General features: G+C 38.8%; 109 protein-coding genes, 3 pseudogenes and 2 other annotated features (2 of these 114 running past the window's edge). Of the genes and pseudogenes, 21 read left to right on the top strand and 91 right to left on the bottom strand.

Annotation, left to right across the window (positions count from 1 at the left end):
- From KQI66_RS07885 to KQI66_RS07835, 11 genes are all read right to left on the bottom strand, one after another.
- Nucleotides 1–1,466, bottom strand: the 5' portion of a protein-coding gene (locus KQI66_RS07885; protein ID WP_216428347.1) for a bifunctional 4-hydroxy-3-methylbut-2-enyl diphosphate reductase/30S ribosomal protein S1. It extends 484 nt beyond the left edge of the window; only the first 1,466 of its 1,950 coding nucleotides appear in the window; it begins with the start codon at nucleotides 1,464–1,466; its stop codon lies beyond the left edge, outside the window.
- The gene (gene cmk / locus KQI66_RS07880; protein ID WP_216428345.1) at nucleotides 1,466–2,143 is read right to left on the bottom strand and encodes a (d)CMP kinase; all 678 of its coding nucleotides are present in this window, start codon (nucleotides 2,141–2,143) and stop codon (nucleotides 1,466–1,468) included. The genes KQI66_RS07885 and cmk overlap by 1 nt, the downstream gene beginning before the upstream one ends.
- A 69-nt stretch (nucleotides 2,144–2,212) precedes the next feature.
- Nucleotides 2,213–2,572, bottom strand: a complete 360-nt coding sequence (gene aroH, locus KQI66_RS07875) for a chorismate mutase (protein WP_216428343.1) — start codon at nucleotides 2,570–2,572, stop codon at nucleotides 2,213–2,215.
- Nucleotides 2,569–3,804, bottom strand: a complete 1,236-nt coding sequence (locus KQI66_RS07870; protein WP_216428340.1) for an NAD(P)/FAD-dependent oxidoreductase — start codon at nucleotides 3,802–3,804, stop codon at nucleotides 2,569–2,571. Before KQI66_RS07870 ends, aroH begins: the two co-directional genes overlap by 4 nt.
- Nucleotides 3,805–3,814: 10 nt before the next feature.
- Nucleotides 3,815–4,453 (bottom strand): histidine phosphatase family protein, encoded by a 639-nt coding sequence (locus KQI66_RS07865; protein WP_216428338.1) that lies wholly within the window; start codon nucleotides 4,451–4,453, stop codon nucleotides 3,815–3,817.
- A gap of 1 nt (nucleotide 4,454) precedes the next feature.
- Nucleotides 4,455–5,165 carry a pseudouridine synthase gene (locus KQI66_RS07860; RefSeq protein WP_216428336.1) on the bottom strand — a complete coding sequence of 237 codons (711 nt, stop codon included), beginning with the start codon at nucleotides 5,163–5,165 and terminating at the stop codon, nucleotides 4,455–4,457.
- A gap of 24 nt (nucleotides 5,166–5,189) precedes the next feature.
- A complete protein-coding gene (locus tag KQI66_RS07855; RefSeq protein WP_216428334.1) occupies nucleotides 5,190–6,398 on the bottom strand; it encodes a D-alanyl-D-alanine carboxypeptidase family protein in 1,209 nt (402 codons plus the stop codon).
- A 46-nt stretch (nucleotides 6,399–6,444) separates the two neighbouring features.
- Nucleotides 6,445–6,996, bottom strand: coding sequence for an SMC-Scp complex subunit ScpB (gene scpB, locus KQI66_RS07850; protein WP_216428331.1), 552 nt, complete (start codon nucleotides 6,994–6,996; stop codon nucleotides 6,445–6,447).
- Complete coding sequence (locus KQI66_RS07845; RefSeq protein WP_216428328.1) at nucleotides 6,983–7,834, bottom strand: segregation and condensation protein A; 852 nt, start codon at nucleotides 7,832–7,834, stop codon at nucleotides 6,983–6,985. The genes scpB and KQI66_RS07845 overlap by 14 nt, the downstream gene beginning before the upstream one ends.
- 12 nt (nucleotides 7,835–7,846) lie before the next feature.
- Nucleotides 7,847–8,440 carry a site-2 protease family protein gene (locus tag KQI66_RS07840; protein ID WP_216428326.1) on the bottom strand — a complete coding sequence of 198 codons (594 nt, stop codon included), beginning with the start codon at nucleotides 8,438–8,440 and terminating at the stop codon, nucleotides 7,847–7,849.
- Nucleotides 8,441–8,542: 102 nt separating this feature from the next.
- Nucleotides 8,543–9,724 carry a D-alanyl-D-alanine carboxypeptidase family protein gene (locus KQI66_RS07835; RefSeq protein ID WP_216428324.1) on the bottom strand — a complete coding sequence of 394 codons (1,182 nt, stop codon included), beginning with the start codon at nucleotides 9,722–9,724 and terminating at the stop codon, nucleotides 8,543–8,545.
- A gap of 538 nt (nucleotides 9,725–10,262) precedes the next feature.
- Between KQI66_RS07835 and KQI66_RS07830 the strand changes: the two genes are divergently transcribed.
- Entirely contained in the window at nucleotides 10,263–11,159 is an 897-nt protein-coding gene (locus tag KQI66_RS07830) for a diacylglycerol/lipid kinase family protein (RefSeq protein ID WP_216428322.1), read from the top strand.
- An 85-nt stretch (nucleotides 11,160–11,244) separates the two neighbouring features.
- On the opposite strand, the gene KQI66_RS07825 is transcribed toward KQI66_RS07830, so the two are convergent.
- From KQI66_RS07825 to addB, 16 genes are all read right to left on the bottom strand, one after another.
- Nucleotides 11,245–12,060, bottom strand: coding sequence for a hypothetical protein (locus KQI66_RS07825; protein WP_216428321.1), 816 nt, complete (start codon nucleotides 12,058–12,060; stop codon nucleotides 11,245–11,247).
- On the bottom strand, nucleotides 12,061–12,606 hold the full coding sequence (locus KQI66_RS07820) for an AbrB/MazE/SpoVT family DNA-binding domain-containing protein (RefSeq protein WP_216428319.1): 546 nt from the start codon (nucleotides 12,604–12,606) through the stop codon (nucleotides 12,061–12,063). It abuts the gene before it with no gap.
- 129 nt (nucleotides 12,607–12,735) lie between these two features.
- Entirely contained in the window at nucleotides 12,736–12,858 is a 123-nt protein-coding gene (locus tag KQI66_RS11620; protein ID WP_442859971.1) for a stalk domain-containing protein, read from the bottom strand.
- Between the two features lie 1,005 nt (nucleotides 12,859–13,863).
- Nucleotides 13,864–14,598, bottom strand: coding sequence for a tyrosine-protein phosphatase (locus tag KQI66_RS07810; RefSeq protein ID WP_216428317.1), 735 nt, complete (start codon nucleotides 14,596–14,598; stop codon nucleotides 13,864–13,866).
- A gap of 103 nt (nucleotides 14,599–14,701) precedes the next feature.
- Nucleotides 14,702–15,334, bottom strand: a complete 633-nt coding sequence (locus KQI66_RS07805) for a VanZ family protein (protein ID WP_216428315.1) — start codon at nucleotides 15,332–15,334, stop codon at nucleotides 14,702–14,704.
- A 208-nt stretch (nucleotides 15,335–15,542) separates the two neighbouring features.
- The gene (locus KQI66_RS07800) at nucleotides 15,543–16,244 is read right to left on the bottom strand and encodes a V-type ATP synthase subunit D (RefSeq protein WP_216428313.1); all 702 of its coding nucleotides are present in this window, start codon (nucleotides 16,242–16,244) and stop codon (nucleotides 15,543–15,545) included.
- Nucleotides 16,245–16,273: 29 nt separating this feature from the next.
- A complete protein-coding gene (locus KQI66_RS07795) occupies nucleotides 16,274–17,650 on the bottom strand; it encodes a V-type ATP synthase subunit B (protein ID WP_216428311.1) in 1,377 nt (458 codons plus the stop codon).
- Nucleotides 17,647–19,422, bottom strand: coding sequence for a V-type ATP synthase subunit A (locus tag KQI66_RS07790; protein ID WP_216428309.1), 1,776 nt, complete (start codon nucleotides 19,420–19,422; stop codon nucleotides 17,647–17,649). Before KQI66_RS07790 ends, KQI66_RS07795 begins: the two co-directional genes overlap by 4 nt.
- An 18-nt stretch (nucleotides 19,423–19,440) precedes the next feature.
- Nucleotides 19,441–19,758 carry a V-type ATP synthase subunit F gene (locus KQI66_RS07785; protein ID WP_216428307.1) on the bottom strand — a complete coding sequence of 106 codons (318 nt, stop codon included), beginning with the start codon at nucleotides 19,756–19,758 and terminating at the stop codon, nucleotides 19,441–19,443.
- Nucleotides 19,751–20,746 (bottom strand): V-type ATP synthase subunit C, encoded by a 996-nt coding sequence (locus KQI66_RS07780; protein ID WP_216428305.1) that lies wholly within the window; start codon nucleotides 20,744–20,746, stop codon nucleotides 19,751–19,753. The genes KQI66_RS07785 and KQI66_RS07780 overlap by 8 nt, the downstream gene beginning before the upstream one ends.
- A 14-nt stretch (nucleotides 20,747–20,760) precedes the next feature.
- Nucleotides 20,761–21,324 (bottom strand): V-type ATP synthase subunit E, encoded by a 564-nt coding sequence (locus KQI66_RS07775; RefSeq protein WP_216428303.1) that lies wholly within the window; start codon nucleotides 21,322–21,324, stop codon nucleotides 20,761–20,763.
- Nucleotides 21,325–21,351: 27 nt separating this feature from the next.
- Nucleotides 21,352–21,837 carry a V-type ATP synthase subunit K gene (locus KQI66_RS07770; RefSeq protein WP_216428301.1) on the bottom strand — a complete coding sequence of 162 codons (486 nt, stop codon included), beginning with the start codon at nucleotides 21,835–21,837 and terminating at the stop codon, nucleotides 21,352–21,354.
- Between the two features lies 1 nt (nucleotide 21,838).
- Nucleotides 21,839–23,824 (bottom strand): V-type ATP synthase subunit I, encoded by a 1,986-nt coding sequence (locus tag KQI66_RS07765; protein ID WP_216428299.1) that lies wholly within the window; start codon nucleotides 23,822–23,824, stop codon nucleotides 21,839–21,841.
- The gene (locus KQI66_RS07760; protein ID WP_216428298.1) at nucleotides 23,811–24,164 is read right to left on the bottom strand and encodes a hypothetical protein; all 354 of its coding nucleotides are present in this window, start codon (nucleotides 24,162–24,164) and stop codon (nucleotides 23,811–23,813) included. Before KQI66_RS07760 ends, KQI66_RS07765 begins: the two co-directional genes overlap by 14 nt.
- A 439-nt stretch (nucleotides 24,165–24,603) precedes the next feature.
- Nucleotides 24,604–24,777, bottom strand: coding sequence for a hypothetical protein (locus tag KQI66_RS07755; protein WP_216428296.1), 174 nt, complete (start codon nucleotides 24,775–24,777; stop codon nucleotides 24,604–24,606).
- Between the two features lie 319 nt (nucleotides 24,778–25,096).
- Complete coding sequence (addB, locus tag KQI66_RS07750; RefSeq protein WP_216428295.1) at nucleotides 25,097–28,486, bottom strand: helicase-exonuclease AddAB subunit AddB; 3,390 nt, start codon at nucleotides 28,484–28,486, stop codon at nucleotides 25,097–25,099.
- 80 nt (nucleotides 28,487–28,566) lie between these two features.
- Here addB and KQI66_RS07745 point away from each other — a divergent pair, with 80 nt between their 5' ends.
- A complete protein-coding gene (locus tag KQI66_RS07745) occupies nucleotides 28,567–28,977 on the top strand; it encodes a hypothetical protein (protein ID WP_216428293.1) in 411 nt (136 codons plus the stop codon).
- 40 nt (nucleotides 28,978–29,017) lie between these two features.
- Here the strand turns inward: KQI66_RS07745 and ruvB are convergent, their stop codons facing one another.
- From ruvB to KQI66_RS07725, 4 genes are all read right to left on the bottom strand, one after another.
- A complete protein-coding gene (gene ruvB / locus KQI66_RS07740) occupies nucleotides 29,018–30,052 on the bottom strand; it encodes a Holliday junction branch migration DNA helicase RuvB (protein ID WP_216428291.1) in 1,035 nt (344 codons plus the stop codon).
- Nucleotides 30,053–30,064: 12 nt separating this feature from the next.
- Entirely contained in the window at nucleotides 30,065–30,676 is a 612-nt protein-coding gene (gene ruvA / locus KQI66_RS07735) for a Holliday junction branch migration protein RuvA (protein WP_216428290.1), read from the bottom strand.
- 126 nt (nucleotides 30,677–30,802) lie between these two features.
- The gene (locus KQI66_RS07730; protein ID WP_216428288.1) at nucleotides 30,803–31,465 is read right to left on the bottom strand and encodes an HAD family hydrolase; all 663 of its coding nucleotides are present in this window, start codon (nucleotides 31,463–31,465) and stop codon (nucleotides 30,803–30,805) included.
- Between the two features lie 75 nt (nucleotides 31,466–31,540).
- Nucleotides 31,541–32,236, bottom strand: a complete 696-nt coding sequence (locus KQI66_RS07725; protein ID WP_216428286.1) for an S-layer homology domain-containing protein — start codon at nucleotides 32,234–32,236, stop codon at nucleotides 31,541–31,543.
- Nucleotides 32,237–32,542: 306 nt separating this feature from the next.
- Here KQI66_RS07725 and KQI66_RS11565 point away from each other — a divergent pair, with 306 nt between their 5' ends.
- A complete protein-coding gene (locus KQI66_RS11565) occupies nucleotides 32,543–32,767 on the top strand; it encodes a DUF4258 domain-containing protein (protein WP_334300588.1) in 225 nt (74 codons plus the stop codon).
- A gap of 3 nt (nucleotides 32,768–32,770) precedes the next feature.
- Complete coding sequence (locus KQI66_RS07715; protein ID WP_216428284.1) at nucleotides 32,771–32,998, top strand: type II toxin-antitoxin system MqsA family antitoxin; 228 nt, start codon at nucleotides 32,771–32,773, stop codon at nucleotides 32,996–32,998.
- A 57-nt stretch (nucleotides 32,999–33,055) separates the two neighbouring features.
- Here the strand turns inward: KQI66_RS07715 and dut are convergent, their stop codons facing one another.
- Both dut and KQI66_RS07705 read right to left on the bottom strand, forming a co-directional pair.
- Nucleotides 33,056–33,502, bottom strand: coding sequence for a dUTP diphosphatase (dut, locus tag KQI66_RS07710; protein ID WP_216428282.1), 447 nt, complete (start codon nucleotides 33,500–33,502; stop codon nucleotides 33,056–33,058).
- A complete protein-coding gene (locus KQI66_RS07705) occupies nucleotides 33,468–34,754 on the bottom strand; it encodes a M16 family metallopeptidase (RefSeq protein WP_216428280.1) in 1,287 nt (428 codons plus the stop codon). Before KQI66_RS07705 ends, dut begins: the two co-directional genes overlap by 35 nt.
- Nucleotides 34,755–35,059: 305 nt before the next feature.
- On the opposite strand from KQI66_RS07705, the gene KQI66_RS07700 reads away from it, so the two are divergent.
- The gene (locus KQI66_RS07700) at nucleotides 35,060–35,797 is read left to right on the top strand and encodes a CAP domain-containing protein (protein ID WP_253287707.1); all 738 of its coding nucleotides are present in this window, start codon (nucleotides 35,060–35,062) and stop codon (nucleotides 35,795–35,797) included.
- Between the two features lie 122 nt (nucleotides 35,798–35,919).
- Here KQI66_RS07700 and KQI66_RS07695 read toward each other — a convergent pair whose 3' ends face one another.
- The 8 genes from KQI66_RS07695 to KQI66_RS07660 form a co-directional block, all read right to left on the bottom strand.
- The gene (locus KQI66_RS07695; RefSeq protein WP_216428278.1) at nucleotides 35,920–36,483 is read right to left on the bottom strand and encodes a 2-oxoacid:acceptor oxidoreductase family protein; all 564 of its coding nucleotides are present in this window, start codon (nucleotides 36,481–36,483) and stop codon (nucleotides 35,920–35,922) included.
- A 2-nt stretch (nucleotides 36,484–36,485) separates the two neighbouring features.
- Entirely contained in the window at nucleotides 36,486–37,238 is a 753-nt protein-coding gene (locus KQI66_RS07690; protein WP_216428276.1) for a thiamine pyrophosphate-dependent enzyme, read from the bottom strand.
- Complete coding sequence (vorB, locus tag KQI66_RS07685) at nucleotides 37,238–38,299, bottom strand: 3-methyl-2-oxobutanoate dehydrogenase subunit VorB (RefSeq protein WP_216428274.1); 1,062 nt, start codon at nucleotides 38,297–38,299, stop codon at nucleotides 37,238–37,240. Before vorB ends, KQI66_RS07690 begins: the two co-directional genes overlap by 1 nt.
- Before the next feature lie 21 nt (nucleotides 38,300–38,320).
- Entirely contained in the window at nucleotides 38,321–38,539 is a 219-nt protein-coding gene (locus KQI66_RS07680; RefSeq protein WP_216428273.1) for a 4Fe-4S dicluster domain-containing protein, read from the bottom strand.
- A 31-nt stretch (nucleotides 38,540–38,570) separates the two neighbouring features.
- Nucleotides 38,571–39,263 carry an ATP-binding protein gene (locus tag KQI66_RS07675; RefSeq protein WP_216428272.1) on the bottom strand — a complete coding sequence of 231 codons (693 nt, stop codon included), beginning with the start codon at nucleotides 39,261–39,263 and terminating at the stop codon, nucleotides 38,571–38,573.
- 564 nt (nucleotides 39,264–39,827) lie between these two features.
- Nucleotides 39,828–42,224: a phenylalanine--tRNA ligase subunit beta gene (pheT, locus tag KQI66_RS07670; RefSeq protein ID WP_216428271.1), complete on the bottom strand. Its 2,397-nt coding sequence runs from the start codon at nucleotides 42,222–42,224 to the stop codon at nucleotides 39,828–39,830.
- Between the two features lie 21 nt (nucleotides 42,225–42,245).
- Complete coding sequence (gene pheS / locus KQI66_RS07665; protein WP_216428270.1) at nucleotides 42,246–43,265, bottom strand: phenylalanine--tRNA ligase subunit alpha; 1,020 nt, start codon at nucleotides 43,263–43,265, stop codon at nucleotides 42,246–42,248.
- A gap of 254 nt (nucleotides 43,266–43,519) precedes the next feature.
- Nucleotides 43,520–43,774: a binding site (T-box leader), on the bottom strand.
- Nucleotides 43,775–43,826: 52 nt separating this feature from the next.
- Nucleotides 43,827–44,627, bottom strand: a complete 801-nt coding sequence (locus KQI66_RS07660; protein ID WP_216428269.1) for an undecaprenyl-diphosphate phosphatase — start codon at nucleotides 44,625–44,627, stop codon at nucleotides 43,827–43,829.
- A 162-nt stretch (nucleotides 44,628–44,789) separates the two neighbouring features.
- On the opposite strand from KQI66_RS07660, the gene KQI66_RS07655 reads away from it, so the two are divergent.
- Nucleotides 44,790–46,388 carry a DEAD/DEAH box helicase gene (locus KQI66_RS07655; RefSeq protein WP_216428268.1) on the top strand — a complete coding sequence of 533 codons (1,599 nt, stop codon included), beginning with the start codon at nucleotides 44,790–44,792 and terminating at the stop codon, nucleotides 46,386–46,388.
- A 94-nt stretch (nucleotides 46,389–46,482) separates the two neighbouring features.
- Here the strand turns inward: KQI66_RS07655 and thrC are convergent, their stop codons facing one another.
- From thrC to KQI66_RS07640, 3 genes are all read right to left on the bottom strand, one after another.
- Nucleotides 46,483–47,955, bottom strand: coding sequence for a threonine synthase (gene thrC, locus KQI66_RS07650; RefSeq protein ID WP_216428267.1), 1,473 nt, complete (start codon nucleotides 47,953–47,955; stop codon nucleotides 46,483–46,485).
- 82 nt (nucleotides 47,956–48,037) lie between these two features.
- Nucleotides 48,038–49,957 (bottom strand): YgiQ family radical SAM protein, encoded by a 1,920-nt coding sequence (locus tag KQI66_RS07645; RefSeq protein ID WP_216428266.1) that lies wholly within the window; start codon nucleotides 49,955–49,957, stop codon nucleotides 48,038–48,040.
- Nucleotides 49,958–49,975: 18 nt separating this feature from the next.
- Nucleotides 49,976–51,340: an RsmF rRNA methyltransferase first C-terminal domain-containing protein gene (locus KQI66_RS07640; protein WP_216428265.1), complete on the bottom strand. Its 1,365-nt coding sequence runs from the start codon at nucleotides 51,338–51,340 to the stop codon at nucleotides 49,976–49,978.
- Nucleotides 51,341–51,518: 178 nt separating this feature from the next.
- On the opposite strand from KQI66_RS07640, the gene KQI66_RS07635 reads away from it, so the two are divergent.
- A complete protein-coding gene (locus tag KQI66_RS07635; protein WP_216428264.1) occupies nucleotides 51,519–52,139 on the top strand; it encodes a flavin reductase family protein in 621 nt (206 codons plus the stop codon).
- 2 nt (nucleotides 52,140–52,141) lie between these two features.
- Nucleotides 52,142–52,372 (top strand): hypothetical protein, encoded by a 231-nt coding sequence (locus KQI66_RS07630; RefSeq protein ID WP_216428263.1) that lies wholly within the window; start codon nucleotides 52,142–52,144, stop codon nucleotides 52,370–52,372.
- Nucleotides 52,373–52,621: 249 nt separating this feature from the next.
- Here the strand turns inward: KQI66_RS07630 and KQI66_RS07625 are convergent, their stop codons facing one another.
- From KQI66_RS07625 to KQI66_RS07500, 26 genes are all read right to left on the bottom strand, one after another.
- On the bottom strand, nucleotides 52,622–53,131 hold the full coding sequence (locus KQI66_RS07625) for a hypothetical protein (protein WP_216428262.1): 510 nt from the start codon (nucleotides 53,129–53,131) through the stop codon (nucleotides 52,622–52,624).
- A 147-nt stretch (nucleotides 53,132–53,278) separates the two neighbouring features.
- Entirely contained in the window at nucleotides 53,279–53,893 is a 615-nt protein-coding gene (locus KQI66_RS07620; protein ID WP_330655084.1) for a VanZ family protein, read from the bottom strand.
- A gap of 3 nt (nucleotides 53,894–53,896) precedes the next feature.
- The gene (locus KQI66_RS07615; RefSeq protein WP_216428261.1) at nucleotides 53,897–54,799 is read right to left on the bottom strand and encodes a sugar phosphate nucleotidyltransferase; all 903 of its coding nucleotides are present in this window, start codon (nucleotides 54,797–54,799) and stop codon (nucleotides 53,897–53,899) included.
- 58 nt (nucleotides 54,800–54,857) lie between these two features.
- Nucleotides 54,858–56,189 carry a D-glycero-beta-D-manno-heptose 1,7-bisphosphate 7-phosphatase gene (gene gmhB, locus KQI66_RS07610; RefSeq protein ID WP_216428260.1) on the bottom strand — a complete coding sequence of 444 codons (1,332 nt, stop codon included), beginning with the start codon at nucleotides 56,187–56,189 and terminating at the stop codon, nucleotides 54,858–54,860.
- Nucleotides 56,190–56,242: 53 nt separating this feature from the next.
- Nucleotides 56,243–57,271 carry a hypothetical protein gene (locus KQI66_RS07605; RefSeq protein ID WP_216428259.1) on the bottom strand — a complete coding sequence of 343 codons (1,029 nt, stop codon included), beginning with the start codon at nucleotides 57,269–57,271 and terminating at the stop codon, nucleotides 56,243–56,245.
- A 2-nt stretch (nucleotides 57,272–57,273) separates the two neighbouring features.
- Nucleotides 57,274–58,740 carry a lipopolysaccharide biosynthesis protein gene (locus KQI66_RS07600; protein WP_216428258.1) on the bottom strand — a complete coding sequence of 489 codons (1,467 nt, stop codon included), beginning with the start codon at nucleotides 58,738–58,740 and terminating at the stop codon, nucleotides 57,274–57,276.
- Nucleotides 58,741–58,755: 15 nt separating this feature from the next.
- Nucleotides 58,756–58,968 carry an acyltransferase gene (locus KQI66_RS11300; protein WP_216428256.1) on the bottom strand — a complete coding sequence of 71 codons (213 nt, stop codon included), beginning with the start codon at nucleotides 58,966–58,968 and terminating at the stop codon, nucleotides 58,756–58,758.
- A gap of 65 nt (nucleotides 58,969–59,033) precedes the next feature.
- Nucleotides 59,034–59,753: a glycosyltransferase family 2 protein gene (locus KQI66_RS07590; RefSeq protein ID WP_253287706.1), complete on the bottom strand. Its 720-nt coding sequence runs from the start codon at nucleotides 59,751–59,753 to the stop codon at nucleotides 59,034–59,036.
- A 5-nt stretch (nucleotides 59,754–59,758) separates the two neighbouring features.
- Nucleotides 59,759–60,424 carry an acyltransferase gene (locus KQI66_RS07585; RefSeq protein WP_216428255.1) on the bottom strand — a complete coding sequence of 222 codons (666 nt, stop codon included), beginning with the start codon at nucleotides 60,422–60,424 and terminating at the stop codon, nucleotides 59,759–59,761.
- Nucleotides 60,425–60,430: 6 nt separating this feature from the next.
- Nucleotides 60,431–60,829 (bottom strand): capsular biosynthesis protein, encoded by a 399-nt coding sequence (locus tag KQI66_RS07580; protein ID WP_216428254.1) that lies wholly within the window; start codon nucleotides 60,827–60,829, stop codon nucleotides 60,431–60,433.
- Entirely contained in the window at nucleotides 60,822–61,937 is a 1,116-nt protein-coding gene (locus KQI66_RS07575) for an acyltransferase family protein (RefSeq protein ID WP_216428253.1), read from the bottom strand. The genes KQI66_RS07580 and KQI66_RS07575 overlap by 8 nt, the downstream gene beginning before the upstream one ends.
- Nucleotides 61,934–63,583, bottom strand: a complete 1,650-nt coding sequence (locus tag KQI66_RS07570) for an aminoglycoside phosphotransferase family protein (protein ID WP_216428252.1) — start codon at nucleotides 63,581–63,583, stop codon at nucleotides 61,934–61,936. The genes KQI66_RS07575 and KQI66_RS07570 overlap by 4 nt, the downstream gene beginning before the upstream one ends.
- A 15-nt stretch (nucleotides 63,584–63,598) precedes the next feature.
- Entirely contained in the window at nucleotides 63,599–64,690 is a 1,092-nt protein-coding gene (locus KQI66_RS07565; protein ID WP_216428251.1) for a WavE lipopolysaccharide synthesis family protein, read from the bottom strand.
- On the bottom strand, nucleotides 64,683–65,948 hold the full coding sequence (locus KQI66_RS07560; protein ID WP_216428250.1) for an O-antigen ligase family protein: 1,266 nt from the start codon (nucleotides 65,946–65,948) through the stop codon (nucleotides 64,683–64,685). The genes KQI66_RS07565 and KQI66_RS07560 overlap by 8 nt, the downstream gene beginning before the upstream one ends.
- Nucleotides 65,945–66,607, bottom strand: a complete 663-nt coding sequence (locus KQI66_RS07555; RefSeq protein ID WP_216428249.1) for a D-sedoheptulose-7-phosphate isomerase — start codon at nucleotides 66,605–66,607, stop codon at nucleotides 65,945–65,947. The genes KQI66_RS07560 and KQI66_RS07555 overlap by 4 nt, the downstream gene beginning before the upstream one ends.
- 14 nt (nucleotides 66,608–66,621) lie before the next feature.
- Nucleotides 66,622–67,755 carry a glycosyltransferase family 4 protein gene (locus KQI66_RS07550; protein ID WP_216428247.1) on the bottom strand — a complete coding sequence of 378 codons (1,134 nt, stop codon included), beginning with the start codon at nucleotides 67,753–67,755 and terminating at the stop codon, nucleotides 66,622–66,624.
- A gap of 23 nt (nucleotides 67,756–67,778) precedes the next feature.
- Entirely contained in the window at nucleotides 67,779–68,780 is a 1,002-nt protein-coding gene (locus tag KQI66_RS07545) for a GHMP family kinase ATP-binding protein (RefSeq protein WP_216428246.1), read from the bottom strand.
- A gap of 52 nt (nucleotides 68,781–68,832) precedes the next feature.
- Nucleotides 68,833–69,330, bottom strand: coding sequence for a glycosyltransferase family 4 protein (locus KQI66_RS07540; RefSeq protein ID WP_216428244.1), 498 nt, complete (start codon nucleotides 69,328–69,330; stop codon nucleotides 68,833–68,835).
- Entirely contained in the window at nucleotides 69,306–69,572 is a 267-nt protein-coding gene (locus KQI66_RS07535; protein WP_216428242.1) for a hypothetical protein, read from the bottom strand. The genes KQI66_RS07540 and KQI66_RS07535 overlap by 25 nt, the downstream gene beginning before the upstream one ends.
- A gap of 30 nt (nucleotides 69,573–69,602) precedes the next feature.
- Nucleotides 69,603–70,748 (bottom strand): glycosyltransferase family 4 protein, encoded by a 1,146-nt coding sequence (locus tag KQI66_RS07530; protein ID WP_216428240.1) that lies wholly within the window; start codon nucleotides 70,746–70,748, stop codon nucleotides 69,603–69,605.
- 40 nt (nucleotides 70,749–70,788) lie between these two features.
- Nucleotides 70,789–71,379, bottom strand: coding sequence for a serine acetyltransferase (locus KQI66_RS07525; RefSeq protein WP_216428238.1), 591 nt, complete (start codon nucleotides 71,377–71,379; stop codon nucleotides 70,789–70,791).
- An 18-nt stretch (nucleotides 71,380–71,397) separates the two neighbouring features.
- The gene (locus KQI66_RS07520; RefSeq protein WP_216428236.1) at nucleotides 71,398–72,417 is read right to left on the bottom strand and encodes a capsular polysaccharide synthesis protein; all 1,020 of its coding nucleotides are present in this window, start codon (nucleotides 72,415–72,417) and stop codon (nucleotides 71,398–71,400) included.
- A 1-nt stretch (nucleotide 72,418) separates the two neighbouring features.
- Nucleotides 72,419–73,519, bottom strand: a complete 1,101-nt coding sequence (locus KQI66_RS07515) for a glycosyltransferase family 1 protein (protein WP_216428235.1) — start codon at nucleotides 73,517–73,519, stop codon at nucleotides 72,419–72,421.
- 4 nt (nucleotides 73,520–73,523) lie between these two features.
- Nucleotides 73,524–74,660, bottom strand: a complete 1,137-nt coding sequence (locus tag KQI66_RS07510) for a glycosyltransferase family 4 protein (protein ID WP_216428233.1) — start codon at nucleotides 74,658–74,660, stop codon at nucleotides 73,524–73,526.
- Between the two features lie 91 nt (nucleotides 74,661–74,751).
- Nucleotides 74,752–76,203, bottom strand: a complete 1,452-nt coding sequence (locus KQI66_RS07505) for a sugar transferase (protein WP_216428231.1) — start codon at nucleotides 76,201–76,203, stop codon at nucleotides 74,752–74,754.
- 469 nt (nucleotides 76,204–76,672) lie between these two features.
- Nucleotides 76,673–78,052, bottom strand: a complete 1,380-nt coding sequence (locus tag KQI66_RS07500; protein WP_216428229.1) for a TrpB-like pyridoxal phosphate-dependent enzyme — start codon at nucleotides 78,050–78,052, stop codon at nucleotides 76,673–76,675.
- 55 nt (nucleotides 78,053–78,107) lie between these two features.
- Nucleotides 78,108–78,356 (bottom strand) — a binding site (T-box leader).
- Between the two features lie 174 nt (nucleotides 78,357–78,530).
- On the opposite strand from KQI66_RS07500, the gene KQI66_RS07495 reads away from it, so the two are divergent.
- Complete coding sequence (locus KQI66_RS07495) at nucleotides 78,531–79,334, top strand: N-acyl homoserine lactonase family protein (protein ID WP_216428227.1); 804 nt, start codon at nucleotides 78,531–78,533, stop codon at nucleotides 79,332–79,334.
- Between the two features lie 234 nt (nucleotides 79,335–79,568).
- Nucleotides 79,569–80,495, top strand: a complete 927-nt coding sequence (locus KQI66_RS07490) for a lysozyme inhibitor LprI family protein (protein ID WP_216428225.1) — start codon at nucleotides 79,569–79,571, stop codon at nucleotides 80,493–80,495.
- Nucleotides 80,496–80,866: 371 nt separating this feature from the next.
- On the opposite strand, the gene KQI66_RS07485 is transcribed toward KQI66_RS07490, so the two are convergent.
- On the bottom strand, nucleotides 80,867–81,319 hold the full coding sequence (locus KQI66_RS07485) for a S1 RNA-binding domain-containing protein (protein WP_216428223.1): 453 nt from the start codon (nucleotides 81,317–81,319) through the stop codon (nucleotides 80,867–80,869).
- A gap of 105 nt (nucleotides 81,320–81,424) precedes the next feature.
- Here KQI66_RS07485 and rlmD point away from each other — a divergent pair, with 105 nt between their 5' ends.
- On the top strand, nucleotides 81,425–82,786 hold the full coding sequence (gene rlmD, locus KQI66_RS07480) for a 23S rRNA (uracil(1939)-C(5))-methyltransferase RlmD (protein WP_216428221.1): 1,362 nt from the start codon (nucleotides 81,425–81,427) through the stop codon (nucleotides 82,784–82,786).
- Between the two features lie 100 nt (nucleotides 82,787–82,886).
- Here rlmD and KQI66_RS07475 read toward each other — a convergent pair.
- Nucleotides 82,887–84,116: pseudogene (locus KQI66_RS07475) on the bottom strand (dicarboxylate/amino acid:cation symporter).
- A gap of 561 nt (nucleotides 84,117–84,677) precedes the next feature.
- Between KQI66_RS07475 and KQI66_RS07470 the strand changes: the two are divergent.
- Nucleotides 84,678–84,872: a GGDEF domain-containing protein gene (locus KQI66_RS07470; RefSeq protein WP_216428753.1), complete on the top strand. Its 195-nt coding sequence runs from the start codon at nucleotides 84,678–84,680 to the stop codon at nucleotides 84,870–84,872.
- A 52-nt stretch (nucleotides 84,873–84,924) separates the two neighbouring features.
- Here KQI66_RS07470 and KQI66_RS07465 read toward each other — a convergent pair whose 3' ends face one another.
- A complete protein-coding gene (locus KQI66_RS07465) occupies nucleotides 84,925–85,164 on the bottom strand; it encodes a hypothetical protein (RefSeq protein WP_216428220.1) in 240 nt (79 codons plus the stop codon).
- 122 nt (nucleotides 85,165–85,286) lie between these two features.
- On the opposite strand from KQI66_RS07465, the gene KQI66_RS07460 reads away from it, so the two are divergent.
- The gene (locus tag KQI66_RS07460; protein WP_216428218.1) at nucleotides 85,287–86,183 is read left to right on the top strand and encodes a radical SAM protein; all 897 of its coding nucleotides are present in this window, start codon (nucleotides 85,287–85,289) and stop codon (nucleotides 86,181–86,183) included.
- Nucleotides 86,184–86,448: 265 nt separating this feature from the next.
- Here KQI66_RS07460 and KQI66_RS07455 read toward each other — a convergent pair whose 3' ends face one another.
- Complete coding sequence (locus tag KQI66_RS07455; protein ID WP_216428217.1) at nucleotides 86,449–87,267, bottom strand: Mrp/NBP35 family ATP-binding protein; 819 nt, start codon at nucleotides 87,265–87,267, stop codon at nucleotides 86,449–86,451.
- A 152-nt stretch (nucleotides 87,268–87,419) separates the two neighbouring features.
- On the opposite strand from KQI66_RS07455, the pseudogene KQI66_RS11615 reads away from it, so the two are divergent.
- Nucleotides 87,420–87,732 (top strand): annotated as a pseudogene (locus KQI66_RS11615) (ATP-binding cassette domain-containing protein); the annotation flags it as partial.
- Nucleotides 87,733–87,990: 258 nt separating this feature from the next.
- On the top strand, nucleotides 87,991–88,797 hold the full coding sequence (locus tag KQI66_RS07445) for an ABC transporter permease (RefSeq protein WP_216428212.1): 807 nt from the start codon (nucleotides 87,991–87,993) through the stop codon (nucleotides 88,795–88,797).
- Nucleotides 88,798–88,834: 37 nt separating this feature from the next.
- Here the strand turns inward: KQI66_RS07445 and KQI66_RS07440 are convergent, their stop codons facing one another.
- Together KQI66_RS07440 and KQI66_RS07435 are read right to left on the bottom strand one after the other, a co-directional pair.
- Nucleotides 88,835–89,581 carry a hypothetical protein gene (locus KQI66_RS07440; protein ID WP_216428211.1) on the bottom strand — a complete coding sequence of 249 codons (747 nt, stop codon included), beginning with the start codon at nucleotides 89,579–89,581 and terminating at the stop codon, nucleotides 88,835–88,837.
- Nucleotides 89,582–89,597: 16 nt separating this feature from the next.
- Nucleotides 89,598–90,065, bottom strand: a complete 468-nt coding sequence (locus KQI66_RS07435; RefSeq protein WP_216428209.1) for a sigma-70 family RNA polymerase sigma factor — start codon at nucleotides 90,063–90,065, stop codon at nucleotides 89,598–89,600.
- A 242-nt stretch (nucleotides 90,066–90,307) separates the two neighbouring features.
- On the opposite strand from KQI66_RS07435, the gene KQI66_RS07430 reads away from it, so the two are divergent.
- Nucleotides 90,308–90,580: a hypothetical protein gene (locus tag KQI66_RS07430; protein WP_216428207.1), complete on the top strand. Its 273-nt coding sequence runs from the start codon at nucleotides 90,308–90,310 to the stop codon at nucleotides 90,578–90,580.
- A 60-nt stretch (nucleotides 90,581–90,640) separates the two neighbouring features.
- Here the strand turns inward: KQI66_RS07430 and radA are convergent, their stop codons facing one another.
- From radA to KQI66_RS07375, 11 genes and pseudogenes are all read right to left on the bottom strand, one after another.
- A complete protein-coding gene (gene radA / locus KQI66_RS07425; protein ID WP_216428205.1) occupies nucleotides 90,641–92,041 on the bottom strand; it encodes a DNA repair protein RadA in 1,401 nt (466 codons plus the stop codon).
- Between the two features lie 56 nt (nucleotides 92,042–92,097).
- Nucleotides 92,098–92,508 (bottom strand): endosialidase, encoded by a 411-nt coding sequence (locus tag KQI66_RS07420; protein ID WP_216428203.1) that lies wholly within the window; start codon nucleotides 92,506–92,508, stop codon nucleotides 92,098–92,100.
- A 117-nt stretch (nucleotides 92,509–92,625) separates the two neighbouring features.
- On the bottom strand, nucleotides 92,626–95,175 hold the full coding sequence (locus tag KQI66_RS07415; protein ID WP_334300586.1) for a heavy metal translocating P-type ATPase: 2,550 nt from the start codon (nucleotides 95,173–95,175) through the stop codon (nucleotides 92,626–92,628).
- Between the two features lie 373 nt (nucleotides 95,176–95,548).
- Nucleotides 95,549–98,017 (bottom strand): annotated as a pseudogene (locus KQI66_RS07410) (ATP-dependent Clp protease ATP-binding subunit).
- A gap of 41 nt (nucleotides 98,018–98,058) precedes the next feature.
- Nucleotides 98,059–99,087, bottom strand: coding sequence for a protein arginine kinase (locus KQI66_RS07405; RefSeq protein ID WP_216428199.1), 1,029 nt, complete (start codon nucleotides 99,085–99,087; stop codon nucleotides 98,059–98,061).
- On the bottom strand, nucleotides 99,080–99,592 hold the full coding sequence (locus KQI66_RS07400; protein ID WP_216428197.1) for a UvrB/UvrC motif-containing protein: 513 nt from the start codon (nucleotides 99,590–99,592) through the stop codon (nucleotides 99,080–99,082). The genes KQI66_RS07405 and KQI66_RS07400 overlap by 8 nt, the downstream gene beginning before the upstream one ends.
- A 249-nt stretch (nucleotides 99,593–99,841) precedes the next feature.
- On the bottom strand, nucleotides 99,842–100,504 hold the full coding sequence (locus KQI66_RS07395; protein ID WP_216428196.1) for an RluA family pseudouridine synthase: 663 nt from the start codon (nucleotides 100,502–100,504) through the stop codon (nucleotides 99,842–99,844).
- A 7-nt stretch (nucleotides 100,505–100,511) separates the two neighbouring features.
- On the bottom strand, nucleotides 100,512–102,536 hold the full coding sequence (locus KQI66_RS07390) for a glycoside hydrolase family 13 protein (protein WP_216428194.1): 2,025 nt from the start codon (nucleotides 102,534–102,536) through the stop codon (nucleotides 100,512–100,514).
- 142 nt (nucleotides 102,537–102,678) lie between these two features.
- Nucleotides 102,679–103,302: a hypothetical protein gene (locus KQI66_RS07385; RefSeq protein WP_216428192.1), complete on the bottom strand. Its 624-nt coding sequence runs from the start codon at nucleotides 103,300–103,302 to the stop codon at nucleotides 102,679–102,681.
- A gap of 3 nt (nucleotides 103,303–103,305) precedes the next feature.
- Nucleotides 103,306–103,908: a DUF1648 domain-containing protein gene (locus KQI66_RS07380; RefSeq protein WP_216428190.1), complete on the bottom strand. Its 603-nt coding sequence runs from the start codon at nucleotides 103,906–103,908 to the stop codon at nucleotides 103,306–103,308.
- 16 nt (nucleotides 103,909–103,924) lie between these two features.
- Nucleotides 103,925–104,272 (bottom strand): NifB/NifX family molybdenum-iron cluster-binding protein, encoded by a 348-nt coding sequence (locus KQI66_RS07375; RefSeq protein WP_216428188.1) that lies wholly within the window; start codon nucleotides 104,270–104,272, stop codon nucleotides 103,925–103,927.
- A 139-nt stretch (nucleotides 104,273–104,411) separates the two neighbouring features.
- On the opposite strand from KQI66_RS07375, the gene KQI66_RS07370 reads away from it, so the two are divergent.
- From KQI66_RS07370 to nrdD, 5 genes are all read left to right on the top strand, one after another.
- A complete protein-coding gene (locus KQI66_RS07370; protein WP_216428186.1) occupies nucleotides 104,412–105,527 on the top strand; it encodes an aminopeptidase in 1,116 nt (371 codons plus the stop codon).
- A 148-nt stretch (nucleotides 105,528–105,675) separates the two neighbouring features.
- Nucleotides 105,676–107,664 (top strand): methionine--tRNA ligase, encoded by a 1,989-nt coding sequence (gene metG, locus KQI66_RS07365; RefSeq protein WP_216428184.1) that lies wholly within the window; start codon nucleotides 105,676–105,678, stop codon nucleotides 107,662–107,664.
- Nucleotides 107,665–107,738: 74 nt separating this feature from the next.
- A complete protein-coding gene (locus KQI66_RS07360; protein ID WP_216428182.1) occupies nucleotides 107,739–108,497 on the top strand; it encodes a TatD family hydrolase in 759 nt (252 codons plus the stop codon).
- Between the two features lie 263 nt (nucleotides 108,498–108,760).
- On the top strand, nucleotides 108,761–109,744 hold the full coding sequence (locus tag KQI66_RS07355; protein ID WP_216428179.1) for a 3D domain-containing protein: 984 nt from the start codon (nucleotides 108,761–108,763) through the stop codon (nucleotides 109,742–109,744).
- Between the two features lie 150 nt (nucleotides 109,745–109,894).
- Entirely contained in the window at nucleotides 109,895–110,170 is a 276-nt protein-coding gene (gene nrdD / locus KQI66_RS07350; RefSeq protein WP_216428177.1) for an anaerobic ribonucleoside-triphosphate reductase, read from the top strand.
- 196 nt (nucleotides 110,171–110,366) lie between these two features.
- Here the strand turns inward: nrdD and glmS are convergent, their stop codons facing one another.
- The 4 genes from glmS to KQI66_RS07330 all read right to left on the bottom strand — a co-directional run.
- Entirely contained in the window at nucleotides 110,367–112,205 is a 1,839-nt protein-coding gene (gene glmS, locus KQI66_RS07345) for a glutamine--fructose-6-phosphate transaminase (isomerizing) (RefSeq protein ID WP_216428175.1), read from the bottom strand.
- A 30-nt stretch (nucleotides 112,206–112,235) separates the two neighbouring features.
- Nucleotides 112,236–113,585 (bottom strand): phosphoglucosamine mutase, encoded by a 1,350-nt coding sequence (glmM, locus tag KQI66_RS07340; protein WP_216428173.1) that lies wholly within the window; start codon nucleotides 113,583–113,585, stop codon nucleotides 112,236–112,238.
- A 172-nt stretch (nucleotides 113,586–113,757) separates the two neighbouring features.
- Nucleotides 113,758–114,672, bottom strand: a complete 915-nt coding sequence (locus tag KQI66_RS07335; RefSeq protein WP_216428171.1) for a hypothetical protein — start codon at nucleotides 114,670–114,672, stop codon at nucleotides 113,758–113,760.
- An 11-nt stretch (nucleotides 114,673–114,683) separates the two neighbouring features.
- Nucleotides 114,684–115,343, bottom strand: partial view of a hypothetical protein gene (locus KQI66_RS07330; RefSeq protein ID WP_216428169.1) — the end only. It continues 714 nt past the right edge of the window; 660 of the gene's 1,374 nt are visible here — the last part of the coding sequence; its start codon lies beyond the right edge, outside the window; its stop codon occupies nucleotides 114,684–114,686.

The following is a 115,343-nucleotide window of genomic DNA, read 5'->3' as shown; positions in this document are numbered from 1 at the left end:
ACTGTTCCTGTAACCTTTTTGCCTACTTCAAGTTCAGCAAATACAGCAGCCTTCTTTTCTTCAGCTTCCTTAGCAAGAAGAGCCTTTCTTCCGCCGATAATACGACGTTTTGCTCTGTCAAGCTCAATGATGTTGAATGAAAGCTCTGTTCCTTTGTACACACTGAGGTCCTCTACAAATCTGCCTGAAACCTGTGAAGAAGGTATAAATACTCGGATTCCGTTAACAACGGCAATGAGTCCTCCCTTAACGATTTCTGTTACTTTACCTGTTACGACAGCTTTGTCCTCGTATGCTTTTTCGATATCCTCCATGCCCTTCTGTGATTCAACCTTTTTCTTGGAAAGAAGAACATTTCCGTCACCGTCGTTTACACGAACAACAAAAACTTCAATTTCATCGCCGGGCTGTACTGTCTTGCTGGGTACAACTGATGCATCACTGCTGAATTCTCCTCTGGGGATAATACCGTCTGACTTATAGCCAAGATTTACAGTAACTTCCTCGTTAGCAGTTGAGATAACAGTACCTTTGACAATATCACCTGTATGTAAAGTTACAAATGACTCGTTAAGCATCTGCTCAAATGTAAGCTCCTCACCCTCCATCGTATTTTTAACTCCGTCCATTTCGCTCATAGTAGTAATAACCTCCTTTATTATTGCAGGGGGCGTAGACGCTCCTGCAGTTATACCAATTTTATCATTAATTCCGTAATTATTCAACACTAAATCGTTAATTGTTTCGATATATGAAGTATTTTGGCAATTTTTATTACATATCTCAAATAATTTTTGCGTATTCGAGCTTCCTTTGTCCCCAATGACAAGCATTTTGTCAACATTTTGTGAAATTTTTACAGCTTCACTCTGACGTTCCTCTGTAGCTGAACAAATAGTATTAAAAGCCTCGACATTTTTAAGGCTGTTTTTTATTACCAAAAGTATATCGTTATACTTACTTTCTCTGAATGTGGTCTGAACTACGACCACATAGCATTTATTTTTGTCCATTCCGATAACATGCTTTTCAGCATCCTCGGTATTATCGGTTATCCATGCACTGTTTTCGCACCAGCCGTTTATTCCCATAACCTCCGGGTGCTTTGCATCGCCGATAATTATTATATCGTTTCCTGCCTCTTTTTTCTCATGCACAATGTTGTGTATCTTTTTTACAAATGGACAGGTTCCGTCAACATAATGTATTCCTCTTGCCTCAAGCTCGTCATAAACAGCCTTGCCTACTCCGTGCGAACGTATTATAACCGTTCCGTCCTCACAGCCCTCAAGGCTGTCAACGGACTTAACACCCTTTGCGGCAAGATCGGCATTTACATTTTTGTTATGGATAAGCGGACCATAGGTATATATTTTTCCGCCCTTTTCTATTTCCTTATAGCAGGCCTCGATTGCCCTGTTCACACCGAAGCAGAAACCGGCCGACTTTGCAAGTATAATCTCCATTATATTTCACCTGTCTTTTCTTTTACGACTTCAAGCACCTTATCCGCAACCTCGTCAACGGTAAGTCCCGTTGTGTCGATTTCAACGGCATCATCGGCTTTTCTTAACGGATTATACTCTCTTGTCATGTCATTATGGTCACGAACCTTAATCTGCTCAACAACCTCTTCCAGTGAACAGCTTTTTCCTGCAAGCTCAAATTCCTTAAGTCTGCGTTTTGCTCTTTCCTCAACATGGGCGTTGAGATATATTTTTACCTCTGCCTTCGGAAGCACGACTGTTCCAATATCCCTTCCGTCCATAACAACGGATATTTTGGCCGCCATTTCCTGCTGGATTTCAACAAGCCTGTCCCTTACCGGCACAAAGGTTCCGACATCCGACGCACCCTGTCCTACCTCGGCTGTTCTTATGAACGCAGTTACGTCCTCGCCGTTAAGAAGCATATGCTGAACACCGTCCTTCATTTCAATATCAAGCTTTATGCTTTTGAGTGCCTCAGCAACAGCCTGTCCGTCCGTTGTCGGTATTCCGTTTTTAATGCAGTAATATGCAACGGTTCTGTACATTGCACCTGTATCAACATAAACAATTCCGAGTCTTTCCGATAATATTTTTGCAATAGTGCTTTTTCCACTTCCGGCAGGGCCGTCAATGGCTATCGAATAAACCTTCATAAATCTCACCTATCCTAATGTAGTTATCTTAATGTGTTATCCTAATGTAATTATTGTTTCTGATATTTGTTATCTTTTTAAATCCGGTCTTAAAACCTCTGCACCTCTGAGATATACATGCTTAAGATTATCTCTTCTGTAATCGCCTTCAACGGTTACCATAACTCTTATGCATTTTCTTAAGCTGCCCTCGACATAAAGCTCCTGAACGCACATAAGTGCCGCACCCGTTATGCCCATTTTTCTTACCGCAACAGCAGGATATGCCTTGTCAAGATCGTTTGTTGCCGTAAAAACAATAGAAACTATATCCTCTTTTTTTATATTATTAAGCTCTATTATCTGCTGCATCATTTCCGATGTAGCCTCATAAATCTGCTCTCTGTCGTTTTCCTCTACCGTTATTGCTCCTCTTATTGCCGCTGTCATTTGCTTTCCTCCAATCCTTCTGCCGCAGTGTAGCCTGTTGAAAACGCTATCTGGAGATTAAATCCGCCTGTGTAGGCATCAACATCAATCACCTCTCCGGCAAAAAACAATCCTTTTATCTTTCGGCTTTCCATTGTGGACGGATCAATTTCGTCCGTATTCACACCGCCGCTTGTAACAACCGCCATATCAAAGCCGGCTGTACCCGTTATATGCACAGGAAGTCCCTTTATAAGCTCCTCCATACGTTTTCTTTCTTCTTTTGTTATGTCATGGATTTTCTTTGTTTCGTCTATGCCGCTCAAACGTATAATCACAGGAATCATTTTCTGCGGAAGAATATCGTTAAGTGCATTCCTCAAATCCTTATTTATATATTTCTCGAAATCTCTCAAAAGCCTGTTGTCCAGTGCCTTCATATCCAAAGCCGGCTTCATGTCTATATACATGGTTATGTTTTCGTTAAACCGTCCGAGAAGATGTCTGCTTGCCGAAAGCACCATTGGGCCGGAAACACCGAAATGCGTAAACAGCATTTCTCCGAAGTCCTTATATATGGTCTTTCCCTTCTCGTTTTTAATAACTATTGCCGAATTTTTAAGGCTCAGTCCCATAAGCTCCGGACATATCCAATCGTCTGACTTAAGCGGAACAAGAGAAGGCATAAGCTTTGAAACACTGTGACCGGCCTTCTTTGCGAATTTATAGCCGTCGCCTGTCGATCCTGTTGTCGGATAGCTCAAGCCACCTGTCGCAACAATAACAGCATCAAAGTCAAGCTCTTTTCCGTCATCGGTTACAATACCCTTTATTTTATTGTTCTCTGTTATTATGTCATTAACGCCCTTTTCGAGATGAAGTTTTACTCCGTTTTTCTTCATATATTTCTTAAGAGCCTCTGAAACGTCTGCCGCCTTATCGCTGACTGGAAAAACACGCTTTCCTCTTTCCACCTTTGTCGGAACACCGAGGCTTTCTACAAGCTCTATCATTCTGTCCGGCGGAAATTTATAAAGTGCCGAATACATAAAATACGGATTTCCGGGAGTATTTTCTATATGCTCCTCGCAATCGGACGCATTTGTTATATTACAGCGTCCTTTGCCCGTTATTCTTATTTTTTTGCCGACAATATTATTTTTTTCAAATATATCAACGCTGTGGCCAAGCTCGCCTGCATGGCCTGCCGCAAGCATTCCTGCCGCACCTGCGCCTATTACCGCTACCTTCATTTGTTTTCACCTACGGTCTTAAAAAATTGCTTTCGTTCTGTCCTGTTTCCGCAAGATGTGCACTGTCATTCAATGTAAGAAGAAGTCTTCTATCATTCTTTATCTCAACAATAGAAACCCCTGTATTGTTTATCCACATCTTAGTAAACCAACTGCTGTCAAGCCCCATTATGTACATAATCATAAGTCTTATTATGCCGCCATGGGAAACGATAAGCACATTTCCTTTCTCTTCGGCAATAAGTCTGTCTATGCCGGGCTTAATTCTGTTTATTACGTTTTCGACACTGCCTTCGCCCGGGAAACCGTATTTGTGCGGCTCTCTTATGAAGTTTGTATAGCTTTCTCCGTATTTTTCAGTAAGCTCCGGAACCGTTTTTCCTTCCCATTCGCCGAAGTGTATTTCTCTGAAATCGTCCTCACTTATTATTTCAAGGCCTTTTTCCGCCGCAATCTTTTCTGCCGTTTTCATTGCACGCTTAAGCGGAGAAGCATATATTTTATCTATCTTTATATTTTTAAATCTTTTTGCGGCACATTCGGCCTGTCTTAAGCCTTCCTCCGAAAGCTCAATGTCGGTCATTCCCTGATAGCGTCTTTCCGTATTCCATACGGTTTCGCCATGCCTCATAAAATATAATCTAAGCATTTTATAACTCCTTGATATATCGTATTTCCTTATTGGTCAGGTATCTCCATTCGCCTTTTTTAAGCTCGCCGAGATATATTTCACCTTCCGCAACTCGTCTGAGCGTTGCAACCGGGTGTCTTGCCGCCTGGCACATTTTTCTTACCTGTCTGTTTCTGCCTTCGTGTATCGTTATGGCACACCATGAAAAACGTCCGTCAACTCTTAAAAGCTCAATTTTTGCCGGTCTTGTTTTTTTACCGTCTATCATTATTCCGTTTCTGAAAAGATTGATTGTGTTGCTGTCGGGAACACCGAAAAGCTTTGCCTCATAAACCTTATTTATTTCGTTCTTGGGGTGAGTAAGCTTATATACCGCATCGCCGTCATTTGTGAGTATAAGAAGTCCCGATGTATCATAGTCCAGTCTGCCGACAGGCACAAGTCTTTCCTTTACGTCCTTTACAAGATCAAGCACAGTCGGTCTGTTGAACTGATCTCTTGCGGTAGTAACATAGCCCTCCGGTTTATTGAGCATTATATAAACCTTTTTGTTTTCCGGCTTGATTACCTTTCCTTTATATTCAACAATGTCTTTCTTTTCGTCTATCTTTGTTCCGAGCTCCGTAACCACGTTTCCGTTTACCTTTACAAAGCCCTTTGTTATAAGTTCCTCTGCATGTCGTCTTGATGCAACACCGCAGTCAGCCATATATTTTTGAAGTCTTTCCATATTTTTCTCCTGTCTTTTATACTATCAGCCGTCATTTGGACACAGCTTTGCATTATCCTTAAGTATAGCCGATTTTTGTGCATTAATCCAGTGTTTTATAAGCATTTCGGCTGTTGTTTTCATATTCTTTTTTTCCGCACCGTTTTCCGCAGTAATGTTACATTCCGCAACAGTTGTTTCGCTGTCGGTCTTAAATAGAATTCTACCTATAACATCTCCCTTTGCAACCGGTGCGGTTGCCATTTCCGGCATATCAAGCTCGACATAAAGTGCCTCTTTTTCCGCTTTGCTCAGCGGAAGGATTATTGTTCCGCTGACAACTGTTTTTATTTTTTTGCCATAGGATTTTTCAACGGGTATCTCGGCTATTATATCTCCGTCACCGCATAACGTATAGTAATCAAAATTTTCAAATCCGTAATTAAGTATATTTTTTGTATCAATCCATTTACGCTCTTTTCCTACATTGCCCCAGCCGCTTCCGAGAACAACGGAAATTAACTGCATACCGTCACGCTCTGCCGCACCGACAAAGCAGTTGCCTGCCTTTCCCGTAAAGCCTGTTTTTATACCTATCGCACCATCATATTCCCTAAGCAGACGGTTTTTATTGACTACCGAATATGTACACCTGTCGCTTTTTATTTCCTTCTGCGGCGTTGATATAATGTCCTTAAAGCCTTCGGTCTGCAACGCCTGTCGGGCAATAACCGCCATATCATATGCCGTCGAATGATGATTTCCGCTGTCAAGTCCGTTCGGTGTTTCAAAACAGGTATTCACCGCTCCGAGCTCCTCCGCCCTTTCATTCATCATATCGCAAAAGCTTTCCACATCACCGCCCAGATGCTCCGCTATTGCCACAGCCGCATCATTTGAAGACTGGAGCATAAGCGGATATAACAAATCTCCGAGCCTAAGCTTTTCGCCTGTCGAAAGTCCCATTTTCACCTTCGGCTGTATTGCCGCATTTGAAGAAACGGTTACGGTTTCGTCCAACCTTCCGCTTTCCAAGGCAAGCATACATGTCATTATTTTTGTTGTGCTTGCGTTTGCCAACTCCTTATCGGCGTTTTTCTCCCATAGTACCCGTCCTGTTTTTCCGTCAACTAAAACAGCACCCAACGCTTTTACATCAGGTGCTTTTGTTTCTTCCGCATATGCCGTAAAATATGTACCGATAATAAATACGGTAACGGCCAAAACCGCTGTTATCCTTTTAATAAGCCTCAAGCCAAGGACTCCTTATTCATATATACCTTATATTTATATGAACAGGTTATTCAAATATACTTATCTGTCCGTCTATTTCCGTTTCCTTAACGTCTTTGAGAACAGGCAGTTCGTTTATATTCTTAAAACCGAAATATCTCAAAAATTCGTTTGTCGTTCCGAAAAGAATAGGCTTTCCCGGTGTTTCCAAGCGTCCGGTTTCGCATACAAGTCCCTTTTCAACAAGCCTGTTTACGGCATGATCGCTGTTTACGCCTCTTATTTCTTCTATATCGCCCTTTGTTACCGGCTGTTTATAAGCTATTATGGCAAGCGTTTCGAGCAGAATAGGCGTCAATCCCTGTTTTTCCTTGCCCTTATATATCTTTCTTATTGCCTCAAAGCATAACGGTGAGGAGCACATCTGGTATCCGTCGGCAATCTCAATAATTCTCATTCCTCTGTTTTCCGAAGCATATCGTGTTATGAGCGTATTAACAATGGCTCTTGTGGTTGCCTTATCCATTTCGATTATTTCGGCAAGCGATGAAAGCGGAACGGCCTCACCGGCAACAAAAAGTGCCGCTTCAATAATTGCTTCGTAATCATTCATTTTCATATGCTTCACCACCTTCCGTATTCTCCGTATCTTCTGTTGCAGCTTCTTCCGTATTATTCGAATTGTTTGAATCGTTAATTATGTCAAAATTAGCGTTTTCCTTTACGGATATTGTTATATCGCTGAATACGTCATCCTGTTCGACCTCAATGCTGTTTCGTCTTATAAGCTCAAGCAGAGCAAGAAAGGTAACAAGTATTTCCTCTCTTGTGGAATCTGAGGAAAACATATCGTAAAACTTAATCTTCGGACTCACCTTAAGCGTATCTCTCAAAGCAAGTATTTTCTCGTCAACAGTAAAACTGTCATGTCTTACGGAATTAAAACCGCTCCTTATTTTATCGGTTTTACGCTCTTTTCTTATCATTACGTCACGAAAGGCTTTATACAGACCTTCTATTGTGACGCCCTTGAGCGACTCAGCTATTGTGGCTTCTTCCTTTTTCATAAGCTCCGGAATAATAATATCCGGCTCTCTGAAAAGCATTTGTGCCGCCTCTTCGCTTTTAAGCTTGAGCAGATCGACAACACTTTTATATTTTTTATATTCAATAAGTCTTTGAACAAGCTCTTCTCTCGGATCTTCCTCCTGCTCCTCCGTTTCCGGCTTAGGCAGAAGCATACGGCTCTTTATTTCTATAAGCGTTGCCGCCATAACGATAAACTCGCTCATACCGTCCATATTTTTGTTTTCCTCAAGATTGATAAACTCAATATACTGGTCGGTGAGCTCCGCAATGGGAATATCGTAAATATCTATTTCATTTTTTTCTATAAGATGATACAGCAGATCAAGCGGACCTGAAAAGCTTTCAAGCTTAACAGTCATATTATCCATGTATTTTCCTCCTTAATACATAAAGGCCGCAATAAGGTAATAAAGACCGCCTGCAATGCCGCTTATTACATTTCCGAGTCCAAGGAAAAGCACGAACAAAAATGCCATCTGTATTATTTTTTCATACTGAACAAATTTAAAATAAGTATTCGCCGGAAGCACAACGGAAAGCACCTTAAGGCAGTCCATAGGCGATACGGGAATAAGATTGTAGATAACAAGACAGCAGCTGAAATATGCTATTCTTGTAAAGAACAAGGCTAATACACCTACATTGCCGACAAGCTTTGCTATAATCAATGCAACAATCGCAAGCACAAGATTAGCCACAGTAGGCAGTATAGCTGTAAGCAGAACACCCTGTTTTCTGTTTTTATAATAAAGTGAGCTTGTATTGACCGGCTTTCCCCAGCCAAAGCCGCAGGCAAGCATTATTATCAATCCTATCGGCTCAAAATGCTTTATCGGATTAAGCGTAAGTCTGCCTTCCTCCTTCGGTATTTTATCTCCGAGTGCCGTTGAAACAGCGGCTCTTGTAAATTCATGTATAGTCGTGGCAACCATTATTGCAGGTATGCCGAGCAAAATTGCAAGCAAATTAATCATTCCGAAATATTCCTCCTTTGTGCTTTATAAAACTATATTTTATCAGATATTACCTGTCAAGTAAAGATACAGGCGGTACTCTTCTGTTTCATACTAATTATTTCAATCCATAATCGAATATCTTACCCATCTGTGCATAAGCCGTCTTGCCACAGTATCAAATCCGGCTCTTTCCACAGCCTCGGCTGACACAATATCCGCTCTTGCCGTTTCTTTTCCGTCTACGGTATACATAGCCTCTCCAACCTTCTGATTTTCCTCCACAGGTGCGGAAATACTTTCCGGTATTTCGTATGTAATAATCGGTTCACTGCCGCCTTTTTTCATCAATGCGGTTATATCCGCACCCATTTTAAGCACAGCCGTTTCATGCTCACCCTTAGCTACGGGAATTTCTCCGACAACATCGTCCTTAGCCGCACCCTTAACCACTGCATAGTTTGCATAGCCGTAATCCAAAAGCTTTATCGCTTCACTGAATCTTGCTTTATTATCCGGTGCCGACATAATAACGGCAATAAGCTGCATTCCGTTTTTTTCTGCCGTTGCCGAAAGACAGTATTTAGCCTTTCCGGTGCTTCCGGTTTTAAGTCCTGTCGCACCGTTATACCATTTTACAAGCTTATTTGTGTTGGTCAGACCAAACTCACTTTCACCTCTTCGTGTTTTATGAGTTATTGTGTCCTGCCATGTGGTTGTGTATTGTGTTATTTCGGGGAAATTATAAATCAGCTCTCTTGACATTATCGATATATCCCTTGCCGTTGTCAAATGTCCGTCCGTATCAAGACCACAGGCATTTTTGAAGGTAGTATTATTCATGCCGAGCTGTTTTGCCCTTTCGTTCATCTGCTGTACAAAGCCGTCCTCACTGCCGCCTATGTATTCTGCCATTGCGACAGCCGCGTCATTTGCCGAGGCTATTGCTATACATTTTGTCATATCTGCCACAGTCTGTGTTTCGCCTTCCTCCAAAAACACCTGTGAGCCGCCCATAGATGCCGCATGAGCACTCACCGTTACATTATCGTTCCAATTAATTTTTTCGTCACGCACAGCCTCATAAATCAGCAAAAGCGTCATTACCTTCGTTATGCTTGCCGGAGGAAGCTTTTCATCACTGTTATTTTCATAAAGCACCGAACCGCTTGATGCCTCAACCAATATAACACTCTGTGCGCTTAAGCCGAGGTCGGTTATATTGGAATAATCTTCGCCGTAAGCCCCTACGGACATACCGAACACAAGTAAAACAGCGGTTAAAACCGAAAACAGTTTTTTCATTATATTCTCCCAAAGCTTTTTTAGTATTAAATTATTCAAAACTCACTGTTTATATAACTTTTTCATGGGACATCATGTAAATATACTTTATTGCAAATCGGCAATTTAACAAAATTATTTTGCAGCTTAACAAGTCGCAGGTGAATGATGCGAGGGAGGACGCGCTTAAATTGCGAGGTCCGCCTGTCCTCCCTCGCACACCCTCCTTTCCGGACACGCATAAGTTACTGAAAAACCTAAATCTCGCAGGAATGCTGCTCGATTTTTAACGGTTTTTATACTTTAAGTATGTTCAAATTGAGATGTTTGATTTTAAATTTTCCCCAAACTACATTCGTCAGAATGTAGTTTATCAAAGTTTAGATTGAACCTTTTTAAAGGTTCATAGGGTTTGGCAATAAAGTATACTTTAATGAATATTTTTACATATTAACTTAAATGTAAGTTGAAAAATATCTGCAGTCATATTATAATATTCTGTAATATTTTTATATAATCTATGTAAAATTTACATTTTTTATTTTAGGGGTATAGATATATGAATGAGCAACGAAAGAAAATGCTTATTATACTGAATCCGTATTCAGGTCAGAAAAAAGCAAACAGACACATAATCAATATAGTTTCTCTTTTTACCGCCTCCGGTTGGGACTGCACTCTGCACATAACCCAAAGCTCCGGCGATGCAACCGAATATACGAAGAACTACGGCTCGGAATTTGAGCTTATCGTATGTATCGGCGGCGACGGCACATTGAACGAGGTAATAACCGGTCTTGCCGATGCTGGTCTTAGCATACCGATCGGTTACATTCCTTCCGGCAGTACAAACGATTTTGCCAGCAGTCTTAACATATCCAAAAATGTTATGCAGGCGGCAAGAGATATTTTAAACGGAACACCGCATATATACGACATCGGTGCGTATAACGACAAATATTTCTGCTATGTAGCGTCCTTCGGTGCTTTCACAAAAAGCTCCTATGATACACCGCAGACGCTCAAGAACACACTCGGTCATCTCGCTTATGTTGTCGAAAGCATAAAAGAACTGCCTGTATTAAAGCCCGTTCATGCGAAAATAACAGCAGACGGAGAGGTTTACGAAGATGATTATATGTTTGCGGCAGTCAGCAACTCACTTTCCGTTGCCGGCGTTCTTTCGTTAAGCCCCGAACAGGTCAATATGAGCGACGGTCTTCTTGAGGTAATGCTTATCAAGAATCCGAAAACTCCTGCCGAACTCAGCCAGCTTGCATGGGCACTCACAATGCAGCAATATAACTGCGAGCCGATAATTCAGCTTATTTCTGCCGAAACAATAGAAATTGAGCTTTCAGACGGTGTTGACTGGACACTTGACGGCGAATTTTCCAAAGGCGTCGAAAAGGCTGTTATAAAAAATATGCATAATGCGATTACAGTTATAAAATAATTTTATTATTTTATCTACTAATGGACCAACCATCCTAAATATCTTTTTAAAGGCGTTCACTAACTTACGGTGAACGTCTTTTCAATCACCTGTACTTATTTCTTTGCGTCTTTATACACACCTTAATTCTGTCTTTAAAGTCCGAGGCATATCTTTCCGAATAATATTCATCAACATTCTCCAGTGATTTTTCAACATCATCATTTGTAAAGTCCGGCTCAAACTGCCTGCCGTATAGCTTTTCGGCAGCATTCATCTGCCTTACAAAATTGCAATTAAACGGGCGAGCAACAACATTCTTTATCATGCCTTTTGCCTCTATATCAAGCGGATAATCTCTGATATTCGAAAGCAGGCCTGCTCCGTAATCAAACAGCGGACAATAATCAAATTTATTTTCCTTTCTTATGACCGCAATATTATTCAAATGCCTGTCATCATTCAAAAACAACATATCTGTTTCAAACAGCAGAGTAAGATATTCACCAAAGCCATCCAATCCGGTCAGCTTCTCAACATTAGTTACAATATAGTCTATTTTCTTCTGAAGGCTCGATTGTTTTTCGATATTCCTAATATATTCCGAGCCTATGCCCTTTCTCAGCAATGCCGCTATTGTTATAATTTCTTCTCCGTCCTTCAAAAAATTTTTACTGACACATGCCGTTCGTTCTATTTTATGAACCATAACCTTTGTCATATCATAATCGGTTATTTTTATGCCGTTTTCCTCTATATTACTTAATTTCAAAAGCTTAGAAACAACTGTTTCCGCCAAAGCCTCATATCCGAAAAGATCAAGCTTATACCATACGTTTTCTTCACTGTCAAACCACTTTTCCTGGTTTCCCTTAGATGATGTTTCTGCTATTTTTTTATCCGTAACAAGCTTTATCGTCATTCAACAATCCTCCGTTAACGCAAGCCAGCCTTCGTCCTCTGCTATTCTTCCATTTGTCTTTTTGATTATTTCCAATGTATCGTATTCATAAAGTCCAAGCTCTTTCAGATAAAATTTTATTCCGTCACGCTCTTTCGGAATACATCTGCTTTTCAAAAATTCCTCATAATCGTTCCATGAAGGTAACAAATTAACACCAAAGGCTCTATGCCAAATATCATCTGTAAGATTTTCGACACGCACTTCCTTAGCTGAATAATCCGCACATATTTTACTGCAAAGAGTTTGTCTATTATAAAAAAACAATGTTACCGTTTTGTGTTTCATTTTGATTGCCGTATTTCTAAATGCTGTATAATCATTGCTCAAAGGCTTTCTTATGCTGATGCTTTCGCCGTCAAACTGAAGTACCAAATCTCGATTATTTTCGTTCAGTCCGAGCTCATTAATCCATGCGGACGGTATCGAAACACGATAGTTTTTTGAATTTCTTCCTGCATTTCCGCCGGCTTTATTTATCTGCACTTTTATTGTTCTTTCTTCCACAAGAAATCACCTCATCAATAATTATATATTATTGGTCACCAATATTCAATATTATCACGCAAAAACAGAGCTGCCGCTCTGTCGGATATTCCGATTTTGCAACAGCTCTATTATAGCTTAATTATTTAATTATTCTGCAACAGCTTTTGTTATTGTAACTGTCTTTGTTGCATCGTCCCAGCTTGTTTCTGCGCCGAGCTCGTCTGCCACAAATTTTACAGGTACAAAGGTTACTTCCTTACTACGATCAATTAATTTATCCCACTTATCACCGTTTTTATATTCAATCTTATAAGAACAATTCTCCGAATCCTTATCAACAATGCTATAATCTACCTTAATTGCGCATAAAAAGTCAAAAAACGAAAAAATTCGGTATCACAAAACAGTGATACCGAATTTAGGATTCAAAAAATATAAAAGCATACGGAAAATGTGTTTAATAATTTAGGAGAAAAACCATTTTGCTTAAAATATATTTGGCAGTATCAATAAGCTCCATATGCTTTTATCAGCGATATTAAATATGTAGAAAAAAATTATGTGAATAAACTTTGATGTCATCTAGGTGCATACATGATGTAAATTAATATTATGTCTGAAAATTCTGTCGTTATAATTATGCAATTAACTGAGCTGTCATTAAAATTATGTCGTCATGTTGTCTGTCCTGTTGTCTTAAAAATCTGTCGTTCGTTTGATGTCAATAAATTATGTCATTGGGTTGAGTGAGAAATTATGTCATAGATGGCTTTTGTCGTTAGTGAATTGCTAAAAATAAAGGGCACAAACCTATTAATTAGATTTGCGCCCTTGCAATTCAACTGTGCTTATTTTAACTCTATATACAACCGTTGTCAACAAATAAGATATATATTTTTTCGATTTGTATATTCTTATAATATGAAATACAACAGACGGATTTTTTTAGTTATTTTATCTTATTTGGTTATTTTCAGATACAAAGAAGTAATCACTTTAATTAAAAATCACTACTAAGTATTAGTAAATTTAATAAATTAAAGATTTAAAACCATAGTACTCTGTCCAATACCCTGCAATCCTTAGTATGGTCAGAACTTTGCTTCGCAAAGCTGTCTGCGACAGCCGCATCATGGTCAAAGCATTTTGCTATGCAAAACGGTCTTCGACCGTCCCGTTTTTCTTCGGGGTGCATACTTTGCGGTTCATAAAAGGATTAACTTAAACTTTATGAAAATCATTTCAAGAAATGATTTTCGGAATAATAATATTTATTTATACAAAATCTATAAGCAGTTCTTTTCTAAGCTTGGTTATTTTTTCTGCCGATGCACCCTTATTAATAAGGTATTTTTCAATGTCCAGTTCATCATAAAGCTTCAAAAGCTCATACATATTTTCCGCACTTGAGAGAACAACGTCATAATATTTTTGATACTGCGGAAAATCGTTCATAAATTTATCCGACATAGTTTTATTATATGTATAGCTTGTCTGATAGTCCGCCACTATGTCCTGAACCGATACACCGAGAAGTCTGTATATAACCGAGGCGAGTATTCCGGTTCTGTCCTTACCTGATGTGCAATGAAACACAACGCCGCCTTTTTCCAAATTGTCGGCAATAAGATTTATTACCTTTGCGATATTTTCGCCATGGGATATAACTATATTTCGGTAGCCTTCGGGAACGCTTTTTGCAAAAGCCTGCATTGCCGGACTTGAAATATTATTAAAAGACAGATTTTCCTCAACAATCGGCATATGTATGTATTCAAAACACTCCGGACAATTATCCGCACTTACATTAACCTCTTCATAAGAACGCAGGTCAATTATCACCTTAATGCCGTTGTTCTTCATAATATTCCACTCTGCGTCCGTTGTTCCGAAAAATTTATCACTTCTATATAATTTGTTCCATGCGACAAGCTTGCCTTCCGAGCCGAAAACGCCGCCCATATCTCTGAAATTGATTGCTCTGCCAAAATTAAACCTTTTTACATTCATATAATAACTCCTAATCATATTCATTATTCGCTCTATAAAGCATAGCAGACATTTGTAATTAAATCAAATTTTTTATAAAAAAACAAGACGGTCGCCCATCTTGTCAATTTCTTATTTTCATTCGTTCTTTTATTTTAACTCCGGCATAATATATTATTCCGCCTATCACGCCGCCGAGAATATTGTACACCAAATCCGAAAGCTGAAATGTTCCGACAAAAAAGATAAGCTGAAACAGCTCAACCGACAATGAAAATACGCCGGTTATTTTTGCCGTAACCTTGATTATTTTCTTAAGAGTTAACTCCTCTCCGATGAGTTTTTCGCCGAATGTCCACAATAACAATATTGTAAACGGCATAAACAATATGACATTTTCCAACGGCTCAACCGACAGCCTTCCGTACTTATCATATATCCACCAGTTTTCAAAAAGCTTTCCAAGCGGATCTATCCAAATGCTGCGGTTAAATATGGTTTTAAGCAATATCATTGCCGTACAGAATGCCAGCAAAAATACCTTTCTGAACATAATTGATTCCTTAAAGAAATCTATCCACGTAAGAAAAACTTTTCGCACAATGTTTTCTTTTCCCCAGCCATGTTCCTTTGCATACTGATACAAAAACATAAACATAAACGACAGCAACAATGCTGCCCAGAAAGGCTTATATAGTGTTGAAAGCACGTCATATATTATTGTTTTTAATACTTTTATCACCAATGCTGTATCCATATGTCAATCGCCCGCTGCCTTTCCCGAAAGTTATTATATTTATACTATAATTCTTCAAAAATGTAAATAATATTATTGCCAAAGGTCGATATATCTATTCTGCGGATGTGACGATATATACTTTATATCTATTATAAAGCAGGCAGCCACCTAATTTTAGGGGCTGCCTGTTTAGTTTAATATGAAATTATTTCGGTTTTAAGATATATCAGTTATTTCCGCCTGCGGCAAACTTTGCCTCGGCTCTTTCCTCCATTGCTTTCTTCTCCGCAATGCTTTCTTTTAACAACATATCTTTGACCTTCATCATTCTCGTCGTTCCGGCTCTTTCATTTTCATCAAGCTTCATTTTTATATAACGTATTGTTTCCTCATAGTTTGGAATCATTACGTTTTCAAGTGCATTAACACGTCGTCTTGTGCCTTCAATCTCCTGAGCAAGAAGCTGAGCTGTCTTTTCGCTTTCCGCAAGCTTAAGAAGCGGCTCCATTGCTGCCGAAAATGCCGCAACCGCACCGTCAAGCTCGGCCGAAGTAAAAGCATAGCCATACGGGCAGACATCGCTTTTTTCCGCATCATCGGAATTGAATTTGAACACAGGCACATGCACACTCATTACATTTTTTTCGCTGACAGAAACCTCTACGGAACGTGTCGGCAGCATAAGCGCCTCTCCGAGGTTTTCCTCGCTCATAACCGCTCTGGCAATTATAAAGCTTTTATATGCCTCCTCAAGAGACTTTTCAGCCTCCTCACGAAGCAGTTTATTCTCTTTAACAATGTCGAGGAACTGCTTCATAAGCTCGTCAAGCTTATCCTTAAGCAGCTTATGTCCTCTTGTTGCCGTAAGAAGAAGCTTTTTAAGCCTTGTCAGCTCCATTCTTGTAGGATTTACATTTAATCTTGCCAAGCATATCACCCCTTTCAGAAAAAATATTATCAGTCTTTTTCAGGGTAATATTTTTCAAGATATTCATCACCGATACGTTTAAGCTCACTCTTAGGAAGCATTCTGAGAAGCTTCCAGCCTGTTTCAAGAGTATCCTCTATCGAACGGTCTGTTCTGAAGCCCTGTGATACATACTCTTTCTCAAAGGCATCAGCAAATTTAGCATACAATTTATCCGTATCAGAAAGTGCCGATTCACCGAGGATTGCCATAAGCTCTTTTGCATCCTTACCTCTTGAATAAGCCGCAAAAAGCTGGTTCATTGTGTCCGCATGGTCCTCACGGGTTTTGCCTTTGCCGATACCCTTATCCTTAAGTCGTGAAAGCGAAGGAAGTACGTTGATAGGCGGCTGTATGCCCTTTTTATAAAGCTCACGGCTGAGGATAATCTGTCCTTCTGTAATATATCCTGTAAGGTCGGGAATAGGATGAGTCTTATCATCTTCAGGCATTGTAAGAATAGGAATCATTGTTATTGATCCTTCCTTACCCCTTATCTTTCCGGCTCTTTCATACATTGTTGCAAGGTCTGTGTAAAGGTATCCGGGATAGCCTCTACGTCCGGGAACCTCTTTCTTAGCCGCTGAAATCTCACGAAGTGCCTCTGCATAGTTTGTAATATCAGTAAGAATTACAAGTACGTGCATGCCCTGGTCAAATGCAAGATATTCTGCTGCGGTAAGTGCCATACGAGGTGTGCTTACACGCTCAACGGCAGGGTCATTTGCAAGGTTTACGAATACAACCGAACGGTCAATAGCACCTGTTTTCTTAAAGTCCTCAATGAAGAATTCAGCATCTTCGAATGTGATACCGATAGCGGCGAATACAACGGCAAATTTGGAATCAGTACCTCTAACCTTTGCTTGTCGTGCAATCTGAACGGCAAGCTGTGAATGAGGAAGACCTGAACATGAGAATATAGGAAGCTTCTGTCCACGAACAAGTGTATTAAGTCCATCGATTGCAGAAACACCTGTCTGAATAAATTCGGCAGGATATTCTCTTGCGGCAGGATTTATAGGTGCACCATTTATATCCATACGTTTTTCGGGAATAATATCCGGTCCGTTATCAATGGGTTTACCCATACCGTTGAATACACGGCCGAGAATATCGGGTGAAACACCGAAATCAAGTGATTTTCCGAGAAATCTTACTTTACTTTCGGCAAGGTTGATACCTGTTGAGCTTTCAAAAAGCTGTACAAGAGCGGAATCTCCGTTTACCTCAAGCACCTTGCAACGTCTTGTTTCGCCGTTGGCAAGCTCAATTTCACCAAGCTCATCATATTTAACGCCTTCAACGCCTGTTACAAGCATAAGAGGGCCGGCAACCTCTTGAATTGATCTGTATTCCTTTATCATAATTCGTCTGCCTCCTCTTTGATGAGTTCATCAATTTCTGCATCTGTTTCGGCAAGAATTGCGTCATACTCTTTTGTTACATATCTTTCTCTGATATATTTTGCACGTCCGATTTTTTCCATTGCAGGTATCTGTATAAGCTTATTGATACTTACGTTGCTGTTTACAGCCTCAAGTCCCTTATGATAGAAATGAAGTATAAGCTGGAGCAGTCTGTACTGTTTTAACAGCGATGTGAATGTATCGACCTCATGGAAAGAGTTCTGGTGAAGGAAGTCTTCACGGATTGAACGTGTTACTTCGATAATAAGTCTGTCGGAAGGCGAAAGTGAATCCATACCGACGAGCTGTACGATTTCCTGTAACTCCGCCTCTGTCTGTAAAAGCTTCATAGCCTCTGTTCTCTGAACCGAGAAGTTTTCATCAACATGCTTATCTGCCCAAGCGTCTACCTTATCCTGATAGAGTGAGTAGCTTGTAAGCCAGTTGATAGCCGGGAAATGACGTTTATAAGCAAGTGACGCATCAAGTCCCCAGAATACCTTTACAATACGAAGTGTTGCCTGCGATACAGGCTCCGATGTATCACCACCGGGAGGTGAAACTGCACCGATAGCTGTAAGTGTACCCTCTCTGTTGTCACTGCCGAGGCAGTAAACTCTTCCGGCTCTTTCATAGAACTGAGCAAGACGGCTGCCGAGGTAAGCAGGATAACCTTCTTCACCGGGCATTTCCTCAAGACGTCCTGACATCTCTCGAAGTGCCTCTGCCCATCTTGATGTTGAGTCAGCCATAAGTGCAACGCTGTAACCCATATCTCTGAAGAACTCTGCTATTGTAATACCTGTATAAATTGATGCCTCACGGGCAGCAACGGGCATATCCGATGTATTTGCTATAAGAACCGTTCTCTGCATAAGCGATTCGCCTGTTCTGGGGTCCTTCAGTTCAGGGAATTCGTTAAGAACGTCTGTCATTTCGTTTCCACGCTCGCCACAGCCGATATATACAACTATATCTGCGTCTGACCACTTTGCAAGCTGATGCTGTGTTACTGTTTTACCGCTTCCGAAAGGTCCGGGAATAGCGGCAACACCGCCCTTTGTAATGGGGAAGAATGTATCAATTACACGCTGTCCTGTTACAAGAAGTGTATCGGGTGTTTTCTTTTCTTTATAAGGTCTTTCACGACGTACAGGCCATCTCTGCATCATCGTCATCTCAAAATCGTTACCCTTATCGTCTGTAATAACCGCAACGGTTTCTTCGATAGTAAATTCGCCTTCTTTAATTTCTTTTATAGTTCCGCCATGCTTATAAGGAACCATGATACGGCATTCAACAACGGGTGTTTCCTGAACAACACCGATTATGTCACCGGCCTCTACCTTATCGCCGACAGCACGTTTGGGAACAAAACTCCATTTCTTTTCTCTGTCAAGCGAAGGAACCTCAACACCACGTTTGATGTTATCACCGCTTACTCTGTAAAGGCTTTCAAGCGGTCTCTGAATACCGTCATATATTGTAGAAATAAGTCCCGGTCCAAGCTCAACGCTCATAGGCATTCCGGTTGACACAACCTTTTCGCCCGGTCCAAGACCTGCTGTTTCTTCATAAACCTGTATTGACGCCTTATCTCCGTGCATCTCGATGATTTCACCGATAAGGTGCTGATCCGATACACGCACAACGTCAAACATATTGGCATCTCTCATTCCCTCCGCAACAACAAGAGGTCCGGATACCTTAACTACTGTACCTGTCTTCATTTTATCTCAACCTCACTCTCAGTCATTAAACAGTATATCCACACCGATAGCCCGTTTACTGGATTCTCTGATTTCATTCATGCCAAGTCCCATACTTCCGCCGATTCCCGGAATAACAATTATCGCAGGAAGCGGATTATCCTTGTATCTTGCAATAAAATCCTTCGCAAGCAGACTTGCCTGTTCGGTTATATATATGATTGCATAATTTTCCTCTGCCATTTTGTGGATTGTCCGCTTAATTTCGTCCGCCTCATAGGCAGGAAAGGTATCAATGCCAAGAGCAAGGAAGCCCATTATGCTGTCTTTATCTCCGATTATACCTACCTTAGACATACGCTTCTCTCACCCTTTCCTTTATTGTTTCGGAATCAATGTTATTAAGCTTGCATGTCATTATTATTCTTACGCATTTGATTTCCGTTTCTTTTCCGAGAATATATCCCACAAGTGGTTCAGGTGTAAGCGTTTTATACTTTGCGTCCTTAACATAGGACATAAGGTAATCATCGCACATTCTCTCAAATTCCGTAAAGCCTGTCGTCATACAGTTTTCGGTTATCTGCTTATAGCCTGTTTCAGCAAGCATTGCCGACGGATTATCGTTCTGGAAGCATTCATTGAATTTTTCCTTGCTTATGCTGCCGCCGTCAACATATGCCTCGTCAAAAAGCTTCCAGTTCTTGCCCAAACGCTTAATTCTGACAAAGGTTTTTATATTTGTTATATCCGCAAGTTTTTTAACATATTCGATTACATAGCTGTTGCCGGTTGCCTTTGCTGTTTCAGCCATTGTCTGAAAGCAGGCATTGTCCATAATAACATCTATATATCGTCCGTCATGGGTTTTTGCATAGGTTTCAAGTGCATCGTTTACCGCATCTGCCTTTATTGCCGGCAAATCTGAAAACTTTCTTTCGAGAAATGCTGTTTTAAGCTTTTCAAGCGGTATTGTTCCGCCGTCAATGAAATACGCACTGCCGTCTATGCCGGAAACCTCCTGCTTAATAAGTACCTTCATGTTCTGATAGTCGTTTTTATAAAGAAAAACATCTGTCAGACTTCCCGAGCTGCCGGAATTGTTCGCCGGTATAAGTCCCGCAAGAGATTTATATGCTTTATTAAGCTGTTCGGAAAGCAGCTTTTCAAAGTCATGTATCTGCTCTCTCGGAAGCTCACCGTATCCGCATTCGGCAAGCATATGGAGCACATCCTCTGCCGTAGGTGCTTCTGCCATCTGCATAAGCTTATCCTTCTTAATAAGGTTGTTTTCCATACAGCGGACAGCCGCCACCGCAAAAGGGTAAATCTTCTGTTTCGACATTATCTACCCCTCCCTTAATCAAAAAGTATTTTTGCCGCAAGCTGCTGTATTTCTTCTTTTTCTATACTGATTATCGAATTAAATGAATAGTTATATTCTATATCTCCGTTTCTGATGATCAAGCCGCCTTCAATATCGGCAGTTCTGTCGGAAAGCGTAAAACCGTTTTTACTTATTACGTCCGCAAGTCTTGTTTTGTCCTTTTCCGAAACAATTACCTCTGTTCCGAGCTTTTTATCCATTGAAGAAAGCATAGAGCCGATTACCGAAGCATATTCCTCGTCAGGAAGATCGGAAAGTCTTTTTTCAGCCTCTTCAATAACCTCTTCAAGGAGCTTCTGCTTTTCGGAAAGAGCCAGCATTTTTGAATTCATCTCTGCCGATGAAAGCTGTTTTTCGGTAACTCTCTGTTTTTCGTCTGCAACAAGCTTATTGCTTCTTGCCGTTTCCTTTGCGGCCTTGTCTTCATAGCCCTTAAGTATTTCATCAGCGGCAGCCTTTGCCTCTGCAATGGTTTTATTAACTGCTTCTTCAGCGTCGGCTATAATTTTGTCAATAATAATTTTGCCATCATTCATAGGAGTATCCTCCCTCTCTTCTATTAATTATAACTGGATGCTGTTAAGCATAAGGAATGAAATAAGGAGTGCAAGTACGGCATATGTTTCAACCATAGCTGCGAAAAGCATACCCTTTGAAAGCTCTGAAGGATTTTTGCCTACAAGCATGATACCTGCTGCTGCTGCCTTGCCCTGTGCAATACCTGAGAAGATGCCGACAAGACCGATGGGAATAGCTGCCGCAAATATTGAAGCACCCTGTGCAACAGTAAGGTCAACCATACCGTCACCGCCGAGAAGACCGATTTTTACAAGAATGATGAATGCAATAAGAAGTCCGTAGATACCCTGTGTTCCGGGAAGAGCCTGAAGAAGAAGAACCTTACCGAATTTTTTTGGATCCTCGGAAACTACGCCTGCTGCTGCCTCACCGGCAACACCAACTCCGATACCGCTTCCGATACCTGCTATTGCTGCCATTGCAGCACCTAAACATGCTAAAAATTCACCACTGAATATACTCTCTGTCATATTATTTTTCCTCCTTATTTGTAATCTTCACAAATTTTGTTTTTCCGGCAAAAGGTTCAAACGGTCTGCCGCCACCTGTATAGAATTTTCCGAAAAACTCAACGTACTGAAGTCTGCAAGAATGTACGAATGCTCCGAGAGCATTTATCGCAATATTAAATACGTTACCTATCAGGAATACGATTATAAAAACTATAAGTCCGCCGATACCGTTTCCGGCAAGTGAACCAAGTGTATTTACAACCTTTGCTACAACTCCGGTCGCAAGACCGAGTGCAAGAAGTCTTGAATATGAAAGAACATCCGAAAGGTAACTTGTTATTCCGTAAAGGCTGCCAAGACCGCCTGTGATCTTTCCAAAGCCTTTTTTGTTACGTCCGCCGGTAACAAGTATTCCGACCGCACCGACTATCGACATCCATTTTCCCGCTGTTGCAAGTCCTGCCGCAACTGATCCGCCTACTCCGAAAAGCACAAGGCCGATAAGAAGCAGATACCAAAGACCTATATCAAACAACGCATCCCAGGGCTTGCCGTTTTTGATGAGCATATATGCCTGAACACCCATACCGACAAAAAGGTGAATTGCACCAAGTATAAGTGAAAACACAAGGAGCGTCATAGGCTCCGACATAGGATCGAACCATGCGGGATTTATTGTTACTTCATGTCCGAGGAACATTCTTGTGAATACGGGAACAACGTCGCCGAACCATCCGCCGAACATTACGCCCCAGAAGAATGTGGAAACTCCGCACCAGAAGAACATTGTAATCATTTTTTTCATTGTTCCCTCAAGCTTGAATTTTTTAAGAACAACGAAGCATAAAAGCGCCATTATAATTCCGTATGCCGCATCCGAAAGCATCATTCCGAAGAATATAAAATAGAACGGTGCAAGTAACGGTGTAGGATCAACCTCCGTTGCAAGCGGCAATGCGTACATTTCCGTAACAGCCTCAAACGGTGTTGCAAATTTATTATTTTTAAGAAGAATCGGCGTTTCTTCGTCCTTAACGGGTTCGCTTATTTCATAATAACATTCGTATTTATCCAAAAGCTCTCTTACCTTTTCGGCACTTCCTGTAGGAAGCCAGCCTTCAAAGCAGAATACCTTTTTGGTGTTAATCATATCTCCGACAGCCTTTTCCCTGTCACGCTTGAGAAGAAGATCGTCATAAACAATTTCTATCTCGGAAATGTGCTCCGCAAGGTCTGTAAGATTTTTTTCGTTATCGGCTATTTCCGCTTTAAGCACTTCAATTCTTTCGGCATAGGTCTTTTGTGCATCAACGGCCGTACCTTTGTTTTCACCGAGAGATACCGAAATAAAACCGAATTTTCTTAAGGCATCAAGTGCCTCGTTTTTTTGTTCTTTAAGACAGACAACACATACATAAGCCTGTGTTTTGTCTGTGCTTACCTGCTGTATAACAACCGATGGTGCGGCTTCAAGCACATTGTTTATCACATCGTTCATATTTGTTTTTACGGGTAAAGCTCCCATAAATATTACCGATGTTTTTGTCTGAGTTGTTTCAAGCGGAAGATCAAGGCTTTTCCAAGGCTCAAGTCCTTTTATAAGAAGCTCAAGTCGGTTGATTTCGCCCTTATCGTCAGTTATTTTTTTGAGCGTTTCGCTTGCTTTTGCCGCCATTTCGGCCGCCGGCTCGGCATTCTGCTCTGCTTCCTTGACAAATTCTCCTGCATTGATTTCTCTTCTTGTTTTAAACAATGGCTGTTTGCCTTTTTTGTAGCCTTCCAGTGCATCTATTGCCGCACCGAGAGAGGCAATCTGTGCATCAAGGCGTGAAACCTCGGCACTGTTGTTCGATACAAATGTACCTGCCGGGAGCGGATTGTCTGACAATCTTCCCGACGGAGAATCAATTTCGACAACTCCAAGATCCATCAAATCCTTGATGAAACGTGTTTTTCGGCTGTTAAGGCAAATAACGGAAAGTCTGCTCATTTCAACTATTGCCATCAGTTCCCACTACCTTTCTCATAACAGCCTTAATTGCTTCCTCCTTTTTAACGGAAGCCTCTTCTCTGATTTTTCTGCAATTAAGTTCAGCTTGCTCGGCAATTTTTTCAACCGCTTGGCTGCTCTCCTTAACGGCCGCATCAGCCGCTGCGTTTAGCTCTTCCTTGCCTTTCTGCTTTGCCTCGGCAAGTATAGAAGCGCCTTTTTTTTCTGCCTCAGCCTTGAGTGACGCTGCTTCCGCCTCGGCATTTTTAATCATTTCTTCAGCTCTGGCCTCGGCATCAACAATATCTTTAATAATATCCAACGCCATTCTTTCTTCACCTCTTTTGCATGACAAATTTGATTATATAAACCGGGATAAACCGATATTATATCGATAATAAAAACAAATAATCCATTTCATTGACTGGTATATTGTTCCTTGTAGTATATGTTTAAAATTATATACAAAAAATATTCGATTGTCAAATTAAGTTATCAGCTATATACAAACAAACTTTTACCAATGTACTCAATTTTTCACACTTTTGACTTTTTGGGTAATAGACAAATTATTTATATTGTACAAAAAATTGTATATTGTATTTTTATAAATACAATATTACTTATTTCAACATTGGTAGTACCACATATTTTGTAAAAAACAACATAATTGTTTTCCCGTATTTATTTCATATTCATTGGAAGTAAAAGTTAATTCAGTAAAAAAAATTATAAAAAAAGACCTGTGATAATTCACAGGTCGTTATTTCGCTTGTGGTCAAGCTTTTCAATACTTATGCAATTCTATGTGCAATGTATCTGATGATACCGAAGATACCAACGATAAGCAGTGTCATTATTACGAACGCAAGGTTCTGCATAATTGCTGCCTGCGGAATGAGCATCATGCCTGCCACAATAAAAAGAAGAGAGATTATAAGTAACAATATATTTGAAATATTTTTCATATTTACCGCCTCCATGCTGTAAGCTTTCTGTCCAATCATCTGTATTGTTTATGTCGTACTCTGATGTCCTTTTGATGATGTTAGTATAGCATTTTGACGGCGGTTGTGCTATGTCAGTTTTCCACAATTTTTAATTTATTTTTAATCAATGTTTTATTAAAGTTTTATCTGATTTTAAAACATTTACAATTTAAGTTCTGATACCAAGCACTTTATTTAGCTGTTTACACAAGAGCCGGCTTTGTTTGATTTGTAACAAACATACAACCTGTGTGTTAATCTTTGTACAATTTTAATAGTTGTCCTTGGTACAGATACATCAGTCTTTATTCTTATCAGACAATACTCTGTCCCATACCTCTGATGCCGACAGCTTTTTCAATTTATTCCGCTGATTACCGCAGTTCTCGTCAAAACAGCAGATTGAATTGTACTCACAAAAGGAGCAGATTGTATTTGTACCGTTGACAGTCGGATATATTTCAACCTCACCATCGGCAATTCTTCCTCCTATTTCTCCTGCTTTTTTGACCGTATAGTCTATAATTTTTCCGTAATAGCTTCTGTTTACGGCCGAACCTGTCAAATCTCCGCTTTTGTTTTTCGATACATTAATTATATTTGATTTATTTTTACCGTCATCTGCAAAAATATTGTCAAGCGCTTCCAAAACATCCTCTTCGGCACACACAAGTCCGCTCATACAGAACTGGCTGTATAATGTATCCTCCGGTGTTCTTCCTTTTAAATCAGAGGATTTTATAACAGGATCCATTATCCTGAAATAGAACGCTCCTCCCGGTTCCGGCTCATCTATTGTTATAAACTTACCGGTTTTCATAAATGCGTCCATATACAAAAGAAGCTGTAACTGCAAGCCGTAATATATGTCCGAAAGGCTGAATTCCTTTCTTCCCGATTTATAGTCGATTATTTTCACATAGCCCTTGCCGTTGGAACGGTAAACGTCCACTCTGTCTATTTTTCCGTTAAGCACAAGCTTTCTGTTTCCCGGCATTTCTATTTCTATTGGCGGCAAATCTCCGTCACCGCCACCAAAGCCTATCTCGACACCGGCTGTTTTAAATCCACCGGATTCCATATGCTTTTTGAGCACCGAAACAGCTCTCTTTGTTATTCGTTTTATTCGCCTAAGCATATAGGCATTTGCCGCTGTACTGAAAAGAACCTTATCTGCCGTATCCGGTGCAAGCAGATCAATAGCAGATTCTATAAGCTCATTTGCCTCTTGGGAAGGTATCGTATTCCAGTCATAGCCTTTTGCCTTCATATCGGAAGTGAATTTTTCAAGCACCGCATGAAACAGCGAGCCTAAATCCGGCGTCTGCAAGCCGTATATTCTTCTCGGCGATACCTTAAGCGAATATTTCGCATAGTAATAAAACGGACATTCCGAGAAAGCCTCAAGCCTTGATATACTTGTATGCAGTTCGTTTCCGAAAAGCTTTTCTCTGTTGGCCTTGCCAAGATTATTTTCTTTATTTTTATATTCAGTACCTTTTTTCAACAGTTCAGCCGCAGACGAATACTCGCTGTTGTTTTCGAGCCATTTGTATGCTCCGTTCCAAAGAGCGTCCATATCTCCGCCTTCGGCAAGCTTTTCGCCAATTCTGTGAAGTACAGGAATCGGTCTGTCAACAGCCTTTACCGAATACGGATTAAACTCCTCCGTTTCTATATCGCCGAATATTCTTTCAAGCCTTGTTATAACCGACGACGGTCTTGTCTGTATACCCGATGAGTCCGTAAGATTTCTGCAAATATAAAGATAATCGGAAGGCTTTGTTATTCCCATGTAAATAAGGTACTGCTCTTCAAAAGCAAGTCTTGCTCCGCTATGAGACAGCTCTGCACCAAGCTCCTCCAACGCCGTTCTTTCTCTTTCGGTAAGTATTCCTTTAATATCAGTATCGTTGGACGGAAGAACGCCTTCATTCACCCCTATAACAAAAAGTGCCTTTATTTCCGGCAGACGGGTTCTCTCTATATCACCGACCGTAACACTGTCTATGCACTCCGGTACAATACCCATTTTAAGGCCGGAAAGTCCTGCCTCGAATATCTGACCGTATTCACGTATTGTCATGGTTTCATCGCCAAGCAGTTCTGATATGCTCTGGCATAGTCCGCTTATCAAATCAAAACAGCGTATATGCTCCTGTGCTTTTACTGTGTTGCCTGCCGTATCGTCCTCTTCCGCTTTCTGTGCAAGTCTGTCGGCAATTTCCAGAGAAACCGATATTCCGTACAAATCCGAGGTTATTTCTGCCGCAGAGTGCTTTCCGCTTTTATATTTTTTATAAAAATCCTTAAATGGATTTATTGCAAGCTCACGCAGAGCATTTATTTCATCTTCCTTTTCGGTTGTTTCTTCCTTTTCAAAGCCCCATTGCCAGTGGGCATCTATCCATGTATCACCCTTTATTCCGTAACGGAGAACATAGTTTTCAAGCTTATCTCTGTCATCTCTTTCCAGTGGAGTAAGCTCCGTTTTAAGACATCTGAAAATCGATTCATATGACAGATTATCCGCAGTCATTTCTATAACGGAACGCACAAATTCCGTATACGGGTGTCCCATAACGGATTTTTTGCTGTCCATGAAAAACGGTATTCCGTAATGGCTGAATACTCTTCTTACCGTTTCTTCACAGTCACTTAAGCTTCTTGAAGTAAGTGCAATATCTCTGAAACGAAGTCCCTTATCACGCACAAGATGAATTATTTCCGAGGCGCACATATTTATTTCATCATCAAGGCTTTCGGCAGTCATAAGCCTGACGCCGTCACTGCTGTTTTTTCCGTCGGCAAAAGCATAGCTGAAATATTTTCTTTCAATATTTTTCATGCCTTCGGTATTAAATTTGTGACATTCCTCAAGGCATATAGTTTTTTCTATATTAAAGCCGTTGTCCTCACATATCTTTTTGAGCCTTCGCATAGTGTCCCATGGTTCGAAAAATCCGTTTACCATGCTCATTTTTGTACTTTCGACGCTCTTTTTATCAATGGTAAGCGTTATGTTCACACGTTCACATTCGGCAAGCAGTCTGGATATTATATCAAATTCCTGACAGGTAAAGCCGTAAAAACCGTCAAGCCAGACCTCCGCACCCTTTATATAATCAGCCTCGGACATTTTTATTGCCGCCGTTGTAAGCACATCGTCGGAGGATATATAATCCTTCTTTATAAAATTTCTGTATTCACCGTAAATAAGTGCCATATCGGAAAGCTTGTTTCTTACTGCACTGCCTTCCTCAAAGGTTTCGGCATAGCTTTTGAGCGCCTCCGGTGTTATACCACCGGAAAAAAATTCCGTAACGGCATTTGCCATTCTGTCTGTAAAGCCGCTTCGTTCGCAGGCAATGCCGAAATACTCGAATTTATCCTTATTCTGCATTATAATACGGCGTAAAATCATAAGCTTGCCTATATCGGTAAGGTTTTTATCGCCGGATATGCCGCATTCGGAGAATATGTTTTCCGCAAGCCTTCTGAAGCTTAAAACAACAGCAGGCATTATGCCGCCGGATTCTTTAACCAGCTCACGCTCTGCCTGGAGAGAGAACTGCTCCGGAACTATATAAATGAGTCTTTTTCCTATTTTTTGTTTTGAGGATATTTCTTCAAGGCAGAGCTTTGTTTTACCGCTGCCGCTTCTTCCGGTGATTAATCTTAATCCCATACAAAACACCTATCCTGTAATAAAATATTGATTTCCAAAATAAATATATAATAAAAAGCACCCCGAAGGGAGTTATACAAATGGGCAGAACAAGATTCATGGTCATAAAGCTGAAAGAACTGATAAAGACAGTACTTTTCGCCGTTATCGGTGCGGTTATAATAATAATGCTTATTATACTTCTTGTGCCGGACAAATCCGACAGCCGATATAACGCAGGTACATATACAACAAATGTTGAGATAGGCGAAAAGACAGCCGCCGTAACAATGACCTTTACAAAAAACAAAATAACCGATGTTAGCTTTGTTCCCGATGACGATATGCTTGCGGTATTTTACCCGCTTGCGGAAACTGCCGCAGATTCAGTCTGTAAGCAGATACTTGAAAACCAGTCGGCAGAAAACATAGCCCTGTCAGACGAATATGCCGTAACCGGACAGCTTGTTGCCGACGCCGCAGAAGCATGCATAAACAGAGCAAAAAAATAAACGCTCTAAGCCGCAGCTAATTAAAGCTGCGGCTTAAACATTATATCTTTAACTGCATCTGCTCTCCGGCGTCACTTCCGGCAGGCGGTTTAAGCCCGAAATGCTCATAACCTCTGACCGTCACTACTCTTCCTCTCGGTGTACGCTTTATGTAGCCGAGCTGTATAAGATAAGGCTCTATTACGTCCTCTATTGTTTCCGATTCCTCATTAACAGCGGCGGCAATAGTATCAAGTCCGACAGGGCCGCCTCCGAATTTATCTATTATTGTAAGAAGTATCTTTCTGTCGATAACATCAAGTCCTACCTTATCCACATCAAGCATATCAAGTGCCTCCGACGCTATATCACAGGTGATAAGTCCATCATAGCGCACCTCCGCAAAGTCCCTTACTCTTTTCAAAAGCCTGTTGGCGATTCTCGGTGTTCCTCTTGAACGTCTTGCTATTTCTGCCGCACCTCCGGCATCTATCTCCGTATTGAGCACAGTTGCGGAACGTATAACGATTTTTGATAAGTCCTTAACCGTATACGGCTCAAGATGATTAACGACACCGAAACGATCCCTGAGCGGTGCAGTCAAAAGACCAATTCGTGTTGTAGCACCGATAAGCGTGAACTTAGGCAGTTCAAGACGCACGCTTCTCGCTCCTGCACCTTTTCCGATAACAATGTCTATAACAAAATCTTCCATTGCCGGATAAAGTATTTCCTCAATCATTCGGTTAAGGCGGTGTATTTCGTCCACAAAAAGAATATCACCTTCATTAAGGCCGTTCAGTATTGCCGCCATATCGCCGGGACGTTCTATTGCCGGACCCGATGTGGTTTTTATATTAACGCCCATTTCATTGGCAATAATATTTGAAAGAGTAGTTTTTCCCAGACCCGGAGGTCCATAGAGCAAAACATGGTCAAGCGGCTCTTTTCTTCTTTTTGCCGCCTCAATAAATATACTTAAATTATTTTTGACCTTATCCTGTCCTATATAGCTTTCCAGCGTATTCGGACGAAGATTTATTTCCATATCGCCGTCATTTTCGGTAACGGCAGTTGTTATAATTCGTTTTTCCATAGCCATTCTCCGTTAAATCCTGCTAAGCTCACGAAGTGCCGCAGACAATATTTTCTGTACGTCCATATCGGGTACATATACCTTGCTTACAGCCTTCACAGCCTCGCTTCTCGAATATCCGAGTGCAACAAGAGCCTCTGCCGCTTCTGCCCTGTCATCACCGGTTGCCGCAGATGCAGACGAAATATCCGAGCCCATGTCAAACATTTCCGCAATATCGCCGCTTCCGATTTTGTCCTTAAGCTCAAGAATAACTCTCTGTGCGGTTTTCTTTCCTACTCCCGGTGCTTTCGCAATAGCCGCCGCATCGGAGGAAAGTACAGCCGTAACCAGCTCCGACGGCGTTATAGAGCTTAATATGCTTATTGCCGCCTTAGGGCCTATTCCGGAAACGGAAATAAGCTTCTGATAAAAAGCCTTTTCTTCACGGCTTTCAAAGCCGAAGAGCGAAATTCCGTCCTCTCTCACACTCATGTATGTATAAACCGTAACCTCTCCGCCTTTGGACAAAAGCTTTTGTGCCGAAAAGGTCGGTACGGTTATTTCATATCCGATTCCGTTGTTTTCAACAACGAGTGTATCACCTTCATTGAAGGTAATTTCTCCTTTAATATAAGAAATCATTTCCATGCTCCTAATTTAATATTCTATCATTATTATAACGAATATAAGGCATAAATACAACGAAAACCAGTTCGATTTTTCAATATAAAAATTCCTTCCACATAAGTACTATGGAAGGAATTGAAATCATTTTATTAAGTTGATAACCTCATCAAGCGATTTAACAACAATGGCTTTATCGCATTTTTCCTTGCCGCTTCTGTCGATAAGCACAGGCTGTATACCTACCGTAGACGCACCTTCAACGTCGGAAACAACGGAATCACCTATATGAACAGCCTCCTCCGGCTTACAGCCGGCAACCTCAAGTGCCTTTTCGAATATTTCTCTGCATGGCTTATAGGCTCTGACCATATCCGCAGAAATTATTCCGGCAGGCTTAAGTCCTTTTTCCTCCATTGATTTTTCCGCATAATAAACTCCGTCATTTGTAATCATATAAATCGGAAGCGGACATTTTTCAAAAAATCCTCTTACGTCATCAAACAACGGCTCATGTATCCATGATTCTTCCCAGACTCTTTTTATTTCGTCTATATCATAATCGAGTCCATGCTCTTCCATAGCTCTTCTTACAATAGTATCGACTATTTCAAGCTCGGTAATAAATTTATCATGGTTACATTCGCCTTCGTATTTTTTAACCAGCTTCCATACATAGGCTACCGCTTCCATAGGATTCTTTAAATCACTATATGTACAGAATATTTTAACAAGCTTTTTAAAATCATCGCCTGCCTGTTCAACCATCGTTCCCGTATAATCAATAAAAACTGCTTTATAACTCATTTTTGCCTCCCGATATGTTCAATATAAGCATATTTTATCACATATCGGAAAATTAAGTCAAAAATAATTTGTACTTTATAGATTATAGAATATCATAAAATTCTTGACCACCTGTGCAACCTCTGCTCTTGTTGCATTTCCCTGCGGATCAAGCATTTTATCGTCCTTACCCTTAATTATTCCGTTTATTAATGCCCACTGCATTGCTCCTCCGGCATATCCGCTTACGGACATATAATCAGAATAATCCAGAAGCTGAACACCTGTTGTTTCAAGATTTCCAAATCCCTTATATTTTGCATAGTTATAGAGAGTAAAAACAAGCTGTTCTCTCGTTATGTTGTCTTCAGGGCCGAAAAGATTGTTTCCGTAGCCCTTCATAAGTCCGGTTTCGGAGCACCATGCCACCGAATCGGCATACCATGCGTTTTCATCAACATCAAGATATGACCAGTATACCTTATCCTTTTTGCCGTCAATATTGTTTATTATCTGTGCGAGCATGCCTCTTGTCACATATTCATTAGGTGAAAACTTTGTTATATCCGTTCCCTTCATAACAGCCTTATCCTTAAGATAATATGCCGCACCGTAATACCATGCGTCCTCGGCAATATCTTCATATATCATAAATAACTCACCCTGCTTTATCTCTGTGTCTTCCGCAGCCGTTTCGGCATTGCTTTCCGCCGTTTCGGCAAAAGCTGTTTTCGGCAACGACGAAACAGCCATAAAAGCTGTAAGCACAAGACATATAAAACTCTTTTTCATAAAAAATCGCCGCCTTTCATTTTTGTTTTTAGTATACAAAAATTCAAAGTGACGTACAATAAACTTAACTTAATCTTAAGAATTACATTTTTTACAATAGCAGTATATTGCAGTTGACTTTAATTCACATAAGACGTAAAATCAATCTATGCTTGTAATATATTGGTAACAGGTTTTGTATAAGTTTAATTACATAAAATTATTTATGAGGTGAAATACTTGGACATAGCGATTATAAAAAAGTTGTGTGAAGCAAACAAGCTAAGATGGACTAACCATATATTTGTCAGGCTTATACAATGAGGAATAAGTATATCTGATGTTATAAACACTATCATTACAGGCGAAATAATCGAAAACTATCCCGACGATTATCCATATCCAAGCTATCTTATTTTAGGTTTAACTGTTAATAATAAATTTCTACACGTTGTATGTGGATCAAACGGAGAAGAATTGTGGCTAATACCGGCTTATTATCCCAATAAAGATAAATGGTCTGATGATTTTAAACGTAGAAAGGAGCAATAAATTATGTCATGCTTTATGTGCAAAGGTAATCTTGAAGACAAATTAACAAATTTCATTGCCGACTTAGGAAACTGTATTATAATAGTTAAAGATGTTCCTTCACAGGTATGCAGTCAATGTGGAGAAGTTTCATATAGCAATGATGTTGCATTACAGCTTGAAAAAATTATTAATAAAACCAAAAGTACTTTAACCGAAATAACAGTTGTTCGATACTCCAATGTGGCTTAATTAATAACTAAAATAACCGTCTTATCTTGTAAAGTTACAAATAAGACGGTTTATTTTTTACACACCGGAATGTCCGAAGCCTCCGCTGCCTCTTTCCGTTTCATCAAGGCTGTCGGTTTCTGTCCAGAACACATGCTCATATTTATTAATGACCATCTGTGCAATCCTGTCACCTCGTTTTATTGTAAAAGGCTCATGGCCATGGTTTATTATGATAACGCCAATTTCGCCTCTGTAATCTGAATCTATTGTTCCCGGAGTATTGACCATTGTTATTCCGTTTTTCAAAGCCAGTCCGCTTCTCGGACGTATCTGTGCCTCATAGCCCTGCGGAAGAGCTATCCTTATGCCTGTCGGTATAAGCTTGATTTCTCCGACAGCAACAACTGTGTCAGTATGTACATTTGCATATATGTCCATACCTGCCGCACCGTCCGACATATACTTAGGCAACGGCAGATCCTTTGCATCATCTGTCCGCACTATATAAAAGTTTTTTTCCATCCTCTATCATTCCTTCAAAATCAAGTCCTTCAACATTTCCGACTGCCGAAAAGCTCATATTGTCGGCATTGAATATATAGTCTATTGCAGACTTAATTGAATTATAATCTACCTTTTCCATTCTTTCCAGAATTTCCTCCATGGGAAGGATTTTTCCGGTCAAAAGCATACTGCCGCCGTTTCCGCTCAAACGGTTTGCGGTATTTTCTGTTCCAATTATATAATTTGCTATTATCTGCTCTTTTGTTATTTCAATTACCTTATCATTAATTTTTTCGGTCTTTATTCGATAAATCTGTCGCATTATACTTTCTATAACACTTTCGGCCTTCTGTCTGTTTGTACAGGCATAAACCGTCATAACGCCTGTATCCGAATAAGCCGATGTATAGCTGTAAATAGAATAAACAAGTCCTTCCTCTTCCCTTATCTTCTGAAAAAGCATACTGCTCATTCCGCCGCCGAAAAGTGTATTCAGTACAGCAAGAGAATATCTGTGCTCGCTGTCTCTTCTCGGAGATTTAAATGATATACACAAATGTACCTGTTCAATATCCTTATTTATAATAACCTTGGACGGAAGATATGTTGCTTTTTTAAATTCATTCTTCACATAGCCTTCGTTTGTCCAACCGCCGAAAACACCTTTAAGCTTTTCGAGCATTTCGTCACTTTTGAAATTTCCCGTAACCGCTATAACGCAGTTTTCAGGTCTGTAAGTTCTTTTATAATAATCCTTAATCATGTCGCCGGTTATTTCCGAAAGTGTTTCTTTTGTTCCGCAAATAGGCATGCCGAGGCTTGTTGCGCTCCATATTGCCTCCTCAAGTGCATCATGCACAAGCTCCTCCGGTGCGTCAAGGTACATATCTATTTCTTCCTCTATTACATAACGCTCTCTGTCAATATCCTCATCATCAAACTTGGAATGCAAAAGCATATCGCTCAGCACATCAAGTGCTTTATCAAAATGCTTGTCAAGCGTACGAGTATAAAAACAAGTGTATTCCTTTGTTGTATATGCGTTTATCTGTCCTCCGACAGCGTCCATTTCTTCAGCGATATCTCTTGCAGTTCTTTTTTCAGTACCCTTAAACACTAAATGCTCGATAAAATGCGAAACACCATTTTCCTTCTTTGTTTCGCATCTTGTTCCGGTATTAACCCATATACCGAAAGCAATCGAGCGTACATAAGGTATTTCCTCAAAGACTAATCTAAGTCCGTTATCAAGCGTAAATATTTCTACCATACATTATCTCCCTTACATAACCTGACGGCAAAAGCCGTCATAAAAAATTATAAATTTAATCCCCATGTAAAAATATAACACACTTATTTATTTAAGTAAATAAACAATAGGTATTATTTGCCACAATGCCGCAAATATCTTTTAACATAAGCAGAATTTGCCGTAATTAAGCCAATCATAGATATTTTTGCATATATCGCAAAATTTATCCTGCCACAATGTACCATTGAAACACGGCTTGATATATTGTAATATATGTTTGTAACAATTTTGTAATATTTATTTAATATTTAAGGAGTGGTTATATGAAAAAGAAAGCAATGATTTTAATAGCAACAAGCATACTTACACTTAATTCATTCAGTGTATTTGCGGCAGAAAAGACTAACTGCAATAGTTACAAAAGCATAAATGTTTTAAGTACGTCACAGTTTAAGGATTTATGTAATAAATACTTAACAAATAACAGCTATGATTTTTCAGATATAGTTTTACATGACCGGAAAAATGACTGCGACAATAACATCAATGGCAATACAGGAAATGAAAATAACGGAAATGCCAACAATAACACAGGTAATGAAAACAGCGGAAACAATAACGGCAATACAGGCAGTGAAAACAACGGAAACAATAACACTTCCAAGCCCGATAACAGTGTATCATCCGAAAGCCGATACATATCGGAAGTAGTAAGACTTGTAAATGCCGAAAGAGCAAAGGAAGGCTTAGCTGCATTACAGATGGATTCATCACTCAATTCGGCAGCACAGGTAAGAGCGAAGGAAATAGTTACAAGCTTCTCACACACAAGACCAAACGGATCAAACTGTTTTACGGCACTCAGCGAAGCCGGAATAAAATACAACGGTTCAGGCGAAAACATAGCCTATGGTCAGAAAACACCTGCCGAGGTTGTAAACGCATGGATGAATTCAGCAGGACACAGAGCAAATATAATGAGCTCAAGATTCACAAAAATAGGTGTCGGCTGTCATAACTCAAACGGAACATATTACTGGAGCCAGTTCTTTACATATTAATAATTGATAACCGGCAACACATGCGGCATGGAGCTAATTCATGCCGTAATTTTATATTTAAAGATGAAAAAAGACGCAGGTACTAAGACCTGCGCCTATTATAAGTGCATAGCAAAATTCACTTATTTCTTAATCTGATCCTTAACAGACTCAGCACCCTTACCAAGTGCTACTGTGTTAGCAGGAATTAATTTCTTTTTAGCTTCACCGAAGAGTTTGATGAAAGCTGAACCAAGGATAGTTTCGGGAGAAACAATCTTAGTTACTTCAACAACAGCACCAAGCATGATGATGTTAACAAGCTTCTGGTTGCCAAGTTCATCAGCGATGTCGTTTACAGGTACTTTGTAAACATTGATGTCTGTTCTTTTGATTTCTTCATTAACGATTGAAGAGTTAATGAAAAGGCATCCGCCGGGTGCAACTTTATCAACATACTTAAGGTATGAAGGAACGTTCATAGCGATAACGATGTCGATGTTGTTTTCGAATACTGGTGATCCGATAGGTTCGTCTGATACAGTTACTGAACAGTTTGCTGTACCACCACGCATTTCAGGACCGTATGAAGGAACCCATGCAACTTCTTTGCCTTCGTCCATTCCGGCAAATGTGATAAGCTCACCCATTGTCATAACGCCCTGTCCACCGAAACCAGCACAGCTAATTTTATATGTTTTTGCCATAATTATTTAGCCTCCTCTGTTAAGTCTTTATATACTCCGAGTGGATAGTAAGGAATCATTTTTTCTCTTACGAATTCCATAGCTTTAACGGGTGTCATACCCCAGTTTGTAGGGCAGCTTGATACAACTTCTACAAATGAGAAGCCTAAGCCCTTCATCTGGCATTCAAGAGCTTTCTTGATTGCTTTCTTAGCCTTGATTACGTTGGGAGCTGAATCAACAGATACACGCTCGATGTAAACAGGACCGTCAAGAGTAGAAAGAAGCTCGCATACACGGATAGGGTTACCGTTAACTTTAACATCACGGCCTGACTGGCATGTTGTAGCCTTCATTCCGGGAAGTGTTGTAGGAGCCATCTGACCACCTGTCATACCATAGATACCATTGTTGATGAATACTGTTGTGATTTTTTCGCCTCTTGCTGCACAGTGAAGGATTTCAGCTGCACCGATAGAAGCAAGGTCACCATCGCCCTGATATGTAATAACAAGTTTGTCGGGATGTACTCTCTTAATACCTGTTGCTGTGGCAGGAGCTCTACCATGAGCACAGTGAATTGTATCATAGTTAAAATAGTTAGGGATAAATACTGAACAGCCAACGGGTGCTGTAATAATTGTATTATCAACCTGACCGAGTTCAGCAACACATTCTGCTACAAGTCTGTGTACAATACCGTGTGCACAACCGGGGCAGTAATGTAACTTACGGTCTGACATACCTTCTGGTTTCTGGAAAAGAACTGTTGACATTATTCTGCACCTCCTATTACCTTCTTAGCATAGTCGATGAATTCCTCAGGTGTAGGAATAACACCACCGCATCTGCCATAGAAGAATACTTTTTCTTTATCACCGCAAGCCATCTTAACGTCTTCAACCATCTGGCCTAAGTTCATTTCGCCTACGATAAATTTCTTGATGTTTTTGTTTTCAAAAGGTTTTTCAGGGAAAGGCCAAGCTGTCTTAGGTCTGATTAAACCAATCTTGATGCCTTCTTTTCTGAGTTCGTTAGCAGCTGTCTTAAGAATACGAGCTGTTGTGCCGTAACCAACGAATGCATATTCAGCGTCGTCCATCATGTATTCTTCATATCTTGCTTCTGTAGCTGCCATTTCAGCATATTTTCCGTTCTGCCATTTAAGGTTTCTTCTCTCACAGTCGGGAGCATCATCTGAAATACCATAGATGAAGTTTCTTTCGCCGGGTCTTGAGCATCCGAGTGCCCAGTTAGCGGGATCGTCTTTTGTCTTTTTCTCAACAGGGTGATCGAAGTCAACAGGCTCCATCATCTGTCCGATAAGACCGTCACAGCAAACGATTACAGGATGTCTGTAATGATCAGCCATTTCGAAAGCATATTTAACTGCATCTACTGCTTCCTGAATATTGCCGGGAAGAAGAACGGGAAGGTGCTTGTCACCGTTTGCTCCGCCGTATTTAGCCTGGAAATAGTCGCTCTGTCCGGGCTGAATAGTACCAAGAGCCGGGCCGCCACGCATCATTGATACGATAACTGCAGGAACCTCGCCGTGGATAAGGTAACCGATACCTTCCTGCTTAAGTGCGATTCCGGGTGAAGAAGATGATGTCATAACTCTTGCGCCTGATGCACCTGCACCGTAAACCATATTGATAGCTGCAACCTCTGATTCAGCCTGAACGAATGTTCCGCCAACCTTAGGTAATTCTCTTGATAAATATTCAGGTATTTCATTCTGTGGTGTAATGGGATAGCCCATGAAATATCTACATCCGCCAACGATAGCAGCCTTAGCTACTGCTTCGTTGCCTTTCATAATAACTCTTGCCATGTTATTATCCTCCTCTCTTGATTAATCATTCTTTATGATTGTGATAACACAATCCGGACACATTCTTGCACAGCTCTGACAGCCAATGCATGCCTCCTGATCTGTAATGCCTGCGGGATAGTATCCAGCGTCATTAGTTTCTTCCTTTTCAAGTTCAAGGAGTCCCTTTGGACATGCTGCAACACAAAGTTCGCAACCCTTACAGTTCTCTGTTTTGAATGATAATGTGAATTTTGCCATTTAAGTGCACCTCCTTATTTATTAGATAGAATTACATCCATGATGCTCTCATATAGTATGTAAGAGGCACGACCGTTCCGGAAAGCTTTGCTTCAATCTCGGGAGTCATGTCTTTAACAACTTCTTTAACGTAAGTAGTATATCGGATAGGTACTCCGGTACGTCTGCTTACCTCAGAGATGATTTCTTCGCCACGGAGAAGATCCGCTGCTGTTGTCTCTCTGACAAGGTTTGTATTATTCACAAGTCCGGTCATATGAAGTCCGATTCCTGCTTCGAGCTGCTGCATCTGCTCGATAACAAGATCTGCGTCATATGTATCTGGTCTGTATGTGTTAATAACCATGAATACATCAATTTCTTCTGGATCAAAGTGCTCTTTGTATCTTCCGAGGACAATGGTTCCTACGTCATTTCCGCCAAGGTCTACGATATAATCGCAGTTCTTATCGATGAACGGTCCCATCATTTCTGCCGGAACAGCAGGTATATCCGCATCGGCATTATATGAAGATCCGTAAACAACAATGCCCTTTGCTTCGAGCTCTGCTGTTTTCTCTCTTGAACGGAAGTAGGGATTAACTATGTCCATATCGGAAATAACAACTTTTCTGTCGGGGCCAACCTCTTCTTTAAGCTTGGTTACGTAATTAACGGCGAATTCTGTTTTGCCGCTTCCGTAATGTCCACAGAACATTCTTATTCGTCTGTCATTCTGAAACATTTTTATCCCTCCCAGGTGATTCTATGTATCTGATGAACTATGTTCTTATATCGACACAAGGTTTATGTATCACTTGAACAATTCCTTCATCTGAATACTATTACATTATAACTCATTCTTTTAAAATAGCAAGGCTTTTTCACGATTTTTTTGACTGTAACAGCCATGTGAAGGGTTTAACGGATATACTTTTTATGCATATTGCACATAGAATTAACTTTTCCCGTTTTATGCAAAGTTTACCACTGGTTTAAAATCGTTATTTTTGCATTGTTGTCATACAATAAAATATTTGTACTACCATTCAGAATTATGATATTAAAGCGGTTTTTATATTATTTAGGTAAAAATCGTTCTTTATTGTATGACAAGCTCAATTTCGGCTGTTTTTGAATGTATACAATATACAGATATTAGTTAAAACTAACATTTTTGTGTTTTTCCAATAATATACTTTTAATGTAACGATATGTGTACCAAAAAAAGTGCCGAAGCGGTTCAAAAACCACTTCGGCACGAAAAAAATCGGCAAAATCACTATGTCATTACTTAGTGTCGTTATTCTTATTTATCTCTTAAAACAGCACCTAATTTTTCCTCAAGAGCCTTGAGAATATCAGCCATTACAGCATTTACCTCGTCATCGACAAGTGTTCTGTCATCAGCTCGGAATGTTATTGAGAATGACACTGACTTATATCCGTCCGCAATCTGTCCACCCTTATATACGTCAAAGAGTTCAATATTTTCAAGAATATCTCCGCCGTTTGCAGCGATAACCTTTTCAATATCTCTTACATATACATGATCCTTAACAAGCATGGATATATCTCTTATCATTGCAGGGAACTTAGGAAGAGCTTTGTATGTTGAAACAAGCTTAGCTGCATGGATAAGCTCTGCCTCGTCAAGAACGGCAATGTATGCTCTTGCTCCTATGCCGTAGTTCTTTGCAACCGTAGGATGAAGCTCGCCTACATAACCTACTGCCTTTCCGTCAACATCAATCTGTGCTGTTCTTCCGGGGTGCATCCAGGGAAGAGTTGTAAGAGGCTCAAATTCGGCTGTTGTAATTCCGAGAGTATCAAGCGTATGCTCAACAATACCCTTAATTCCGTAGAAATCAGTGTTTCCGTACATACCTATTGTTATTTTAACAGGCTCGTCGGGAAGCTCTGTAACCGGAACAGCCTTAGGAATATATACTTTAGCTATTTCAAATAAGCCTGCTGTTTCGTTTCTTCTGTTGTAGTTTGTTGAAAGAGATGTAAGCATACTGTTGAGCGTAGTTGTACGCATAATGCTGTAATCCTCACCAAGGGGATTTGAAATAGTAACAGTATCTCTTAATTTATCTCCTTCGGGAATTCTGAGCTTATCAAATACCTTCGGGCTTTCAAATGAATATGTCATAGCCTCGCAAAGTCCGTTTGATATAAGCGAATTCTTAATCATTGCTGTTATATTCTGGGCATATGTTCTCTTACCTACCGTAGGTGTACCTGCCGCAAGTGTGGGAACAATCTTTGAATATCCGTAAAATCTTGCTACTTCCTCCGCAAGGTCAGCCATGCTCTCAAGGTCAGGTCTGAATGTAGGGATTACAACAGTCTTTGTTGCTTTGTCGGGAACAAGCTCGATTCTCTTGAATATTTCGATCATTTCGTCTTCAGAAACGTCTGTGCCGAGAAGCTTATTAATCTTTTCGGGGCTGTATTCAAGTGTCCAGGGCTCTCTCTTGTTGGGATAGCAGTCTACCATTCCCTTAACAACCTCACCGCAGCCGAGCATTTCAACAAGCTGAACGGCTCTGTTTACCGCATCAAGGGCAAGGTTGGGATCAAGTCCCTTTTCGTATTTGGCAGAAGCGTCCGTTCTTAAACCAAGCTTCTTAGCTGTAATTCTGATATTAGGGCCGTTGAAGTTTGCGGACTCGAAAAGAATCGTGTCTGAGCTTCCGTTTACCTTTGAGTTTTCGCCGCCCATTACACCGGCAACGGCAACAGCCTTATTTACGTCGGAAATGACAAGCATTGAAGGATCAAGCTGTCTTTCGTTTCCGTCAAGTGTTGTTATCTTTTCGCCTTCCTCCGCATTTCTGACAATAATCTTCTTGCCGTCAATGTTTCCGATTGTGAAGGCGTGCATAGGCTGTCCAAGCTCAAGCATTACATAGTTTGTAATGTCTACGATATTGTTGATAGGTCTTACGCCGTTTGAACGGAGTCTTTTTCTCATCCATCTGGGTGAAGGCTCAATCTTTACGTTTTTAACTACTCTTGCAATATATCTGGGACAAAGCTCGGGATTTTTGATTTCAACCTCAATCATGTCATTGATGTCGCCGTCTGCCTCTTCTTTTACCGTTATTTCGGGATATTTGAATTTCTTTTTATATGTTGCGGCAACCTCTCTTGCAAGGCCGACTGTGCTGAAGCAATCGGGACGGTTTGAAGTAATTTCAAATTCAACTACCTTATCTCTTATGTCCATTGCGTCAACAACATCTACGCCAAGCTCAACAGGTTCGGGGAAAAGATAAATTCCTTCTTCGGGCGCTTCGGGGAAATCGTGGCGGTCAAAGCCCATTTCCTCAACCGAGCACATCATGCCGTATGACATAACTCCTCTGAAATCGGTATCGTGGATTGTTATACCGCCGGGAAGTGTTGCTCCGTCAAGTGCTACACAAACATATGCACCTTCAACAACGTTGGGAGCATGTGTAACGATAGTAAGAGGCATATCCTTGCCGATGTCAACCTTGCAGATAACAAGTCTGTCTGCATTTGGATGCTTTATTATTTCCATTACCTTACCTGTAACTACATTTGTAATTTCACTGCCGATTTCGCTCCAGTTTTCTACCTTAGAGCCACTGAGTGTTATATCCTCAACAAAATCCTTTATGTCTGTATCTACATCAACATAATCCTTTAACCAGGACATTGATAAATCCATTATTATACTCTCCCTTCCAAATTAGAACTGCTTAAGGAACTTAACGTCATTTTCAAAAAGAAGACGCATATCTGTTATTCCGTAACGCTGCATGGCAACACGCTCAAGTCCCATACCGAACGCAAAGCCGCTGTAAACCTCGGGATCAATGCCCGACATCTTAAGAACCTTTGGATGAACCATACCGCAGCCGAGAAGCTCGATATAACCTTCGCCCTTGCATACACGGCAGCCCTTACCTCCGCAGGCAAAGCATGTAACGTCCATTTCGGCAGAAGGCTCTGTGAACGGGAAATGATGAGGTCTGAAACGTACCTTTATATCTTTGCCAAAAAGCTCTTTTGCAAATACTTCAAGAGCACCCTTAAGGTCGCCCATTGTAATGCCTTTATCAACTACAAGGCCTTCGCACTGGTGGAATACAGGTGAATGAGTTGCGTCTACCTCATCTGCACGATAAACAGTACCGGGGCATACGGCTCTGATGGGAAGAGTTCCTCTTTCCATTGTTCTTACCTGTACGGGTGATGTCTGTGTACGGAGAAGAATATCGCCGTTTACATAGAATGTGTCCTGTTCGTCCTTTGCAGGATGGTTTTCAGGAATATTAAGAGCCTTGAAGTTGTAGTAATCAAGCTCAACCTCGGGACCTTCAACTATTTCATAGCCCATACCGATGAATATATCGCTGATTTCGTCAATAACGATATTCATGGGGTGCTTATGACCGCACTCACATTTCTTTCCGGGCATTGTTACGTCGATAGCCTCTGCCTCAAGTCTGTGTTCAAGCTCTTTTGCCTCAAGCTCCTTTTTGGCAGAATCTATTTTCTGCTCAATCTCACTTCTTATTTTGTTTGCCAGCTCACCGATAACAGGTCTTTCCTCCGGTGAAAGCTTGCCCATTCCCTTAAGGATAGCTGTAAGCTCACCCTTTTTACCGAGGAATTTTACCTTAAGCCCGTCAACATCCTTGATTTGTTCTGCATTTTTGATGTTTTCCATAGCTTTTTCACGAATTGCATTAAGCTGTTCTTTCATTATATATAACTCCTTTCAGCTATTTTACAAAAATAATTTTAAAAGCTACGGGACTCTGTCCCATACCCAGCGAACCTTTAAAAAGGTTCGATCTAAACTTTATTAAAAATCATTTTGACAAATGATTTTTGGGGTAATATCACTAAATTTAAAAATTTATATTAATTTGAACCGGCCGACTTTTTAAAGCCGTATTATATCAGAAAAATAACTTTTCTGAATTTACCCATTAGCATAAAAAAATCTCCGTCCCTGAAAGGGACGAAGACTATATCCGTGGTACCACCCTAATTTCTGTCTTTTAAGACAGACGCTCATCAATACCGCAATAAAAACGGTACGTCTGCGTAACGTGCAGCTGACGGATCTGCCTACTGCTATTTTCAGCAAACCGACTCCGGCGTGAACTTCATAACGGTAATTTTAGCAAGGACGCTTACAGCATCGGTTTGATACGTCCTCTCTCTGTGAAAAACCTCCGTATTACTTTTCGCCATCACAGTTATTGTCAATATACACAAGTTATTTTAACATATAGTTTTTCAAAGTCAAGAAAAATCATCAAAAGATTTTAACAAGTACAAACATATCCAGCATTGTAATTATTCCGAGTGCAAACAGATAATATGCAAAGCCTCTGAACTTTGCTTTTCCTGCCAATCTCTGCATAAGTCTTATCGCAACTACCGATGCAGCAAAAGCCGCAACAAAGGCAATAAGCATAGGGAAAAATCCGAATACGTCGGTTATAACCGGTTCTGATGTTCTCGAATAAATCTGAATAAGGTCTGCAACAATTCTTCCTATCAACGCCGGAACCGAAAGCAGATAAGCATATTTAACGGCGGCCTTTCCGTTATAGCCCTGCTGAAGTCCTCCGCATACCGTAAGGCCGACTCTTGAAACTCCGGGAATGTTTCCGAACATCTGGAATACACCGATTATAAGTGAATCCTTCACGTTCATTCCTTTAAGGCTTTTTTTACCCGGACGGTACATTGTTTCATAAAACAGAACCGCTCCGGTAAATATAAAGCAAAGACCGAATGCTCTGCTGACATAGAAATAAGTTTCTATTTTCTTCTGGAATATAAGCGTTATTATAATAGAAGGAATACAGCTTATCAGTAAATTCCTATTAAACGGCGAAAACTTATTTTTAATGATATGAAGCCAATCTTTATAGAACAAAAGAACAATTGCAAGAAGTGACGCCGTATGAACCAAAATATCAAATGACAGTGTATCTGCACTTGTGTTCATAAGATTGCTGAAAAAATAAAGATTGCCGGAGCTGCTGACGGGAAGAAACTCCCCAAAGCCCTGAACAAGTCCCAAAATTAAAGCTTTTAAAAACTGCATAAATATCTCCAATCCGTACAAACTTATTATGAAAATGAATATTTTGACAATTTAAGACTAATTAATTATAAACTATTAATATTCTTATTGCAAATTCTTTTTTCAACTGATATAATAGGTTCATTTGTTGCATTTGTAATAATCTATTTTGAAAGGAATAACATGGAAAATCTTAAATTTGAAGAAATGAATTTATCCGATGATATTGTCAGAGCCGTTAAAGATATGGGTTTCGAAGAAGCAACACCCATTCAGTCACAGGCAATATCGGTAATTATGGACGGAAAAGACATAATCGGCCAGTCACAGACAGGTACGGGAAAAACAGCCGCTTTTGGTCTTCCCTGTCTTGAAATGCTCGATCCCGAAAACAAAAGCTTACAGGCACTTATTCTCTGCCCGACGAGAGAGCTTGCCATACAGGTAAGCGAAGAATTCAGAAAGTTCCTTAAATATAAGGACAATATAAAGGTTCTTCCTATTTACGGAGGCCAGCCCATCGACAGACAGATAGCCGCACTCAGAAAGGGCGTTCAGGTAATAATCGGTACACCGGGACGAGTTATGGACCACATGAGAAGACATACTCTCAAAATGAGCACTGTTAAATATGTAGTTCTTGACGAGGCTGACGAAATGCTCGACATGGGCTTCAGAGATGATATTGAAACAATAATGCTTAAGGTTCCGGAGGAAAGACAGACAGTTATGTTCTCCGCAACAATGAGCAACGAAATTCTCGATTTATCAAAACGCTACCTTAAAAAACCCGAATATATAAAGGTAACAAGAAAAGAGCTTACCGTTCCCAATATTGAGCAATCATATTTTGACGTAAAGGAAAAAACAAAGCCGGACGCACTCTGCCGTATAATTGATATGTACAGCCCAAAGCTTTCAATCGTTTTCTGCAATACAAAGAAACGTGTTGACGAGGTTGTTGAACAGCTTCAGGGCAGAGGATATTTCGCCGAAGCGCTTCACGGTGACTTAAAACAGGCTCAGCGTGACAAGGTAATGCAGAAATTCAGAAACGGCACAATAGAAATTCTTGTTGCAACGGACGTTGCCGCAAGAGGTATTGACGTTGACGATGTTGACATTGTATTCAACTATGATGTTCCTCAGGACGATGAATATTATGTTCACCGTATCGGAAGAACAGGACGTGCCGGAAGAAGCGGCCGTGCCTTCACCTTCTGCGTAGGCAAGGAGATATATAAGCTTCGTGACATAATGCGTTACACAAAGACAAAAATTATACAGAAAAAGCTTCCTACTCTCAGCGACATTGAGGAAATCAAAACAAATAACTTCCTTGATCAGGTTAAGGACGTTATCGAAGAAGGCGGCTTAAGCAAGTATGTTGAAATTGTCGGAAACATGGTAAATGATGATGAGCTTGCCGCAACCGACATTGCCGCAGCACTTCTCAAGCTTGCACTCAACGATATTATTTCATCTGATTTTGATGACGACATTAATTACGGCGGAACAGAAATTTACGGTGATGCCGGCGACAGCATGGTTCGTCTTTTTATCAATGCCGGAAAGAAAAATAAAATCCGTGCAAAGGATATTGTCGGTGCATTTGCAGGCGAAGCCGGAATTCCCGGAAAATCAATCGGTCATGTCGATATTTATGACGACTATACATTTGTTGACGTTCCCGGCGAATATGTCAAGGATATTATGACGGCAATGAAAAACAGCAAAATAAAGGGCAAAAAAGTAAATATCGAAATAGCAAAGAAAAAATAACAACACAATCGGCTGTAATATGCTAAACGCATAGGACAGCCGTTTTTTTGCGGAAAAATACCGCTATGTATTATACATAACGGTATCGGTAAGCTTATTTATTAAGCTGTGCTCTTACGAAGTCTTTTATTTTTTCACGTTCACAGAGGTTGTTGTGAAGTATCTCTCTCTTTTCTATATCAACAACAGGTGCGGGAATTTTAACTCCGCTTATCTTTTCAAGCTCCTTCATAAGCTCGAAAGGATCGCAGTCTTTATATTTTTCGTCAATGGCTGTGCATACGTCCTTTGCGAATTTATAAGGGCTTGCTGTTGATACAATAACTGTCGGTGTTGTATCTCCGCTTTCTTCTATATATTTATTATAAGCAGCATATGCAACGGCTGTATGGGTATCAAGAACATAATCCGCATTTGTATACATTGTTCTTATGGCTGTCGCTGTTTCCTCTTCGTCCGCATATTCTCCGACAATATCATCAGCCTTTGCCGTCATTGAATACTCGCCCTTTTCGGCAAGAGATTTCATAAGCTTGGCTGTTTCCTCCTGTGAAGTAAGCATACATACAAGTCTTTCAAGGTTGCTTGAAATAAGAATATCCATTGAAGGGCTTGTTGTAAGTATAAATTCACGGTTTTTGTCATATGTACCTGTTTTGAAGAAATCATAAAGTACCTTATTGCTGTTTGACGCACAAACGAATTTATTTACGGGAAGTCCCATTTTCTTGGCAAAATATCCGGCAAGAATGTTTCCGAAGTTTCCGGTCGGAACAGTGAAGTTAATCTTATCTCCGACCTTTATCTTTCCGTCCTTAACAAGCTGGCAGTAAGCATACCAGTAATATGCAACCTGAGGAATAAGTCTGCCTATATTGATTGAGTTTGCGGACGAGAACATAAAGCCCTTATTATCAAGCTCTTTTATCATTTCCGCATCTGTGAATATCGATTTAACGGCACTCTGTGCATCATCAAAGTTTCCTGTTATTGCGGCAACACATACATTTTTGCCCTTCTGTGTTACCATCTGCATTCTCTGTACGGGACTTACGCCGCCATCGGGATAGAACACGATTATTCTTGTTCCTTCAACATCAGCAAAGCCTTCAAGTGCGGCCTTTCCTGTATCTCCCGATGTTGCGGTAAGAATAACTATTTCCTTATCAATATTGTTCTTCTTCGCGGATGTTTTCATAAGATAAGGAAGTATGGAAAGTGCCATATCCTTAAAAGCGATTGTTTTGCCATGGAAAAGCTCAAGGAAATAGACTCCGTCCTTTTCGACAACGGGAGCTATTTTGTCCGTATCGAATTTTGAATCATATGCGTTATTAATGCAGTAACGAAGCTCGTCTTCTGTAAAATCGGTAAAGAAAAGGCTCATAACCTCATAAGCAAGGTTTCTGTAATCCATTTCAGTAAGCTCTTCAATGCTCTTTTCCATTACAGGCATTTCTTCGGGAATAAAAAGACCGCCGTCCGGGCAGATACCCTTTAATATTGCCTCTGATGCTTTATATCTTATGTTCTTGTCTCTTGTTCCGATATATGTCACATTTTTCATACTGTTCACCCTTTAAAAATAAAATTAGTTTGATTATAAATAAATCAACGTATTTTGTCAATGACCGTCGGACATTTGTCCGTTATCTTGATTTTTTATGCACATTTCTGATTGTTTTCTTCTTTTGCACATTCTTTTTGTTATTCTGCTCATTTGTTCTTGTATTGGCATGCTGATTCGGCTTTCCTTTACCGACATTTTTAACAGCGGAAGGTCTTTCCGGACGTATAAGACAGTGAGGTGTATAGCCTATTAAATCCTCTCTGTGTGCCTTTATGAGTGCCTCCTTGACAATATCATAGTTTGCCGGAAGTCTGTACTGCATAAGCGCTCTCTGCATTGCCTTTTCATGCGGATTTTTCGGAACATAAACCTTTTTCCCGGTTCTCGGATCGGTTTCCGTATAATACATACAGGTGGACAATGTTCCCGGTGTAGGATAAAAGTCCTGAACCTGTTCCGGCATATGTCCTATATCCCGAAGATATTCGGCAAGCTCTATTGCCGCACGAAGATCACTTCCGGGATGGCTCGACATAAGATAAGGTATGCAGTACTGATTAAGTCCGCATTTTTTGTTTATCTCACCAAAGCGTTTAACAAACCGGTCATATACCTCTCTCGACGGCTTACCCATTTTTTCGAGAACTCTGTCGCTTACATGCTCCGGTGCAACTCTGAGCTGTCCGCTTATGTGATATTTGCAAAGCTCATTGAAGAATGTTTCGTCCTTATCGTATATAAGGTAATCATATCGTATTCCGGAACGTATAAATACCTTTTTGACCTTTGGCAGCTTTCTAAGCTTTCTCAAAACACGAAGATAATTTTTGTGGTCAACAACAAGGTTAGGACACTTTTCCGGAAAAAGACACTGTCTGTCACGGCAGGCACCGAACTTCTTCTGTTTTTCACAGGCAGGCTGCATAAAGTTTGCCGTAGGACCGCCTACGTCATGTATATAGCCCTTAAAATCCTTTTCCTCCGTCATCTGCTTGGCTTCTTCAACTATCGAATCATCGCTTCTTGCCGTAACTCTTCTGCCCTGATGAAAAACAATGGCACAGAAGTTGCAGTTTCCGAAACAACCTCTGTTTGCGGCTATACTGAATTTAATTTCCTCAATGGCCGGTATTCCTCCGTATTTTTCATACATTGGGTGATAGGTACGCATAAACGGCAATGTATATACCTCGTCAAGCTCGTTTGTTTCCAGAGGTGCTGACGGAGGATTTTGCACAACATAGCCTTCACGATATTCCTCAACAAGCGTTTTGGCTGTTATCGAATCCGTATTTTTATATTGGTGCATAAAGCTTTCGCAGTATTTATTTTTATCGTTGCAGACCTCTTCATATGACGGAAGCCATATACATTCTCCTATTCTTTCTTTGTCCCTTGTACGGTAAACCGTACCTCTCATATAGGTTATTTCCGATATTGGAATTCCGCTGTCCAAAGCCTCCGCAAGCTCAATAATCTGATGCTCACCCATTCCGTAAAGCAGTAAATCCGCACCGGAATCCAAAAGTATGGAACGTCTTACCTTATTGTCCCAATAATCATAATGCGAAAGCCTTCTTAAGCTTGCCTCTATTCCGCCTATTACAATAGGCACCTTTCCGTATGCCTCTCTTATTTTGTTGCAGTAAACTATCGTTGCCCTGTCGGGACGGTGTCCTCCTTCTCCTCCGGGAGAGTATACGTCCTTTGAACGGCGTTTTTTTGCAACCGTATAGTGGTTTACCATAGAATCTATGTTTCCGGCACTGACCAGAAAAGCCAGCCTCGGTTCACCGAATTTCATAAAATCCTCGGTGCTGTGCCAATCCGGCTGTGGCAGCATACAAACCTTATATCCGTAATGCTCAAGCATACGGCATATTATTGCCGCACCAAACGAAGAATGATCCACATAGGCATCTCCGCAAACATATACAAAGTCCGGCTTGTCCCAGCCTCTTGCAAGCATTTCTTTTTTATTTACAGGTAAAAACGGCATTCTGTTTTTCCTCTTTTCTTACTCCCATTTCCAACCGGGAAGATATTTATTCTTAAGTCTGCCCTTCTGGCTTTTTGCCCATCCGAGCGTAAGCCCGTCGAAGGTAACAAGCACCCAGCCGTCCTCCTTAAGGTCGGTTTCCAACGTTTCACCCTTAAGATATTTGACCGCTGTTTCGTAATCATCAAGCTCCTGTGTGAGCCTTACGTTTTCCTTTTTAAGGCCCATTGCAAACGCCTGTGACGGCTCAAAGCGTTTTTTCTTTATATCGCCGATATACCAACCGTTGCGGACGATTCTTAATCCGTTGAGCTTTGGCATTCCTTTCGGCAGAAGATAAAGCTTTTCTCCGAAGTTATCAAAATCTCCGTTAAATTCAATATTAATATTATTTTTAATAAATTCCTCAAAATATTCAAAGCCGTCTATTTTTTTCTTAGGCTGTGGATCAAATTCGGTTCTCTCTCCGTTTCCGTTTTTACGCATTTTTGCAACAAAGTGTCCTTCGCCCTTAGTTTTGTGCGGCCAGAGTCTTCCGCATTTTTTAAGCTCGGAATTTCCGCTTTTGCTCCATTCGGCTCTTCCTCTGTCCAGACCAAGCTCCGGCGGTATTTCACAAAGCTCAAACTCAGGGTGTCTTGTAAGGAATGCGTCTATCTGATTTTCGTTCTCTGCCGGATCAAATGTACAGGTTGAATATATTATATATCCTCCGTCACATACGGCTCTTGCACAGGCCTCAAGTATTTCATACTGTGCCGAAAGACAGAAATCCGACATATTTTTTCCCCATGCTTTTATTACGTCTGCATCTTTTCTGAACATTCCTTCGCCGCTGCATGGTGCGTCAATGATTATTTTATCGAAAAACATAGGAAATCTATCCGCAATCCTGTCCGGCGATTCATTGAGCACAACAGCATTGGTCAAGCCGAAAAGCTCGACATTTTTGAGAAGAGCCTTTGTTCTTGATGTACTTATATCATTTGTAACCAGCATTCCTTCGCCTTTAAGCTTAGCTCCTGCCTGTGTACTTTTTCCTCCGGGAGCGGCACATACGTCCAAAACTCGCTCACCCGGCTGTATATCCGCAACAGCCGCTGTTGACATAGCCGAAGGCTCCTGAAGGTAATACAGGCCGGCATGGTAATACGGGCTTTTGGACGGCCTTACATCGGCTCCGTTATAATAGAAGCCTTCCTTGCACCACTGCACCGGTTCAAGCTCATAAAGCTTTTTATTATAAAAATCGTCTACTGACATTTTTAATGTATTAACTCTTATTCCGTAAAGACGCTCATCATTGAACGATGCCATATAGTTATCAAATTCATCTTTAAGCAGCTCCTTCATTCGCTGCGTATATTCTTCCGGCAGATTCATAAAAAATTATCCTTTCCGCTTGACTTTTTTTGATTTATCAATCTTTAATAATGTTACTAAATTTTTTGCATTATTACAACTATTAAAATTGTTAGAAATACCGATTTACAATTTTATGGGGATAGTATAATATATCTTTCGTATTCATAATATTATATTTATATAAGGGAGAAATAAAATGTCTAAGACAATCTGGAAGCCGGGTACAGTGCTTTATCCTGTTCCTGCCGTCATGGTATCCTGCGGAACACTCGAAAAGCCTAATATTATAACAATCGCCTGGTGCGGAACTCTTTGCACATCTCCGGCAATGACCTACATATCTGTACGCCCGGAGCGTTTTTCCTACGACATAATAAAACAACATAAGGAATTTGTCATAAATCTTACAACCGAGGCTCTTGCTGAGGCAACGGATTTCTGCGGCGTAAAAAGCGGAAGAGATATAGACAAATTCAAAGAAACCAGACTGACAGCCGCAAAAAGCAATGAAGTAAGCGCACCGTCAATAGCAGAAAGCCCCGTCAATATCGAATGCAGAGTAAAGCAGATTATTGAAACAGGCGGCACACACGACATATTCATTGCAGAGGTTGTTTCCGTTTCGGTTGATGACAAATATTTTGATGAAAACGGAAAATTTCATTTTGACAAAACCAAACCTATATGCTATTCTCACGGCGAATATTTCGGTTTAGGCAAATCAGTCGGTTCTTTTGGCTACTCGGTCAGAAAAAAGAAAAAATCCGGAAAACCCGGAAAATCAGTAAACAAAGCAAATAAAAAGAGGAAGGTGTAACTATGATTCCCATTGATGAAGTTTGTATAATCAGTATCGATAAATCAGACGATACATGGGCGATTGAAGGAGAAATTATTTATGATGAGGATATAGCTTGTCCTTTCGAGGCTTCCTATATTGCTCCAGATGATGAGTTTGAACAGATTTCAGCTGAAACGGATCTTGACGAATTTGACAAAGACGAGCTTTTGGAAAAAATGAAAGCCGCAATATTCAGCTACGAAGACTAACATACAAACGAAAATAAGCCGAAAGGCTTATTTTTTTGCACATTTTTAACATTTGTATTTAACATTTATTTAACTTCTGCATGATAGCGGTTTTAATTTATTTAATGCAATAATAAATATTAAACTATATCAATCAATAAATAAGCAGAAATCAGGAGGAAAAAAATATGTACTGTGTAATAGACATCGGCTCAAACACAATACGTCTTGTTGTATACAGAGTTGAAAATAACACAATAAAACCAATGCTTAACAAAAAATATTCGGTAATACCGCATTGTTATTCACAGTGTGTTGAACATAGAGCCTTCCAATAAATCTTACTGCTGTTGTATCTTTTTCATCTGGCACTCCTTCTGCTAATAGCAATCCAGAATTCAATCTTTCAAATCTCACACTTTTCAATAGTCTAACAGTCATAACAAGCATTCCAACATTACTTATAACAGCCACGACAAGTAATATTACGTATATAATTATTCCTAATAGTTCGGACCTACTTTGGGGCATCCCTAATTCTCCGGTTTTTTCAATCTGCGTTGTTAATAAGACAAACACAAATGCGCAAGCAGCCAATAAAATGTAAACCTTGTTTTCTATCTTCTCCGCTCTTGTTACACAATAATCATATTCCGCCTTTATCGCCTCAAAACAAATGTCAGCACTTGATTCTGTATTTTCAGCGCCTTGCGTTGTTGTAGCTTTCTCTAAATCCACCTGATATATCTGATCATTTACTTTCACATTATATCTAATCATGTTTTCACCATTGTGTCTTCACATCTCAGCCGATTACCGAATTTCTGATTCTTAGACCGTTGCCTACCGCTCACCACGAAGAGGTGTGTGATTATCCGAGCAGCGTAGGGATCTACCGCTCCCAGTATATCACAATTTCATCCAGTTTTACAGCCGCTTTCTTGCCTTCATCAACGCACAATACATCAATCCGCCTAGCACTCCGCCGACTGTGTTATAGAAGATGTCTGATAATTGAAACGTACCCAAGCGAAGCAATAATTGCAACATCTCTATGCTTATCGAAAAGATAAATGCTATCTTACCGCTTTGCCACAGGATCTTTTTCCAGCTGTTTCCTATCTTCTCTCCGAATGTCCACATCACTACTGCTGAAAAAGGCATCATCATGATTACGTTCTCGATACACTCGGTGGTCAGTTGCTGTTCACCATTCACTGTCTCCCAGATGCCCCAACCGCCCATAACATCGGATAAAGGATTCATCCACAGCTGACGATTTAACAGGGTTCGGAACAAAATAAGTGAGGTCACAAAAGCTAAGAAAAACAACCTCCGAAAGAACACGCTCTCTTTAAATTTCTGATACCAAGTCACTATGGCGCTCTTCCATCCTTTGCCTGCTGCGGTAGGCTCATACGCATACAGATAGAAAAACATGGCCAAAAAGGAAAGAAGAAGCGAAAAGCCAAACGGCTCATATAGCGCAGTCAGGATGTTTGTGAGGATCTTCCCGAATAAATCAATCGTTTCTTTCATCATTGTTTAGAGATCACTGAATAGGTCAGCCTTGTACACACCGTTCTCCAGCATCTTTTTAAAGCTATCCTTTACGGCCGCAACATCTTCATAGTAGGTCATGCCGTACCAGGTGTCGTTGGTCTTCAGAACCTTCACAGACATCTTGCCCTGCTCCAGCAGCTCACCGATGAAGATTGGGATCAGATACTCGACTTTCTGAGGATTGCTCGGTACTTCTTTCTCGAAAAACTCTTTGAAGCCTTTCTCTAATGTAGTAAGGAAATCAGGAGTCAAGCCCCACATATTCATGGAAACCAGAGAGTCAACGTCGATCACTACACCATCTGCTTCTGCTCCATCGGCAACTTTTACAATGTTCTTGGTCTCCACAACCTCGGTCAGGTTGTTCTGTTCGTCCATCTTGCAGATACCACGGGTTACACCGCCATTATCGGACAGAATATTCTTCAGCACAAAGCCAGCCATACAGGACTTTCCACCATTCACCAGATACTCATGTACGGCTTTGAAACCTTCCTTGCCGTAGTAATCATCTGCATTGATGACGATAAACGGAGTCTTGATGACCTTCTTCGCTACAAGCACAGCCTGACCGGTTCCCCAAGGTTTTGTACGACCTTCCGGCAGAGTTCCCGGGATATCTTTAATATCCTGGAAAGCATAGTCCACAGTTACATTATGAGAAGAGCAAATGGAGGCAATGCGATCACCGATAACCTCTTTAAACTCCTTCTCGATATCCTTACGGATGATAAATACTACATGATTGAAGCCTGCCTCAATCGCATCATGGATCGAGTAATCCATGATGATATGTCCAGCATCATCCATCGGCTCCAACTGCTTGATTCCTGTTCCAAATCGGCTGCCGATTCCGGCTGCCATGATAAGTAATGCTGTTTTCATACTCTCTCCTCTCTGTACTCGCAATTTAATTAAACCCAAAAATTCTTCTAGACTTTTCTCAACGCAAATACTTGTCTACGAACTCCAGTACAGAGGACAGTGTGTCTACCTGTCCAAAATCTTCGTTCTTAGCATCTGTTCCGGCTCCGTTAACCAGAATTGCTTTGCATCCGGCCGCCAATCCAGCTTTAATATCGTTCTCACCATCACCAATCATATAGCTCTGGCTCAAATCGATATTATAATCGCAAGCAGCATTCATCAACATTCCCGGCTTCGGTTTGCGACAATCACATTCAATCTTCAGCTCTGGAACTTCACCTTCATATCCCTTGTGTGGATGATGAGGGCAATAATAGATTGCATCAAGGTAAGCTCCCTGCAAGCCGAGTTCTGTTTCCATCTTATTATGGATCTCTTCCAGTTCTTGGAACGTCACCTCTCCTCTAGCAATAACAGGCTGATTTGTGACTACAATTGCAAGATAACCGGACGCATTGATTTTCTTGATTGCCTCTGCCACACCATCAATCAACTCAAAGTCATTAATATTTCTAAGGAAACCAACATATTTATTGATTGTACCATCTCGGTCAAGGAACACAGCTTTTTGCTTATTAGAAAGGTTCTTAGCCGATACTCTTCCTGCTTTGAAATCTTCTTCCACCTGATGGAAGCGATCTGGTGTTCCCATATCCTTTACATACTCTGGCGAATCATAGCAGAACATCTTACCGGTTCCCGCCAGCGGTTTCAGAAGCTGACGATCCAAATCAACTTTTACAGTTTTCCCCGTCGTCTTGTCCACAGTGCCGATTTTATCTGTATCAATTGCCACCATATCAAGGCCTTTAGGATCAATCACATGCAGGCCTGCATTGACTCTGTTTTTATAATATGTCGGGCGAACATCCTCCTTCGCCAGCCAAGATTTAACTGACATATCTTTTTCCGCAATGATGAGCCCGCTATCATACGGATGGTTATTGGGATGGGTAAACAATGTCACCAATCCACCATATTGCTGATGGAATCTGACCATTCGATTGAAATCAACATCAAAAACGGCATCTGCATTCAAAAGTAGGAACGGTTCATCCCCAAGTTGCTCTCGCAGCTTAAAAAGTGCACCAGCGTTTCCGAGCGGTGTGATTTCATTGTAGTACTGAATCTCAACCCCAAGTTTAGAGCCATCTCCAAAATGGTTCATGATTTTGTCTCCCATATGGGAAACTGTCATAATGATATCCTTAAATCCCTGATTTCTCAACGAGATAAGCTCTCGTTCAAGAACCGGAATGCCTTCAATCGGAATCAAAGGTTTCGGAATATCAGGGAATAATTCAGATATTCGAGTTCCTCGCCCTCCGGCCATAATAACTGTTTTCATAATATTCTTTCAGCATCACGCTGAATATCCTTTCTCAATCTGTTATGTATATCTTACCAATATGCTCCATTTTCGACATTTTGAAAGCCACTTGGTCTTTCATTGCTTCTTGGCCTTACCCAGTATTCATTTAATATGCCAAATTTTTTGAAATCCTCTTCGTGTCTTGCTCCATAGATTCCAAATAATGTTTGCAAACCGCCGCAAAGTGTTATCCCTTTTTTCCCTTTTCGTTTGACATGCGCCGCCAGATTAAACGCATAAGCCCCGCATCCTATAAGCGCTATATCAAAATCGTTTTCATCAATTTGTCGTTTCATGTCTTCAAGTGCGTCAAACCAATTTGAAATATTAGGATATGGATTGACCCCGCCCAATACATTGTATGCCTTAATCGTTTTAAGATCAAATTGTGGCAGAACTGTTTGATCCTTAAACAACTTTTTTCTTTTCTCGTATTGACTCTCAATCGTTTCTGCGAAGGGAGAAATAACCAAAACCTTTTTGTTTTTCAATACTGCCGTCCATGGATTAGCAAATAGGAACGGAAAGTAGATATAGGAATTATAAATCCGTTCGCAACCATTCAGATACGATTTTATATTTTTTTCTCCACCCAACCATGTGAGCAAAACATCGAGTTCCTTAATATCATTCAAAACTAGATTTCCCCAGTTTGTCAGCATTTCATTTGTACATGGAAAAAAGCCAGCCTGTCTCGATAAGCTTGTTCTCGTTGCTATTGAATACCAATTGGGAAAGCACTCATCTTTCAAGTATTTTGCCAATGAGTAATCTGCTGAATCCCTCAGTTTTCCTGAGACTTGTAGATAATTCACAAAAGCAGCTAATTCAACACTTCCAAACCGTGCAATCATCAACGGACGCTCCTGTGATATTATTTCTATTAGTCTCTGTTCAGAGTCCGATACCCCCCCCTCATCATTTGGATGTGTTGGTTGTTGTTGAAAATCACTTACATTTGCTTTTCTTATTTTCATATTCATCCTATATCCAATCTCTTTGCCAAGCGATAAGAATGAAAGTTCCCTGCAATCATCGCTAAAATCCATTAACTTCATCGTTATTTTTCCTTTCCAATCATATTCTTAACAATATTTATAACCGTATGTCTTTTCACAATCAAAAGAATCAATATTGCAATAATTATGCTGTATTTTAACCATAAGAAATGGTTAATAAATGCAACTGCTATGCCAATGATTGTTACGCCTATAGATATCCAAAGTATACCTTTTCCATCGTACAGTCTTTGACCATTTAAAACTTCTTTGCATACCTTTTTGTAAAAATAATAGTGAATCAAACAAAATATTGCATAGCATATAAATGTCGTATAAGCAGCCGCCTGATATCCACAAAGCTTTATAAATATATAATTCAATATCAGGTTCAATATGGCACAAAGGATTGATGGAATTACTATCGTTAATTTTCTCTCATAATATTCCTGGACTCTAGCAAAAAGCTGAAACATATAGTTGAAATAAACTCCAATACAGATTGGAATTATTACATCAACGCTCTCGATATATTTGACACCGCCGAAAACCAACACAATTTCTCTGCTGAACAACATGATTCCAGCCAACATTACTCCAACAAAAAGTAAGACCTGATTCGCCCGTTTCGCTAGCAATTCATATTCTCCAGCTTTGATTTTCTGATACTGATATGGGGCAAATGTTGAATTGATTGCACCTGTAATCAAATTAATCAAACTTCCAGCAGAATATGCTATACTATAAAGCGCAACATCGCTTGTGCCACAAAGATAGTTGATCATAATTTTATCTGAACTCTGCAAAACAAACTCGGATAAATAATGTGGCATCAGCGGAATACAGAAACCTAATGAAAACAGCCAGACCTTTTTATCACAAAAACTTTTTCCATTCTTAAATATCGATGCATATAGAACGATTCCAATTATCATTGTAACAAATGTGCTGGAAATAACTCTTGATTCGGCAGTTGGACTGACAAATGCCACCGTAACAACACCCAAAATAGCAGAACCAGCAGTAGATATAAGCGTAGTAAATACAAGTGTTCTATAATCATAAACATATCTTTTATATAGTGACCAGCATTGAAAAACAGCCTGAAAAATAAAGCTTACAAACAGGCAGCACACCAATTGCTCTGGTAATTGCAACAAGTTAGATAAAGGTTTCCGAAATACAATTCCTATCCCCAACCAGATAAGTGACAAAAGCAATTCCAATCCACATAACGCAGATAGTATTTTTTCCTGATTGTCATATTTTACATATAAATTCATCATTGCTTTATACAGGCTCAATGTAACAACCATTGCTAATACGGTTTCCCATGACAAGTAGGTGCTATACAGTCCATATTCATCTGTTGATAACATTCTCGTAAAAATCGGAGTAGTTATCATACTTATCCCACGCTGCAAGAAATTGCAAACTGTGAACCAAAATGCTGCCTTAACAGGCACTGACATTCCTGAATATTTATTTTTTATCTGCGAAAATATGTCATTTGTTTTGCCTATGTTCATTCTTTTCTGCCTCTTTTATAATTTCCTATGCAAATGCGCCGGTCTTCCAATATAAATCGCATTATCTTCCAAATCTGATACTACCAATGAGCCTGCTCCAACTATCACGCCTTTTCCAATTCTAACCCTTGGCATAATAACGCTATCTGCACCAATCCAGCTTCCAGATCCAACTACAATCTTTTTTGTAATTCCATCACCAGCACATCTATTTTTATCGCTTACCACGTACGTTCCATTAATAAAGTAGAAGTCAATCGCTTTATCCCCTTCTATATATTTTCACTATTATTTCAATTCTCATGTAAAAATGCCTTTAACTCTTCCGGAGTTCCCAAGACATGAACCTTCTTGGCATCAACGATGCTAATTGTTACAGACATGCCTTTTTCAATCATAAAATTGTAAAGAGGAGCAATATACTTCTCGTTTTTCTCTAAATGACTCTCATCTGCATAATACTCTTCATAGAGTTCCTTATACAATTTAGCGGATGAGAAATAATAAGCACCCAATGTACAATTATCAGAGATACGCTTCTTTTCTCGTACTTCTACAGCTTTTCCTTCCGAATTCAGTTTCACAAAACTCCAATGCTCTCCATCCGCATGAAAGCACGGAATGTGTCCATCTCCTGAAATATCCTCATATTTCATTTCATTGGGTTCCACATAAGTATCGATATTATATACCATAATAGACGAATTCACGTCACAATAAGGAATTGCCAGCATACAAGTCGTCGCCTGTCCATCCGTCATATGATCCAGCTCAACAATTTTCACATCATGAATTCCATATGACGCACAATGCGTTTTTATAAATTCTGAAGCATCGTCCTCTGCTCTAACAACAAACACATATCTGTTGACATTTTTATTATAGTCAATCAAACTGTCCATCGACCAATCAAATAGCGTTTTTCCCTTAGCTTCAATCATATATTTCGGACAGTTGTATCCCGCCTTGCGGAAGCGGCTTCCTAAACCAGCCATTGTAATTATAATATTCATGGCACTTATTCCTCCATGTTCATTTCAATCAATTCCTGTACAGATTTGTATTTTTTAAAATTTTTCAATATTTCTTTATTAACTCCATTATAGGCATCTTCGCATCCAGAAATAAGAGTGGAATAAATCACCATTTCCTCATTAGTTGGTAAACGGTTATTCTTTATCTGAAATCCTTTTGCATATGCAGCAGCGTACCCTGGAAATCTATTTGCCAATTTATCTTTATGTTCATTGAGCGAACATATCTTTCTTGCCGGATTACCTGCATATACTGAATTTGACTCCACCTTGCCAGATACCACTGAACCTGCTCCAATTATAACGTTGTCTCCTATCGTTGTTCCTTGGAGAATTATGCTCCGCATTCCAATAAACACATTGTTACCAATGGTTGTAAATCTTTGAGGTCGCAACGAAACAGGTTCTTCTATCCTCTCCAATACGCTGTAACTCCAATCATGGGCAAGTATTATTACATCTCTTGTAATGCTTACATTATCTCCTATTGATATATATTGAAAAGCTTCATCAATATATACCGAACTACTTCCAAAAATAACAACGTTCTCTCCTACTTTGCCCCCACCCGATCGGATATGCTTTATCAATGCCTCTGATGAATATCTGTTAGGATAGATAATCCTTTGAATAATCTGCTTTAATTTCATTTTCTATTATTCTCCTTTGCATTTTGAATTGTTACAAATTTCGTTTAACTCTTCAACATTATACTTAAGAAATTCATCTGGACGCACTGTTCTGTCATCGACATAAAATCCTTTATGCCCTGGCCATGGCTTACCATATAATATCTCATCATACGGAATTTCCCACTTATCTAACCATGACAACAATACTTTCGCAGTATTTTTATTGATTAGTCCAATATTTCCGTTGTAGGAATTCATATTTCGAGATGTAAATAAAACAATTCTCGCACCATTGTCATGATAAAATCTCAGTTTTTCTACCATCTCTTTATACGGAACTAAGTCCTCATATTTCTCATCCTTTCTTTTTATCGGACATAACGTGCCATCTATGTCAAAAACAAATGAATATTCTTCAAACATTATTCTTCTCCTTCAAATTAAGATAATTATCTGCAATCCTACAAATGTTCGTTATCGATTTTAATTTACAAAAATGATCACATATTGCAGACACAATAATATCCACGATAATCCCTGTAACATAAATCAATACAACAACCAAAAACATGTGCAGCAAATATTTCCACGCTGGATTATAATACATGCTGTCAATTCTAAAAACTTTATCCCAAATTAAATATCTGAAATTGGGATTTTCGTGAAGCAAATATATCGAAAAAGTATGTTTTGCAATCTTTCGTATCCCCCCGATATATTTAATCTTTCCGATTTGTATGCTTTGTTCTGAAAACCATATGAATGTCATTATTCCCAAAATAACTGGAATCGGGCTATATATATCCACTAAATCATATATATGGCTACTTATTTTTACCATTCCAGTCATGCTGGCAAACAATGACAATCCGCTTTCTATAGATACCACTAGTAGAAAGGAAAACAGCAATTTCGTTGTATTTACTTTATTTGGAATTAGTTTTTTCTTTATACATGCTGTAACTAAATACAATGAAATTGCCATGAAAACTGTTGATGTACCTGTCTTGCCTCCTACAAAATTAAAAATTGGTGTCAGTATAAAACATATGAAGCAAGAAACAGATGTAATTGTCAATAAGTTTTTATCCTTACAGCATCTAATTATCAGGTTCAACCAAGGCACAAATAACATCAACACCATATAGGCCGTTACATACCAATATGAGCTGTTTAAAGGAGATAATATAGCTTCTAGCAATGTTCTAGCTGAAATATTTTCTCCCAAGCTCCTAGCTATCAATAAGCACATCAAGAAAACAATAACAACCTTCACATATAAATTCAGCCATTTTGATATTGAGATGGTTTCTCGATTCTGCATAAACCAAGCAGAAATCATAAAAAAGCAAGTCACTCCTACTAAGCCCCAAGATCCAAATGTATATGAGATAACTTGTTGAATCGAAAATGATGTTGAAAAAATTTGTTCGCCATTTCCATGTATGCAATAATGAAAACAAACTATCATCAACATCGCTAATATTCTTAAGAGATCATAATTTAAAGACCTTTCTCTTTCCACCTTCATACGGACTCCTTTATATCAATCACACGATTCAATATTTCTAATCCTGTTCCAAGCATTGCCATCTGATGTCTAATGCTTTCACCATGTAACGGAATCATGCTCAAGAAAAGAAGAGCTTCTATCAGTTCAATCTTTTTCAAATCGCCACCGACTTCAGCAGAAAACGTATCTAAGAAGACTTTATATAGATTGAAATCTCTCTTACGATTTTGAATTCGATAATTAATACAAGCTGTCTCCGAATTATAGTCAAGATCGAAAAGGTCTTTTATAATAAAATCGTATTTTCCATCCACACTATGAAACAGTTTTGCAAGTTCGTATCGGAAATCGCCATAAATATCATAGGTACCAAACTTTCCGCGCGGGTCAATTACCTTAATAAACGAAAAGTTTGAATCCACCATAATATTAGCAAAACACAAATCTCCATGAATGATATTGAACGTATCTACATCATACAGCATCTCCGGTATTGCCTTTTCCAATGTTATAATAATTTCATTCAAAGGAAGGTATCGTTCCCCATTCACTACGATCGGTGACTCAAAAAACGTTATAAAACGCTCATCTTTTTTCATTTTTTCAAAACGCTGCAGAGTTTTTGTCAGATACATTTCTTCCAAGGCCGGACGAATATTGGCATCTTGCACTGTATAGCGTTTAAAATCATCACACACAAAGCGAATTCGATTAAAGATGTCTATCCATTGTTGTAATGTCAAATCACCATAGAGGAACAACTCGTGGACGGTATGATATGCATAATATTCCATAGAAACATATGGGTTAACATAAGATGTCGAATAATTAAAAATTCTAGGCCTGACATACTCAACATCTGCCGGCAACTTTAAATACCATTTAATTTCACCGATAAATTTATCCTTATCATCGCTTGTCTTTCTTAAAATCCCACGATTCTTATCAACCGTAATGTGATTGAACTCTCTCGCTTTTACTTCCAGTTTAGAATTATAATACCTATCTGCATGTCCAATATCAAACCAGTTTTCTGTTAAAACAGGAGTCATAGGATGGCTTTTACTATAAAGCTGGAGAGCATAGTAGAAGGAACTAATACTACTGTTGGTATTTTCGAATGCCGCTTCCAAGCATTTCTTAAATTCCACCACATCCATGATTTTAAAAATCCCAACAAAAAGTTTTTTCTTCATCTCCTCATTGGCGCAATCTTTATCATAGATATTGGTGATCATGCCTTCTTTCTCATCAAAATATGTCCATGTATCTGTCATATAATCTTCCTGACAGAAAAAAGCATCTCCCTCAATTTTAGAAATAGAATCCAGCACAATCGTATCCGCAAAATTTATAATAATAGGATCTACCCTGTTCTGCAAAGCAAACCATATTGTATAGCCTAAATCTCTAAGCTCTGGCAGTTTGATCAACTGTAGCGCATTACTATCTATCAGCTTTTTTAAGCGTCGCTCTATCTTATCTGCATTTTCGTAACAGATAACATCGATACCAGCACAATCCTCCCCATACTTTTCGTAAATATAATCAAAAGTTATCCTCTGATTTATAGGATAGATTACAGCTGGAAGTTTCCCCAATTTCTGTAATTCCTGAGGTACAATCTTTGCACTTGGAATCAACAGCCTACATTTTTTCTGCATATTATTCCCCCGTTTTTACTTAAAAACCACATCTGCATATTTTTCATATTCAGATTTATACTCTAATGTTCCAGAATAAAGATTCAACCAATTTACAAAATCAAAATTCTCCGTCTTCATTTTTTCTTTTGAATCATCCTCATAGTAATCGCCATAACAATGATGAAGTCTGTATTTATCTTCATACTTAGGCCAAATCAAATCCAGATCCTTTTGTCCCACACATATCATTTCATTTTTGACACTATTCCAATAATCCCTAACACTATTATCACATTTATATCCAAGCTTCCGTAGGTATTCCTTGATAATATAAACTTCTGGTGCTATTTCTTTCTCCGAAAATTCTCTTCTTGTTGCCAGCTCCTTAATGGCAACAATTCTATCACGGTTGTCCAACGGTATGCTAAATAAATTCAACATATCCGCTGTCGCTCCATAATAGAAGAAATCACTAATAAGATATGGATAAAAAAGATTGCCATAATTCATCGACAGTGTAACAATTCTTTTCTTTCGACTGTTACTATGAGGAAATGAGTCCATCAATCCTGTCAGATATTCAAATACATGAGCTTTGTTTACTCGTTGATCTGTTCTAGTTTTTGCAATATATTTTGCTCCCAACTCTTCTGCTCTTTTTATTCCAGCCAAAGAATTTGTCAGCTGGTAATTAACCATTAACGATCCTGTTTTTTTTGGTTTATCACACAGTACCAATTCTACTCCGCAATCCTGAATTTTTTTTATATCAGATGGATTTTCGTCCTTCCATGTAGAAACAACAATCAATGCCTGCGGATAAGCTCTCTTATAATATTTAATCGTTTCAACTGTGAAATCGTCTTCTGCACGTATTGGTCCCTGCAACACAATTGCATAGAAATCTTTCTGCGAATAACTCAAGCTATATTTCTCGCAATTATCGTTCGGCATCATACGAAATGCAATTTGATATCTGCTATCCTGAACACATTTACATGTTTCTGTCATAAAAAAGTCCTGAGAGTTCTTTTTCATACGGCGAATCAACCTATAGTTCAACTTTATCACATTCGACAAGCATTTATTCAGTCTCTGCTTGACTTTTTCTTTACCTTTAATCATAATTGATTCTCCCTAGTGTATTTTTCTTATAAATATATTCAATGGTAGCTATATAAAACGGTACTGCAAAAGCAAAAATATCCCAGAAACAGTCAATATTAATATCCGTTAAAACAAATAAAAGCGTCATTCCTAATACAAGAAGGCAATCATCTCTATCCATCTTTCTAACTTTCCATGCAACATAAAATCCTCGGATAAACATAACCAGATAAATCACAATCATACCACTTCCAAGCATATAAACGCTCCTAAGAAGTCCAATGTCTGAAATATCACCTACCGGCAATGGTTTGGGAACTTTGTCCAGCCAAAAGCCGATTCCCCTCAAGGGTGTTTTCAAAAACATATTTCCAAAGTAAGCAATTGCATAAAAACGAGCCGTTGTTGAGCCACCAGTTTCAGCGTTTTTTGCTGAAAAACTGTCTATTAATTGATTAACCACCGGTGAATTAATCAATAATACTACAATAACACCTATAATTACTATCACCGCAATTCCTTTTCGACTATTCGGCTTGTTTTTTAGTAAAAACAGTAGCATCAACATAAAAAATTGGTAAATCATCATCGACCGTGCCTGCGTTATTACAGTCATGTAACCAACTCCGAGAACAATCAATAAAATGTATTCAACTTTTTGTATGAACTTGCTACTTTTTGATAAAAGCCAGAATGCAGCAGGCAAATATAATAAACTCAAGCAAGGGGGATTGATTCTTAAAATACCATTTCTTATCCAATTTTCTGCCGCCCCCTCTAGTGCAATCGCTGGGCATATATTAATTCCTGTCGCAACGAAATACAACGATATAGTACCACGTATAATATAAGAACCAGCACACAGAATCACTAGCAGCTTCAAATAATCATCTAATTTCCATTTTTTCATTGTGAGCATTCTAAAAATTGGAATTGCCAATAAAACATATAAATAGTTCAAAGCATATCCAACTGCTTTTATCAATCCGCAATGGTATTTGTCCATCGTCACAATTATTGCATTGCATACTATCAAAATTATCAGGACAATATCTAAAATAAGGATTCCATTTTTCAAACCATTATAGTTATAGTATGTCACCGACAAAACAACACTAATTATTATCAATATCAGGAAAAACATACCTAGTTGATTTGAAATATAGCTTGTGGAGAAAATTGGTAAAAGTCCTCCGAACAGTTTCGCATAACTTAGTTGCATGACTAGAAGTAGTACAATTATCCCTTTTATTATAGTGCTAACTCTTACTTTCATTTTACATTCTCACTATTCTGACACCCAAAAAAATATTTTTCCAACATCAAACATAAGCAATGATACACTGGCATATGTAGTTCCTGAATCATATAGGTTTCTGTCTGCGGCACTCTGATGCACACATCACTTAATGCTGAAAGTTTACTTTCTTTTTCACCCGTTAGACCAATAACTTTCATACCTTTTGCCTGAGCTGTCACTGCAGCATAAAGAACATTTTTACTGTTCCCACTTGTAGATATTCCCAGAAATACATCTCCTTCTTTTCCATATCCATTCACCTGCTGTGCAAAGCAAAGCAACGGTTCACAGTCATTCATATATGCTGTAGATAAAGCAGGATGTCCATCCAATGCAATTGCAGGAAGTGCTCTCTGTAAATTTTCTGCCAGAACCGTTCCAAGTTCTTTGTTTTTCTCAATTAACTTCATTGAAAATTCATTTGTAAGTTTTCTAGGCAGCTTAAATCCTTTCATCAGTTCGCCAACAATATGCTCTGCATCCGCTGCTGACCCACCATTTCCAGCTACAAGTAGTTTCCCGCCATTTGTATAACTTTCTTCAATCAATCTATATGCTGCATACAAATCTTCTGTAATGCAGTTCAATTGCGGATAGCGTTCTTCGAGAATGCGAATCTCATAATTGTAATACATTTTGTTTGCCTCCTTTATCTCTCTATTACCTTTTGCAGGACTTCACATATCGCTTCTAATGAATAATTCTGTTCATACAATTTCCATTCTTCGTCTAGGAATTGTTTTCTTTCCTCCTGATTCATAAGATAAAACTCTCTGATTCCAGAAGCAAATCCATCTGGAGTGTCAAAAATAAAACCGTTTATATGATTTACAATCTTGTAGCCAATTTTTCCATGTGACGTTGTAACGACTGGAAGGTTATACGACATCGCTTCCGCAATCTTCACCTTCATTCCACCACCCTCAAAAATTGGTACAAGTACCATATCAGCTGTTTCAAAATACGGTTTCATACTCTCTGGTGATTCTACAAGAACTGCATTCTTTTTTTTACATGCATCTCTAATTTCATCATTTGGATTTGCACCAGCGATAGTCAGCCTACATATATCAGCTACTCTTGGAAATACTTCATTTAATACCCAAATCGTGCCTTCTGCATTTGGTCCAAACCACAATGATCCGGTAATCAGACAATTCAATTTCTTTTCTTTATTAATTCTATTTTCTCTGCGTTTTTTTGCTGAGTTCACGCCTACCGGACACACATATATTTTTCCTTCAGATGTTCCATATAGTTCAATCAATCGCTTCTTGTCTTCCGGTGTAATAGCTAAGACAATATCCGCCTCATCTATCATGTATTTTTCTCTGCTAGCCGCTAAAGCTGAACGGATAAAACTTGGCAAGTTTTTTTCGGATTTATATTCTACCTGTAAATAATCATTTTCTACATTATGAGCTCTCACAATGATTTTTCCCTTATAGCCAGATTTTCTTATTCTTTTTACAACAAAATCCCATCTTGTAAAATCAATATAAATAAGGTCATATTCATTAAAGTCGATATCAAGTTTGTTCCATAAAATATAGTATTTATCCACTTGAAGATGCATCAATGATTTTACTTTTTCAATCAATGTCAACTTTCTGGACATATATATTGTATCCTTAAACCAAGACTCAACATCAGTATTTTCTATCTTTGGACCAATATATGTAACGCTATTCTTCCGAGTCAGTGCATAAGAAAACTGAAGAATTCCTAAAGTCCCCCCAGAATTATAGCCAGGAGCTTGTATAGATATTTGTAATATATTCATTTTTTGTACCTTTTTCACTAAAACTAAATTCTCGGTTCATAAGTTTCCGGTGTATAATGGATTACCCTTGTGCCTCCATCTTCAAATTCAAATGGAATATACATAAGATCACGCATTGCCCAACGTACGGAATCCTGATGCTCCGGCTGTACATAGAACACAAGGAAACCACCACCACCTGCCCCAAGTAGCTTTCCACCCAAGGCACCAGCCGCCATACCTTTAGCATAAAGTTCATCAATACTGTTTGTCGACACTGCTGAGCCTATCTGACGTTTTAGTTTCCATGTATGATCCAGTAATCTTCCAAACTCGTCTAAGTCTATCTGCTTATCTGTCAGAACTTTTTCGGCTTCATCAACCAGCGCTAGCATTTCCTTTAATTGTGCTATTTTATCTGCTTTATCTGCTGCATTAGCCTTTTGTACATCAGAAGAAAACCTAGTGAAGCCTGTAAAAAACATCATTAAATTATGGTTCAGCTGCTTCTTTCGATCTGGCGAAATGATTACTGGAAGAACTTCATATCCATCTGCATTAAAATTAATACGATTAAATCCACCAAATGAAGCGGCAATCTGATCCTGCCAGCCACCTGCCTCTTGACAAAGATTACGTTCAAGATAGATAGCCTCATCTGCCAACTTTTTCTTATCCGCGTATTTTCCCTTCAATGCATAAAAGGCATTCAGCATCCCAACAGCAAACGAACTTGAAGTTCCCAAGCCAGACCGCGCAGGAAGATCCGCTTCGTATGTCAAACGGATCTCATGCATATCTAACATCTTCATAGCGTTACGAATTGCAGGATGCTGAATGTCATCAATACTTGTCACACGTTCAGTCTTTGAATAGGATAATTCTGTAGAATAATCAAAAAAGCGTGGTAAATGCCGAACATTAACATAACAATACTTATCAAAAGTTGTAGAAAGTACCGATCCACTGTTTTCTTTAAAAAAGCTTTCCATATCTGTTCCGCCACCAAAAAACGACATACGGAATGGTGTTTTTGTTATAATCATTATAGTTCTCCTTGTTTCATTTATATATGTTCAAATATCGACTCGTATTTTTTTAAATTAGCCTCATACGAATAACAGGAATCTGCCCAATCCTTAATTTCAATATCATTGATATCATATTCACTCTTTGCTGCTCTATCAATCGCCTTAGCAAACTCCTGTGGCGTATCACACTTAAATACCTTTTCATCTCGTATTGCATCAGATTTCCATGATTAACTCCAACAGGAAATACTCTTACTTTATCTCTATCCAAATCATATGTATTAATAAAATTATTTTTATCCGCATCTGTAATTGCTAAAACGCAATCTGCATTTTGAACCATGAATTTTTCTCTTGCATAGCTAAATTCATATTTTAAAAATCTAAGTATTGATTTATTATTTTGATACTCTATCCTATAAAAATCCGTTTCTACATTATGTGCTCTAACTATTATCTTCCCTTTAAACGAAGATTTTAAAATATCTTTAATTACATAATCCATCTTGGTAAACTCAATATATATTAAATCATATTTATTTATTGGAATTTGATTTTTTTCCAATTTGGATATGCTCTATCAAACTGAAAGTGCATAAGTGTATTTAATTTTGTAAATTTACTTATCGGAAAATCTAAATAATAACATTTTTTGTATTTACTCTCGATTTCTTTATCTTCAATATGCGGCCCCGCATAATCAACTTCTTTGTATAAACTAGTCAATGCACAATGTGACTGATATACACATAATGCTCCACCTGAATTAAATGCTGATGCCTGTGCACACACATGTAAAATTTTCATGTTCTCTCCTTTTAATATACAACTATGTTTTTAATTATTACCTTTATAAAAATTCAAATCATTTAGTAATTTTTTAGCCAAAATATCCCAATTTAAACTTTCTCTAAAGGTCCTAATCAACTCTGCTTGCCGGTTGAACTCATCTTTATTATCCATAATATATTCCATTTTCTGTGCAAGTTCAGCAGCATTACCTGCTTCAAATAATAGCCCTATTTTTCCATTATCCAATTGTTCTTTCAACCCACCTGTATTTGAGGCAATAATTGGAGTTTCATACTCATACGCTATTGGTATTACACCTGATTGAGTCGCATCCAAATATGGTATTATAGCTATAATATTAGGTCCACTAAATAAACAGCCTACCTCTTGATCTGGTATGAATCTATTAATAACTTTAGAATTTTTGATTTCACTGTACTCTTTCTCATATTCTGTAAAATCTCCATTACCTGCAACAACAATTGTAAAATCTGTTCTTTTCTCCTGCAGGATTTTTCCTGCTTCTGCAAGTACATGTAATCCTTTATATTTTTCTATTCTTCCGAAAAAAACAAAATTATATTTATCTTTCGAGTAATCGATTTTATACCTATCATCTTGACACTTTACATAACTAGACATACGACCGTGTGGTACAAAATGAATTTTTTCTATCGGTATATTATAGTTTTTATTTACCAATGGAATGAACGATTTTGTAAGTACTACTACATCATCTGAGTCTATTATTGATTTTCTAACTGCCTTAGCAAAATAACCTTTTTCACCAGAATGACTTATTGGATCATGACAAATTGAAACTATTTTTTCTTTCTTTATACACCTTTCAACAATTGAATTCCAATGTCCATATAATGTTCTAAAAGAAAAATCAAATTTAATCATTCTAAATTTTTTTCTAATTCTCCACTGATCTACAAAAAAAAGATACATTGTTTTTATAACAAAATCCCATTTGTTTTTATCCTTATAATCTTTAATAATAAATAATTTATCAGATCCTATTTCATCAAGCCATTCGTCCAAATTCGTTGCCGTATCCGGAACAGTTGCATACACATCACATCCATTTGCCTTAAATCCCCTAGCCCATTCAATAGCTAAAACTGTTCCTGCTCCATCCCTAGCTTGTTGATTTATAAAAATTTTTATTTTTTTTCTCTTTACCATACCCAAATCCTCTTTTTCCATCAAAATTACTGGGTTAATACTAATTTTTTTTATTATTTAATTCTCGTGCAGGACATCCCACAACAACACTATTTGCCTTTACATTTTTAGTAACCACAGCTCCAGCTCCAACAACTGCATTATCTCCAACGCAAACATCTCCTACTACAATTGCTCCAGCCGATATTTTGCAATTATTCCCTATTATGGGGGCATCTGTTTTGTTTGTATATCCTACTGTAACCTGCTGATTAATCCAGCAGTGTTCCCCTATTTCTTTGGCTGCAATAACAGTAGCAAAGCCATGTTGAAAATACATCCCCCCACCTATCTTTTCTGGAGGCATATTAATTTCCAATGAATCTCTCGGAGAAAAAAATATTCTTGTAATAACCCATAGTAATGGGTCCATATGTAAACGATTTAATAACAAATTAATAAAAGCTTTATCATATAATAAAATCTCTCCAGTAGAATATATTTTTCCTTCTAAATTTCCATCTTCCCGTTTCCAAACGTCTAAGTCTTCTTTTATTTTATCTCGAAATTTACTTAATTTCATACAACAGCAAACCGGAATAACTCTCCATAAATTAACTGTAATATATATTTTACGAAGTTTTAAATTCATTTATTTTTCCCCGTCTACTCATACATTTAAATTACCTTTAAGTAATTTTCCGTAAAAAGTAGGAACACCATTCTTTTCTCTTGGATATTGATATTTCCAGCTCAATTTAAATAAATATGTATCCTCTTTCAAAGCACACCATTTACTCTCATCAAACTGCTCTCCCATCACCTTATATAATTCATCACATTCTGGATTATTCGGCTTAATATCAGCAAAAATTTGGGCAATTCTCTTATCGTATTTTTGTGCCAATACAATCATATAATCAACCATCAAATAATCAACCATAGTATCATTATGTTTCCAATAATTCAAAAAGAAATCACGAATTGTTATAAATGCAAAACGATTTTTCTCATTGCAAGCCAATGAGTAGCCTGCGAAATATCCAGATGCAATAGATGCATGAAAGTAATCTGGTCTTTTTATTGACCATAATGGCTCTTTAAAATACTCATCTAAGATTGGCTCTGTACAAAAAAATGTAGAATCAATCCACATACCACCATGTTTAGCCAATAACGAAAGCCTTAATAAATCAGAATAATTCGTTCTTGTTATAATTCCCTTATTCTTTTTTTCTTCCACCCACTTTGGAATATCCACATACTGCTTGTAATTATCATCCGTCAAAATAATTACTCTATGATTTCCTGCATTTCTTTTTATAGAGTCTACACAAACTTTTACAAGCTCTGGTGCCCGTTCAAGTCCCTGCCACCAACAAACCCATATGCAATCCGAATACTCTGATTTAGGTAGCTTTTTATTTTTATGATCATAATCATATGTCTTTAAAAAATCGCCAAAAGTTTTTTCATAATAACGAATCATAATATCATGCTTACGTAACAAATGATTTTTTCTAGTTTCATTTTCATAATATCCATTACGATTCATAATCTGAATATCAACTTTTGCCCTAAAAGTTTCTAAACCTTCTTTAAAAGAAGTAACTTTAGAAATCCTTCTTGTTGCATCTATTTCTTCAGCACAACGATGTATAATTCGCTTAATACTTTTATGTCCTGCCATATTACAATCCTTTCTTATTAACTATATCCAAATAATAATTTTCCAATATCGAATGTGCTACTTTAATATCATATTTACTATTCTGTAAATCTTTTGCTTTTGAATTTCTCTCGATATTCTTTGTTCTTTCGATAGATTTAACCCATTCATCTAAAGTAGCTTCTAATTTAACGAATTGTGTTTTAGAATTAAATTTTACTTCTTTTGGAACTCTATCCGAGAAAATACAAGGTAAATCTGAAAATTGAGCTTCTATACCAACTACTGGAACACCTTCAAAAAAAGACGGCATAACAAACACATCCATTGCCTGATACAATTCATTTACATCACTTCTATTTCCTAAAAACTTCACTTTAGAATCCAACCCAAGCTCATGTATCTGTTTTTTTATTTCCTCTTCTTTTTCTCCAACGCCTACTAATATTAATAATGCATTTCTCTCTAATTTCAAAAGTGAATTAAAAATTTCAATTAACAATTTATGATTTTTCTGATAAGAGAGTCTCCCGACATGTCCCACCACAAATTCATCTTTCATACCTAATTCTGCTCGTTTTTTATTTCTTAAATCTTTATCATATAAAAATTTATCAACTTCAATCGCATTGGGAATAAAAGTAAAGTCTTTATTTCCAAACAAGAATTTTCCAGCTTCTTGTCCACAAGTACAATAATCAGTAGCAACCGTTGTTATTCTGGAACGAAAATATTGTTTTAATAAATACTTGAAATCTTTATCAATAGAGGTATTATGACTATGTGCAATACGTACCGGTATATTCGCTTTCTTTGCAGCTTTCAATGGCAAATAACTCATTGCATCAATGTGTGAATGAATAATTTTATATTCTGGATGTTCACTAAAAAACTGTTTCATCCATTTATAGTATTTAGGATAATTTTGTGGATACAAGCGAGGAGCATAATAAATCTTTCCTCCCAAGCTCTCAATTTCATCATCATAATCACTTCTCTGTGGACGATGTGTTAAAAAATCAAATTGAATTTTTTCCCTGTCTATATTTCTATAATAATTCATAAGCATCGTCTCAAGTCCTGCTCGATGCATATCATTTACACATTGCAATATTCGAATCATTTTTCTATCCTCTATATAAATTTAATGTTTTTTCCACTACATCATCCCAATTATATTTTCCACAAATATAATCTGCTGCTTCATCTTTATATTTTTGTACTTGTTCTTTATCGTCACAAGCATTTTGTAATTTTTCTTTTAAATCTTCGACATTACTTTTCTTAAAGACAAATGCTTTATCTTCTACTACAGAAGCACATTCATCTATATTGGATACCAAACAACAATTTCCATAACTCATTGCTTCTAATAAGCTAAGCGGCATTCCCTCTAAATCACTTGGTAAGCTATAAATATAAGCGTTGCTATACAACTCATCTAATAACTTGCCCTGAACAAATCCCGTAAAGATAATTCTGTCATCACCTTTTGCCATTTCTTTTAACTGATTTGCAAATTCATCTGTATCGGAACTGCCTCCTGCAATCACTAACTTTTTATCTGTATTTACTTTTTTAAATGCTTCAATTAAATACGTGATTCCCTTTTCCGGAACAAGACGTCCTAAGAATAATATATAATTATCTTTTTCAAGTCCAAATTTCTTTTCAATAAGTTCTGGTTCTCTAATGACCGGGCGATTTACACCATTAGGAATAAACTTGGTTTCACGTCCATAAGTTTCCTTAAAATAGTTCTGTACTCCTTCACTGAGAACAATAATTTCATCAGCATATTTAACCGCACATTTTTCTCCGAGCATAATATATGTGCTGGCTAATTTACCCCATTTTGCTCTCTGGTGATCCAAACCATGTACTGTAGCTATGCAACGCTTTCCAAATAATTTGGGCAACCAAAGCATTGCACACGGTCCTTCCGCATGAAAGTGCACCACATCATATTTTCCAAAGGCTGCCGCTATCGCTGCAAAAAAAGATGCACTCATTGCCGCCAAGCCTTTTTTATCTATCGTAGGAACATATTTCATTCGTATTCCTTTATACTCTTTAAGCTTTTTACTATCAAATTCTTTTCCGCTTACATGATGTCCACTGCGATTATACACAGTAACTTTATGACCCAGTTTTGCCATGCGAACCGACAATTCTTCAACAACTATTTCTACTCCGCCCTGTCTGCTCGGAATAGTTTTATGTCCCAAAACCGCAATTCTAAGCGAACCTTTTTTATTGTTCATAATAATCTTCCCTATTCTTAATTTGACATTTATCATCAACTGTTTCCGACTTTCAACAATATCAAAATCACTACATATCGGCAAAAGTCAATTACATCGAACCATCTCTTTTGAATACAACCATAAATGTTTTCAAGATAATTTTTATATCAAGCCCTATATTCCAATTACTTATGTATTCCTTATCAAGTCTTACAACTTCTTCAAAATCCGTAATATCACTTCTTCCGCTCACCTGCCACATACCGGTAATTCCGGGCTTAATAGCAAGTCTTGCTCTATGATGCAGCTCATAAAGATTCACTTCGCCAACCAACGGTGGTCTTGTTCCGACAAGTGACATATCACCTTTAAGTACATTGAAAAACTGCGGAAATTCATCAAGACTCGTTCTTCGTATAAAATCACCGATACCTGTTTTATGTGTTCCGTCCGGTAAAATTTTATTTCCTATGACTCTTGGGTCAAAATCAAGTTTAAACATTCTTGCATCATGTATCTTATTCTGTTTCATAAATTCGGCTTTACGGTCATCGGCATCTAAATACATGCTTCTGAATTTATACATTTTAAATTTCTTTCCGTTTCTACCGACTCGCTCCTGCGTAAAGAAAATAGGGCCGGGAGAATTTACATATATAGCCGGTGCTACAAAAACAAATATTATTCCCGTACAAATACAGCCGACGATACCGGCAAGAATATCCATAGCCCTTTTCATTACAAGCTGTTTTGTAGATGCATAATTTATACTTGTTGTAAGAACAGTATAGTTACCTATTTTTTCAACAAACTGTTTTTTACCGGGTGCATTTGATACCTTAGCAAGGTTAAGATGGACTGTCACACCGGTTTCAATAAATTTATCAATTAAATCTTTGGGATACTTAACTTCCAATGAAGGAGCAATTAAAACTTCATCTATCCATTCCTGGCAGACATACATCGGTGCATTGCTTTCATTTGCAACAACCTTAACTCCGTTAATTATTTTTCCCGTCATATCATAATCAATAATTACTACTCCGGCTATTATATATCCGGCATAATTATTTTCTTTCATATTTTCAATTACGGTTTCCGCAGCGTCTTTGCTTGTAACAATTAATAATGTACGGTTTCCGCCTGTAACCATCTTTTTTCTAAGCTGGCTTTTTCGTATTTCTCTGACTATGTATGTAATTCCTGTGTATAATACAATCATATATATCAGCGAAAGCCTGGAATAATTCTGACCTTCCTGTATAAGGAACAAATAAAAAACAGATATAACACCGACAGCAACAGCCTGCTTTAATGTTACAACAAAGCTTTTATAATATCCTTTTTTCAATACTCCCTTTAACGAACCAAGCATAAACATTACAACTACATCGGCAAACTCAATAAAAATTGCCATATTTCTATATAACAAGCTCTTATAAGGGTTTAATCCATAACCGTTTATCAGATATGACAGTACAAATGCTATTTGAAGGCACAACATATCCAACAATATAAAATCATAATGTTTAAGCCAACTTACAGAATCTTTTCTATACATAAATTACCCTACTCCCAATTTAAAACTAACATTTCTTTTCAATTCACACACGGCTTAGTCAATAACTGTCTTTATATGTTACAAATATCTGCAATTTTAAAAGTCAAACAACAATTTGTATGTATATAGTTAATACGTTAATACATTTATTTTTACTTTAAAATCCGATATATAACATCATTATTCGACATTAATTGTACCACAATAATACGTTTTTTACAACCTAATTACAGCATTATATGGTGTTTTATTACAATAATTTCATATTTTTAGCAATTCTCACCATTTAATGTAAAAGCCCAATTTTAATTTTTATACATAATGCAAAGCCAATACACAATTCCAATATCTACATTATAATATCATTTAATTATAAATGCCTTGAAGTTACATAATTTATCCGATTCACTAAAAAAGGAACGCCTTTCGGCGTTCCTCGGGGAATAAAGACATATAATTAATAGTAAATTCAATCTATTTTAGGCAGCATTGCAAAGCTCTTTTCAAGCTCCTCATCAGTAGGAATATAATCGGACATTTCTCCGTTATTATATTTCTCATATGCTGTCATATCAAAATAGCCTGTTCCTGTAAGACCAAAGAGTATTGTTTTTTCCTCACCTGTTTCCTTGCATACAAGAGCTTCATCAATAGCGGCTCTTATTGCGTGGCTGCTTTCCGGTGCGGGAAGTATGCCTTCAGTTCTTGCAAACTGTGTCGCAGCGGCGAATACGCTTGTCTGCTCAACGGAACGTGCCTCCATAAGTCCGTCGTCATAAAGCTGTGAAAGTATTGAGCTCATGCCATGATAACGGAGTCCGCCGGCATGGTTAGGTGAAGGAATAAAGCCACTGCCGAGAGTATACATTTTTGCGAGCGGGCAGACCATACCTGTATCGCAGAAGTCATAAGCGTATTTTCCTCTTGTAAAGCTGGGGCATGATGCAGGCTCAACCGCAATAATTCTGTAATCGGCTTCACCGCGAAGCTTTTCGCCCATAAACGGTGATATAAGTCCGCCGAGATTTGAACCGCCTCCGGCACAACCGATTATAATGTCGGGCTTAATTCCGTATTTTTCAAGGGCCGCCTTTGCCTCAAGGCCGATTATTGACTGATGAAGAAGAACCTGATTGAGCACAGAGCCAAGAACATAACGATAGCCTTCTCTTGTTGTTGCCGCCTCTACCGCCTCGGATATTGCACAACCGAGAGAACCTGTTGTTCCGGGAAATTCCTCAAGTATTTTTCTTCCTACCGCTGTTGTATCCGAAGGCGAAGGAGTTACAGAAGCACCGTATGTTTTCATAACCTCACGGCGGAAGGGCTTCTGCTCATAGGATACCTTAACCATATAAACCTTACAATCTATTCCGAAGAAAGAGCATGCCATTGAAAGCGCTGTTCCCCACTGACCTGCACCGGTTTCTGTTGTTACGCCTTTAAGTCCCTGTTTCTTAGCATAGTATGCCTGAGCAAGAGCCGAGTTAAGCTTATGGCTGCCCGATGTATTGTTGCCCTCAAATTTATAATAGATCTTTGCCGGAGTTCCGAGTGCCTTTTCAAGATTATAAGCACGCATAACAGGCGAAGGGCGATACATCTTGTAGAAATTAAGTATCTCTTCCGGAATATCAAAATAAGCTGTTGTATCATCAAGCTCCTGTTTTATAAGCTCATCGCAAAATACCGGACGAAGTTCATCAAATGTCATAGGTTTATGTGTTCCCGGGTTAAGAAGCGGAGCCGGTTTGTTTTTCATATCCGCTCTTACATTGTACCATTGTTTCGGCATTTCACTCTCTTCAAGATAGATTTTGTAGGGTATTTTCTCTCTGTCATTACTCATTGGTTTGTTTCTCCTTTCGTGTTTAGAAAATAAAAAAACCTCTTGTCCTATATCAAAATAGGACAAGAGGTATAAAACTCCTGCGGTACCACCTAAATTCACCCAATATACGGGCGCTCCTCAACTGCATACTATCATATGCGCTCCGCTGTAACGTGCGGAAATCCGTCGCACCTACTTGCCTAAGCTTTCAGCTTGCCCTCATAAGTCCATTCATCAATCCTTGACTGCGATACTCTCAGCAATGTATCACTCTCTGTGAAATGTTTTCGGAATGATTACTCCTCTTAATCAGTGGTTTGTTCCTGTTGACGATATTATTACATGACAAAAATATATTTGTCAATACTTTTTGCAAAAAATTTTTTATCGATTCAAAGCGATAAAATATTAATAAATATAAATCAAAAATTAATATTTATTAATATTGCTTTTAGTCGGATTTTATGCTGTAATAAATAAAAAAGGAGTGTTGCCAATGAAACTTTATATTTTAAACACCGGTTATCTCGAAAGCGATAAAAACAATGTTGTAGCCTGTTCAACAGTCGGCACATACAGCAAGCCGCATGTTGAAAACTCATGGATAAAGCTGCCCGTAATGGCTTTTTTAATCGAAAACAACGGCGAATACATTCTTTATGATACAGGAAGCAATCCAGAAGCCATGAACGGCTACTGGCCGGAAGGACTTAGGGAAACCTATCCGCTTTATCAGTCAAAAGAAGAACGTCTGGAAAACCAGCTTGCTTTGATAGGTGTAAAGCCTGAAGATATAAAAACCGTAGTTCTTTCGCATATGCACCTTGACCATGCCGGAAACATACATCTTTTCAAACACGCCAACGTATATGTTCCAAAGGCTGATTTCATGTTCGGCCAGACTCAGGTTCATCTCAATCCAGATCCGGCAACACACGGCGGTTATGTAAAGGCAGACCTTGATGTTCCTGTAAAGCAGTATATACTTGTTGATGAGGATTTTGAGCTTGCTCCCGGCATAGAGGTTGTAAACCTTCCCGGACATACTCCCGGTCTTATCGGACTTATTGTTCATCTTGAAAAGGACGGAACTATCATTCTTCCTCAGGACTGCGTATATACTCAGGAGGTATATGGCCCTCCCGCAAAGGCATCAGGACTTTTATATGACAGTATTGAATTTTTCAAGTCCATAGAAAAGCTCAGAAAGCTCCAGAAAAAATACAATGCAAAAATTGTATTTGCCCATGATTATGAGTTTTTCAAAACACTCAAAACCGTGCCGGAATACTATGAGTAATTAATATTTATACATAATTAAATTTAAAAACTGTTTTTAAATTTTATCCTAAATCCAAAAAATTTTATCAGACAATGCAATAATATTTTATTGTGTTGTCTGTTTTTTAATATCTGTATCATTGAAATTTTAATATAATTATTAAGTAAAAAAATAAGAAATTAAAAAAAAGAAATGAAATAATGATATGTTATAATTTATTTAATTAAATTTCTATGTGCTAAGGAGAAATATATGAAAAAGAGAATTTATATTGTAACCGCACTGTTGGTTTCAGCACTTTGTGTAGGTTGCGGAAATAAAAAAATAGAATCGGAAACCGAAAACAAAACTTTCCAAACAGAAAATCAGACTGATACTGCCACACCGGAAGATAAAGATTTAGAGCTGCAGAGTATAACAGAAGCGGACTACACATATGATTATACCGACGACATAAAAACCGATGTTGACTATGTTGTATCCAACTCACAATCTATTCAGGATGAATTAAAAAATATTGACAAAATAACGCAAAAATATTCCTTGTTAGCAGAATCGGCTCAAACACAGGGAGAAATGAATGTTGCATCACAATGGTTATATGCAATCTGGGACACAGAATTAAATAATCTCTGGAGCAGATTCAGCAGTTCAGCCGATTCCGAAACAAAAGAAAGAGTACTTACAGAGCAAAGAAACTGGATAGCCATGAAGGATGACGTAACTTCAAGATATATAGGACTTCCGGAAGAAAACGGAAGTATGTATCCTCTGCTAAAAAATTCATTCTTAGAGGAAATAACCATGAACAGATCATATTTTCTTGCTGACGAGCTGGCAAAAGTTAAAGGTGAAGCTTTTACCATGCCTGAGGCTTCGGAAAAATACGGTGTATTCGTTGATAATTATGGAACCGACAGCGTACATAGTTCATTAATAACCCGTCAGGCAACTGACGGAAATGATACGGCAGATATTTTTATTTTCAGACGAGGCGGAACTCAAGGAACTTTTATTGATAACGGAAACAGTGAGCTTGCCTTTACCGCAGATGACGGAAACATAAAAGGAATTATAAAAATCAACGGTTGGGACGGAGCAACCTTTGAAGTCACAGAAACAACAGGCGTTTCGCCCTTTGATGTCGGCGAAAAATTTGAATTTCCGTTTGTATTTTAAATTTGATATAATACACAAACAGGTCGCGCTTTCAAAGCGTGACCTGTCAAGGTGTCGACAAAGTCGACACCTAAGTCGAAATCAGGATTTCGACTTATTTAAACAGAGGCATGAATATCTCATTCCATCGGCTAAAAAGCCTTGAAACTCGCTATTCTCCTCGACGGGAGTGAATCCCGTCTGCGGATTCCACTTAGGAAACTCTTCGTTTCCTAATACCTTCCGCTATATAAAAATAACTTTGTCTATAGTCTAACAGGTCGCGCTTTCAAAGCGTGACCTGTTATAATTTTTAAGTATACAAAACCTTATGTTGAAAAAAACAATTTAAGCCTATATAATTATAATATTATTGGCTAAAATGAAATTTATCAATATCCGCCGTTACGTCTGTTATTACGTTTATTGATTCCGGCCTGACGTTCATTGGACTGTTTAAGCCATTCTTTCATTTTTTCCTCAAAATCGTTTACAGGATCCTTAGCCTGTGCGGCATCATTACCGGAATTCTGTCTGTTTCTGGGTTCATAGTTGTTTTTATGCTCTCTTGACTTAAAGTTATTCTGCTGTCTGGGAGCTTTGGGAAGAGCCTCTCTTATTGAAAGAGCAATTTTCTTGTTTTCTTCATCGACAGACATTACCTTTACTTTAACTGTATCGCCAACTGCGACGTGGTCGTTTATATCCTGAACAAATCCGTTTGCAATCTGTGATATGTGTACAAGTCCCTGTGCGCCGCCCTCAAGCTGGACTATTGCACCGAAAGGTTTGATTCTTACAACCTTTCCTTCAACTACACTACCTGTCTCGATTTTTTCAGCCATTAATGTTTACACTCCTATTTTAAAAATAATCTGAAATATATCAGTTATTTCAGTATAACACAAAGCGAAAAAAATGCAAACCAATTTATCGGAGGTTTTTATAAAATGAAAAAGAATGATTTTATCGAGGTTATGATTAACGATATTGCTTTTCCCAACAAAGGAAAAGGCATTGTTGAGGATATGCCGATAACCGTTAAAAATACAATTCCCGGACAGAAGGTTATGGCAAGAATAACAAAAAAGAAAAACGGAAATCTGGAAGGTGAATTAAGAGAAATTCTCGAACGCTCACCTCTTGAAACAGAAAAAGGCTGTTCGCATTTCGAGCTTTGCGGAGGATGCAGTTATCAGCGAATCAGCTATAAAGAAGAAAACAAAATAAAAGAAAATATGGTTAAAAAGATACTTGATAATGCCGGCATATCAGACTATGAATTTGAAGGACTTCTTCCTGCTCCCGAAGAAAAGGCTTACAGAAACAAATGCGAATTTTCATTCGGTGACTCCGAAAAGGACGGCGATCTCGCTCTCGGAATGAGAAAAAGAAACAGCTTTTACGAAGTTGTTACTCTTAAGGACTGCAACATAGTTGATAACGATTTCCTCAAAATCATCAACACTACATTGGAGTTCTTTACCGAGAACAATATACCGTTCTATCATAAAAAAAGACATGACGGCCAGCTCCGACATCTTGTTGTGAGAAAAGCAGCTTTTACAAGCGAAATTTTAATAAACCTTATTACAACATCAGACTATACTTTCAATCCGGAGGACTATGCCAAAGCTATTCTTGACACAGAATTAAGCGGAAAAATCGCCGGTATTCTCCACACAATAAATGATTCTCTCGCCGATGTTGTTCAGAGTGATGAAACAAAAATATTATACGGAAATGACTATTTCTACGAAAATCTTCTCGGACTCAAATTCAAAATTTCGGCATTTTCGTTTTTCCAGACAAATTCAAAGGGTGCTGAAAAATTATATTCGGTTGTCAGGGAATATGCCGGAGATACATCGGGAAAGGTTGTATTCGACTTATATTGCGGAACAGGCACAATAGGACAAATAATGAGCGAAGGCAGTAAAAAGGTTATCGGAATAGAAATAGTTGAAGAAGCCGTTGAGGCCGCTAAAATCAATGCCGAGCTTAACGGCATAACCAACTGCGAATTTATAGCCGGTGACGTACTTAAAAAGGTTGATGAGCTCGAAGATAAGCCCGACTTAATTATTGTCGATCCTCCGAGAGACGGAATTAATCCCAAAGCTATTCTCAAAATCATTGATTTCGGAGCCGAAGAGATCGTTTATGTTTCATGCAAACCGACATCATTGGCAAGAGATTTACAGGTATTTGAGGCCAACGGATATAAAACTGTAAAAGTCAAATGTGTTGATATGTTTCCGAGAACTCAGCATGTAGAAACGGTTGTTTTATTAGCTAAAACTTCTGTTTAAAAATATTAAATTACGTAAATTAAATAATTTCGCCATACAAGCGATAAAAGCAAAACAGTCTGCTTAATTTTTACACCAAAGCAGACTGTTTATTTATGTATTATTTATTTCGTTTGCTTGCTCTTTCCATCTTTCTTTTTTCAATGGCATTAATAACCATTGTACAGGCAGCATCACCTGTGATATTTACCGCCGTTCTTCCCATATCGAATATACGGTCAACACCTGCTACAAGTGCAATACCTTCAATCGGAAGTCCGACAGAAGTAAGAACCATTGTAAGCATCATCATACCGGAACCGGGAACACCTGCCGTACCTATTGAAGCAAGCGTTGCCGTAAGGACTATTGTCAGCATCTGCGGAAATGTAAGGTTTATACCGTAACATGACGCAATAAATATTGCACATACACCCTGATAAATTGCTGTACCGTCCATATTGATTGTTGCACCGAGAGGAAGCACAAACGATGATATTTCTTCCGATGCACCCATTTTCTGTGTACATTCCATATTTATGGGAAGTGTTCCGACCGACGAAGCACTTTAAAACGCAAACATAATAGCCGGCATCATTTCTTTAAAGAATTTTATTGGGCTCAGATTTGCAAACAGCTTTACCGAAATTGAGTAAATACAAATGCTGTGTATTATATAACATACATAAGCAACACCGAGAACTTTTGCAAGCGAACCGACTATTTCCGCACCGTTATCCGCAACAACCGGACATAAGAGGCAGAAAACCGCAATCGGTGAAAGCTTTATAATCATGTCCATACACTTTACAAACACAACATTAAGGCTGTGTATCGCTTTGGCAACCACTTCACCGTCTTTTCCTGCAAGTATAATGCCAAAACCAACAATAATAGCAATGACTATTACCTGGAGCATATTTGCATTTACCATAGGCTCAAAAAAGTTTGAAGGGAATATGTTTACAAATGTAGTCATAAACGAAATAGGCTCACTTGCCTCATAAGTAAGGTTGCTTGTTTCGATAAGCGGAAATGCACCTTTTGCTATATTGGCAAATAAAAGACCTATTGTAATCGCAAAGGCCGTTGTACAAAAATAGTAGATAACTGTTTTTATACCAATAGAGCCTACCTTCTTAATATCCTTCATCGAAAGTATTCCGTCCATTATTGAACAAAGCACAACCGGAACAATAATAAATTTAAGCAGATTAAGAAATATTGTTCCAAACGGTTTTACATACGTTGTTAGTATATCAGCTTGATTTTGAAAGACAAGACCGGCAACAATGGCAAGCACAAGAGCAATGAATATCTTAAGTGCAAGCGATAATTTTTTCTTTTGCATGATATAACTCCTTTTCTATTTACAAAATTTTATAATACCTTTAAATATAAATAAAAAGACATAACTATATAATTATAGTTAAAAACAGACTTTTATGCAACTTAAAAATATTACAATCGGCGTTATTTTAAATCATTTGTTATTGACCTGATTAAAAAAATGTATGATAATCAACTATATTTCAGCAAAAATAAAATATTAATATTTATGAAATGAAGTGAACCTAATGAAAATAAAAAAATTATGTAACAGACTGATTAAAAATATAAAAATAGCAGTTGTATCGGATAATCTCAGACAAAAACTTTTATTTTCTTAATGCCGCAATTTCATTAACATCTTTCATAATGACAATAATAAATATTTTTACAAAAGAACATATACTTATGTTTGCAACACTTTTGTTTGCAGTTTTATGTCTTTTAAATATAATACTGTTGTATTTTTCAAAAATACCGTTACGGCTCATGTGCAAGCATTGTCGTTTCTGCCGTTGGGGCGGTGAAGAATTTCTGTTAATAATGCAGTGTAAGCATGATGCAGCTGTTATAGCCGAAAAAAATAAGAAAAAAAGTTGAAAATACGCCTATTGACTATAACGGAAAAACTATACATGCCACAATCAGCGTAGGTGTGTGCATTATCGGAGATATTTCCGGAATTACGGTACATGATGCAATCGAACAGGCTGACAAAGCAATGTATCAATCTAAAAACAGCGGAAAAAACCGAGTTACTGTTAAAACCGTAAATTAATAAATTTATGACTACATACAAAAATGAACGGAGATGCCGTTCATTTTTTTGTTTATTCCGATATTTTGTTTTGCAATCCAATCGCCTTAAGCATTTTGTCATAGCACTTTTCGCATATATCAAAGCTGTCCTGTCTTCCGTCTTTTTCGGAAAAATATCCCCATGTTTTTTCTATTTTATAGTAATCCGCAAAAATGCCGTCATTTATTTTTTCTATTTCTCTGCCGCATGCATCACATATTATTTTTTCGGGAATTTCTTTTACATCAACAACCGATTTTGTTTTTACCATATATACCACTCCCCTTTTGTTTTTCACGACGTAATTATACAATACAAATCATTTTTCGTATACAGGAAGTTTTTATGTTATTAAATGCGTATATCTGATATAATTTTTTTGAGGTGTTAAAAATGAATTTATATGAAAACTGCCGTCTTTGTCCGAGAAATTGTTCGATAGACAGAACCGGCGGAAAAATTGGCTTTTGCGGAGAAAGCTCAACTATAAAAGCGGCTCTTGCCTCTGTACACAACTGGGAAGAGCCTCCGATAAGCGGAACAAAGGGCTCCGGAACAATATTTTTTACCGGTTGTAATCTCAAATGCGTTTTCTGCCAGAACTATTCCATAAGCAGTGAGCATTCCGGAAAGGAAATTTCAGTCGAAAGGCTTTCGGAAATAATGCTTGAACAGCAGGCAAGAGATGTCCATAATATTAATCTTGTTACTGCCGTCCATTTTGTTCCGTCTGTTATAAAAGCCGTTGAAAAAGCCAGACAAAACGGACTTACAATTCCTATTGTGTACAATTCGAGCGGATACGAAAAAGCCGATACAATAAAAATGCTTGAAGGAACAGTGGACATATATTTACCGGATATAAAATATTTTTCTTCCAAGCTTTCGGCAAAATACTCGTCTGCACCGGATTATTTTGAATATGCCTCTGCCGCAGTAAAGGAAATGCACCGTCAATGCGAGAATGTTATATTTGATGAAAACGGAATAATGCAGAAGGGTATTATCATACGTCATCTTATTCTGCCGTCATGCAAAACTGATTCATTTAAAATACTTGATTGGATAAGGGACAATCTCGGAAACGAAACATACGTATCACTTCTCAACCAATATACGCCCGTATACAATGCGGCAAAATACAAGGAAATAAACCGCAGACTTATGTCTATTGAATACACAAGAGTTATTGAACATTTTTTTGAAATAGGACTTAAAAACGGATATATGCAGGAACGCTCATCGGCCAACAGCAGCTATACACCGATTTTTGACTTCAGCGGATTATAAAAATTTCGGTTTGTAACCTTTTGTCCCTTCGATAAATATAATATAGAAAACGAAAAATCCGGAGGGATAATAATTGAAGCCGACAGTCGAAGCAAAAAACATATGCTTTAATTATCACAGTCTTGACGGTGAAACCGAGGCAATAAAGGATTTGTCTTTCACAGTCGAAAAAGGAGAATTTATCAGTATTGTCGGGCCTTCCGGCTGTGGTAATGCTCTTCCTGCCAAAATACAAATGCACCGCAAAAGCGGTGCATTAATTTTGTTAAATCTTTTCGATAGCCTCGGCAATATTATTGAGTGCCGATACATCAAGAAATTCAATTTCACCCTTATCCACACAAGCCGCAAAGTTAGGATCAATTGGAAGCTTTGCATAGTAAGGAATTTCAAATTCGTTAGCCTCTTCCTTAACATGGCTCTTTCCGTAAATCTCATACTTCTTGCCGCAGTCGGGACACTTGAAATATGACATATTTTCAACAAGTCCGATAATAGGAACATTCATCATATGTGCCATTTTTACAGCCTTGCCGACTATCATTGAAACAAGATCCTGAGGTGATGTTACAATAACAATTCCGTCAACCGGAAGTGACTGGAACACAGTAAGAGGAACATCGCCTGTTCCGGGAGGCATATCAACAAACATATAATCAACATTATCCCATACTGTTTCTGTCCAGAACTGCTCAACAGCTCCGGCAATTACAGGGCCTCTCCATACAACCGGATCAGATGCATTTTCAAGAATAAGGTTTGTTGAAATTATATCTATTCCCTTGACGGTTCTCATAGGAATAACACCGTCCTCGGTAGCATAAACTCTTCCGCTTATACCGAATGCCTTAGGGATTGAAGGTCCTGTTATATCGGCATCAAGCACAGCCGCATGGTATCCTCTGTTTGCCATGTTTACAGCAAGCATAGCAGTAACAAGAGATTTGCCTACGCCGCCCTTTCCGCTTACAACACCGATTACCCTTTTAACACTGCTTGCAGCATTAAGAGGTTTTATCATGCTTTCGGCTTTGTTATCTGAACAGCCCGATGAGCAAGAGTCACAATCATGTGAACAACCCATAAAAAACATCTCCTAACAAATAATAATTATCTTTAATTGCATACATATTGATTATAACACATTATCCTATAAAACGTCAAAAATAATCATTGATTTTTTGTATTTTAAAAGGAATAGCTAAATCAACCCTTCTATCAATAATCTGCGGACTTATGCAGCCCGAAAGCGGTGAGCTTAACATAAACACATCATCTCCGGCAGGATATATGCTCCAGAAGGATCATCTTTTCGAATGGCTGAGCATATTCGACAATGCCTGTCTTGGACTGAAAATAAGAAAACAGCTCAATCCCGAATCAATAGAATACGTAAATACGCTTTTTGAAAAATACGGTCTGTCGGATTTCAAAAACCGCCGTCCATCCGAGCTTTCCGGCGGAATGCGTCAAAGAGCCGCATTGATAAGAACTCTTGCGGTAAAGCCTGAACTTCTGTTACTTGACGAGCCGTTTTCCGCACTCGATTATCAGACAAGGCTTTATGTTTCAGACGAAATCGGAGCAATAATAAATAACGAAAAAATAACGGCAATACTTGTTACACACGACATAGCCGAAGCTGTTTCCATGTGCAGCCGTGTATTAGTATTAACAAAACGTCCGGCAAAAATAAAATCTGTCCACAAAATAGAGCTTGATGCCTGTGGAGAAACTCCCATGCAGAAACGAAATTGTCCTAAATTCCATGAATATTTCAATCTTATATGGAAGGAGTTGGACGTACATGTATGACATAAAGGCTCAATCGGCAAAACAGCTTGAGTTTATACGAGCCTATAAAAAAAGGAAATGTATAGTATTATTCTCACGTACGTTTCTGCTTATATTTTTTCTGTTTTTATGGGAATTATGTGCTAAATCAGGCATAATTGATGAATTTATATTCAGTTGTCCGTCCGCTATAATAACCTCGGCAATACAAATGCTTTCAGACGGTTCTCTTTTATATCACATATGGATAACATTATCCGAAACCGTAACAGGCTTTGTTATCGGCACAATAATCGGAACTGCCGCCGCCACACTTCTCTGGTGGAACAAAACCATATCGGATATATTACAGCCTTATCTCGTTGTGCTCAACAGCCTTCCGAAAACGGCACTTGCTCCGATAATAATTGTATGGCTCGGAAACAACACATCTTCGATAATACTGATAGCTTTGCTAACATCGGTAATAATAACCATAATGAGCGTGCTTCAAGGCTTTATCGAAACAGACAGCGACAAAATAAAACTGATACGGATATTCGGCGGAAAAAAGCCGCAAATACTCAAGGAGGTTGTTTTTCCTTCAAACATACCGGTTATATTCAACGCTCTTAAAATAAACATCGGCTTATCTTTTGTCGGCGTTATTGTCGGCGAATTTCTTGTCGGAAAAGCCGGACTCGGATATTTGATTGTATACAGCTCACAGGTTTTCAAGCTCGACCGTGTAATGCTCAGCGTTGCCGTTCTTGCAATAATGGCGGCTGTTATGTACAGAATAATTACCGCCGTTGAAAACAAATTTATATCCAAACATTAAAACAGGAGGCATTTCTGCCTCCTGCAAATTTTTTGTCTTACTGTGCATCAATAACAGTCTTAAGCATATTAACAAGCTCACCCATATCAACATTTGAATCCATATCCATAAGTGTTACCTGAGTATTATCCTTGACAAATTTGACTGTTTTAATTTCATTTACTTCAACTTCATCACTGCCGTAGCTGAATACAACCTTGCCTTCTGCCTCATCAATCTTATCCTGTTCTGTCATTTCGTAATCATCAGGAACAAATTTGTTTGTCCATTCATAAGTATAAATGTCTGTTCCGTCATAATTTTCTTCAAGAACATAATCAACATATTCCGATTCATCATTTTTCTGGTCTGCATCTAAATAAACAGATGCATCGCCAAGCACATATGTTGCGGAAAGGTTCTTTGTTGTTGCTACCTTGTTTCCGCTGTCATCCCAGTGGTCTACATCTCCGACATAGCCTTCCTTAAATGTATATCCGTTATCAAATTTATCAACAATATTTATTTCAATTCCTGCGTCTTTAGCCTGTTCTTCTGTTTTTTCGACAGTATCTTCAACCTCAAACATATTTCTGCCTGAACTCATACTTACAATCTTCCCGGCACCAACGGCAGTAACACTGATTGCTGCTACGGCAGCTACAACAACAGCAAATTTTTTTCCGAATGATTTTTTCATATTAATTTCCTCCTTCTCCGGCAACTGTGCCAATGCGGATTTTACACATTCATGAAATTCTTCCGGACGTTCATCAAATACTTTGTTCCAATCATGCTTCTGCATATATAACACTCCTTACTTAAATTTCATCATCAAGCATTGTTTTAAGAAGCTTTCTTGCCTTATGCAATCGGCTTTTCACCGTACCTTGCGGCAGCTTTAGCATATAAGCTGTTTCTTCAACGCTGTATCCTTCAATATAATACAATACTATTACCGACCTTAGCTTAATCGGGAGCCTGAACACTGCGTCCCTTAGCTCGTTGTCGATCTTTACATCGGAAGGTATGTCTGCGGTATAATCCTCAAAGGATATAACAAAACCGCTTTTCCTTCTGATTTTATAGCATTCGTTTATCAGTATTCGTGTAAGCCACGTTTTAAAAAATTTTTCATTCCGAAGATTATCCAGCTTATCATATGCAGTCAGTATTGCCTGTTGAACTGCGTCCTCACAATCGCTTTCATTTGCAGACAAAGTTCTCGCAACTCGGTACAGTGAGTTTTCGGCTTCCATAACCTGCTGTGTAAATTCCTGTTTGTTCATTTATTTTCTCCTCAATACCTTAGCAAAACTCAAGTACTTTTTTGTTTTACACTTATTAGATGTTTTTAATAGCTGTGCGGTTCATCATTCTAAAAAAATTTTTATAAATAAATTATAAAGGTAAAATTAACCGTTGTAACCCTTTTATGTTTGTCCGCATATTATATACCAACAATAGAAAGAGGAGGCAAAACAAATGGCATGCTATCTTTCCAATCCCAACAGCACCTGCGGATGCAACAATGGCTGTGGCTGTAACAACGGTACAAACAACAGCAATACCAACGGCTGTGGATGCAACAACGGCAATAACAATAACAACACCAACGGCTGTGGATGCAACAACGGCAATAACAATACCAATACCAACAGCTGTGGATGCAATAATGGTGCTAACAACAGCAATACCAATGGCTGCGGATGCAACAATGGTACTAACAACAGCAATACCAACGGCTGTGGATGCAATGGCTGCTGCAACAAATGCTGTTGCTGCAGAAACAATTAAACAATAATTCAAAAACAACAAGATAAAAATGAGCATGACAGTCAACGGCTGTCATGCTCATACTATTTTATATTATACCGAAAATAGAAATAATAACCTCTCTTATGCTTTTCATTTCATATATATTTATTCCTTCCGGCTTTTTTATGTTTCCTTCCGTTTTTGCAATATACACGTTTTTAAAGCCCATTCTTGCCAACTCTCTCAGCCTTGATTCCACTGCCGGAACCTTCTTAAGCTCTCCGGTAAGACCGACATCGGCAATAAATGCAGTGTTATTCGGCACAGGCTTATCGTATATTGAAGAAACAATGCTTATCATAACCGCAAGGTTTATAGACTGCTCTCTCGGCTTAAGTCCTCCGGTTATTTTTATTACCACATTTTTATCATATAAACCTATTCCGCATCTCTGCTCCAATATGGCTATAATCGTATTGAGCTGTTCCTTTCGGAGTGCCTCGCCTGTTCTCAGCGGATACGGCATAAAGGATTTTGACACAAGGCTTTCTATCTCACATATAATCGGTCGTGAGCCTTCTCTTACGACTGTCAGTGCACTTCCTGAAACAGCCTCGTTTTCGGCTCGTTTAGTCATAAAAAATTCACTGGGATTTTCAATGGACACAAGTCCCTTTTCCGTCATTGCGAAAAATCCCATTTCTCCGGTACTTCCGAAACGGTTTTTGGAGGCAATTATGCTTCTCAGCTCGTCCTGTGTATCGCCTTCCATTATAAGCACAGTATCAACAAGATGCTCCAATGCTCTAAGTCCGGCAAGCTCGTCCTGCTTGTTCATCTGCCCTATTATAATTACCGCACGAGGCTTTGAACTGCTCTTTGCAACCCGGACAAGCTCTCCGGCACATTCCATTGTCTGTGTAGGATTTCCTGCTCTTGACGGATAAAACTCCTCCAGTGCAAAGGTCTGTATACTGTCAACAATAATAATATCCGGATTTATTCTTTCTATCTCTCCGAGCACCGTATTCATGCTTGTTGTAGATATAATCCATATATTCTCGTCTATACCGTCAAGTATTCTGTCGGCTCGGCTTTTTATCTGTCCTTCGCTTTCTTCACCGCTGGCATATAAAATATTCAAGCCCTGTTTTGCGGTATTGTTGGCAATTTTCAGTGCAAGAGTAGATTTTCCTCCACCGGGAGGCGATGAAATAATGGAAACGGAATCTCTTACAATACCGCCGCCCATAAGTCGGTCATACTCCGAAATACCTGTTATTATTCGCTCATTTACGTTTGTTTTAACGGATTTAAGACGATTTGCTCCGCCTGTGCTTTCCGGTGCATAATATGTTCTTCCGCCGGACGCCCTTCTTGCGGCAGAAACAGGTCTTTCCGTTTTTTCCTCCAATGTATTCCATTCTCCGCACTGTGGGCATTTTCCCATCCATTTCGGCGTAGAATAACCGCAGGAGGAGCATACATAGCTTTTCTTTTCCTTCATAGCAATATCCTCATATTAAAAAACCGCAGGATTTTCTCCTGCGGCATAATTCAGTTTCAGATCTTCTCTATTTTTACATCAGCAGTATTTTTTCCAAGCTCAACGCTGAAATTGATTTTTCCGGCAATGTTTGATTCCATCTTGCCGACAAGCATATCGTCAACAATAAGCTTGTATTCCTGTTCAGGCTCAAGCTCCATAGTTATCTGAACGTCTTCTGTGCTTTCAATATTAAACTCAATATTTCTTTCGTTCATTGTAAAGTTATGTACTGTTGCTCCGGGAACAGATTCAAAAAGCATTTTTCCGTTCTTTTCGAGCTTTGTAATATCTTTATATGTTTTTACTTTATAGAGATTGCCGCAGACTTCAAAGTCAAGGACCTTTTTCTTTTCATCCATGAGATAGTTTCCAAAGCTGATGCTTCCGTTGTCTTCAAGTCTTATTAACTCTTCTATAACTGCCATTTTATATATCCTCCTATGTAGTGTACCACCCTGATTGTTATGTAATTATAACACAAAAAATCTCTCTTGTATAGAAAAAAGAGGAGGTCTTGCCTCCTCTTTAAGAATTTTGTCGGATTACTTTACAGATATAACCTCATAGCCTGCGTCTGTAACCGCTTTTGAAAGCTCTGCATCGGTAACATCCTTTGAAAGCTCAACATAAGCTGTTTTCTTATCAAGGTCAACCTTAGCCTGTACTCCGTCAATGTCGTTAAGAGCCTTTTCAACTCTGCCTGAACAATGGACACACATCATGCCTTCAATTAACATTTCCTTCTTCATTAAACTCTCTCCTTTGTTTTCTTCGTGTGAAATGCTGTTAATTGGTGTTTCTTCAATATAATCATCTTCATTTATCGAAGGATTATTAGGTTTAAATAATCTTAATCTGAGTGCATTCGAAACAACACATACCGAGCTTAAGCTCATGGCAGCTGCACCGATCATAGGATTTAATTTAATCTGGAAAAGTGGATAAAATACTCCGGCAGCAAGCGGTATGCAAAGTGCATTATAGAAGAATGCCCAGAAAAGATTTTCCTTTACGTTCTTTATAACTGCTCGGCTTAATTTAACCGCTGTAACAGCGTCCATAAGGTCGCTCTTCATAAGAACAATATCTGCCGATTCAATGGCAACGTCTGTACCTGCTCCGATTGCAATACCTACATCTGCTCTTGCAAGAGCCGGAGCGTCGTTGATACCGTCACCGATCATTGCTGTCTTTCCGCCCTTCTGCTGTATTTCTCTTACAACGGACTCTTTATCCTGCGGCATAACCTCCGAAACAACATTTGTTATTCCAAGGCTTCTTGCAACAGCCTCGGCTGTACGTTTATTATCACCCGTAAGCATTACTACGTCAATACCGAGATCTTTAAAGCACTTAACAGCTGAACGGCTTGTCTTTTTCGGAACGTCCTGAACGGCAATTATACCGAGCGGCTTATCCTTTTCTGCGAAATAAAGAACCGTTTTTCCGGCATTTGAAAATTCCTGCTCCTTCTTTTCAAATACCCTTGTGTCAATGCCGTTTTCTGTCATAAGGTATCTGTTTCCGGCAAATACCTTTTCTGAATTAATATCGGCAACAATTCCTCGGCCGGATACAGCCGTAAAGTTTTCAATATCATTGAAGCTTATATTTCTTTTTGTCGCTTCATCAAGAATTGCCGATGCAAGCGGATGCTCGGAAGGCTTTTCTACTGCCGCCGCAAGCTTAAGAAGTGCATTCTCGTCGCCGTCAACGGCAAATATATCTGTAACAACAGGCTTGCCTTCAGTTATTGTACCTGTTTTGTCCATTACTACCGTTTTTATAAGATGAAGTGTTTCAAGTGCCTCTGCCGATTTGATAAGTATTCCGTTTTCCGCACCCTTGCCTGTTCCGACCATTATGGCAACGGGAGTTGCAAGTCCCAATGCACAGGGGCATGAAATAACGAGAACCGATATTGCACAGGAAAGAGCAAATTCAAACTCTGCTCCGCTTATGAGCCATACAATGGCTGTTATGAGTGCAATGGTCATTACAACGGGAACAAATACACCGGCAATTTTATCGGCAAGCTTTGCGATAGGTGCTTTTGATGCACTTGCGTCCTCAACAAGCTTGATAATCTGTGCAAGAGTTGTTTCCGAGCCAGTTTTTTCGGCACGGAATTTGAAATATCCGTTTTTATTGATTGATGCAGCTATTATTTTATCTCCGACAGTTTTTTCAACAGGAATACTTTCGCCGGTAAGTGCCGATTCATCAACCGATGAATTACCTTCAACAATAATACCGTCTGCCGCAATTCTGAAACCCGGCTTAACTACAATTATATCTCCGGGCTTAAGCTCCTCAACAGGAATTTCCTTTTCTTCACCGTCAAGCTCAACAATGGCTGTTTCCGGTGCAAGCTCTGTAAGTCTTGAAATTGCCTCGCTTGTTTTTCTCTTTGAACGTGTTTCAAGGAATTTTCCGAGAGTTATAAGTGTAAGTATCATTACGGCCGATTCAAAATACAAATCCATATGGTACTTAGCAACAACCTCCATATCTCCGGCACCGAGTCCCCAGCTCATTCTGTAAATAGCAAAAATACCATATACTAAAGCTGCCGTCGAGCCGACAGCAATGAGGCTGTCCATATTAGGCGCTCTGTGAAAAAGAGTTTTAAAGCCAACCTGATAATATTTTCTGTTTACATATATTATCGGGAGGCAGAACAAAAACTGCGTAAATGCAAAGGAAACCGCATTGGCATGACCGGTCAGAAGTGCCGGTTCGGGAAATCCAATCATGCTTCCCATCGAAATATACATAAGCGGAATAAGAAAAGCAAAGGAAACAATAAGTCTTGTTTTCATTTCCTTAAGCTCTTCATCGGCAACAGAGCCCTGTTTTTTCTCTGCTTTCATTGAGCCGTCTGCCGGTGATGCACCGTATCCGGCGTCCTCAACAGCTTTTATTATGTCGCTGTCACTTATTTTGCTTTCATCATACTTGACCATCATACTGTTTGTCATAAGGCTGACCGCAACATTATCCTCACCGACAAGCTTTGCAACACTTTTTTCAACATGCGATGAGCAGGACGCACAGGTCATTCCCGTAACATTAAATTTTTTATTCATCATAACACCTGCCTAAAAAAATCAACTTATAATCACCCACTAACTTAGTAGGTCTTTTTGTTGTATTCAATATAGCATTGATTATTATGCCCGTCAATACCCCTATACCGCCTATCAGCATACAAAATAAGTATGATTTTCAGTCTGTTTTTAAGTAAATTACACAATACTCCCCCGTAGTATATAAAAACCTTTGAAATATAGTATATTTTACCCATAATACTTTATTTTATTATTGCATTTTATTGAATATTTGCACATATCCACACCAAAAAGACTTTTTATGCTCGTTTTTGACATTTATTTTTTATATTGATATAAACAAAAAAATCGGCACTTAAACCGATTTCTCAATTTAAGTGCCGATATAATTATTTTATTCTTTTGTGCCTTCGTCAGCGCTTTCAGCCTCATCAGCCTTGTCTGCATTAAACACGAACTTGTCGTCCTTAACACCGACTTTTACGCTGTCGCCGGCTTTGATTTCATTTCTGAGGAACTCTTCCGCAAATTCATCTTCAATCTTAGACTGGATTTCTCGTCTTAAAGGTCTTGCACCGTAAGCCGGATCAAATCCTTCTTTGGCAAGAAGTGAAATTGCTTCATCGGTAAACTCAATGTGTATATCCATATTTTCTTTAACTCTCTTAACAATTTCCTTAGTCATGAGAGCTACAATCTTTTTAACATTCTCTTCATCAAGAGGATGGAAAACGATTATATCATCAATACGGTTGATAAACTCGGGCTTAAAGAGATGTTTGATTTCCTCCATAACCGTATCCTTCATTGCCTGATATGATTTTTCATCACTACTGTCGGCAACAAATCCAAGCTTCTTGGGAGCAATGATGCTCTTAGCTCCGGCATTTGATGTCATGATGATTACAGTATTTTTGAAGTCTACCTTTCTGCCCTGTCCGTCTGTAATGTGACCATCATCAAGAATCTGGAGCATTACATTAAATACATCGGGTGATGCTTTTTCGATTTCATCGAAAAGAACAACGCTGTAAGGTTTTCTTCTTATTTTTTCTGTAAGCTAGCCGCCTTCTTCGTATCCTACATATCCCGGAGGCGAACCTATCATTTTAGACACCGTATGCTTCTCCATGTATTCGGACATATCAATTCTGACCATAGCGTTTTCATCGCCGAACAATGCTTCCGCAAGGGCTTTGGAAAGCTCTGTTTTACCTACACCAGTAGGTCCGAGGAACAGGAATGAACCGATAGGACGTTTAGGATCCTTAAGTCCGACTCTGCCTCGTCTGATTGCTTTGGCAACTGCCGATACAGCCTCATCCTGACCGATTACACGTTCATGGAGTATTTTTTCAAGGTTGATAAGTCTTTCGCTTTCCTCCTGTTTTAATGACTGAACCGGTACACCTGTCCAGCTTGAAACAACGGCTGCGATTTCGTCTTCAGTAACAACCTGTTTTGTTTTTGTATTTTCTGTATCCCATTCTTTCTTTGCATCATCAAGCTTTTTCTTAAGCTCTGTCTGCTCTTTTTTAACCTTTGCAGCCTTTTCAAACTCTTCGGTCTTGATAGCCTCTTCCTTCTCTTTTTCAAGAGCGGTAATCTTGTCTTCAAGCTCCTTAACATTTGAAGGTGCTGTATATGTCTGGAGTCTTACCTTTGAAGCTGCCTCATCCATAAGGTCGATGGCCTTATCGGGAAGGAATCTGTCTGTAATATATCTTGATGACATCTTTACAGCCGCCTCAATGGCTTCGTCCGTAATTTTTACATTATGATGAGCCTCATATTTGTCACGAAGTCCTTTAAGCATAAGAATAGCTTCTTCTTCATTTGGCTCATTAACCATTACCTGCTGGAAACGTCTTTCAAGTGCCGCATCTTTTTCGATATACTTTCTGTATTCTTCGATAGTTGTTGCACCGATTAACTGGAGCTCGCCTCTCGCAAGTGAAGGTTTAAGAATATTAGATGCGTCTATTGCACCTTCGGCACCGCCGGCACCGATAATTGTATGGATTTCATCAATGAAAAGTACAACATTGCCTGCCGCCTTAACCTCATCGATTACTTTCTTGATTCTTTCCTCAAATTCACCTCTGTATTTTGAACCGGCAATCATTGAAGAAAGGTCAAGTGAAACAATTCTCTTATCCTTAAGTGTTGAAGGTACGTTGCCTTCGTAAATCTGCTGTGCAAGACCTTCAATAATGGCTGATTTGCCGACGCCGGGATCACCGACAAGACAAGGATTGTTCTTTGTTCTTCGGCTTAATATCTGGATAACACGTTCGATTTCCTTATCACGACCGATGATAGGGTCGAATTTGCTTTCAGATGCCATTTTTGTAAAGTCACGGCTGTATTTATCGAGAGTAGGTGTTCCGCTCTTGCTGTCGCCGTTTGCACCTGTACTGCCTGTTGAATCCTCACCGACCATAGACATAATATCTTCATAGAGCTTCTGTCCGTTTACGCCGAGTGATGCAAGAATTCTGACTGCGATTGAATCGTTTTCCTGAATAAGTGCAAGAAGGATATGTTCTGTACCAACATAGCCGGTACCCATTTTAATAGCTTCCTGAACACTCATATCAATGACTCTTTTTGATCTCGGTGTATAATCCTGAGGATAATATCCTCCACCGTTATTAAGACCAACAAGTTCATCTATTTTTTCAGTAATGGCGTCCTCAGTAATACCCTGAGCTTCGATAGCTTTAGAGGCTACACTGTCTTTTACTCCCACAAGACCAAGCAGAAGATGTTCTGTGCCGACATAGTTGTGGCCGAGATGAACTGCGTACTGCTGTGCCTTTCTGATTGCTTCTTTTGCTTTTTCTGTAAAGTTACCCTGCATATCTGTCAACTCCTTTATGCTGTAATATATATGTTAAATACTTATTTAAGTATCTTTCTGATATAATCGGCTCTGGCTTTATCCCTTTCTGTGGGAGTCATGTCCTTGCCGTTTGTTGTCTGTATTATTGCCGGCTGAATATTTATCATCAGCTCAACAGGCTTTATGCTTATATCCGGCATAGGCTCAACGCCCATGTTCTTTGCCTCCATAAGGTTGGAAAGCATCTGCATTGCCTCCTTTGCCGAAATCTTTCTTGCTGTCTTAAGTATGCCGTATGAACGCCATACCTTATCTTCAACATCGTCTTTAGCTCTTGCATAAGCATTTTTCTCAAGCTCCTGTTCACGCTGAACGATAGTTGAAACAACCTTTTTAAGATTTTCGATTATTTCTCTCTCGCTCTGTCCCAGTGTTACCTGATTTGAAACCTGATAAATACTGCCCATTGCTTCCGAGCCTTCTCCGTATATACCTCTTACGGTTATACCGAATTTCGATATTGCCTGTGTAAGACTTCTTATCTGTCCGGTTATTTCAAGCTGAGGAAGGTGCATCATATAAGATGCTCTCAAGCCTGTACCTACGTTTGTAGGACAGCTTGTAAGGTATCCGAACTTTTCGCTGAAAGCGTATTCAACGCTTTCTTCGATAAGGTTATCTATTTTATCGGCTGTGTCATAGGCTTCGTCTATATTGTCACCTGCCGCTATTGCCTGTATTCTTATATGATCCTCTTCGTTAAGCATAATGCTTATTGTTTCATCATCCTTAACAAGAACTCCGCAGGGCTTATTGTTTCTCATAAGCTCTGGGCTTATGATATGTCTTTCCACCATGCTGAATTTTTCGTTTTCATCAAGCTTGTTTATAGGAATATATTTAAACTGTTCACCGAATACCGTTCTGCTTCCAAGTATCGAATTCTTAACCTCTTCTATCATTTTTTCGGCATCTTCGGCACTCAGTTTATTATAGAAGTTATATTTCTTTAAATTTCTTGCAAGTCTTACTCTGCTTGAAATTATTATGCCGTTATTGCTTTTTTCTTCCTCATACCATTTACTCATGCTTGTCATCTCCTTCAAGAGATTTTATTCTGTCTCTGAGAACAGCCGCCTGCTCATATTCCTCTTTGGCTATGGCGTCAACCAGTTTTCTCTTAAGCTCTTCAAGCTCATGCTTCTTCAGCATAGGGCCGCCGTTTCTCTTCGGCACCTTGCCCTTATGCTCGTTGTCGCCATGAATACTTTTAAGCGAACCGGCTATATAAGGTTCAAAGGCATCAAAGCAGGAAGCACATCCGAATTTGCCGCTTCTTCTGAACTGATCGTAGGTCATGCCGCAAACCGGACATTTAAGGCCGCCGGATTTATAGTGGCTTGAATACTCATCGGGCTTTGAGCCCGTTCCGTAGTTAAGAAGATTCTGGAATATATCCTGAAATGAAATCGGGCTTTCATAGCTGCCCTCATTGGCACAATGCTCACAATAATAATGTTCTGTTTTTTCTCCATTTATAACTTGAACCGTATGAACGGTTGCTTCTCTTTTATGACATTTTTCACAAAGCATAATATCCGCCTCCCTGTTTAGGTTATTCCTCCCAGCCGGTTATTATTTCTTTTGGCCTATGAGGTATGCTTTTTGTTTTTTTGTTAGCCACTCAAGTTGATGAGTGCTAATCGATGTTCAAAATAAAAAACCTTTATTAAGGTTTCTTACTTCTTTTTCTATTTGTTTGTTATTATAGCACATAATTTTTTAAATGCAAGTACTTTTTTAAAATTTTTTAAAAAAATTATGTAAACTTTATTTTTGATGCTAAAACAGGTCAAAAGGAGTACTGTTGGGAGCCTTTTCAAACACCGATTCCGTCTTTTCTCCGGGCTTTACAACAGTAAGCCTGTAAGCATAAAGTGCTGTATTTACGCCATAAAAGCCTCTTTTGAATTTAGGATTGTATTTTGTATCTCCCCAAAGCGGTGTTCCGGCATTGGCAAACTGCACTCTTATCTGGTGATGTCTGCCCGTATGAAGATTTATGTAAACTAAAGACAGCTTTCCGAATTTTTCTGTGTCCACTGTTTTTATCAGTCTGTAATCCAGAACAGCCTCTTTTGCATTCTTATTTACCTTGCCGTTTACGACCTCTGAAATGTTTAATCTTTGATTTTTCACAAGCCAGTTTCTCAATTCTCCGCTTTCGTTTTTCGGTACACCACAGCATACCGCCATGTATTCCTTGCCGAGCTTTCCGTCAAGAACCTGCTTTCCGAGATAGGACGCTGTTTTTTCATTAAGGGCAAAAACCATAAGTCCGCCGACAGGTCTGTCTAACCTATGCACAAGCCATACCTTATTATATTTTTTCTCAAGCAGCGTGAGAATGTCTGTATCGCCTGTTTTGTCCGGCTGTGACGGCATTCCGGCAGGCTTTTCCGCAACAACCAAATTTTTATCTTCATATATAATGTTAATTTCCATATTGACCTCATTTATTTTTTATAACTGCAAAACCGTATTTTCCTATGTGTATATCCAAATATCCGTTATCAGCGGCATAATCTTTTTCCGCAACATCAAATTTTCCGTCTGAGCCTTCCATTAATGACACAAAGCCGTTTTTGCTTTCCGCACAGGCAAGCCACACCGGAACATGAACAAGCATTTCATTATCAGTATTGTTAAAAACCGCAATTACGCATTTCTTATCCGTAAATCTTGCAACGGACACCGTTCCGTAATCAGAATGTATAAATCTGCATGAGCCGTCTGTAAATACGCTATGATTTTTTCTTATATCAACAAGCCTTCTATAAAAATCAAGCATATACAGATTTTCTTTGTCCCATGGATAGGTTCTTCTGTTATCGGGATCTGTCCAGCCGACAACACCGACCTCTTCTCCGTAATATATTGTAGGCATCCCTACCCATACAAACTGGAAAACAGCCGCTTCAAACATTCTTCCGATATTAATGCCTTCTCCTGCCGCCTCCGCACCGAGAGATGTAAGTCTTCCAACCTTGCTGTTCGTTCTTGTAAGAAATCTGGAATGGTCATGGTTGGACAGCTCATTCATGCTTATATTCATTGCATGAGAACCGTATTTAAGGTAGTTATGAGTCATGGCACTTTCAAAGCTTTTGCCGTTTGAAATAAGCTCGCCGTTATAGCTATCGCTATGCTTTTCCATTCCTGTGAAAAACCACGAAACCGGCTCCATAAAAGCATCATAGTTCATTATTGTGTCCCATTCGTCACCTTTGAGCCAATCATAAGCATCGCCGTAATGCTCGGCTATTATGACCACATTCGGCGAAACTTCCTTAACCCGTTTACGGAAATCCTTCCAGAATTTATGATTAAATTCCGCACTTCCGCCTAAATCTGCCGCAACGTCCATTCTCCAGCCGTCTGCATTAAATGGCGGTTTGAGCCACCTTTCGCCGATTTTCATTATATATTCATAAAGCTCCGGCGAATTTTCATAATTCAGTTTAGGGTGGTTGTAATGTCCCCACCAGCCTTCATATTCGCCGTTTTCGTTCCATACAAAATAATCTCTGTACGGACTGTCGGAATTTTTATAGGCTCCTTTGGCACCGGTCAGCTTTTCATATATTTCTTCTCTGTCGAGCCATTTATGAAATGCTCCGCAATGGTTGAAAACGCCGTCTATTATAACCTTTATGCCCATACTGTGAGCCTTTTCGATAAGCTCGGCAAAAAGCTTGTCGCTTTCGGTAATATTTTCTTCGGAAATTGTACGGACTGCATATTTATCCTCTTCACTGTCCTTGACTATTTTTCCGAAATGCGGATCGATATGTTCATAATCCTGAATATCATATTTATGATTGCTCGGAGAAACGAAAAGCGGATTGAAATAAATCATTGTTATTCCAAGCTCCTTAAGATAGTCCAACTTATCTATAACGCCCTGCAAATCACCGCCGTAAAAATTAAATACATCGCTCTCCTCGGGTGTTTTGCTCCAATCCGAAATGTGCTTTACGCTGTGTCCGAGATATTCATATTCGCCGTCAACAACATCATTGCTTATATCTCCGTTACAGAAACGGTCAACAAATATCTGATAGCCTACCGCACTTTTCGCCCATGCCGGAGTTTTATAATCTCTTTTTATCTCGAAACCGCCGTCTGTATTAAGGGACTGCATAAGGCCGTATTTATTGTAATAAACAATTTTATCACCGTTTTTTATTTTAAATGAATACCGTCTGTTTTCGCTTTCCGGAGCAAATAAATAAAAATAAAAATCATATATACCGATATTTTTTTCAAAGAGCATCTCATATTCCGCACCATCGGAAACCACAGCAATATAGTCTGCCTCTCCCGAACCGATTCTGATTCTTACTTTAACTTCATCATCAAAATCCGGCTCAAAGGGCTGTATGTAATTTTCGGATTCATCACTGTATACAGCCTGTAAGTTTATCGAATTTTTATATATTTCAGTATTTAATAATATCTGTTCACTTATTCTCATATATATCCCCGTAAAATAGATTATCAATATTCTGTACACATATTAAATATATTACATCACAAATGCAATAAAAACTTAAAAGCGGCATAAAAGCCGCTCATAAATTTTAAACAAGTCGAAAACTTGTTTTCGACTTAATCGTTTAACTGCTGTAATCCTCTATTATTCTTCCGAGCCTGTCCCTTCCTTCAACGTATATTCCATCATTCAGCATAACCTGTCTGTCGTGGTCAAGTCCGGCAACCGGAATATCCGTTGTCATATATATTCCGTCCTCTTCGTTTTCATAAAACACAGCGACACAGCCGTCATATACTCCGACAACATATCTTTCTTCGTCCTTCGAGCCGATTATTTTTCTTAGAAGAACGCTGTCCGGCGAAAACTCGATAACCTGCCAGTCGGAATAATAATCCTTAACATCTGTCATAGCCTTTCCGACAAGCTCATCGGGACACATACCTTCCATGCTGTCCGTTGTGTCGGTTATTTCATTATAAAATTCATAGGTAAACACAGCATTTTTGTGTAAGCCGTCAGAAACCGTTGTTTCCACATTTTCTTCCGTATTTTCTTTATCCAAAACAACAGCATTATTTTCATCGGTATTAACAGCAGTATTTTTTTCAACAATTCCGCTCAAGCCTATCATTGCACCGACAGCCGCAACAACAATAATAACAACCGATGTAATCACACCTGCCGCAAATCCACGCAGACGATACATAAAACCACCTCTTACGCAGATTATTGTCTTATACTTCAAAAATTATGCAATTCTCGAATATGCAAGTGAAATAATAATTGCCGCAACCGATATTCCTATCGAAACAGTCATATATCCCATAAGCACAGCCATAACGGCAACAATGCCGAATATCATCAAAATCATGCCGCATTTGGAATAAATACCGGCTTTTTTATCATTATTCTTTACCTCAAATATTCTTCCGATAACATCTGACTCCGTAAGCTCACCGAAGTATGAACCGAAAGCCGCAATAATTGCACCGACAAATGCCGTAATGCTTGCATAAAGATGATTTATTCCGATAACACCGGAATATGTCATAGTTGTGCATACAGCACCAATAACAGGCATTGACCATTTCAGAAACAGCTTCATAGCCGGCGGATACTGGTCCGCAAGGTCGCTTTTTTCCGCTTTATAATGAAAGAAAGCATTCATCAGCAGAAAGAATATCGGCATTCCGAAAACGGCGAACCATCTCGGTGCATAATTGCTTACGGTTCCGTCATTTGCCCATTGAACCGGCAGCATCTCCGGAAGCTTTCCGAGCATTATAACTCCGGCAATAAGCGGAAGTATGCACACAACGCTTGTTATTATAAGCGATTTCTTTTTATTCATATTAATATCCTCCCAATTAATCCTCATCATTAAAGCAGGTATACATATATTCCGGCACACCTATTCTTTCACCGCTTAAATATCGTATTACCGCATCATTTACTTCGCCGACAACACCGGGTATAAGCTCTATATGAGCCTCTCTTATGGCTTTTCTTGTACGACTGCCTATATCGTTGCATATAAGCACACTCACATTATATTCCGCAAGAAGGCTTGCAACTGCCTCCGGCTTTTTTATAAATGAATATCTTTTTTCGATATTGACAACTCTCTCGTCCTCAACCTCAAAAATCGTAAACTGTCTGCTGTTTGCACAGCTTTTATATATATCGCCCTTATGGGACGGCACAGCTATTCTCATATAACCACTTCCAAATAATATTCTTATTCGTCCATTGTATCATTTTTTGTTTTTTTTCTCAAATTATATTCAAAAAAGAATTAAAAAGATGTAATATTATTTCTGAAATACGAAAAACTAAGTCAGGAGGTTTTTGAATATGGATGAAAGAATTAAAAAACTTGCATATAATCTTGTAAACTACTCTTGCCGTGTGCAGAAAGGCGAAAAGGTTTTAATAAGCTGCAACGGAGTCCACCCACTTCCGCTTGTTAAACAGCTCATAAAGGAAATATACGCCGCCGGAGGTCTTGCCTTTGTTGACTTCACAACAAACTCTCTGGATCGTGAACTGCTTTTGGGTGCAACCGAGGAACAGCTCAAAATTCTTGCCGAAAACGAAGCCGCAAAAATGCGTCAGATGGACTGCTATATCGGCGTAAGAGGAGAAGACAATCTTGCCGAAATGAGCGATGTTCCGGAGGATAAGCTTGCTCTTTATGACAAGCTTTATATGAATCCCGTTCATCACGAAATAAGAGTACCTCATACAAAATGGGTTGTGCTCCGTTATCCCGCTCCGTCAATGGCACAGAGTGCACATCAGAGCCTTGAGGCCTTTGAGGATTATTATTTCAATGTATGCAATCTTGATTACAGCAAAATGTCAAAGGCAATGGACTCTCTTGTCAAACTTATGAACAAAACCGATAAGGTCAGACTTACGGCCAAAAATACAGACATTACCTTCTCAATTAAGGATATTCCGGCTATCAAATGCGACGGTGCATGCAACATTCCCGACGGTGAAGTTTATACCGCACCTGTCAGAGATTCCGTAAACGGCACAATAACCTACAACACGCCTTCGGAATATAACAGCTTTACATTTGAAAACGTGAGCCTTACATTTGAAAACGGCAAAATAGTAAAATGTACCGCAAACAACAACGAAAAGGTTGAGGCTGTTTTCAACATTGACGAAGGCGCAAGATATGTCGGTGAATTTGCCATTGGTGTAAATCCCTATATAACAAAGCCAATGAACAATATTCTTTTCGACGAAAAAATAATGGGAAGCATACATTTCACACCGGGCAACTGCTATGATGATGCCTATAACGGAAACAAATCCGCAATCCACTGGGATCTGGTGCTTATACAGACACCGGAATACGGCGGCGGAGAAATTTATTTCGATGACGTTCTCATAAGAAAGGACGGACGCTTTGTTCTTCCCGAGCTTGAAGTTCTTAATCCCGAAAATCTAATGTAAACACTAATTATTGCCGACAGTTTCCGCTGTCGGCAGTTTTATTTTCGCTCAATACGCATTTTTATCAATATTTACTTTATTTTTCACCATAAAACGGATATAATAGTTTTATATGCACTATTATATAAACTATTAGGAGGAATCTATAATGGCAGAGAAATTCTACATAACTACGCCAATTTATTATCCCAGCGATAAGCTTCACATCGGACATTCCTATTGCACAGTTGCTACTGATGCAATGGCTCGTTATAAAAGACTCAGAGGCTATGATGTAATGTTTCTTACAGGAACAGACGAGCATGGCCAGAAAATCGAACGTATTGCCGATGCTCTCGGAGTAACACCTCAGCAGTATGTTGATAAAATCGTTGCCGGAGTAAAAGAGCTTTGGGCAAGCCTTGATATATCTTATGATAAATTCATCCGTACAACAGACGATTATCATGTAAAGGCTGTTCAGAAGATTTTCAAACAGCTTTATGACCAGGGCGATATTTATAAGAGCGAATACGAAGGCTGGTACTGTACACCCTGTGAATCATTCTACACAGACGTTCAGCTTGTAGACGGAAAATGTCCCGACTGTGGTCGTGATGTTGAAAGACTTAAAGAGGAAAGCTATTTCTTCAGACTTTCAAAATATCAGGACAGACTTATCAAATATATCGAAGAACATCCCGATTTCATTCAACCTCAGACAAGACAGAACGAAATGATTAACAACTTCCTTAAGCCCGGTCTTGAGGACTTATGTGTAAGCCGTACAACCTTCAACTGGGGCATTCCCGTAACATTCGATGACAAGCACGTTATCTATGTATGGGTTGACGCACTTACAAACTATATTACTGCTCTCGGTTACGGTTCTGATGACGACAGCAATTATAAAAAATACTGGCCTGCCGATATTCATGTAGTAGGAAAGGAAATCGTGCGTTTCCATACTATCATTTGGCCTGCTATACTTATGGCACTCGACCTTCCTCTTCCCAAGAAGGTATTCGGTCATGGCTGGCTCATAATAGATGGCGGAAAAATGTCCAAATCAAAGGGCAACGTTGTTGATCCCAAGGTACTTGTTGACAGATACGGTCTTGATGCAATCCGTTATTTCCTTCTTAGGGAAATTGCTTTCGGACAGGACGGAAACTTCACAAACGAGGCTCTTATCCAGAGAATCAACTCAGACCTTGCCAATGACCTCGGAAACCTTGTTTCAAGAACAGCCGGCATGATTGAAAAATATTTCGGCGGACAGCTTCCCGTTGAAAGAGAAGAAACAGAATTCGACGCATCTCTTAAGGAAACAGCAAAGGCAGTAACAGAAAAGGTTGACGGTCTTCTTGACAACATGCTTTTCTCCGATGCACTTGCTGAAATCTGGACACTTATCAGACGTGCAAATAAATACGTTGACGAAACACAGCCCTGGATACTTGCAAAGGACGAGGCTTCAAAGGCTAAACTTGCAAACTCACTTTACAATCTTGCCGAAGCAATCAGAATCGTTTCAATACTCATTCAGCCGTTTATGACAAAGGCTCCTGCTCTCATCTGGGAACAGATCGGTATTAAAGACGACGCAATCAAGACTTGGGACAGTGCAAAGGAATGGGGACTTCTTCCTGCCGATGTACAGGTTAAAAAAGGTCCTGCCATCTTCCCCAGAATTGATATGAAAAAAGAGCTTGAAGAGCTTGAAGCTGCTATGAAAAAGGCACAGGAATCATCGGTTGCAAACCAGACAAAGAAAGCCGAAGAGGCTAAAAAAGCACAGGCTGAGAGAAAAGAAGAAGAACCTGTACAGGAAATCACTATTGATGACTTCGACAAAATCAAACTCAAGGTCGGAACAGTTATCGCATCCGAAAAAATGAAAGGCTCCAAAAAGCTTCTCAAAAATCAGATTAAAATAGGAAACGAAACAAGACAGATTCTTTCCGGTATTTCTCCCGATTATACTCCCGAAGAAATGGTAGGAAAGAAAGTTATCGTTCTCACAAACCTTCCTCCCAGAAAAATGATGGGCGAAATGAGCTACGGTATGATTCTTGTGGCAGAAGACGAAAACGGACAGCTTGCCCTTGCATCTGTTGACAAAACAGACTTTGCGGACGGCTCCGAATTAAGCTAAAATAAAACTGACATACACAACAATAACCGGAGTGTTCATCACTTCGGTTATTTAATATTAAGGAGATTTTTATTATGTATTTTGAATCACACGCACATTATGATGATGAACGCTTTGATGAGGACAGGGACACCCTTCTTGCATCTTTTCCGGCAGAAGGCATAGAAACCGTTGTAAATGCCTCTTCGGATATAAAGTCCTCAAAGGCATCAATAGCTTTAAGCGAAAAATATCCGTTTTTCTATGCGGCAGTCGGCGTACATCCACATGAGGTAGAGAACATAACAGAGGCTGATATTGACGAACTCAGAGAGCTTTCAAAGCACCCTAAGGTTGTTGCGATAGGCGAAATAGGTCTTGATTATTATTACGACCTTTCTCCGAGAGATTTACAGCGTCATTGGTTTAAAAGACAGCTTGAGCTTGCCGACGAGCTCAAAATGCCTGTAATAATCCATTCCAGAGATGCCGCACAGGAGTGCTTTGATATTATCAAAAACAGCAATGTACGAAACGGCGTTATCCATTGTTACAGCGGAAGTGCCGAAATGGCAGAGGAATATATCAAAATGGGATTTTATATAGGCGTAGGCGGTTCGCTAACATTCAAAAACAACAAAAAAGGTGTTGAAACGGTTGAACGCATTCCGATAGAAAAAATTCTTATAGAAACCGATTCGCCCTATCTTGCACCTGTTCCATATAGAGGCAAAAGAAACGATTCCCGATTTTTGAAATATGTTGTAGAAAGAATAAGTCAGATTAAAAATATTCCCGAAAATGATATATGCAACATAACCAAAAATAACGCCCAGAATCTGTTTATAAAATAATTGTTGCATATTTGTTACATTTATGTTAATATAATATTCGTGTATAGTTAAGAAAATCGAAACAACTTTGATTTTCATATGGTTCATCGCCAAAAAATTTTTCATGCAAACGCATTAATCAAGGAGTGTTAGTCAGTAACAAACCACCGACAAGGCTTATTTTTTTATAGGCTTTGCGGCTGGCGGCAGTCATCCTTGGCTGCTGATTTAACCGGTATGCCCTTTATTGTTTTAATCGGGTATGCCAATTAAAGGAGGAAGCTATGACAAAACGACTTAGAGTAATTGCTATCGTGATTGGGTTATTGGCAATGCTGAGCGGAAGTGTATCCGCTTATAGTAAAGAAAATTTAAGTGTAACAATTATTGAAGGAAAGAATGAATTTTCAACTAACTTAACTGAACCAATTACAGTTAAACAACTTCTTGAACTTCAGGGCATTACTGTTTCTGAAGATGATGAACTTAACTATGCGCTTGATTATACGGTACAGAGCGGAGATACGGTCAAAATAAAGCATTCTATACCGGTTATAATCGAGTACGATGATATTCCCCGTATGGTACGCACCACTTCCCTTACCGTCGGAGAACTTCTCGACAGCGTAGCAGGTGATTACGAAGAGCGTGAGTATTACCTTGCAAAAGATTTATCCAGAGACGACCTTCTCAAAAAAGGAATGATAATCAAATTATCATCAACAATGACAAAAAAGGTCACAACTTATGAAAAAGTTGAGAAATCAGTAGAATACAGAGAAACAAATGCAATCGCAAAGGGTACGGAACGAGTTGCCGTTGAAGGCAGTGACGGTCTGGTCAAAATTATCAGTGAGGAAACCTATGTCGGAGGCGAGCTTACCGATACAGTCGAAATCAGCCGTGAAATTGTTACCGAACCCGTAAATACAGTCATTGAAAAAGGAACCGCAACAATGGTATCAACTCCGGTAGGCGATTTTGAATATACCAAAAAAATCGATATGGTTGCCACCGGATATACACAGTATGATGAAGGCTGTAACGCTTATACGGCTACCGGTGCTTTAGCCGTCAGAGGTGTTGTTGCCGTTGATCCATCTGTTATTCCTCTCGGAACAAAGCTTTATATTCCGGGCTATGGTGTTGCCAGTGCACAGGACACAGGCGGAGCCATTAAGGAAAACAGAATAGACCTTTGCTATAATTCACTTGACGAGGCTTTTGCCTGGGGCAGAAGATCCGTTACAGTTTACATTCTTCAATAATACAATCACAATCACCGCCCGTTAAACGGGCGGTTTTTCTGTGCCATAAAATAAATGATAATTATTATCAATTACCTATTGCATTCTCAAACAATATGTAGTATTATTATCTTAACAAACAGCTATATCTTGAGTCAGGAGGAATATATAATGTTAGATGTCACAGTATTAAACGGAACTATGGAACAGAAGGAAATCGATGAATATGTTAAATTCATTGAAAAGGAAAATCCCGAAAGAAAGCTTGAAACACTTGAGCTTACAATCGACGGCGATTTTGTTGATATGAAATACACATTCAAGCCCGTTAAATTTGACCGTATCCGCCGTATAACAGGCTATCTTGTAGGAACAATGGACAGATGGAACGATGCAAAAACAGCCGAAGAGCATGACCGTGTAAAGCATTCTCTTGAACTCAGCTAAATATATTTTTATTAAAACCATGGGACTTTGTCCCATACCCTACCACCCTTTAAAAAGGTTTGACCTAAATTCTATCTAAAATCATTTTATCAAATGATTTTAGGACTATGCTTTTTAAAGTTATACTTAAAAAATATAAGTTTATCAAACTTAAAAAACTCCTGAAATCGAAACGATTTCAGGAGTTTTTGCGTCTTTATTCAACTGTAACACTCTTAGCAAGGTTTCTCGGTTTATCAATATCAGTTCCGAGATTTAATGCTACATAATATGCAAAAAGCTGGTTAGGTATATTTGCAAGCACCGGTGCAAGTATATCCAATGTCTTAGGTATATAGAATATATCATCGGCAACCTCTGAATTAATCATCTTATTGCCTTCCATTGTTATAACTATTGTCTTCGCGCCTCTTGCTCTTACCTCTTTAATATTGCTTATTGTCTTTTCAATAATATCGTTCTGTGTCGCAATGGCAATAACAAGCGAATTATCATCAATCATTGCTATCGGGCCATGTTTAAGCTCTCCTGCGGCATATGCCTCGCTATGGAGATATGCAATCTCTTTCAGCTTAAGTGAGCCTTCCTGTGATACCATATAATCAAGACCTCTGCCTATATAGAAAACATTGTGTACGTCTTTATATTTAGCGGCAAGTCTCTTTTCTTCGTTTTCCTTCTGAAGAATGTACTCAATCTTTGAAGGAAGCTGATACATTTCGTCCCTAATCTCTTCAAATTCCTTTTCGGAAATTTTTCCGAGTGTAAGTGCAATATGTGCCGTAAGTATATACATTGCGGCAACCTGTGCGGAATATGCCTTTGTTGATGCAACGGCAATTTCCGGTCCGGCAAGAATATAAAATACATCATCAGCTTCACGGGCAATCGAGCTGCCGACAGCATTAACTATCGCAAGAACTCTTGCATTGTGTTTCTTTGCTATTCTGAGCGCCTCAAGTGTATCAGCGGTTTCACCCGACTGTGAAACAACAATAAGAAGTGTTCTTTCGTCAAGAATAGGATCCTTGTATCTGAATTCACTTGCTACATCACTTACAACAGGAATACGGCATATCTTTTCGATAAGATATTTTCCTACAAGACCGGCATAATAAGCTGTTCCGCAAGCAACAATATATATTCTGTCTATATTATCAAGCTCTTCTTTTCCAAGCTTAATATCGTCGAGGTCAACAAAATTTTTGTCCTCAGGCATTCTCTTAAGTATTGTTTCTCTTACTATTCTCGGCTGTTCATGTATTTCCTTAAGCATGAAATGAGCAAAGCCGTTCTTTTCGGCAGCCTCAATATCCCATGTTACATGGAAAATATCTCTGTGAACAGGCTGTCTGTCCTTATTATAAATATCAACAGTATTTTCTGTGATTACTGCAATCTCATTGTCTTCAAGGAAATAAACCTCTCTTGTATGATGAAGAATTGCAGGAATATCGCTCGCAATAAAGTTTTCGCCTTCGCCCTTACCGATTATAAGAGGTGCGCCCTTTCTTACGGCAATAAGCTTTCCGGGCTCATCTCTGCATATAATACCAAAAGCATAAGCACCTTCAATTCTGTCAACAGCACTGAAAACAGCGTCTTCAAAGCTCATACCGTTTTTATAGTTATCATCAATAAGATAAGTAACTGTTTCGGTATCTGTTTCGGATTTAAAGTTATAGCCCTTTGCAAGAAGCTCTTCCTTTATCTCCATGTAGTTTTCGATTATACCGTTGTGTACAACACCGATTATATTATCGTCGCTGACATGCGGATGTGCATTAACATCGGAAGGTGCTCCGTGTGTTGCCCATCTTGTGTGTCCTATGCCGAGTGTTCCCGTAATAGGATTTTCTTCATAAAGCTTTTTAAGGTTTTCAAGTCTGCCCTTTGCTTTAAGAAAGTTAATATTAACTCCGTCATGTACAGCAATACCTGCTGAATCATATCCTCTGTATTCAAGCTTTTCAAGCCCGTTTAACAAAATAGACGGTGCCTGATTTTTACCAACATATCCGACAATACCGCACATAATAAGTTCCTCCTTTGATGTCAATACGGATTACTGAAGATTTTTTTCGATTATTGCAGCAAGCTCTTCCGCATCATGCTGCATCTGTTCTATATCTGTACCTTCTATCATAACCCTTACAAGAGGCTCTGTACCGCTCGGACGGATAAGAACTCGTCCGTCGCCTTCAAACTTCTTCTCAAGTGAATGAACGGCAGCACTTACCTCTTCATTATCCATATAAGTATTTTTATATTCGTTCTTTATTTTTGCATTAACAAGTACCTGCGGATAAACGTCCATAACCTTAGCAAGCTCGCTTGCTTTAACGCCTTTCACCTTAAGTACCGTAAGCATCTGAATGGCTGTGATTATTCCGTCACCGGTAGTATTATATTCATGGAATATAATATGTCCGGACTGTTCACCGCCGAGACAATATCCGCCTTCAAGCATTTTTTCGATAACATATCTGTCGCCGACGTTTGCCTGCTCGATATTTATGCCGTGTTTTTTGCCCATTACGGATAATCCCATATTGCTCATTACGGTTCCTACAACGGTATCTCCGCTGAGCTTTCCGTTTTCCTTGAGATAAAGGCCGCATATAGCAAGTATTTTATCTCCGTCAATAAGCTCTCCGTTTTCATCAACGGCAAGACATCTGTCTGCATCGCCGTCAAAAGCAAAGCCTATATCCGCTCCGTTTTCAACTACAAGCTTTTTAAGTGAATCAATATGTGTTGAACCACAGTTAAGATTTATATTATTTCCGTTAGGCTCGTTGTGTATAATACAAAGATCCGCACCAAGATTTAAAAGAGCGATGGGTGCCGCTTTATATGATGCACCGTTGGCACAGTCAACGGCAACCTTAATACCGTTGAATTTAACCTTGCCCGATGCTGTAAGAAAATCAATATAATCATCAAGCGCTTCTTCCGCAATACTCTTTGTTCCTATAAATTCGCCGGTAGGCTTAGGAAGGTCATCTTTATCCGAAAGCACAATGTCCTCAATCATGTTTTCAAGCTCATCTCTAAGCTTATAGCCTTCGCTGTTGAAGAACTTAATTCCGTTGTATTCAACAGGATTATGAGATGCCGATATAACTATTCCGGCATCAAGCTTATATTTTCTTACAAGATACGCAACCGCAGGTGTAGGAACAATTCCGGCAAGAACAGCATGCGCTCCGACCGAGCATATTCCGGCAGTAAGTGCCGCTTCAAGCATATCTCCGGATATTCTTGTATCCATACCGACAAGTATTTTAGGTGTATGAGAAGTTTCTTTTGTCAAAACATAAGCACCGGCTCTACCGAGCTCGTATGCAAGACGGCCTGTAAGCTCTGTATTTGCAATACCTCTTACTCCGTCCGTTCCGAATAATTTGCCCATTTTTTATTATCCTCCTTACAGCAATAAATAACCGATTACTGTAACAAATATCTTACAAATATATTTCCAACATATTAACATATTTTTTTATTATACCATTTATACTGTCTTATTACAAGATTTTGACGTATATTAGGGCATATCATAACAGTAAAAAGAATTCAATAATCAATTATTGTACTGCGCTGTCATCCAAAACCGACATTCCCTGCAAAGGCTGTGCCATATCTGTATTTACCTTTGCCTTATTAGTATATGCATAAATGGTAAACGGTTCATCTTCATTAAGCAGATAAATTCTGTAACAAGGCACAAGACGCATTTTTGAGCCGTCAACTATTTCATCGGTATCCTTAAAATCATAGCCGATTTCCATTTCTTCTATAAATTTTCCGGCATTGCTTTCATTTTTATTTTCATAAATATATGTAAGCACAGCCTCTGCCGAAGAATAAATATCCTCACTGCTTTCGGCAAAACCGTTTATATCGTAATCCTCGGATTCTATGCTTCTTATTCCATGCTCATCTATAAAGAATATGCAATAATTGTTGAATATTTTATAGCCCTTATAATATTCATAGTATTCAAGCTGATAACCGCCGTTCTTGTATATAACTCGGTCAAGCACATAGTCCGAATATTTATCACCCATTTTACTTATAAAATCCGATGCCAGGCTTTGAGCCGCACTGTTTCCGAGAACATTTATTTCGCCTATTCCGGTATTGGAAACATAGCTTATCTTGCTGTTTTCCACAGTAAGCTCTGCCGAATAGCTGTGCATAACCGTTTTTTCTATGTCGGCTGTAACATCAACCGCATCATCGGCGTCAAAGAAAATACTTTTCAGCTCATCAATATCCGGAGCCGACACGGTGACATCAAGCTGACGCATCGGCTTATATTCGGTAATGAAGTTTGTATAAATACCGATTCCGTTTTCGGCAAGTATTCTGTATGCGGCGTTTTCTTCGTCCTGTGTAAGACGGTAATCATTGTTATAATATCTGTTCACAACAAAAAGTACAACATTAAGTGCCGCCAGCATAACTATTATTATTCTTTTAGCCTGCTTCCAGTTCATAGGTATTCACCTCATTTATAAGTATCACCGACAATAAGCTTATTGTTAAGCTCCGTAAACCAGTATATACCAAGCTTATCGGAATTATCGTCATAATATCCGATATACATATCGTTTATTGATGTTATTGTATCGTTTCCGGTGTAATTCATTATTGCATTATCCCATGCCGATATAATATCTATATTCATTTCATCTGTATATTCATCATTCAATGAGTATTTATATGTAATTCTCTTATATCGCTTTACGTTTTTATTGCTCACAACAACCTCAACAGCATGGCTCATGCCTGTTTCTTCCGCTGTTTTTTCAGAAATGACTATCGGTATGTTATCAACTGAATAGTCATAATAAAACACAAGGCCGTCACTTCTTGTTTCCGCACCGGATAAATATAAATCGTTCGTTATTCCGGTATCCTTTTTTATAAATTCGGAGCTTATTGTATATGCCTCTGCCAAAGTCTGCTCGGCCGAAGAGCCGTCAACATCATAGTTATAATATTCCAGAACTCCGTTTTCATAATATTTTACGACAAGATCATCACTGCTTATTGTGTATATTCCGTTTACATCATTTATTTCAGACGCAGCTATATAATTTCCTAAAAAGTTATTTGCATTTGTTTCTATAACCGAAACGTCTGTTGCACCGTCTTTTTCAAATGA

The sequence above is a fragment of the Anaerotignum sp. MSJ-24 genome (genome assembly GCF_018918145.1).
GTDB lineage: Bacteria > Bacillota > Clostridia > Lachnospirales > Anaerotignaceae > Metalachnospira.
The sequence above is the reverse complement of the archived record's forward strand: the minus strand, read 5'-3'. Positions and strand labels throughout refer to the sequence as shown.

Coding starts and splice junctions, on each gene's coding strand:
- cmk (WP_216428345.1), bottom strand. CDS start 2,143: ATGAAGGTTTATTCGATAGCCATTGACGGCCCTGCCGGAAGTGGAAAA.
- aroH (WP_216428343.1), bottom strand. CDS start 2,572: ATGACAGCGGCAATAAGAGGAGCAATAACGGTAGAGGAAAACGACAGA.
- KQI66_RS07870 (WP_216428340.1), bottom strand. CDS start 3,804: ATGAAGGTAGCGGTAATAGGCGCAGGTGCGGCAGGAATGCTTGCGGCA.
- KQI66_RS07865 (WP_216428338.1), bottom strand. CDS start 4,453: ATGCTTAGATTATATTTTATGAGGCATGGCGAAACCGTATGGAATACG.
- KQI66_RS07860 (WP_216428336.1), bottom strand. CDS start 5,165: ATGGAAAGACTTCAAAAATATATGGCTGACTGCGGTGTTGCATCAAGA.
- scpB (WP_216428331.1), bottom strand. CDS start 6,996: ATGAAAATGAATGATTACGAAGCAATTATTGAAGCGGCACTTTTTGTT.
- KQI66_RS07845 (WP_216428328.1), bottom strand. CDS start 7,834: ATGGATAATATGACTGTTAAGCTTGAAAGCTTTTCAGGTCCGCTTGAT.
- KQI66_RS07840 (WP_216428326.1), bottom strand. CDS start 8,440: ATGATTAATTTGCTTGCAATTTTGCTCGGCATACCTGCAATAATGGTT.
- KQI66_RS07835 (WP_216428324.1), bottom strand. CDS start 9,724: ATGAAAAAACTGTTTTCGGTTTTAACCGCTGTTTTACTTGTGTTCGGT.
- KQI66_RS07830 (WP_216428322.1), top strand. CDS start 10,263: ATGAATGAGCAACGAAAGAAAATGCTTATTATACTGAATCCGTATTCA.
- KQI66_RS07825 (WP_216428321.1), bottom strand. CDS start 12,060: ATGACGATAAAGCTTGTTACGGATAAAAAAATAGCAGAAACATCATCT.
- KQI66_RS07810 (WP_216428317.1), bottom strand. CDS start 14,598: ATGAATGTAAAAAGGTTTAATTTTGGCAGAGCAATCAATTTCAGAGAT.
- KQI66_RS07805 (WP_216428315.1), bottom strand. CDS start 15,334: ATGGATACAGCATTGGTGATAAAAGTATTAAAAACAATAATATATGAC.
- KQI66_RS07795 (WP_216428311.1), bottom strand. CDS start 17,650: ATGATAAAGGAATACAGATCAATTCAAGAGGTTGCCGGCCCTCTTATG.
- KQI66_RS07790 (WP_216428309.1), bottom strand. CDS start 19,422: ATGAAGACAGGTACAGTAGTTAAGGTATCCGGACCTCTTGTTGTTGCG.
- KQI66_RS07785 (WP_216428307.1), bottom strand. CDS start 19,758: ATGTCTAAGGTAGGTATAATCGGAGATAAAGACAGCATAATGGGCTTC.
- KQI66_RS07780 (WP_216428305.1), bottom strand. CDS start 20,746: ATGTCGAAACAGAAGATTTACCCTTTTGCGGTGGCGGCTGTCCGCTGT.
- KQI66_RS07775 (WP_216428303.1), bottom strand. CDS start 21,324: ATGAATGATGGCAAAATTATTATTGACAAAATTATAGCCGACGCTGAA.
- KQI66_RS07770 (WP_216428301.1), bottom strand. CDS start 21,837: ATGACAGAGAGTATATTCAGTGGTGAATTTTTAGCATGTTTAGGTGCT.
- KQI66_RS07765 (WP_216428299.1), bottom strand. CDS start 23,824: ATGGCAATAGTTGAAATGAGCAGACTTTCCGTTATTTGCCTTAACAGC.
- KQI66_RS07755 (WP_216428296.1), bottom strand. CDS start 24,777: ATGAAAAATATTTCAAATATATTGTTACTTATAATCTCTCTTCTTTTT.
- addB (WP_216428295.1), bottom strand. CDS start 28,486: ATGGGATTAAGATTAATCACCGGAAGAAGCGGCAGCGGTAAAACAAAG.
- KQI66_RS07745 (WP_216428293.1), top strand. CDS start 28,567: ATGGGCAGAACAAGATTCATGGTCATAAAGCTGAAAGAACTGATAAAG.
- ruvB (WP_216428291.1), bottom strand. CDS start 30,052: ATGGAAAAACGAATTATAACAACTGCCGTTACCGAAAATGACGGCGAT.
- ruvA (WP_216428290.1), bottom strand. CDS start 30,676: ATGATTTCTTATATTAAAGGAGAAATTACCTTCAATGAAGGTGATACA.
- KQI66_RS07730 (WP_216428288.1), bottom strand. CDS start 31,465: ATGAGTTATAAAGCAGTTTTTATTGATTATACGGGAACGATGGTTGAA.
- KQI66_RS07725 (WP_216428286.1), bottom strand. CDS start 32,236: ATGAAAAAGAGTTTTATATGTCTTGTGCTTACAGCTTTTATGGCTGTT.
- KQI66_RS07715 (WP_216428284.1), top strand. CDS start 32,771: ATGTCATGCTTTATGTGCAAAGGTAATCTTGAAGACAAATTAACAAAT.
- dut (WP_216428282.1), bottom strand. CDS start 33,502: ATGGAAAAAAACTTTTATATAGTGCGGACAGATGATGCAAAGGATCTG.
- KQI66_RS07705 (WP_216428280.1), bottom strand. CDS start 34,754: ATGGTAGAAATATTTACGCTTGATAACGGACTTAGATTAGTCTTTGAG.
- KQI66_RS07700 (WP_253287707.1), top strand. CDS start 35,060: ATGAAAAAGAAAGCAATGATTTTAATAGCAACAAGCATACTTACACTT.
- KQI66_RS07695 (WP_216428278.1), bottom strand. CDS start 36,483: ATGGCAAAAACATATAAAATTAGCTGTGCTGGTTTCGGTGGACAGGGC.
- KQI66_RS07690 (WP_216428276.1), bottom strand. CDS start 37,238: ATGTCAACAGTTCTTTTCCAGAAACCAGAAGGTATGTCAGACCGTAAG.
- vorB (WP_216428274.1), bottom strand. CDS start 38,299: ATGGCAAGAGTTATTATGAAAGGCAACGAAGCAGTAGCTAAGGCTGCT.
- KQI66_RS07680 (WP_216428273.1), bottom strand. CDS start 38,539: ATGGCAAAATTCACATTATCATTCAAAACAGAGAACTGTAAGGGTTGC.
- KQI66_RS07675 (WP_216428272.1), bottom strand. CDS start 39,263: ATGTTTCAGAATGACAGACGAATAAGAATGTTCTGTGGACATTACGGA.
- pheT (WP_216428271.1), bottom strand. CDS start 42,224: ATGGATTTATCAATGTCCTGGTTAAAGGATTATGTTGATGTAGATACA.
- pheS (WP_216428270.1), bottom strand. CDS start 43,265: ATGAAAGAACAGCTTAATGCAATTCGTGAAAAAGCTATGGAAAACATC.
- KQI66_RS07660 (WP_216428269.1), bottom strand. CDS start 44,627: ATGCAGTTTTTAAAAGCTTTAATTTTGGGACTTGTTCAGGGCTTTGGG.
- KQI66_RS07655 (WP_216428268.1), top strand. CDS start 44,790: ATGGAAAATCTTAAATTTGAAGAAATGAATTTATCCGATGATATTGTC.
- thrC (WP_216428267.1), bottom strand. CDS start 47,955: ATGAAAAATGTGACATATATCGGAACAAGAGACAAGAACATAAGATAT.
- KQI66_RS07645 (WP_216428266.1), bottom strand. CDS start 49,957: ATGCCGTTTTTACCTGTAAATAAAAAAGAAATGCTTGCAAGAGGCTGG.
- KQI66_RS07640 (WP_216428265.1), bottom strand. CDS start 51,340: ATGAATCTGCCGGAAGAATATACGCAGCGAATGAAGGAGCTGCTTAAA.
- KQI66_RS07635 (WP_216428264.1), top strand. CDS start 51,519: ATGTCTAAGACAATCTGGAAGCCGGGTACAGTGCTTTATCCTGTTCCT.
- KQI66_RS07630 (WP_216428263.1), top strand. CDS start 52,142: ATGATTCCCATTGATGAAGTTTGTATAATCAGTATCGATAAATCAGAC.
- KQI66_RS07625 (WP_216428262.1), bottom strand. CDS start 53,131: ATGATTAGATATAATGTGAAAGTAAATGATCAGATATATCAGGTGGAT.
- KQI66_RS07620 (WP_330655084.1), bottom strand. CDS start 53,893: ATGATGAAAGAAACGATTGATTTATTCGGGAAGATCCTCACAAACATC.
- KQI66_RS07615 (WP_216428261.1), bottom strand. CDS start 54,799: ATGAAAACAGCATTACTTATCATGGCAGCCGGAATCGGCAGCCGATTT.
- gmhB (WP_216428260.1), bottom strand. CDS start 56,189: ATGAAAACAGTTATTATGGCCGGAGGGCGAGGAACTCGAATATCTGAA.
- KQI66_RS07605 (WP_216428259.1), bottom strand. CDS start 57,271: ATGAAGTTAATGGATTTTAGCGATGATTGCAGGGAACTTTCATTCTTA.
- KQI66_RS07600 (WP_216428258.1), bottom strand. CDS start 58,740: ATGAACATAGGCAAAACAAATGACATATTTTCGCAGATAAAAAATAAA.
- KQI66_RS07590 (WP_253287706.1), bottom strand. CDS start 59,753: ATGAATATTATAATTACAATGGCTGGTTTAGGAAGCCGCTTCCGCAAG.
- KQI66_RS07585 (WP_216428255.1), bottom strand. CDS start 60,424: ATGAAATTAAAGCAGATTATTCAAAGGATTATCTATCCTAACAGATAT.
- KQI66_RS07580 (WP_216428254.1), bottom strand. CDS start 60,829: ATGTTTGAAGAATATTCATTTGTTTTTGACATAGATGGCACGTTATGT.
- KQI66_RS07575 (WP_216428253.1), bottom strand. CDS start 61,937: ATGAAGGTGGAAAGAGAAAGGTCTTTAAATTATGATCTCTTAAGAATA.
- KQI66_RS07570 (WP_216428252.1), bottom strand. CDS start 63,583: ATGCAGAAAAAATGTAGGCTGTTGATTCCAAGTGCAAAGATTGTACCT.
- KQI66_RS07565 (WP_216428251.1), bottom strand. CDS start 64,690: ATGATTAAAGGTAAAGAAAAAGTCAAGCAGAGACTGAATAAATGCTTG.
- KQI66_RS07560 (WP_216428250.1), bottom strand. CDS start 65,948: ATGAAAGTAAGAGTTAGCACTATAATAAAAGGGATAATTGTACTACTT.
- KQI66_RS07555 (WP_216428249.1), bottom strand. CDS start 66,607: ATGTATTACAATTATGAGATTCGCATTCTCGAAGAACGCTATCCGCAA.
- KQI66_RS07550 (WP_216428247.1), bottom strand. CDS start 67,755: ATGAATATATTACAAATATCTATACAAGCTCCTGGCTATAATTCTGGG.
- KQI66_RS07545 (WP_216428246.1), bottom strand. CDS start 68,780: ATGATTATAACAAAAACACCATTCCGTATGTCGTTTTTTGGTGGCGGA.
- KQI66_RS07535 (WP_216428242.1), bottom strand. CDS start 69,572: ATGAAAATTTTACATGTGTGTGCACAGGCATCAGCATTTAATTCAGGT.
- KQI66_RS07530 (WP_216428240.1), bottom strand. CDS start 70,748: ATGGTAAAGAGAAAAAAAATAAAAATTTTTATAAATCAACAAGCTAGG.
- KQI66_RS07525 (WP_216428238.1), bottom strand. CDS start 71,379: ATGAATTTAAAACTTCGTAAAATATATATTACAGTTAATTTATGGAGA.
- KQI66_RS07520 (WP_216428236.1), bottom strand. CDS start 72,417: ATGGCAGGACATAAAAGTATTAAGCGAATTATACATCGTTGTGCTGAA.
- KQI66_RS07515 (WP_216428235.1), bottom strand. CDS start 73,519: ATGATTCGAATATTGCAATGTGTAAATGATATGCATCGAGCAGGACTT.
- KQI66_RS07510 (WP_216428233.1), bottom strand. CDS start 74,660: ATGAACAATAAAAAAGGTTCGCTTAGAATTGCGGTTTTGGGACATAAA.
- KQI66_RS07505 (WP_216428231.1), bottom strand. CDS start 76,203: ATGTATAGAAAAGATTCTGTAAGTTGGCTTAAACATTATGATTTTATA.
- KQI66_RS07500 (WP_216428229.1), bottom strand. CDS start 78,052: ATGAGTAATGACAGAGAGAAAATACCCTACAAAATCTATCTTGAAGAG.
- KQI66_RS07495 (WP_216428227.1), top strand. CDS start 78,531: ATGAAACTTTATATTTTAAACACCGGTTATCTCGAAAGCGATAAAAAC.
- KQI66_RS07490 (WP_216428225.1), top strand. CDS start 79,569: ATGAAAAAGAGAATTTATATTGTAACCGCACTGTTGGTTTCAGCACTT.
- KQI66_RS07485 (WP_216428223.1), bottom strand. CDS start 81,319: ATGGCTGAAAAAATCGAGACAGGTAGTGTAGTTGAAGGAAAGGTTGTA.
- rlmD (WP_216428221.1), top strand. CDS start 81,425: ATGAAAAAGAATGATTTTATCGAGGTTATGATTAACGATATTGCTTTT.
- KQI66_RS07465 (WP_216428220.1), bottom strand. CDS start 85,164: ATGGTAAAAACAAAATCGGTTGTTGATGTAAAAGAAATTCCCGAAAAA.
- KQI66_RS07460 (WP_216428218.1), top strand. CDS start 85,287: ATGAATTTATATGAAAACTGCCGTCTTTGTCCGAGAAATTGTTCGATA.
- KQI66_RS07455 (WP_216428217.1), bottom strand. CDS start 87,267: ATGGGTTGTTCACATGATTGTGACTCTTGCTCATCGGGCTGTTCAGAT.
- KQI66_RS07445 (WP_216428212.1), top strand. CDS start 87,991: ATGTATGACATAAAGGCTCAATCGGCAAAACAGCTTGAGTTTATACGA.
- KQI66_RS07440 (WP_216428211.1), bottom strand. CDS start 89,581: ATGCAGAAGCATGATTGGAACAAAGTATTTGATGAACGTCCGGAAGAA.
- KQI66_RS07435 (WP_216428209.1), bottom strand. CDS start 90,065: ATGAACAAACAGGAATTTACACAGCAGGTTATGGAAGCCGAAAACTCA.
- KQI66_RS07430 (WP_216428207.1), top strand. CDS start 90,308: ATGGCTGTGGCTGTAACAACGGTACAAACAACAGCAATACCAACGGCT.
- radA (WP_216428205.1), bottom strand. CDS start 92,041: ATGAAGGAAAAGAAAAGCTATGTATGCTCCTCCTGCGGTTATTCTACG.
- KQI66_RS07420 (WP_216428203.1), bottom strand. CDS start 92,508: ATGGCAGTTATAGAAGAGTTAATAAGACTTGAAGACAACGGAAGCATC.
- KQI66_RS07415 (WP_334300586.1), bottom strand. CDS start 95,175: ATGATGAATAAAAAATTTAATGTTACGGGAATGACCTGTGCGTCCTGC.
- KQI66_RS07405 (WP_216428199.1), bottom strand. CDS start 99,087: ATGAGTAAATGGTATGAGGAAGAAAAAAGCAATAACGGCATAATAATT.
- KQI66_RS07400 (WP_216428197.1), bottom strand. CDS start 99,592: ATGCTTTGTGAAAAATGTCATAAAAGAGAAGCAACCGTTCATACGGTT.
- KQI66_RS07395 (WP_216428196.1), bottom strand. CDS start 100,504: ATGGAAATTAACATTATATATGAAGATAAAAATTTGGTTGTTGCGGAA.
- KQI66_RS07390 (WP_216428194.1), bottom strand. CDS start 102,536: ATGAGAATAAGTGAACAGATATTATTAAATACTGAAATATATAAAAAT.
- KQI66_RS07380 (WP_216428190.1), bottom strand. CDS start 103,908: ATGAATAAAAAGAAATCGCTTATAATAACAAGCGTTGTGTGCATACTT.
- KQI66_RS07375 (WP_216428188.1), bottom strand. CDS start 104,272: ATGAGAATAGCTGTGCCGTCCCATAAGGGCGATATATATAAAAGCTGT.
- KQI66_RS07370 (WP_216428186.1), top strand. CDS start 104,412: ATGGATGAAAGAATTAAAAAACTTGCATATAATCTTGTAAACTACTCT.
- metG (WP_216428184.1), top strand. CDS start 105,676: ATGGCAGAGAAATTCTACATAACTACGCCAATTTATTATCCCAGCGAT.
- KQI66_RS07360 (WP_216428182.1), top strand. CDS start 107,739: ATGTATTTTGAATCACACGCACATTATGATGATGAACGCTTTGATGAG.
- KQI66_RS07355 (WP_216428179.1), top strand. CDS start 108,761: ATGACAAAACGACTTAGAGTAATTGCTATCGTGATTGGGTTATTGGCA.
- nrdD (WP_216428177.1), top strand. CDS start 109,895: ATGTTAGATGTCACAGTATTAAACGGAACTATGGAACAGAAGGAAATC.
- glmS (WP_216428175.1), bottom strand. CDS start 112,205: ATGTGCGGTATTGTCGGATATGTTGGTAAAAATCAGGCACCGTCTATT.
- glmM (WP_216428173.1), bottom strand. CDS start 113,585: ATGGGCAAATTATTCGGAACGGACGGAGTAAGAGGTATTGCAAATACA.
- KQI66_RS07335 (WP_216428171.1), bottom strand. CDS start 114,672: ATGAACTGGAAGCAGGCTAAAAGAATAATAATAGTTATGCTGGCGGCA.